The organism is Eisenbergiella porci (genome assembly GCF_009696275.1).
Lineage (GTDB): Bacteria > Bacillota > Clostridia > Lachnospirales > Lachnospiraceae > Eisenbergiella > Eisenbergiella porci.
Window position 1 is genome coordinate 1 of record NZ_VUMI01000018.1, and the last position, 96708, is coordinate 96708.

The 96708-nt window shown below is 49.5% G+C and carries 91 protein-coding genes, 1 tRNA gene and 1 pseudogene; 80 read left to right on the forward strand and 13 right to left on the reverse strand.

Going from position 1 to position 96708, the window contains the following annotated elements; genetic code table 11:
* Positions 1 to 88 precede the first annotated feature (88 nt).
* Positions 89 to 1258: an amidase family protein gene (locus FYJ45_RS12395; protein ID WP_195841797.1), complete on the reverse strand. Its 1170-nt coding sequence runs from the start codon at positions 1256 to 1258 to the stop codon at positions 89 to 91.
* A gap of 122 nt (positions 1259 to 1380) precedes the next feature.
* Here FYJ45_RS12395 and FYJ45_RS12400 point away from each other — a divergent pair, with 122 nt between their 5' ends.
* Positions 1381 to 1557, forward strand: coding sequence for a hypothetical protein (locus tag FYJ45_RS12400; RefSeq protein WP_154464838.1), 177 nt, complete (start codon positions 1381 to 1383; stop codon positions 1555 to 1557).
* Between the two features lie 169 nt (positions 1558 to 1726).
* Positions 1727 to 2182 (forward strand): SpoVA/SpoVAEb family sporulation membrane protein, encoded by a 456-nt coding sequence (locus FYJ45_RS12405; protein WP_025490691.1) that lies wholly within the window; start codon positions 1727 to 1729, stop codon positions 2180 to 2182.
* A gap of 117 nt (positions 2183 to 2299) precedes the next feature.
* Here the strand turns inward: FYJ45_RS12405 and FYJ45_RS12410 are convergent, their stop codons facing one another.
* The 3 genes from FYJ45_RS12410 to FYJ45_RS12420 all read right to left on the reverse strand — a co-directional run bounded on the left by FYJ45_RS12410 (position 2300) and on the right by FYJ45_RS12420 (position 6175).
* On the reverse strand, positions 2300 to 3685 hold the full coding sequence (locus tag FYJ45_RS12410; protein WP_154464839.1) for an MATE family efflux transporter: 1386 nt from the start codon (positions 3683 to 3685) through the stop codon (positions 2300 to 2302).
* Between the two features lie 260 nt (positions 3686 to 3945).
* A complete protein-coding gene (locus tag FYJ45_RS12415; protein WP_154464840.1) occupies positions 3946 to 4638 on the reverse strand; it encodes a response regulator transcription factor in 693 nt (230 codons plus the stop codon).
* The gene (locus FYJ45_RS12420) at positions 4628 to 6175 is read right to left on the reverse strand and encodes an ATP-binding protein (RefSeq protein ID WP_181970076.1); all 1548 of its coding nucleotides are present in this window, start codon (positions 6173 to 6175) and stop codon (positions 4628 to 4630) included. The genes FYJ45_RS12415 and FYJ45_RS12420 overlap by 11 nt, the downstream gene beginning before the upstream one ends.
* Positions 6176 to 6345: 170 nt before the next feature.
* Here FYJ45_RS12420 and FYJ45_RS12425 point away from each other — a divergent pair, with 170 nt between their 5' ends.
* The 18 genes and pseudogenes from FYJ45_RS12425 (at position 6346) to FYJ45_RS12510 (ending at position 23377) form a co-directional block, all read left to right on the forward strand.
* Complete coding sequence (locus FYJ45_RS12425) at positions 6346 to 7659, forward strand: ABC transporter substrate-binding protein (protein ID WP_154464841.1); 1314 nt, start codon at positions 6346 to 6348, stop codon at positions 7657 to 7659.
* 79 nt (positions 7660 to 7738) lie between these two features.
* Positions 7739 to 8644: a carbohydrate ABC transporter permease gene (locus FYJ45_RS12430; RefSeq protein WP_154464904.1), complete on the forward strand. Its 906-nt coding sequence runs from the start codon at positions 7739 to 7741 to the stop codon at positions 8642 to 8644.
* 18 nt (positions 8645 to 8662) lie between these two features.
* Positions 8663 to 9505: a carbohydrate ABC transporter permease gene (locus tag FYJ45_RS12435; RefSeq protein ID WP_154464842.1), complete on the forward strand. Its 843-nt coding sequence runs from the start codon at positions 8663 to 8665 to the stop codon at positions 9503 to 9505.
* Positions 9506 to 9582: 77 nt separating this feature from the next.
* Positions 9583 to 9885 (forward strand): GH36 C-terminal domain-containing protein, encoded by a 303-nt coding sequence (locus FYJ45_RS12440; RefSeq protein WP_154464843.1) that lies wholly within the window; start codon positions 9583 to 9585, stop codon positions 9883 to 9885.
* 189 nt (positions 9886 to 10074) lie between these two features.
* Entirely contained in the window at positions 10075 to 11124 is a 1050-nt protein-coding gene (locus FYJ45_RS12445; protein ID WP_154464844.1) for a stage V sporulation protein AD, read from the forward strand.
* A 467-nt stretch (positions 11125 to 11591) separates the two neighbouring features.
* On the forward strand, positions 11592 to 11822 hold the full coding sequence (locus tag FYJ45_RS12450) for a hypothetical protein (RefSeq protein ID WP_025490697.1): 231 nt from the start codon (positions 11592 to 11594) through the stop codon (positions 11820 to 11822).
* A gap of 160 nt (positions 11823 to 11982) precedes the next feature.
* Positions 11983 to 12360 carry a RidA family protein gene (locus FYJ45_RS12455; RefSeq protein WP_154464845.1) on the forward strand — a complete coding sequence of 126 codons (378 nt, stop codon included), beginning with the start codon at positions 11983 to 11985 and terminating at the stop codon, positions 12358 to 12360.
* Between the two features lie 5 nt (positions 12361 to 12365).
* Entirely contained in the window at positions 12366 to 12872 is a 507-nt protein-coding gene (locus FYJ45_RS12460; RefSeq protein WP_154464846.1) for a shikimate kinase, read from the forward strand.
* Between the two features lie 409 nt (positions 12873 to 13281).
* Positions 13282 to 13452, forward strand: coding sequence for a hypothetical protein (locus FYJ45_RS30640; RefSeq protein ID WP_235930781.1), 171 nt, complete (start codon positions 13282 to 13284; stop codon positions 13450 to 13452).
* A gap of 51 nt (positions 13453 to 13503) precedes the next feature.
* The gene (locus FYJ45_RS12465; RefSeq protein ID WP_235930782.1) at positions 13504 to 14298 is read left to right on the forward strand and encodes a hypothetical protein; all 795 of its coding nucleotides are present in this window, start codon (positions 13504 to 13506) and stop codon (positions 14296 to 14298) included.
* Between the two features lie 39 nt (positions 14299 to 14337).
* Positions 14338 to 15318 (forward strand): DMT family transporter, encoded by a 981-nt coding sequence (locus FYJ45_RS12470; protein ID WP_154464847.1) that lies wholly within the window; start codon positions 14338 to 14340, stop codon positions 15316 to 15318.
* A gap of 699 nt (positions 15319 to 16017) precedes the next feature.
* The gene (locus FYJ45_RS12475) at positions 16018 to 17133 is read left to right on the forward strand and encodes a DUF3810 domain-containing protein (protein WP_235930783.1); all 1116 of its coding nucleotides are present in this window, start codon (positions 16018 to 16020) and stop codon (positions 17131 to 17133) included.
* A 401-nt stretch (positions 17134 to 17534) separates the two neighbouring features.
* Entirely contained in the window at positions 17535 to 17891 is a 357-nt protein-coding gene (locus tag FYJ45_RS12480; protein WP_021635186.1) for a SpoVA/SpoVAEb family sporulation membrane protein, read from the forward strand.
* A 27-nt stretch (positions 17892 to 17918) separates the two neighbouring features.
* Positions 17919 to 18209 carry a response regulator transcription factor gene (locus FYJ45_RS12485; protein WP_195841798.1) on the forward strand — a complete coding sequence of 97 codons (291 nt, stop codon included), beginning with the start codon at positions 17919 to 17921 and terminating at the stop codon, positions 18207 to 18209.
* On the forward strand, positions 18206 to 18391 hold the full coding sequence (locus FYJ45_RS12490) for a hypothetical protein (protein WP_154464849.1): 186 nt from the start codon (positions 18206 to 18208) through the stop codon (positions 18389 to 18391). The genes FYJ45_RS12485 and FYJ45_RS12490 overlap by 4 nt, the downstream gene beginning before the upstream one ends.
* 27 nt (positions 18392 to 18418) lie before the next feature.
* Positions 18419 to 19411 carry a sensor histidine kinase gene (locus tag FYJ45_RS12495; RefSeq protein ID WP_154464850.1) on the forward strand — a complete coding sequence of 331 codons (993 nt, stop codon included), beginning with the start codon at positions 18419 to 18421 and terminating at the stop codon, positions 19409 to 19411.
* Between the two features lie 23 nt (positions 19412 to 19434).
* Positions 19435 to 20726, forward strand: a pseudogene (locus FYJ45_RS12505) (DUF6034 family protein).
* Between the two features lie 182 nt (positions 20727 to 20908).
* Entirely contained in the window at positions 20909 to 23377 is a 2469-nt protein-coding gene (locus tag FYJ45_RS12510) for a beta-mannosidase (protein ID WP_154464853.1), read from the forward strand.
* A 163-nt stretch (positions 23378 to 23540) separates the two neighbouring features.
* Here FYJ45_RS12510 and FYJ45_RS12515 read toward each other — a convergent pair whose 3' ends face one another.
* A complete protein-coding gene (locus FYJ45_RS12515; protein ID WP_154464854.1) occupies positions 23541 to 24431 on the reverse strand; it encodes a helix-turn-helix transcriptional regulator in 891 nt (296 codons plus the stop codon).
* Complete coding sequence (locus FYJ45_RS12520; RefSeq protein ID WP_154464855.1) at positions 24421 to 25095, reverse strand: DUF5721 family protein; 675 nt, start codon at positions 25093 to 25095, stop codon at positions 24421 to 24423. The genes FYJ45_RS12515 and FYJ45_RS12520 overlap by 11 nt, the downstream gene beginning before the upstream one ends.
* Before the next feature lie 523 nt (positions 25096 to 25618).
* Here FYJ45_RS12520 and FYJ45_RS12525 point away from each other — a divergent pair.
* The gene (locus FYJ45_RS12525) at positions 25619 to 26458 is read left to right on the forward strand and encodes a DegV family protein (protein WP_021638133.1); all 840 of its coding nucleotides are present in this window, start codon (positions 25619 to 25621) and stop codon (positions 26456 to 26458) included.
* A 243-nt stretch (positions 26459 to 26701) separates the two neighbouring features.
* Here FYJ45_RS12525 and FYJ45_RS12530 read toward each other — a convergent pair whose 3' ends face one another.
* The 3 genes from FYJ45_RS12530 to FYJ45_RS12540 all read right to left on the reverse strand — a co-directional run bounded on the left by FYJ45_RS12530 (position 26702) and on the right by FYJ45_RS12540 (position 29136).
* Complete coding sequence (locus FYJ45_RS12530; protein WP_154464856.1) at positions 26702 to 27472, reverse strand: LytR/AlgR family response regulator transcription factor; 771 nt, start codon at positions 27470 to 27472, stop codon at positions 26702 to 26704.
* A gap of 136 nt (positions 27473 to 27608) precedes the next feature.
* Complete coding sequence (locus tag FYJ45_RS12535; protein ID WP_021638128.1) at positions 27609 to 27905, reverse strand: DUF1294 domain-containing protein; 297 nt, start codon at positions 27903 to 27905, stop codon at positions 27609 to 27611.
* A gap of 10 nt (positions 27906 to 27915) precedes the next feature.
* The gene (locus tag FYJ45_RS12540; protein WP_154464857.1) at positions 27916 to 29136 is read right to left on the reverse strand and encodes an argininosuccinate synthase; all 1221 of its coding nucleotides are present in this window, start codon (positions 29134 to 29136) and stop codon (positions 27916 to 27918) included.
* Positions 29137 to 29529: 393 nt separating this feature from the next.
* Here FYJ45_RS12540 and argC point away from each other — a divergent pair, with 393 nt between their 5' ends.
* From argC to FYJ45_RS12655, 24 genes are all read left to right on the forward strand, one after another.
* Positions 29530 to 30597, forward strand: a complete 1068-nt coding sequence (gene argC / locus FYJ45_RS12545) for an N-acetyl-gamma-glutamyl-phosphate reductase (protein ID WP_154464858.1) — start codon at positions 29530 to 29532, stop codon at positions 30595 to 30597.
* Between the two features lie 6 nt (positions 30598 to 30603).
* Entirely contained in the window at positions 30604 to 30729 is a 126-nt protein-coding gene (locus FYJ45_RS31440; RefSeq protein ID WP_268890937.1) for a hypothetical protein, read from the forward strand.
* A gap of 74 nt (positions 30730 to 30803) precedes the next feature.
* Complete coding sequence (locus FYJ45_RS12550; protein ID WP_154464859.1) at positions 30804 to 31268, forward strand: ASCH domain-containing protein; 465 nt, start codon at positions 30804 to 30806, stop codon at positions 31266 to 31268.
* Between the two features lie 105 nt (positions 31269 to 31373).
* Positions 31374 to 31841 (forward strand): DUF3990 domain-containing protein, encoded by a 468-nt coding sequence (locus FYJ45_RS12555; protein ID WP_154464860.1) that lies wholly within the window; start codon positions 31374 to 31376, stop codon positions 31839 to 31841.
* Positions 31825 to 32265 (forward strand): hypothetical protein, encoded by a 441-nt coding sequence (locus tag FYJ45_RS12560; RefSeq protein WP_154464861.1) that lies wholly within the window; start codon positions 31825 to 31827, stop codon positions 32263 to 32265. Before FYJ45_RS12555 ends, FYJ45_RS12560 begins: the two co-directional genes overlap by 17 nt.
* Positions 32266 to 32355: 90 nt before the next feature.
* A complete protein-coding gene (locus FYJ45_RS12565) occupies positions 32356 to 32844 on the forward strand; it encodes a DNA-deoxyinosine glycosylase (protein ID WP_025490709.1) in 489 nt (162 codons plus the stop codon).
* 139 nt (positions 32845 to 32983) lie between these two features.
* A complete protein-coding gene (locus tag FYJ45_RS12570) occupies positions 32984 to 33427 on the forward strand; it encodes a GNAT family N-acetyltransferase (protein WP_025490710.1) in 444 nt (147 codons plus the stop codon).
* Positions 33428 to 33468: 41 nt separating this feature from the next.
* A complete protein-coding gene (gene argJ / locus FYJ45_RS12575) occupies positions 33469 to 34692 on the forward strand; it encodes a bifunctional glutamate N-acetyltransferase/amino-acid acetyltransferase ArgJ (RefSeq protein ID WP_154464862.1) in 1224 nt (407 codons plus the stop codon).
* A 147-nt stretch (positions 34693 to 34839) separates the two neighbouring features.
* On the forward strand, positions 34840 to 35727 hold the full coding sequence (gene argB / locus FYJ45_RS12580) for an acetylglutamate kinase (RefSeq protein ID WP_154464863.1): 888 nt from the start codon (positions 34840 to 34842) through the stop codon (positions 35725 to 35727).
* A gap of 25 nt (positions 35728 to 35752) precedes the next feature.
* On the forward strand, positions 35753 to 36970 hold the full coding sequence (locus tag FYJ45_RS12585) for an aspartate aminotransferase family protein (RefSeq protein WP_235930784.1): 1218 nt from the start codon (positions 35753 to 35755) through the stop codon (positions 36968 to 36970).
* A 72-nt stretch (positions 36971 to 37042) separates the two neighbouring features.
* Positions 37043 to 38611, forward strand: a complete 1569-nt coding sequence (locus FYJ45_RS12590; RefSeq protein WP_154464864.1) for a sugar ABC transporter substrate-binding protein — start codon at positions 37043 to 37045, stop codon at positions 38609 to 38611.
* A 172-nt stretch (positions 38612 to 38783) separates the two neighbouring features.
* Positions 38784 to 39215, forward strand: coding sequence for a DMT family transporter (locus FYJ45_RS12595; protein WP_021638114.1), 432 nt, complete (start codon positions 38784 to 38786; stop codon positions 39213 to 39215).
* Positions 39216 to 39525: 310 nt separating this feature from the next.
* On the forward strand, positions 39526 to 40188 hold the full coding sequence (locus tag FYJ45_RS12600; protein WP_154464865.1) for a helix-hairpin-helix domain-containing protein: 663 nt from the start codon (positions 39526 to 39528) through the stop codon (positions 40186 to 40188).
* Positions 40189 to 40345: 157 nt separating this feature from the next.
* Positions 40346 to 41035, forward strand: coding sequence for a response regulator transcription factor (locus FYJ45_RS12605; RefSeq protein WP_154464866.1), 690 nt, complete (start codon positions 40346 to 40348; stop codon positions 41033 to 41035).
* Between the two features lie 51 nt (positions 41036 to 41086).
* Positions 41087 to 42577, forward strand: a complete 1491-nt coding sequence (locus FYJ45_RS12610; RefSeq protein ID WP_154464906.1) for a sensor histidine kinase — start codon at positions 41087 to 41089, stop codon at positions 42575 to 42577.
* 132 nt (positions 42578 to 42709) lie between these two features.
* A complete protein-coding gene (locus FYJ45_RS12615; protein WP_154464867.1) occupies positions 42710 to 43684 on the forward strand; it encodes a GerMN domain-containing protein in 975 nt (324 codons plus the stop codon).
* The gene (locus tag FYJ45_RS12620; RefSeq protein ID WP_154464868.1) at positions 43681 to 46263 is read left to right on the forward strand and encodes a DNA internalization-related competence protein ComEC/Rec2; all 2583 of its coding nucleotides are present in this window, start codon (positions 43681 to 43683) and stop codon (positions 46261 to 46263) included. Before FYJ45_RS12615 ends, FYJ45_RS12620 begins: the two co-directional genes overlap by 4 nt.
* 119 nt (positions 46264 to 46382) lie before the next feature.
* Positions 46383 to 47387: a DNA polymerase III subunit delta gene (gene holA, locus FYJ45_RS12625; protein ID WP_025490720.1), complete on the forward strand. Its 1005-nt coding sequence runs from the start codon at positions 46383 to 46385 to the stop codon at positions 47385 to 47387.
* 132 nt (positions 47388 to 47519) lie between these two features.
* Positions 47520 to 48062: a hypothetical protein gene (locus tag FYJ45_RS12630; protein WP_154464869.1), complete on the forward strand. Its 543-nt coding sequence runs from the start codon at positions 47520 to 47522 to the stop codon at positions 48060 to 48062.
* Positions 48063 to 48198: 136 nt separating this feature from the next.
* Positions 48199 to 48651 (forward strand): GatB/YqeY domain-containing protein, encoded by a 453-nt coding sequence (locus FYJ45_RS12635; protein WP_154464870.1) that lies wholly within the window; start codon positions 48199 to 48201, stop codon positions 48649 to 48651.
* Between the two features lie 607 nt (positions 48652 to 49258).
* A complete protein-coding gene (locus FYJ45_RS12640; protein WP_025490724.1) occupies positions 49259 to 49636 on the forward strand; it encodes a hypothetical protein in 378 nt (125 codons plus the stop codon).
* 244 nt (positions 49637 to 49880) lie between these two features.
* Entirely contained in the window at positions 49881 to 50426 is a 546-nt protein-coding gene (locus FYJ45_RS12645; protein ID WP_154464871.1) for a DUF1653 domain-containing protein, read from the forward strand.
* A gap of 69 nt (positions 50427 to 50495) precedes the next feature.
* Positions 50496 to 52355: an A/G-specific adenine glycosylase gene (gene mutY, locus FYJ45_RS12650; protein ID WP_154464872.1), complete on the forward strand. Its 1860-nt coding sequence runs from the start codon at positions 50496 to 50498 to the stop codon at positions 52353 to 52355.
* A gap of 88 nt (positions 52356 to 52443) precedes the next feature.
* A complete protein-coding gene (locus FYJ45_RS12655; protein ID WP_154464873.1) occupies positions 52444 to 53469 on the forward strand; it encodes a glycosyltransferase family 2 protein in 1026 nt (341 codons plus the stop codon).
* A gap of 224 nt (positions 53470 to 53693) precedes the next feature.
* Here FYJ45_RS12655 and FYJ45_RS12660 read toward each other — a convergent pair whose 3' ends face one another.
* Entirely contained in the window at positions 53694 to 54374 is a 681-nt protein-coding gene (locus FYJ45_RS12660) for a phosphatase PAP2 family protein (protein ID WP_154464874.1), read from the reverse strand.
* A gap of 251 nt (positions 54375 to 54625) precedes the next feature.
* The gene (locus FYJ45_RS12665; protein ID WP_154464875.1) at positions 54626 to 55603 is read right to left on the reverse strand and encodes a diacylglycerol/lipid kinase family protein; all 978 of its coding nucleotides are present in this window, start codon (positions 55601 to 55603) and stop codon (positions 54626 to 54628) included.
* Positions 55604 to 55871: 268 nt separating this feature from the next.
* On the opposite strand from FYJ45_RS12665, the gene glyA reads away from it, so the two are divergent.
* The 6 genes from glyA to FYJ45_RS12695 all read left to right on the forward strand — a co-directional run bounded on the left by glyA (position 55872) and on the right by FYJ45_RS12695 (position 62713).
* A complete protein-coding gene (glyA, locus tag FYJ45_RS12670) occupies positions 55872 to 57110 on the forward strand; it encodes a serine hydroxymethyltransferase (protein WP_154464876.1) in 1239 nt (412 codons plus the stop codon).
* A 57-nt stretch (positions 57111 to 57167) separates the two neighbouring features.
* Positions 57168 to 58004, forward strand: coding sequence for a TraX family protein (locus FYJ45_RS12675; protein WP_154464877.1), 837 nt, complete (start codon positions 57168 to 57170; stop codon positions 58002 to 58004).
* A 199-nt stretch (positions 58005 to 58203) separates the two neighbouring features.
* Positions 58204 to 58647 carry an ACT domain-containing protein gene (locus FYJ45_RS12680; RefSeq protein ID WP_154464878.1) on the forward strand — a complete coding sequence of 148 codons (444 nt, stop codon included), beginning with the start codon at positions 58204 to 58206 and terminating at the stop codon, positions 58645 to 58647.
* 173 nt (positions 58648 to 58820) lie between these two features.
* Positions 58821 to 60032, forward strand: a complete 1212-nt coding sequence (locus FYJ45_RS12685; protein ID WP_154464879.1) for a homoserine dehydrogenase — start codon at positions 58821 to 58823, stop codon at positions 60030 to 60032.
* Between the two features lie 42 nt (positions 60033 to 60074).
* Positions 60075 to 61298, forward strand: a complete 1224-nt coding sequence (locus FYJ45_RS12690; RefSeq protein WP_154464880.1) for a cofactor-independent phosphoglycerate mutase — start codon at positions 60075 to 60077, stop codon at positions 61296 to 61298.
* Positions 61299 to 61393: 95 nt separating this feature from the next.
* Complete coding sequence (locus tag FYJ45_RS12695) at positions 61394 to 62713, forward strand: aspartate kinase (protein WP_321170233.1); 1320 nt, start codon at positions 61394 to 61396, stop codon at positions 62711 to 62713.
* A 279-nt stretch (positions 62714 to 62992) separates the two neighbouring features.
* On the opposite strand, the gene FYJ45_RS12700 is transcribed toward FYJ45_RS12695, so the two are convergent.
* Positions 62993 to 63490, reverse strand: coding sequence for a lactate utilization protein (locus tag FYJ45_RS12700; protein WP_320620516.1), 498 nt, complete (start codon positions 63488 to 63490; stop codon positions 62993 to 62995).
* 1115 nt (positions 63491 to 64605) lie between these two features.
* On the opposite strand from FYJ45_RS12700, the gene FYJ45_RS12705 reads away from it, so the two are divergent.
* From FYJ45_RS12705 to FYJ45_RS12805, 21 genes are all read left to right on the forward strand, one after another.
* Positions 64606 to 65931 (forward strand): glycoside hydrolase family 3 protein, encoded by a 1326-nt coding sequence (locus FYJ45_RS12705; protein WP_154464882.1) that lies wholly within the window; start codon positions 64606 to 64608, stop codon positions 65929 to 65931.
* Between the two features lie 193 nt (positions 65932 to 66124).
* Positions 66125 to 66197 (forward strand) — tRNA-Gly (locus tag FYJ45_RS12710).
* A 287-nt stretch (positions 66198 to 66484) separates the two neighbouring features.
* Positions 66485 to 67975 (forward strand): LCP family protein, encoded by a 1491-nt coding sequence (locus FYJ45_RS31765; RefSeq protein WP_154464883.1) that lies wholly within the window; start codon positions 66485 to 66487, stop codon positions 67973 to 67975.
* Between the two features lie 83 nt (positions 67976 to 68058).
* Positions 68059 to 69819: an ABC transporter ATP-binding protein gene (locus FYJ45_RS12720; protein WP_154464884.1), complete on the forward strand. Its 1761-nt coding sequence runs from the start codon at positions 68059 to 68061 to the stop codon at positions 69817 to 69819.
* 226 nt (positions 69820 to 70045) lie between these two features.
* Positions 70046 to 71647, forward strand: coding sequence for an MBL fold metallo-hydrolase RNA specificity domain-containing protein (locus FYJ45_RS12725; RefSeq protein ID WP_154464885.1), 1602 nt, complete (start codon positions 70046 to 70048; stop codon positions 71645 to 71647).
* Between the two features lie 116 nt (positions 71648 to 71763).
* Positions 71764 to 72612, forward strand: coding sequence for a thymidylate synthase (gene thyA, locus FYJ45_RS12730; protein WP_021638079.1), 849 nt, complete (start codon positions 71764 to 71766; stop codon positions 72610 to 72612).
* A gap of 142 nt (positions 72613 to 72754) precedes the next feature.
* Positions 72755 to 73246: a dihydrofolate reductase gene (locus FYJ45_RS12735; RefSeq protein ID WP_154464886.1), complete on the forward strand. Its 492-nt coding sequence runs from the start codon at positions 72755 to 72757 to the stop codon at positions 73244 to 73246.
* Between the two features lie 203 nt (positions 73247 to 73449).
* Positions 73450 to 74640 carry a coenzyme F420-0:L-glutamate ligase gene (locus FYJ45_RS12740; protein WP_154464887.1) on the forward strand — a complete coding sequence of 397 codons (1191 nt, stop codon included), beginning with the start codon at positions 73450 to 73452 and terminating at the stop codon, positions 74638 to 74640.
* Between the two features lie 177 nt (positions 74641 to 74817).
* Positions 74818 to 75387: a hypothetical protein gene (locus FYJ45_RS12745; protein ID WP_154464888.1), complete on the forward strand. Its 570-nt coding sequence runs from the start codon at positions 74818 to 74820 to the stop codon at positions 75385 to 75387.
* Positions 75388 to 76872, forward strand: coding sequence for a hypothetical protein (locus FYJ45_RS12750; RefSeq protein ID WP_154464889.1), 1485 nt, complete (start codon positions 75388 to 75390; stop codon positions 76870 to 76872).
* A 17-nt stretch (positions 76873 to 76889) separates the two neighbouring features.
* Positions 76890 to 77150: a helix-turn-helix transcriptional regulator gene (locus tag FYJ45_RS12755; RefSeq protein ID WP_268890939.1), complete on the forward strand. Its 261-nt coding sequence runs from the start codon at positions 76890 to 76892 to the stop codon at positions 77148 to 77150.
* A gap of 243 nt (positions 77151 to 77393) precedes the next feature.
* Complete coding sequence (locus tag FYJ45_RS12760; protein WP_276892039.1) at positions 77394 to 78227, forward strand: ABC transporter permease; 834 nt, start codon at positions 77394 to 77396, stop codon at positions 78225 to 78227.
* Between the two features lie 255 nt (positions 78228 to 78482).
* Positions 78483 to 79799: a rhamnogalacturonan lyase family protein gene (locus FYJ45_RS12765; RefSeq protein WP_195841801.1), complete on the forward strand. Its 1317-nt coding sequence runs from the start codon at positions 78483 to 78485 to the stop codon at positions 79797 to 79799.
* 52 nt (positions 79800 to 79851) lie between these two features.
* Positions 79852 to 80640, forward strand: coding sequence for a hypothetical protein (locus tag FYJ45_RS12770; RefSeq protein ID WP_195841802.1), 789 nt, complete (start codon positions 79852 to 79854; stop codon positions 80638 to 80640).
* A gap of 103 nt (positions 80641 to 80743) precedes the next feature.
* Positions 80744 to 81937 (forward strand): oligogalacturonate lyase family protein, encoded by a 1194-nt coding sequence (locus tag FYJ45_RS12775; RefSeq protein ID WP_154464891.1) that lies wholly within the window; start codon positions 80744 to 80746, stop codon positions 81935 to 81937.
* A 179-nt stretch (positions 81938 to 82116) separates the two neighbouring features.
* A complete protein-coding gene (locus tag FYJ45_RS12780; protein WP_154464892.1) occupies positions 82117 to 83058 on the forward strand; it encodes a magnesium transporter CorA family protein in 942 nt (313 codons plus the stop codon).
* A gap of 24 nt (positions 83059 to 83082) precedes the next feature.
* A complete protein-coding gene (locus FYJ45_RS12785; RefSeq protein ID WP_154464893.1) occupies positions 83083 to 83391 on the forward strand; it encodes a GNAT family protein in 309 nt (102 codons plus the stop codon).
* Positions 83392 to 83462: 71 nt separating this feature from the next.
* Positions 83463 to 84488: a branched-chain amino acid aminotransferase gene (locus tag FYJ45_RS12790; protein WP_021638065.1), complete on the forward strand. Its 1026-nt coding sequence runs from the start codon at positions 83463 to 83465 to the stop codon at positions 84486 to 84488.
* Positions 84489 to 85096: 608 nt separating this feature from the next.
* Positions 85097 to 85507 (forward strand): GNAT family N-acetyltransferase, encoded by a 411-nt coding sequence (locus tag FYJ45_RS12795; RefSeq protein ID WP_154464894.1) that lies wholly within the window; start codon positions 85097 to 85099, stop codon positions 85505 to 85507.
* Positions 85508 to 85578: 71 nt separating this feature from the next.
* Positions 85579 to 86280, forward strand: coding sequence for a hypothetical protein (locus FYJ45_RS12800; RefSeq protein ID WP_154464895.1), 702 nt, complete (start codon positions 85579 to 85581; stop codon positions 86278 to 86280).
* 61 nt (positions 86281 to 86341) lie between these two features.
* Positions 86342 to 86554: a hypothetical protein gene (locus FYJ45_RS12805; protein WP_154464896.1), complete on the forward strand. Its 213-nt coding sequence runs from the start codon at positions 86342 to 86344 to the stop codon at positions 86552 to 86554.
* A gap of 54 nt (positions 86555 to 86608) precedes the next feature.
* Here FYJ45_RS12805 and FYJ45_RS12810 read toward each other — a convergent pair whose 3' ends face one another.
* Positions 86609 to 87781 carry an MFS transporter gene (locus FYJ45_RS12810; protein ID WP_154464897.1) on the reverse strand — a complete coding sequence of 391 codons (1173 nt, stop codon included), beginning with the start codon at positions 87779 to 87781 and terminating at the stop codon, positions 86609 to 86611.
* A 79-nt stretch (positions 87782 to 87860) separates the two neighbouring features.
* Between FYJ45_RS12810 and FYJ45_RS12815 the strand changes: the two genes are divergently transcribed.
* The 8 genes from FYJ45_RS12815 (at position 87861) to FYJ45_RS12850 (ending at position 95898) form a co-directional block, all read left to right on the forward strand.
* The gene (locus tag FYJ45_RS12815; protein WP_154464898.1) at positions 87861 to 88547 is read left to right on the forward strand and encodes a hypothetical protein; all 687 of its coding nucleotides are present in this window, start codon (positions 87861 to 87863) and stop codon (positions 88545 to 88547) included.
* A gap of 163 nt (positions 88548 to 88710) precedes the next feature.
* Complete coding sequence (locus FYJ45_RS12820) at positions 88711 to 89184, forward strand: GNAT family N-acetyltransferase (RefSeq protein WP_021638058.1); 474 nt, start codon at positions 88711 to 88713, stop codon at positions 89182 to 89184.
* A gap of 70 nt (positions 89185 to 89254) precedes the next feature.
* Positions 89255 to 89467 carry a hypothetical protein gene (locus FYJ45_RS12825; protein ID WP_154464899.1) on the forward strand — a complete coding sequence of 71 codons (213 nt, stop codon included), beginning with the start codon at positions 89255 to 89257 and terminating at the stop codon, positions 89465 to 89467.
* 234 nt (positions 89468 to 89701) lie between these two features.
* Positions 89702 to 90088, forward strand: coding sequence for a hypothetical protein (locus tag FYJ45_RS12830; RefSeq protein WP_154464900.1), 387 nt, complete (start codon positions 89702 to 89704; stop codon positions 90086 to 90088).
* A 667-nt stretch (positions 90089 to 90755) separates the two neighbouring features.
* On the forward strand, positions 90756 to 91013 hold the full coding sequence (locus tag FYJ45_RS32195) for an NADAR family protein (RefSeq protein ID WP_334296511.1): 258 nt from the start codon (positions 90756 to 90758) through the stop codon (positions 91011 to 91013).
* 217 nt (positions 91014 to 91230) lie between these two features.
* Positions 91231 to 92013 (forward strand): PHP-associated domain-containing protein, encoded by a 783-nt coding sequence (locus FYJ45_RS12840; RefSeq protein WP_154464901.1) that lies wholly within the window; start codon positions 91231 to 91233, stop codon positions 92011 to 92013.
* A gap of 91 nt (positions 92014 to 92104) precedes the next feature.
* Positions 92105 to 93226: an exonuclease SbcCD subunit D gene (locus tag FYJ45_RS12845; protein WP_154464902.1), complete on the forward strand. Its 1122-nt coding sequence runs from the start codon at positions 92105 to 92107 to the stop codon at positions 93224 to 93226.
* A gap of 68 nt (positions 93227 to 93294) precedes the next feature.
* Complete coding sequence (locus tag FYJ45_RS12850; RefSeq protein ID WP_154464903.1) at positions 93295 to 95898, forward strand: AAA family ATPase; 2604 nt, start codon at positions 93295 to 93297, stop codon at positions 95896 to 95898.
* Positions 95899 to 96708: the final 810 nt, after the last annotated feature.

Here is a 96708-nt window from a genome sequence, read left to right on the forward strand (position 1 = left end):
TTCGTATAAGGTTGTTTTGGCGAGTGACATTATACCATAAAAGGGAGGTCAATGCTCTTTTTATTGTAAACTCCCATAAAATCAAGGTTTAACAATAAAAAACGGTAGTGAAACTTGACACTACCAAATCCCGGCGGAAGGTCAGATAAATGATATTCTGCACGGATACATCCTGAATGCCGGGGAGCTCCTTTACCTGTGCGCCGGCATGCTCCAGCGCCGTTTTCAGTTGGGTTATCATGTCTTCCTGATTGTAATCATAGGTAAGCAGGCCGATCACCGCGCCGTTCAGGGCGTCTTCCTGTCCGGAAAGATCGGCATAGGAACCGGAAAGGGCGCCGTAGGCGAGGGAAGCATCGCTGACACATTTGGCGATGGGGCCGGGGGTGTCAACCGCCTGAATCAACGGCATGGTTCCTTCGGCGGATATGCTGCCCCGGGAGGGCTTGAAGCCTACGACGGAGTTGGCGGCGGCAGGCCCGGAAATGGATCCTGCCGTTTCCGTCCCGAAGGAGACAGGGGCAAGGTTGGCGGTAACAGATACGGCGCTGCCGCTGCTGGAGCCGGAGGGAGAGATTTTCAGGGGGCCGAAGGGATTGACGGTCTGGCCGGCCTTCCCGCTGTAGCCCGAGGGCATGACGGAGGAAAGGTAATTGGCAAATTCTGAAAGATTGTTTTTCCCTAAGATGACAGCGCCCTGTTCCCGCAGCGTGCGGACAAGGGCGGCATCCTCCCTGGGAAGGAAAGTGGAAAAGGCTTCGGCCCCGGCGCTTGTGGGAATATCCGCGGTATTGATATTGTCTTTAAGCAATACGGGAATACCGAACAGAGGAGAAGGCGGGAACTGTATGCTTGATTGGAGGAGAGCGCTTCGCGCGGTATCACAGGCCCTGGCCTGCTCCAGAACATCCACAGCGACCTCCGTTACGGAATTATAGCCATGCCGGCTCTGATCAAGCGTTTTAATGCGGTAGAGACAGATGGCGGCCAGCTCTTCATAGGTCAGCTTCCCCTGGCCCACTGCCTGCTGAAGCTCATCAATGTTTTTTTCAAGAACCAGGCTTTCCTTTTCGGATATCAGGGTATCAATATCCAAATCCTCCAGCTGGCGGTCGATGTCCGCGGTGATTTTACCGCTGTTGTATGCGATCCATTCTTCGCCCGGAGGAATGACTGCTTTCAGGTAAATGAAAACGCCTGCTATGCAGAGAAACAGCAGCAAAAGGATGCCGCCGATTATTTTTCGTTTTCTGCTCATGTTTAACCTCCTGCGGTTCTGCCGTGCTAGCGGCATATTCGGGTTCATTCTATATCTTTAGAATCACCGGATTTATGGAAGATTATACCGGCAGAGGTACATCCGTATAATTGTGAGCAGACATGGCTGGTACGGACAAGGGCACCGGATACAACCAGTGCGTCCGGATGGAGATAACGGAGGGAGGCCGTACGCAGAAAATTGCGGTGCAGTCTTTGCGGGAAGAGGAGGATGCGCCTCTGGCCTGTGTTTATTATCCTGTGATGGAAAGAGGGCAGAGGACATCACCGTCCATGTGACCGGATGCCTATATGAAGGGGAAAAAGAGGCACGGACCTTTTTATATTCAAATTCAAATTGGATATTTTGAAAAACAAACGCCTCCGAATAATTTTTATAGCATCTCCATATACTGACAAAGATTCTAAGGAACTACAGTTTCCTGTATAACAGAAAGGAATGTCGGCTATGGATGAAAAGCAAAAAAAAGAATATCAGGAGTACGTCAAGCAGGTGACTCCTACACATAATATATGGCTGCAGATGCTGAAGGCCTTTGTGGTTGGGGGAATTATCTGCGTGATAGGGCAGGCGATTCTGAATACCTGCGCCGGAATGGGGCTGGACAAAGAGGCCTCCGGCGGCTGGTCGGCCTTACTGTTGATTCTGATGAGCGTGGTGCTTACCGGATTTAACATATATCCCTCTATTGTAAAATGGGGAGGCGCGGGCGCTCTTGTTCCCATTACCGGCTTCGCCAATTCCGTGGCGGCCCCGGCCATCGAATTTAAAAGCGAGGGCCAGGTATTCGGCGTGGGCTGCAAGATATTTACGATAGCCGGCCCGGTTATCCTGTACGGGATTTTTACCAGCTGGGTGCTGGGAGTGATATATTGGATTTTGAAGCTGATGGGCGTGATGTAATCAATAAGGGAAGGACAGCAAATCAGGCGTATGCCGTTTTGCTGTCCCTTTTTTTGACGATATAAGGTCGGAGCGTGAGGGCTGTTGCTGATGGAACCTGATGGCACCGGCTCCCGGCTATTGCAGGGCCTTTTCCTCAAACAGGTTGTCCCTGGTGATGTTGTTGAGCCATTTTTCACTGCGGTAATGCTTCAGGATCCATGGCCATTTGACGAATTCATCCGTACACAGCAGGAAGTAAACCCACATGACGGGAAGCTTGAACACAAAGGCTGCAATAAAGCCCAGCGGGACGGCGTAGCACCACATATCAATGGTATCGCAGACAAAACCGAACCGGCTGTCGCCGCCCGCCCGGAAAACGCCGGCGATGAGAGTGGTGTTGACGGCGGCGCCCATGACATAGTAGGTGTTGATGAGAAGCATGTATTTCAGATAATGCATGGCTGTTTCCGAAAGCGTGGCGTATCTGAGCACGAAGGGCGTTACAGCCAGAATCAGAAGGCCTCCCAGCGCGCCGCTGAGAATGGTGAGCTTCATCAGTTTTTTCGCATCCTCCTTTGCAGCCTCCAGACGGTTTTCACCGATTACCTTTCCCAGCAGAATGCCGCCTGCGCTGGCGATTCCGAAGCAGAGGATGGTGCCGAAGTTACGCACTACGATTACAAAGGAATTGGCCGCCACCGCATCGGATCCAAGGTGGCCGATAATGATGGAATAGGTGGAAAAAGCGACGCCCCAGCTCACATCATTTCCCAGTGCCGGCAGGGAAAGCTTTACAAAGTCCTGGAACAAAAGTTTGTTCCGGATGAACATAAACCTGAAATTGAGCTTAATATCCTTGCTGAAAAACGAAACAAGGAAACAGCAGGCAAGCTCCACAATACGGGAGGCTGCGGTGGCAATGGCAACACCCATAACGCCGAGTTTGGGCGCGCCGAAAAGACCGAAAATAAATACGGCATTCAGCAGGATGTTAAGGGAAAAGGCAAGAATATTGAGCGCCATGCTCACAGTAACCCGGCCGATGCTGCGAAGCACGGACAAATAGACCTCCGTAATGCCCCAGCACAGATAGGTGATGCTCATAAAACGCAGATAGGAGGCTCCCAGCACAATCAGCTCCTGATCGTTGGTAAAAACTTTCATCATCAGTTCGGGAATCAGCAGGGCCACGGACGCGAACGCCAGTGAAATCACGATGGAGAAACGCAGCGCAATCCCTTCCACTACCTCAATGGCATGCATGTCGCCCTTGCCGAAATACTGGGCGCACAGCATGGTGGCTCCCGTGCCAAGCCCGTAATACACCATGAAAAGGATGTTGGCATATTGGGAGGCCAGGGAAACGGCGGAAATGGACGATTGCCCCACATAATTGAGCATGACGATATCCGCTGAGCTGACGGCGGCGCTCAGCAGATTCTGGATAACAATAGGCAGAACCAGCTTGAAAATCTGGCGGTAGAAACCGGTTTCATCGGCAAAGAACTTCTTTTTCATTTGAGTAATCCCCCTCTGTCATTAGAACGCGCCCCGGTTGGAGGAACGCTTTTACTATTATACAATAAAAGCGGGAAGGATGTATAGTGGATTCGGGCTGAACGGCAGCACATTTGTAACAGTGCAGGCAGGTTTGCGCATTCACTGCGCAAACCGTGAGTAAATGTGGCGGCAGCAGGCATCCGCCCCTCGCCGAAGGCGACTTTTAATGGGCGGATGCAGTAACAGTTCGGCCAAAGGGTGAACTGTTACACACATTATTAGTCAGGCCTGTTTTTGATGACAAGTTCAAGCAGGTGAAGATCCTCTGTGGAGGTTATGATTTCCACGATGGACTTCTTTTTGAATTTGTGAAGGATGCTGTGTATCTGTGACTTGACGGTGGACATCTCCACATGCCGGATAGCGCAGATATCAGCCCTTGTATGGCCGGAGGAAAGCAGATACAGGGTATCCAGTTCGGTCACGGTGAGGGAGGAGAGAAGGTTCAGCATGTAAAGGAAGCTGGTTTCATAGGTCTTTACCCGTTTAAATTCACTTCGGATTTTACCGGCGATTTCGGGACGGATGGGAGAGCGGCCTTCGTGTGCCGCTTTTATGCCGGATATAATCTCCTCATTGGTGGAGTTCTTCAGCATATAGTCGCACACCCCCAGTTGGAAGGCCGAAAAAATCAGTTCATCATCCTCATACACGGTGAGGATGATGATTTTAATGTCGGGATAATGGGCGAGTATTTCCCTGGAAGCACGGATCCCGGCATCCTTTGTTTCCATTTCTATATCCATCAGAATGACATCGGGAACGGCCGACAGGGCGGTTTCAACCGCTTCTTTTCCGCTTTCTGCGCTGCCTACCAGTTCGATATCAGCGCACTGGGACAGATAATATACATATTTTTTCCGGATAGGCTCCAGATCTTCTGCGATGAGCACCCTTATCTTATTTTCCATGAAAACTCCTTTTTTCATTAAATATCTGTGTTATTTTGGGAAGCAGTATCTGAAAGGAGGTACCCTTGCCCAGGACGCTGTGCACCTCAATTTTCCCTTCATGCGCCTGGATGATCCGGTAGGTGAGCGACAGGCCGATTCCCCAGTGCCTGGAGGTGGACTTGGAGGAAAAGAAGGGAGTAAATATTTTTTTAATATTATTCTGTGAAATGCCTGTGCCCGTATCCTGTATTTCCAGGTGTATCCAGTCGTCGGTATAGCGCAGATTGAGGGTGAGAAGCCGGCTGTCAGCCTCTCCGTCCCGGCTGCTTTTTTCCATCATGGCGTCGATGGCGTTTCCTACGATATTGTGGATTGCCTGCTCCAGGTATACGGGATCTGCCAGGGCGATGACAGGGTAATCAGGAAAGTTGCAGCAGATTTTTATATGGCAGGCCTCCTCTTTAAAGGCCTCCAGGACGCGTTCCAGCAGTTCTTTCAAATCAATATCTATCAGATGCAGCTCGTCGGTTTTCGTACTTTTATGGATTTCATCAATCCGGCTGTAAAGCTTTTCGCAGCGGTGTATGGTTTCCTGGACGGATTGTTCGGGACACTCCATGGCGGGAAGCAGCTCCAGCTCCGACTGTATGGCAAGAAGTTCGTTTTTTATGTAATGGCAGAATACCTTGGAGGTGGTTTCCGTGGCGTCAATCTGTTTGGATATTTCAAAGGATTCCACATCAATCTGATGGCTGATGTGGGAGAGCCTGTAAAGGCTGTAGCATATCAGCAGCAGGAAAATAATGAGTACAAAAGGAAATACATTGTAGAATATTACATTGCTGCCCAGATTTATATACCAGAAATAATAGGAATCCGCAAGTTTGGAAATGCGCAGCAGGAACGAAGGCGTTCTTGAGATAAAAGTAAAATAAAAGATGCTGAGCGTAAAAAAGCAGACCGCCATCAGTAAAAAGTTATAGCGGATCAGCTGTATCCGCGGTGAATGATAGAACGACACAAACAGGATAATCACGCTGAAGAGCATAAGCAGGTTATTTCCGCTGCGTGTGATGAGATAAATAACTTTTTCCGCATCATAGAACTGCTGCGATCCCATAACTGAAGGGTATAGAAGATAATAGAGACGGATGTTAACTGAAGGATCGTAAATAAGCAGCTGCAGCATAAGATAAATCCAGATTCCGATTTTTGTGAGCTTTATTGTCCTGGGAGTAAAGGGCGTGTGGAAGCTCAGGGCAAAATATACGCTGGCCAGGACAATGCTCAGGCTTGCAACATTCATGATACGTATGACGTTAAAACGGGAGATGGGCAGGAAAAATAATTTACGCCATAAAGGATCCGGCAGATAGAAATAGTTCTTTATCACATTGTAGTAATAGGCGTCACGGGAGAAATAGATCATCATCCCGATGATGGCAAAAAAGTAAGAAACAAGAACAAGGGTAAAGGAAATGGTATGCTGTTCCCTGTGATGTTGGTAAAGCATAAAAAATATGATGAAAAGAAGAATAAAAAGCGCATAAAACATTATAAATCCTCCCCGCATATGTACAAAATGCGAAATGTACGATCACTCTATTAGTATAATATACACAAAGGTTTATAAAATTTCAACCTTTGCACTGGGTATGTTTACATATATACTAAGTCGTGTCAATAAGTTCTACGACAAATAAATAGTATCAGGGAGGAATTGAAATGAAGTTCAAACGTGTATTGGCAATGGCAGTAACGGCAGTAATGACATGCAGTCTGCTTGCGGGCTGCGGCGGAAAAACAGAAAGCGCAGGTACGGTTGACAGCGGCACAGGTACGGCGGCGCAGGATACGGCGGCAGATACAAAGGGCGGTGAAAGGACAAACCTTAAATTCTATATCTGGAGTGATGAAGAAAACTATATTTCCAAGGTAGTTGAGCAATACAATGCACAGAGCGACAGCGTCCATGTGGAAATGATCAGTATTGCAAATGACAGCTATGATGACAAATTAAAGGTTATGATGGCGGCCGGAGATGAAGCGGACATCGTTGATATCAGAGGGCTCGCGCAGGTGACGCAGTACAGGGATACCGGTTCTTTGATGGATTTGACGGAGATGGTGAAAAACAGTGAGCTGGATATCAGCAAATACGGCGCTATGTGGGATTCCAGTTATCCCGACGGACAGATTTTTGCCCTGCCCACAAGGACCACCTGCTGGATGCTGTTTTATAATCCCGACCTGCTTGCAGAAGCGGGCGTTGAGATGCCGGATCAGCTTACCTGGACGGAATATGCGGAGATGGCCAAAAAGCTCACCGCAGGGGAAGGCCCTGACAAACAGTGGGGCGGTTACTGGGTTGACTGGCATACACAGTTCATGGCCACACAGCAGGGCGTGTATGTGAATGCGGATGATGTTACCGCAGTCCAGGATTCCCTGGAGCTTTTAAACCAGCTGTACAATGTGGACAAATCCCATATGAGCCTTGGAGAAATGAAGGCTACGGATACCCAGTATCTTGCAGATTTTGAAAACAAGAGAGTAGCGCTGATGCCTCAGGGTGAATGGATGATCAATATGCTTCTCAACGATATTAATGCAGGGAAAACAGATGTCAGCTGGGAAATCGCCCCGATGCCTATTCCGGACGGCGTGGAACCAGGCACTACCTGGGGACAGTTCCAGTTTGCGGGAATCACCTCTACAACCAAACATCCGGAGGAGAGCTTTGATTTCCTGAAATACCTGTGCGGACCGGAAGGCGCTGCCATTTATGCGAGCACCGGAATGGTACATGCTTATACGGATGAGGGCGCGGAAGCAGCTTATAAGGAAGCCGTGGGAAAGGATTCCGTATCCGTAATTTTCAATGCGAAAAAGGTCCAGGAATCTCCGGCATCCAGCAACTTTGACCAGATTCTTAATATCTACAAGGAAAATGCCGAGCTTTACCTGCTGGGAGAAAAAAGCATTGAGGAAACTATGGATAAGTTCCTGCAGCAGAGAGCGGATCTGATGGGCAAGTAAGAGATAAACTGTGACAAAAGGGGAGCGGGTAACCGTTGAGGCGGGAATTGCTCCCCCTTTTTCAGGAAAGGGTGAGAAAATGGCTAAGAATGCAGCTGTGCCAAAGAAAAAATTTAAAAAAGAATGGCTGAAGGGCTACCTTTTTATCCTGCCGAATTTTATCGGTTTTCTAATTTTTATGGGAATTCCCATTATTATGGGACTGGTAATTTCCTTTACCAATTATGATGGCTTTAAGACCTTTGATTTTGTCGGATTAAGCAATTATATAAAAATGTTCAGCGATGAATATTTTCAGGTTTCTTTTATAAACAACCTGGTTTATACCGGCGTTACGGTGCCGTGTACCATCGTTATTGCCCTGCTCCTTGCGGTGGCGCTGAATGTGGGGATCAAGGGGACAGGATTGTTCCGGACCATGTTTTTCTTCCCGAATATCAGCTCCATGGTTGCAGTCGGTATTGTATGGGCCATGATTTTTCATCCGACCAGAGGGCCGCTGAATCTTTTCCTCAGCCATATCGGGATCAGCAATCCGCCTCAGTGGCTGGTTTCCTCCAGTACGGCGCTGGTGTCAGTCATGATCGTTGCCATTTGGAAACAGGCCGGCTACTACATGGTTATCATTCTTGCCGGGCTCCAGTCCATACCGAAGCATCTGTATGAGGCCGCTGAAATTGACGGGGCAAACGGGCTGAAAAGATTTTTCCACATCACGCTGCCCATGCTTTCACCTACCATGTTTATGGTTACGATACTGGCGCTGATCAGCTCCTTCCAGGTATTCGATCTGATTTCCATTATGACGGAGGGCGGACCGGGCCGGGCGACCAATGTGCTGGTTTACCGGATTTACCAGGAAGGCTTTAAATACCTTAATTTCGGTTATGCATCTGCTATGGCCTATTTCCTGTTTATTATTATTTTGATCATTACACTGATTCAGTTCAGGGGACAGAAAAAATGGGTTACCTATATGCAGTAAAAGGAAGGAGCTTTCAGCATGCTGACAAAATCATATAAAAGAAAAGTACGTATACAGCATTCCCTGCTGTTTGTCATATTAATGATAATCGGACTGACCATGCTGGTCCCGTTTTTCTGGACATTGTCATCCTCTTTTAAATATGACAGGGAAATTTTTGAATATCCTATCAAATGGATTCCGGAGGTTTTCCGCTGGTCCAACTACCAGGAGGTGTGGACAAGGGTAAATTTCCTCACCTATTATCTGAATACGATTAAGCTGTCCATAATCGTTACGGTCGGACAGGTCGTAACATGCTCCCTGGCCGCTTATTCCTTTGCAAAGATGGATTATCCGGGGAGAGACAAGATTTTCCTGTGCTATCTTGCAACGATGATGGTTCCCTGGCATGCCATCATGATCCCGCAGTTCATTATCATCAAAAATATGGGCTTTTATGACAGCCACTGGTCCATTATCCTCATGAATCTTTTCAGCGCCTTCGGAGTGTTCCTGCTCAGGCAGTTCATGCTTGGTATTCCGATGGAACTGTCCGAGGCGGCAAGGATCGACGGCTGCGGGGAACTGAAAATATACTCTCAGATCATAATGCCCATGTGTAAGCCGGGACTGGCTACCCTGATTGTTTTTACCTTTAATTTCATGTGGAATGACTATATGGGCCCCATGATTTACCTGAATACGGATAAACTCAAAACAATACAGATTGGCCTGGCCGCTTTCCGGACGGAATATGGCGCGGAATATGGTTTGATTATGGCGGGAACCGTTTGTTCACTGCTTCCCATGGTGCTGATTTACTGTGTTGCGCAGAAATATCTGATTGAAGGTATTGCGTTCTCCGGCCTGAAAGGGTAACGGGTAATTACCTGAAAAACGAGGCGCTATGAGTATGGTTATATTACATAAGGAGGTACACAGGCGTACTAAATGATATGCTCCCTTCCGGGGGCGATTATTTCCGTCTGACATCCGCTTCGGAAAATCAGATGTATGACAGCTGGCAGGTGGTATCCAAAGACGGAACGGAGAGCCTTGTAACTTTTATCCAGGTAAAAGGCCGTACAGGCCAGCGTAGCAGGAGAATATTCTTAAGAGGGCTGCACCCGGATAAGAAGTATCGTATCGAGGGAGAAGACGGCGTCTTCGGCGGAGATACGCTGATGTATGCAGGTCTTCAGGTCGCCGGGATGTGGGGCGATTTTCAGGGAAAACTGATTCATCTGGTGCAGGTTTAAGGGGCAGTGAAAATATAACGCAGGAAAAACAATCCGAAGCCGCCGTTTTTTGGCGGCTTCCTTTCCCTTACCCTGTCTGTAAAATTTATGAAAAAAAGAATTCTGGTTTTCCATGGGCTTATGTTTGCATACTTTCCTTAAAATAACCAAATAATAACTGCAGACCAGACAGAAAGGAATGCGGTAAAAATGGAAAAAGACAGGAAAGAAACACCGGTTTCCCCGATTCTGGGCAAACAGAGCGTGAGCCTTCAGAAACCGGTATACATGATAGACAGCGCCTCCATTGTGGGGAAAAAAGAAGGGGAAGGGCCGCTGGGCGATTTATTTGACCTGGTGGGAGAGGACGACATGTTCGGCGCCCAGACCTGGGAAGATGCGGAGAGCACCCTGCAGAAGGAGGCCCTGGGCACCGCCCTGCGGAAAGCAGGCTGGAAGGCGCAGGAGGTACGATACCTGTTTGCAGGGGATCTGTTGGGACAGGAAATCGCCACCAGCTTCGGCCTGGTGAACTATGAACTTCCTCTGTTCGGCCTTTACGGAGCCTGCTCCACCTGCGGCCTTTCCCTGACCCTGGCATCGATGATTATAAGCGGAGGCTTTGCGGATAAGGCGGCTTGTGTCACCAGCAGCCATTTTGCCAGTGCGGAAAAAGAGTTCCGTTTTCCTCTTGCCTACGGCAACCAGCGCCCTCTTTCGGCCACCTGGACCGTGACGGGTAGCGGCGCTTTTTTGCTGGGCGCGGAGAAAACAGGGAAGGCCAGAGCCAAAATTACCGGTCTTACGCCGGGAAAAATCGTGGACTACGGACTGAAGGACAGCATGAACATGGGGGCCTGTATGGCGCCTGCCGCTGCGGATACCATTGAGCAGCATCTGAAGGATTTCGGCAGGCAGCCTGATTACTACGATAAAATCATTACAGGCGATCTGGGAAAAGTGGGACAGACCGTATTAATTGACCTGTTGAATAAAAAAGGAATAGACATTTCCGGCCAGCATATGGACTGCGGCATTGAAATTTTCGATGCGGGAGAACAGGATACCCATGCAGGAGGCTCAGGCTGCGGCTGTTCGGCAGTGACACTGTCCGCCTATATCCTGAAAATGCTGGAGGAGGGCGTGTGGAAGCGTGTATTATTTGCGCCTACAGGAGCGCTTCTGAGCAAAACAAGCTTTAATGAGGGACAGAATGTTCCGGGAATCGCCCATGGGGTAGTGCTGGAAAGTCCGGTATAGATTAGTTTTTATAAGAGTACGTGTATGTGCATCGGGGGCTGCTGATTGCTGCAGGCCCCGATGTTATTGTATGATGGTGTGGTTGGAAGCCTTACTTTTATGCGATAATACATATGACATGGGAGAATTTTGTTCGACAGCGGTGTGTTATGGAAGTATCGGAAACAGCAGATTGGGCCTGGGGGATAACAGAGAAACCGGCAGGCTGAGCATCAAAGCACGCGGAACAGACATTGCCAATCACATGCGGCGGCAGTATAATAGCATTGCAGTTCAGCCGTATCCGGCTCCCGTGCGAAACCGGGGAGACACAGAATAAATTAAGCCCAAACATCCGTCCTTCAATAAAAGCGGTTTGTCATGGGTGGCTGCAGTTACGGATCGGCTGCAGGCTTAGCTGTAACATAACGGCCGAAGAGGAAACGCTGATTACAGGAAATGCAGTTTCAGGAAAGAAGGATGAAGCAATGCGCACAATGGAATTTAAAATGGAACGGCCCGGCCTGTTAAAGGAAGGCGACCATGTAACGGTAACGGAAGGAGTCCTTCCCAGCAACTATTATTATACAATTGACCCTTCCCTTGCCATGTCCGGCAACTATCCCTTCCGGGAAAAACTGTTGTCAAAGGAAGGAGACGTAACGGCCGTCATTGAAAACGAGAGGGGCTTCTATGTAACCGTAGCTTTTGACGAATAAGAAAATGTGCAAAAGCTTTTATATTCCAGGGTTACGAATACCTCAATTATAGCTGATTTTTGACCACAATGATTCTTGCCTGACACGAAATTTGATGGTATGATTGGAAAAGTGAAATTGATTCACATGACAGCAGCTGAAATAAAAGGAGGAAAATATTATGTTAAAGAAAATAGCGACCGATAAAGCACCTGCGGCAATAGGACCTTATTCACAGGCGATAGCAGCAGGAGAGTTTCTGTTTGCATCCGGCCAGATTCCGATTAATCCGGCAAAAGGTACGATTGAAGCGGAAGGCATTGAGGCCCAGGCAGAACAGGTAATGAAGAATATCGGAGCCATTCTGGAAGAAGCAGGCGTAAATTACGGCAGTGTGGTTAAGACAAGCTGTTTCCTGGCAGACATGGCAGATTTTGCTGCATTCAACAGCGTATATGAGAAATATTTTACAGAAAAGCCCGCAAGAAGCTGTGTTGCGGTAAAAGAGCTTCCCAAGAGCGTTCTCTGTGAAGTGGAAGTAATTGCGTACCTGGGATAATTTATATGTATACAAAAGATAACATCGTACTGATTGGAATGCCCGGCGCAGGCAAGAGCACGGTCGGCGTTGTTCTGGCCAAATGCCTGGGCTATCATTTTTTGGATTCCGACCTGGTTATCCAGGAGGAAACCGGCCGTCTGCTGCATGAAATCATTTCCGAAGAAGGGCTGGACGGCTTCCTTCAGGTGGAAAATGATGTGAACAGCCGGATAGAGGCGAAGCACTGCGTAATTGCCACCGGCGGCAGTGTAATCTACGGAAAAGAAGCCATGGAACACTTAAAACAGATCGGCACAGTAGTCTATCTGCAGCTTTCCTGTGAGGAAATCAACAGACGGCTGGGCGATCTGAAACAGCGTGGCGTGGCTCTAAAGGACGGGCAGACGCTGGAGGAGCTTTATGCAGAGAGAGTTCCTTTATATGAAAAATATGCGGATGTGATCCTTTTCTGCGAAGGAAAAAGAATCCGCCAGATCGTATCCGACCTGTCCGCTCACTTTGCCCTGTGAATTTTTACTTAACAGTATTTCTGAGGATTCCTTTGTAACGTTATTTTATGCTGCAAAGGAATCCTTTGTACAGTTAAAAAACACATGAGGCCGCGTAACCTTTTCCGGTTACTGTGAAAAAACTGAATGGCTGCCTTTTCTTCTGCACTTTTTACAATTTGTGAATAATTACTATTTCGGATTCTCCAGATATATGGTATAAATAATTGTAACTGTGAGGGGTACTGAACAGTTATAAATATTTCATAATTCTTATTTACTCATCCGGCTGTATCAGCCATTGATTCCATTTTTTATATTTGGTATTCGAAGGAATTGCTTTTTCGACGGGATATGTCTATAATATAACCTGTATAAAGTATACATCTTTTGGATTTACCAACAAGATTTAAGGAGAATGTATACTTGTATGAAGAAAGAAAAAGATTCGGCAGTAAAAAGATTTCTCGAGAATCCGGCCCATTTTTGTGATCTGTTTAATGGATCGCTGTTTGGCGGGAAACAGGTGCTGAAGGCCGGCAGCCTGGAGAGCCTGCCGGGTGAATCTATTGTCAGCTTTGCGGATAAGGACGGCAGGTAGGTAACTGTTAAGAGATACAGGGATGCGGTCAGGAAGGCATGCGGAAATGCCTTGTACGCCATATTCGCTGTGGAAGGGCAGGACAAGGCACACTATGCTATGCCTGTAAGGGAAATGCTCTACGATGCCATGAGCTATACCAGCCAGGTGGAGCAGGCGGCATTAAGGCATCGGGAAAACGGAGACTATCAGAACAGCGCTCAGTTTTTATCAGGCTTTTTCCCTGAGGACAGGCTCGTGCCGGTGGTAACGCTGTGCCTTTATTACGGAACAACACCGTGGGATGGGCCGATGGAGCTTCTGGACATGATGGATATTCCAGAGGAATTTGAGGACATGCGTCCATATCTGTCAAATTACCGGCTCAATTTAATACAGCCGGAAAATGCGGAGCCGGATAATTTCCGTACGGACTGGAAGCTTATTTTTTCATTGCTGAAGATGGCCGGCGACGGAACGGGAATGAAGGAGTATATACAGGAAAACAGTGAAATGTTCAGACATATTCCACCGGATACCTACGATATGCTGAAGGAGCTTCTTCATGCGGACAGATGGTGGAAAGCAGATGCTGACAGCGGGAAAGGGGAAACGGATATGTGTAAGGCTTTGGAAGAAATAGAAGAAATGGCAAAACAGGAAGGGGAAATTCTTCTGCTTATCAAGCTGGCCTGCAGGAAGCTTGAAAAAGGGAAAAGCTCGGAGGAAGCGGCAGACGAGCTGGAAGAAAGCGTGGAGACAATCAGGAAGATTTATCAGGCGGCAGAGGAATTTGCGCCGGATTATGACAATGTTCAGATATATCACAGACTGAAGAGCGGGAATGATTTTTCAAGCGCGCTCTGAAACAGAAAGACTAAATTTCGGGAAAGAAGGTACATATAAATGAATCAAAACGGCGAAAGCAGCAGGGGCGGACAGATCGGTCACGGCAGAGATCACAGCTACCGAAGTAGTCTGCTCCTTTTTCTTGCGGCATCCATCTGGGGTGTGGCCTTTGTGGCGCAGAGCGTAGGGATGGATTATATGGGGCCGTTTACCTTTAATGGTGCAAGAAGCCTTATTGGAGGCACGGTTCTTCTGCCTCTAATTGTATTCCGTGAGCAGAAACAGAAGAAGGCAGAGACACGTAAGGAAACAGCGGAGGAGAGAAAACAAAGACGGAAGATCACGCTGATTGGCGGCGTCTGCTGTGGTCTTGCCATATGCACGGCAAGTATGTTCCAGCAGATCGGCATACAGTATACCACGGTGGGGAAGGCCGGATTTATTACCACTCTTTACATTATCATTGTTCCCATTATGGGACTTTTCTTTGGGAAAAAAGTGAGAAGAATTGTCTGGGCCGGGGCGGCGATTGCCGCGGCAGGAATGTATCTGCTTTGTGTCAATGAGACACTCAGCCTGAACCGGGGAGATGTGCTTGTATTTATCTGTGCGGTGATTTTTTCCATCCATATCCTGGTGATTGATTATTTCTCACCAAAGACGGATGGCGTGAAGCTCTCCTGCATCCAGTTTTTTGTGGCGGGGATTATCTGTACAATCGGCGCCTTTCTATTTGAAGAACCGACCTGGAGCGGGCTGGTAAGCGGCGCAGTCCCTGTTCTTTATGCAGGGGTTATGTCCTGCGGCGTGGCCTATACCCTGCAGATAATCGGGCAGAAGCACCTGGATCCTACCGTGGCCTCACTGATTTTAAGCCTGGAATCCGTAGTGTCCGTGCTGGCCGGCTGGGTGATTCTGGGGGAGACGCTGAATCTGAAGGAAATATTCGGATGTGTTCTTGTTTTTGCGGCGGTAATCCTGGTGCAGCTGCCGGAGAAGGCCGGGGAGGCGGCGCTTATGTCCGGGGCTGATTCATAAAACAGGTAACTTGCAATCAGCCGTATAAGGTGAATGGGGAAAAAATATGTTTTGGCAAGGGGATCCGGTATATAAAAAGATTGTTTATCAAAACCTGCAAAGCGGCAAACCGCTCAAATCCATACTGCACTGAAAATCTGAGAGAATGTCAGTTTTACCGTTTTTTGCAGGAGTCATCCTTATGTAATCTGCCTTTGCCAAGATGCTATGATGTTTATAGCGTCGAGGAGACAGGAGAATTTGTAATTATTTTGGAAGTTTGAAGCATGGCGTAAAAGATTATACGTGGCAAAGCTGCATTAAGGATTACCGCAGGGAGATTGCTTCTATGGTTCTAATTCCCATGTGGCAGTATTGCTGCTTTGGGGCAGGCTATGCAGAATGGGGAGAAGATATTGATAAACTCATTGCAAATTATGAGTTTTTCTTATTTTGTCAATACGCAGGAACATATACAATCTGTTTTGTCAAGTTTTTTACCCCCTTTTTACCGTAAATTTGTAACTGTTTAGTCTCCAATGTGATTTGGTTACGTAAATTTTCCATTACAGATTTGTTAATAGACTGTTAACTCTTTCTAGCATTTCTGTGATTCCCTTGTTTTGAAACCGCCCCGCAGGTATAGTATAAATAGGGGAAAAAACAGCCTGACGGGCCGGGAAAGATATTTGATTTGCCGGCAAGCCAGGTGAGCGGGGGATGAGATTTTTGAAGAAGAAAATATGGTTTGCATTGTTTGCGGCAATCGTTGTAATCAATATTCTGGCATGGAACTGCACGGCGTTTTGTGACTGGCATATCCGGTTTATATTTCCGGTATCCATTAATACCTATGGCAGACTGATGTCTGTCTTTCCTTTTTCCGTGGGAGAGTGGATGATAGCCTTTGGTCTGCTGCTTCTGCTGGAAGCGGTGCTTCTGGCGGCTGTCAGGATTTTTGTGAGAAGGGAATGGCTGAAACGGGTGTGCAAAGGTTTCTATACGGCTTTTGCCTGGATTTTGCTTGCGGTTTTCTGGATTATGACGTGCAACTGCTTTCTTCTTTACCATGCTTCTCCCATTGATGAAAAATATATGCCCGAAAAAACAGAGCGGGGTTATACTGACAAGGAGCTTGCCCTTGTAAGAGATCATATTGTGGAAAAGCTGAATGAACTGACTGTTGAGATGGAACGGGACGATACCGGCTATCTTGTATATAATGACGAAATTACCGCAGGCGCGATTACCGCCATGCAGGAGCTTGGAAAGGAGTACGACCAGCTGTCCGGCTATTATCCGAGGGCCAAGACCATCCATTCCTCTGATTTCCTCAGCCAGGAACATATGATGGGCTACTACTTCCCGTTTTCAATGGAAGCCAACTATAATAAACGCATGTACATCGTGAACAAGCCGGCCACTATCTGCCATGAACTTGCCCATTTGAAGGGCTTCATTTACGAGGACGAAGCCAATTTTATCGGCTTTCTGGCCTGTATTAACTCCGATGACATCTTCTTTCAGTACAGCGGCTACATGAGCGTACTTAACTATGTGGAAAATGAGTTCCGTGATTCCATTAACCATAAGGCATCCAAGTACTTTGGACATCCGGAAATAGCGAAAAGCGTTTACAGCGACGACCTGTTCCTCACTGCCGAAGCATGGGAAAAGGTGGAAGAAAAGGCCGTGATCCAGACTGCAACCGTAAAAAAAGCCTCCAATCAGTTCACTGAAGCCACGCTGAAAATCAACGGAGTGGAGGACGGCATGAAAAGCTACAGCCGCGTGGTTACCCTTCTTTTGAAATATTACGACGGAATTTTATATTAAATTATTTAACACAGGCTTCGTACAGGCCGGATGATTTTCCGGCCTGTACGAAGCCTGTGTTAAATGAAGCGGAACGGTTAATATCAATTTCCCGCGCTGCTTCTTTTTCTTTTGCCAAAAAGAATATTTTAACGCAAAACTCCTCATACTACAGCGTAGAAAAAACTATTTGAACGCAAATCACAGAAAGCCCCGCTTCCGCAATCAAAGACCCCGCTGCAAGCAACGGGGTATCAAACTTGCAGCGCTGCAGAGCAGCGGGGTATTTGACCCTCGCGGCAGTCGCCAAATATCCATGCAAGCATGGATACTTGGCTCGTTGCTCGCGGGAATAAAAGATTTGTACACGCGCGTCAGAGGACTCGCATTTGCTCCGCAAAACCAGTAGGAGGATTATTAAAATGGATTATATTAATGCATTCTGGGTGGGAGGCCTTATCTGCGCCCTCGTCCAGATACTCATGGAAAAAACAAAGCTCATGCCCGGCCGTATCATGGTTCTTCTTGTATGTACAGGGGCCGTGCTCAGCGCCATAGGCCTGTACGAACCCTTCCAGGAATTTGCCGGCGCCGGCGCCAGCGTTCCCTTGCTGGGCTTTGGCAATACCCTGATGAAGGGGGTCAAGGAAGGAGTAGATAGCCAGGGCTTTCTCGGCCTGTTTTCCGGCGGCTTCAAGGCGGGCGCCGTAGGGACCGCCGCCGCGCTTATCTTCGGCTACATTGCCTCCCTTATTTTCAAACCCAAAATGAAAAAATAATGGGGTGTGAACCTCCGATAGGAGAAGGTGGCCTCTCGGAAGGGCGGTTCCTTTCCGGGCTGTGCAGTATGTTTACATTTTGGTGCTTTTTTTCTGGGGGTGCTGGAGCTGCTGGTGCGTATGGAAAAGGTGCTGGAACGGACAGGCAGGGGGAAGGAAATCATTGAAATCCGCGACGTGAGGATTGACAGGAAGGAGCATCAGGTCATGAAGGCGGGAATTCCGGTGGCCCTCAAGCCGATGGAGTATGAGGTGCTGGTGCTCCTGGCGGCCAATAAAAATGTGGCTTTTTCCAGGGAGCAGCTCTTGAATCTGTGACGACCGGCGTCACAGGGGGAATTGTGGTTCACCGCACCGTACAGTATAATGAGACAAAAACGGTGGAAAATTATGAGCAGCAGCTTCACGCCACCGCCTATGCGCTGGGGAAGGAAATCAGTGACAGCGAGCTTGAGGGCTACACGGAGGCAACCAGAAGCTCATTTTATAATTATATTTAAAAAAAATACGGCGCTTCAAAATACATATTGATTAAGGACGGGGAGGTAGTCTGCAATCTCACGGCTTTTGATTTGGTAAATCCGCGGGAGGAGCGCTGGGCGGGAACGGAGGCTTCCGCGGATATCCGGCAGGTGGGGGAGCAGCATCTGCTGATTCTTGGGAAAAAACTGCCCGCGGATTCCCTTTCGGACTACCGGCTTGTCCTGGTGCAGGACATTACGGAGCTTTATGCGGATATGGAAAAACAGGCCTGGCTGTTTGCGGAGATTTATTTTGCGGCGGTAGTCTTATCGGTGCTGATTATTTTTCTCATAACGGGCAGGCTGCTGAAGCCGCTGCGTAAGCTGCAGCAGGCGGCTGCGGATATCAGCGAGGGAAGGCTCGGGCAGCGGGCGCAGGCTGGTTCAAAGGATGAAATCGGCGCCATGGCGGCTTCCTTTAACCGTATGGCGGACCGGATTGAGGAGCAGGTGAGGGAGCTGGAAAAGGAAAAGGTTTCGGCGCAGCGCGGGATGCTGCTTGGAAGCCTGACCCATGAGTTGAAAACGCCTATGACATCAATCATCGGTTATTCCGATACCCTGCTGCATGTGAAGCTGAGCGAGGAGCGGCGGGAACAGGCGCTGTATCGTATTCATGATGAGTGCAGGAGGCTGGAGCGTCTGTCCGGCAAGCTGATGAACCTGATCGGTCTGTATGATAACGATAGTATCAGGCTGGAGGAGACGGAGGTGGAGGACCTGTTTTCCCGGGTGGCGGATTTGGAAGAATATCACCTGGAGGAGTGCGGGATGACGCTGGAAACCCGGTCGGACGGCCAGATGCGCAGGCTGGACAGGGATCTTTTTGAAAGTCTTCTTATTAATCTGATAGATAACGCTGTGAAAGCCGGAAAAGAGGGTGATGCCATCCGTCTGGAGGCTGCCGGAAATGAAATCAGCGTCACCGATCAGGGGAGTACCGCCCGGAGATCTGCCCCGCGTTACAGGGAACCTCTGAGCCTGAGGAGGATTTGGTAAAACCGAAGGAGGAAAGTACACAGGTGCCGCAGGCCGCGGCAGAGGGCAGCATCGCAGAGCAGGTGCAGGCGCCCAGCCGTTTTGCCCTGGAGTTTTCAGATACAGCGGGGCAGCTGTCGGTATCGGTGGACGCGTCCGTCACGGTTCCCGCGGCGGAGGGCTTCCGGCTGAAAACCGTGGCTTCCCGCACTTTTACCCAGGAGGATTATGATGCGGTTAACAGTGTGCTGCTGGGCGGCGGGGCACTGTGGGAGCGCGCGGTGGAGGAAGACGATCCGGCCCATGGCTTTACAAAAGCGGAATTGAGCAGCGGATAGAGGAGCTGAAGAGGCTGGAAGCCACGGGCGCAACCTATGTGGATGAATACGGGGACGAAAGAGGCTACGGGGAAGCAATAAAAAACTTTGAGGAAATGCTGAAGTATGCGCCTGATACGGTGGGCACAAGGGAAATTGAAGCAAAGGTACAGTACGATCCGGACGCCGCGGCAAATGGGACCCCTGAAAAAAACTGGCTGATGGGCAATGTTACCGCGGACGGAAAAGATTATGTTGTAAGCCTTGGCAATGATCTGACTCCCGATTGGCGCTGGATCAGTTTCATGGTTTCCTATCTGGAAAATGGAGGAAACTATATGCCGGTGGGTGACGCTCCGGCAGCCGGCACATCCCTGAACGCACCACCGGAGGATATCATCAGTAAAGCGGAACAAGCAGCTGCAGATATGGGCTTTGATGAGTTTATGTCCTGCGGAGGAGAATATTTTTCAACCTTTACAGAGGATGAAGAGGGAAAAATGGTGGCTGCGGATAACGGTTACGGCGTTTATTTTACAAGAGTGATAGACGGTATTCCTGTAACCTATACCCACACCGACGGCAGCACCTCGGAAGGAAACTGGTCGTCCTGGCCTTATGAAAAGCTTTATATGATCTACAATGATGCGGGCCTGGTTGATTTCCAGTGGTGGGATCCGTATACGGTGACCGATAAGTCCGATGAATACGTATTCTTGATGCCCTTTGATGAAATCCAGAAAATTTTTAAGGAAATGTTCCAGAAAAAATATGCATTCTATACGGAAAACAACATGAAGGTGAACTTTGCCATAGATGAAATCCGCCTGGGTTATATGCGCGTGATGGAAAAAGGAAACGTAATGGAAGGAACCATGGTGCCGGTGTGGGATTTCTTCGGCAGCCAGACCGTGGAAAGAGAGGACGGAACAACGGAAGTAACAGGCGGCCCCTACGACAGCTGGTTTACCATCAATGCCATGGATGGCACGGTAATTGACAGGAATCTGGGGTGTTGATGCCGGCTTGTAACCGACAGCTATATCAGGTCAATATAGTACAATAATCGGTCAACAAAAAAGAAGAAAAGACAGGGCAGAAGTGATAACTTGATTACATACGAGATTTTTTTAATACGGAGGAAAATCCTCTGCTCGCAGAGGCTCGCATTTTTCCTTCGGAAAAACAAGGAGGATTTGGGATGCGGATACAAATGCTGCATGACAACTGGCAGATGTGCATCAACAATACGGAGGAGTTTCTGCCCGCCGCCGTACCGGGAAGCGTTTACCAGGATCTGCTGGACAACGGCAGGATGGAGGATCCCTATTACAGGGACAATGAGCTGAAGGCTCTTAAAATCATGGATAATGATTTTACCTATGTCACATATTTTGACGCGCCGGAGGAAATCAGGGGGAGGGAAGAGGTTTTACTGCATTTTGACGGGATTGATACCATCGCGGATATCAGCCTGAACGGAACGCTGCTGGGGAGTGTCCGGAATATGCACCGAATCTGGGAATTCCCGGTGAAAAGCCTGTTGCGTGACTGCGGAAATGAGCTGAAGGTGGTGCTGTATTCCCCGACCCGTTTTATCAGGGAGGCTTATGGGGAAAGGCCAATGGAAGGCAGCTCAGACGCCATGCAGGGCTTTCCCTATTTAAGGAAAGCTCACTGTATGTTCGGCTGGGACTGGGGTCCCCGCCTTCCTGATGCAGGCATTTGGCGTCCGGTAAAGCTGCTCGCCTTTGACCATGCCAGACTGGACGGCGTTTACATCACCCAGAAGCACGAGCCAGGCCGCGTGGCCTTACAGCTTCGTGTGGACGTGCAGAAAGCAGGCAGAAAAAATATCTGCCGTTTCGGAAGGGATGAGGAAGAGCTGGAAGGCCTGTCCTGGCGCGTGAAGGTGACCGACCCCGACGGCAGGGTTATCCTTACGGAAACCTGCCCGGAAGAAGCCGTGATTGAAAATCCCCGCCTCTGGTGGCCCAATGGCTATGGCGAACAGCCCCTGTATCTGGTGGAAGCGGAGCTTTTAAAGGATGGAAACGTGCTGGATATCTGGAGCGGCCGCATCGGCCTGCGTACGATGGGCGTGCATCGGGAAAAGGATGAATACGGCGAGCAGTTTGCTCATGAAGTGAACGGCGTGCGTATTTTTGCCATGGGCGCGGACTACATACCGGAGGATAATATCCTGTCAAGGGTGACTCCGGAACGAACCTACTCGCTGCTGAAGCAGGCAAAGGATGCTAATTTCAACTGCATCCGCGTCTGGGGCGGCGGGAATTATCCCTATGACAGCTTCTGGGACGCCTGCGACGAGCTGGGCCTGGTGGTGTGGGAGGACTTCATGTTCGCCTGCGCGGTCTATGATCTGACGGAAGAGTTTGAGGAAACCATCACTGCTGAATTCATCGACAATATCAAGCGGATCCGCCACCATGCATCCCTGGGGCTGTGGTGCGGCAACAATGAAATGGAAATGTTCGTGGCGCAGGGCAACTGGGTATCCAGACCGAAGGAGAAGAGCGATTACGTTAAAATGTACGAATACATCATTCCCAAGGTGCTGAAGGAATACGATCCCAATACCTTTTACTGGCCTGCAAGCCCCTCCTCAGGCGGCGCTTTCGACGATCCCAACGATGAAAACCGGGGGGATGTACACTACTGGGACGTATGGCATGGGAACAAGCCAATCACGGAATATCGGAAATTCTACTTCCGCTATGTCTCCGAATTCGGCTTCCAGTCCTTCCCCTCCTTAAAAACGGTGGAAACCTTTACCGAGCCGGAGGACCGGAATATTTTTTCCTATGTTATGGAAAAACATCAGCGCAACAAAACGGCAAATGGGAAAATTATGAACTACATGGAACAGACTTTCCTGTACCCTAATGATTTTGACACCACCCTTTATGCCTCCCAGCTTCTTCAGGCGGAAGCCATCCGCTACGGAGTGGAGCACTTCCGCAGAAACCGCGGCAGATGCATGGGAACCGTGATCTGGCAGCTTAATGACTGCTGGCCGGTAGCCAGCTGGTCCTCCATTGACTACTGCGGCAGATGGAAGGCGCTGCACTACTATGCGAAGCGTTTCTTCGCCCCTGTGATGCTTTCCTGCGCCGAGGAAGGCATCCTCACCCAGGACACCAACCCCAATGCAGAGCCTTACAAGGTAAAAAAATCAATCCATCTGTGCGTGGCAAACGAAACCATGCAGGAACAGCAGCTGCGCGTGGAGTGGTCGCTTAGAAACAACCGATCCGAAATCCTGCGCTCTGGCAGCGAAGAAGTAACCGTATCCCCGTTATCCAGCCTCTGGCTTGAAAAAACAGATTGTATGGATGCTGACGCCTACGGCGATTATGTAAGCTATACCTGCTTCCGGGGAGAAGAACGCGTTTCCGGCGGAGCCGTCATCTTCTGTGCGCCCAAGCACTACCGCTTCGCAGATCCCGGCCTTACGGTTACTGTTTCCGGCGATGAACTCACCGTCAGGGCACAGGCCTATGCAAGAGGCGTGGAAATTATAAACGAAGCCGATGACATGCTCCTTGAAGACAACTACTTCGACATGGACGCCGGAGAAAGAAAGGTAAAAATCCTGAAAGGCAGCCCGGACGGCCTGAAAATACGCAGCGTTTATAATATCCGTTAACACCTGTTAAACGCCCGTCCGTTTCACTTATCGGATTATGGGAACCAACTGCAAAATTTTTTTCCAAAATATTTTTATAAAGAAAACAGGGAGCTGCGGCCCCCTGTTACTTTTTTACCTTCGTATAGTAACTCCGTTCCCCCCTTAACAGTTACTGCCTTTCCTATCCCCTGCCCGGCCTGTTCTTCCGCAGGAATTCTCCCGGCGCACACCCATACTGCCGCTGGAAAACCCGGTAAAAATAACTCAGGTTCCTGAACCCGCACTCCTGGCAGATATCAATAATTTCCATCCGGTTTTCCAGAATCAGGGAAGCTGCAAAATCCATCCGCCTCATATTAATGAATTCCGTAGGGGACATATGCAGATACCTGCGGAAAGAACGGTTCAAATACTCCTGGGAAACATTCGCCAGGGAAATCAGCCGGGGAAGCCCCTCAATGAAATTTTCAGGCTCCTCCATCCGCCGTATCAGCGAAGAAAGCCATCCCGGCAGCGGATCCACCTCCTGCAGGGCCGGCCCCGGACAAAAATGATACAAAAAATAAGGCAGTACGGCATTCAAATACAAACGCCGCGCCGCACCAGGCTCCAAACCGCCCACATGAAGCATTTTTTCCCGGATATCAGACAAAACCGACTCAGCCAGCTCCGTCTGAAGACACAAAGGGGAATCTGTAAAAAAAGACGGCGCACATCCAAGAAGCCCGCATATCTTTTCAAAAATAGACGGAAGGAAAGAAATATTAATCAGCTCCAGATCATACTGATTCAAAAAATCATACCCATGCCTGTCGGAAGGCCTCACGAAAACAAAAGACCCCTCCGAAAGCAGCACGGAGGAACCATTGATCCTGTGAATCCCCTTCCCCTTATTAATAAGAAAGAACTCATAAAAAGTATGCGTATGAAACGGATAAGTCTCCCGCACACTGAACTGATGCTGGAAACCACATTCCTCCCCCTTTAAAGTCAGCCTGGGAACCTCCCCGCACGGCTTCCCGCCGCGCCCCTCCTTATTCCTGCATCCGCAGCCCCGCAAATCAGAGTTCATCAAAACCGATCCCCTTTTTCGTCAGAAATGTCCTCACTGTCCTGTCCCACAGGACATCCACACTCTTATCCATAATAAAAGTATGAAAAGCGGTACCCGTCACCACAGTAAGCCCGCTCCCGTCATACTTACACGTCAGAACCAAAGCCTTCACCTGATCCGCCATAATATCCGTTTCCCCCGCCTTCAGGATCCCCGGAATAAAACGAGGCATCAGATGCAGAATAAACTTAAACCCCGACGGCGTTTTCTTCCCCTTAATCAAATCAAAACACAACGGCCGCACATTTTTCCACGCAGAAAAATCATCAGCCCGCAACTCAGGATCATCCCACTCCTCACTGCTGAAAAAATCCCGGTTCATATGCCCGTCAATATGGAACGTATTATACGTGGAAATCGTGGCTTCCTCCAACAAAAAAGAATCAAAACAAGACGACCCCAAAAGCTTCCCCATAAAACTCTTAACTTCTTTCACCTGCAATGCAATCATAATCTCTCTCCATCCTGCTTCCGCCCTCAGCCCGCCCACGCCGGCCCCATTCCCCTCTATTATAATGAAAACTCCCCCCAACAGCAACCATTTTCCCCACCCGCTTTTTCCCTGTCTATCAACCCACCTGTCTCTCTTATTTTTCAATGAAATCCATTCAAAACCAGCCAACCACCTTTCGCCTTCCATCTTTTATCCATTATAAGGCGCATTGTCCTCCAGAACCTTTACGTTTTGCTCCGGGGGATTTTCCCGCCCTGTCCCAGCCGTCCGGGGTGCGGGGGAGGTGTCTGTTCTGAAAGGGAATCACGAAAAAATTGAGATATTTCTTACAGCATATTTTTCCCCTTCTGCTGTTGCCCCTAGCGGCTTGTCTGACGAACGCACAGACGAAGTCGTGCGTGAGGAGTTCAGCCGCGTTAACAGCAGAAGGGGAAAAATATACTGTTAGAAATATCCAATTTTTACGTCTGACCGCTCAGAACAGACACCTCCCCCGCACCCCGGACGGCTGGGACAGGGCGGGAAAATCCCCCGGAGCAAACTTCAAAGCCTTCCGGATCACATTCCCCAATAAAATGCGATGAAAAAATACATAACTTTTGGAAATTCTCTTTACAATATATGTAGGCGGGTGTTATTATAAGTGGTAATGAAAACTACGTGTAATTGTAGTGAATAATCGGAGGTATCAATGAGTTATAAAATTGTAGTGGACAGTTGTTGTGAATTGCCGGATGAACTGAAAAAAGATCCCCGTTTTGAGATTGTGCCTCTGGGGATTGAAGTAGGGGACTGGCGGATACAGGATGATGAGACCTTTAATCAGGCAGAATTTCTGAGAAGAGTGGCGGAGTGCCCTGAGTGCCCCCGTTCCTCCTGCCCTTCACCGGATAGATATAAACAGAGCTTTGACTGTGATGCGGAGCACATCTACGTTGTCACGCTGTCTGCGAACCTGAGCGGAAGCCATAACAGCGCGGTGCTGGGAAAGAATCTTTACGAGGAAAAGCACCATGATAAGAAAATTCATGTGGTGGATTCCAAATCAGCTTCCGGCGGCGAGGCGCAGATTGCACTGAAGGCAATGGAACTGGAGGAAAAAGGTCTGGCGTTTGAGGAAATCGTTCAGCAGCTGGAAGCGTTCCGGGATGAAATGAATACGTATTTTGTCCTGAACAACCTGGAAACGCTCAGAAAGAACGGCCGCCTTACCGGCGTGAAGGCCCTGGTGGCTTCCACACTTAATATCAAGCCTGTAATGGGAGCCACGGAGGAAGGAACGATCATTCAGCTGGGACAGGCCATCGGGCTGAAGAAGGCGCTGCAGAAGATGGCGGATATTGTGGCCAGGGAAACAGCGAATCCGCAGAAAAAATGCCTTATGATTACGCACTGCAACAATCTGGCAAAGGCCGAGAGCGTGCGTGACATGATTCTGGCAAAGGCCAAGTTCGCGGAAGCCAGAATCCTTGATACTGCAGGAATCAGCAGCATGTATGCCAATGACGGCGGGATTATCATTGCAGTCTGACAGAAAGAGTATTCCGGGCACACAGGAATTGACCGTAAGGAAATGCTGCAGAAGTGCCAAAATCCATCGCCAAAGGCGGTTTAGGATGGATTTTGCAGTAGTTGCAAGAGCTGTTTAAAAATTAAATGAAAAAAGGAAAAACGGCGCTGCCAGCAGGCGGAGCCGTTTTTAGATCGGTAAAACATATTATGATATGGTAACTGTAAAGAAATAGATCAGCAGCCTTACTCAGCCGCTTTCCCTTCATTCCTTCATTTCCGCGGCCATCTGGCGAAGCGCCTTTTTACTGGAAGGCGCAATTTTAATTTTGTGCCCGTCCGTCATGGTCAGGTGGAAGGCGGAAACCTTATCCACATACTTTAAGTTGATGACGGCGCTGCAGCCGATCATGGCCAGCAGTCCGGATTCGCTTACCCGGATGAAGCCCAGATCAAGCTTGGTGGTGCCCCTTGCGGAATAGTCGATATCGAAGCCCAGGGTGGCGCTGAAATTAAGCATGTTGGCGACACACTCCCTGTTTCCGCCGTTTGCCAGATGAATGCGTACATAACGGTCATCGGGATAGGCGTACATGATTTCTTCCTCCGTCAGATAAAAGGCTTCCGTATCCGTACGGAATTCCATCCGCTTTTCCTGGCTGTTTTTGATGGTGAGAAGGGTCTCCACGACTTCGGTCAGCTCTGCGGGCTGGATAGGCTTGTCCATAAAAAAGCAGTTGTCAGGCAGGTCCGTTTCCTCCCTGTAATTGATTTTGGAGCAGCAGAAAACGATGGGGAGGGTATTCCCGACGTTTCGCAGCTCCCAGGCGATTTCCGCCGCATTGCAGCCGTCCTCAACCATATCCATAAACAGGCCGTCATAGATCATGGGAGTTGACAAAATGGCGCTGCGGTTGCCGAAGGAATCCACATAAAGAACCCCGGTGGTATTCAGCCTGCGGTCCGATTCCCGCCCCAGAAGCCGTTCCATTTGTTTTCTGTCCGCTATATTGTCATCACATACCGCTAGATGCATTGCTTTTTCCTCCTCTTTGTATGTTCAGATTTATGGCGTGTCCGCCCGGTGTTTTGCACCGCTGTGATGCTTTATTTTGCGGCCGCACAGCAAAAAGCCCGTCTGACTGTTCTGCCAGACGGGCGGATTTCTTTTGCTACATAAGCGTGAAATGTACTGGTGCCGCAAACAAAAGATAAAGTATCACTGCCAGCTGAACAATCAGTATGGCAGGCATGCCGAAAACGAAGCTTTTATGCTTGGTTTTATGACGGAAGGTATACATCCCGGCGATACAGCCGATGCTTCCGCCCACCAGGGCGGTGAGAAAAAGATTGGCCTCCGGGATACGGAACGCGCCTCTTTTTGCCTTCCGTTTGTCGATACCCATCATGGCAAAACCCACTATATTCACTATTATAACATAAAGAAAAAGAATTAAAATAACATTCATGGGAAATCCCTTATTTATTTTTTTCGATTTCCTGCTGTTTCATGGCGCGTACCTTGCTGGAAAGGCCGAACAGATTGATAAAGCCTTCTGCGTCATGATGGTCGTACAGGTCACCTGTGGTAAAGGAAGCGATGGATTCGTTGTACAGGGAATAAGGGGAGGTGGTGCCTGCCTTGATGATATTTCCCTTGTAGAGCTTGAATTTCACTTCGCCGGTTACATTTTCCTGGGTGCTTTCAATGAAAGCCTGGACAGCCTCGCGCAGAGGGGTAAACCATTTTCCTTCATACACGATCTGTGCGAATTTATTGCCCATATCAAGCTTCGTGGTGGTGGTTTCACGATCCAGGATCAGCTCTTCCAGCTGCTGATGAGCTTCATAAAGGATGGTTCCGCCGGGAGTCTCGTAAACGCCGCGGGATTTCATGCCTACCACACGGTTTTCCACGATATCCACGATGCCGATGCCGTGCTTGCCGCCCAGCTCGTTCAGCTTGCGGATGATATCGGAAACCTTCATTTTTTCACCGTTGATGCTGATGGGGGTTCCTTTTTCAAAGGTCATGGTTACATATTCGGGTTCATCGGGCGCTTTTTCAGGAGTGGTTCCCAGTACGAGCAGATGCTCATAGTTAGGCTCGTTGGCCGGATCCTCCAGCTCCAGTCCTTCATGGCTGATGTGCCACAGGTTACGGTCACGGCTGTAGCTGCTGTCTGCGGAGAAGGGAAGGTCAATGCCGTGCGCCTTGCAGTATTCGATTTCGGATTCACGGGAATCCATGGTCCACTTCTCATTTCTCCAGGCTGCGATGATCTTTAAGTCGGGAGCGAGTGCCTTGATGCCCAGTTCAAAACGGATCTGGTCATTTCCTTTTCCGGTAGCGCCGTGGCAGATGGCGGTAGCGCCTTCCTTACGGGCGATTTCCACCAGCTTCTTGGCAATCAGGGGCCTTGCCATGGAGGTGCCCAGCAGATATTTGTTTTCATAAACCGCATGTGCTTTTACGCAGGGCATAACGTATTCATCACAGAATTCGTCGATAACATCCAAAACGTAGAGCTTGGAAGCGCCGCAGAATTTTGCTCTTTCTTCAAGACCGTCCAGCTCTTCCGCCTGTCCGCAGTCGATGCAGACGCAGATGACTTCATAGTCAAAGTTTTCTTTCAGCCACGGGATAATCGCTGTGGTGTCAAGTCCGCCTGAGTAGGCAAGGATTACTTTTTCTTTCATTATGTTCCTCTTTCCTGCCGCAAAAACCGGCATGCTTATTAATTATGTGAAATTTCAGGAGCCCTGGCCTGTGGCCGCCGGCTCATTTGTTCTGGAATTAATATACAACAAAACTTTTTAGAATGCAAGTGAAAAAATATGCATATTTTTAAGTGTTTTTATGAAAAATATGCATAAACTTTAAAAAACTATTGCATATTATGCAAAATGGACGTATAATTATGCGAAAACCGGGGATGCCCCCGTGACTATGCGGGATGGAATAGACAGAAAAGGTTGAGTTTCGGGCGGATTCTGATTATACTGGTTTTACCGGAAAATATCAGCCGGATTCTGACAGTATCTGTGAGATAACTGAAAACTGAACGGTTAAGGGAAAGGAATGGAAGGAAAATGATAAAAGCAGGAATTATTGGAGCGACAGGTTATGCGGGAGGAGAGCTGGTAAGACTGCTGACGGCCCACCCTGATGTGGAAATCGTATGGTACGGCTCCCGCAGCTATATTGACAAGAAGTACTATGAAGTCTATAAAAACATGTTCCAGATAGTGGATGCCGTATGTCTGGATGATAATATGGAAGAACTGGCAAAGCAGGCGGATGTGATTTTTACCGCCACACCCCAGGGCTTCTGCGCGTCCCTTATTAATGAAGAGATTCTTTCCAATGCAAAGATTGTGGATTTGAGCGCGGACTTCCGCATCAAGGATGTGGCAACCTATGAAAAATGGTACGGCATTGAGCATAAGGCTCCCCAGTACATAGAAGAAGCCGCCTACGGGCTGTGTGAGATCAACAGGGCGGCGGTGAAAAATGCGCGCCTGGTGGCAAATCCCGGCTGTTATCCCACCTGCTCCACTCTTTCCATCTATCCTTTATTAAAGGAAGGACTGATCGATCCGTCCACCGTGATTATTGATGCCAAGAGCGGTACTTCAGGGGCCGGCAGGGGCGCCAAGGTGGATAACCTATACTGTGAGGTCAACGAGAATATCAAGGCCTATGGCGTGGCAAACCACAGACATACGCCGGAGATCGAGGAGCAGCTTTCCCTGGCCGCAGGAGAGGAAATGCTGATAAATTTCACACCTCATCTGGTTCCCATGAACAGGGGCATCCTGATAACGGCTTATGCTTCCCTGAAAAGTACGCTGCAGCCGGACGGCACCCGGGCCTTTCCTTCTTATGAAGAGGTACGGGCGGCTTACGATAAATACTACGACAAGGAAAAATTCGTCCGCGTTCTGGATAAGAATGTATGCCCGGAGACCAAATGGGTGGAGGGCAGCAACTATGTGGACGTGAATTTTAAAATCGATGAAAGAACCGGACGCATCATCATGATGGGAGCTATGGATAACCTGGTGAAGGGCGCGGCAGGACAGGCGGTGCAGAATATGAATCTCATGTTCGGGCTGCCGGAAACAAAGGGCTTGGAGCTGGTTCCCATGTTCCCGTAAGGAAACATGGCGGCGGAAGGTCTTTCCCGGAAGCTTGGCTTCCGGGAAGCGGAGAGAACCCCGGAATGCTTTGTATTTCAGGAAGAAAAATGGGGAAGAATCCGGATGGAGCTTGTTGTGGCAGATGTATAAGTGCAAGATAATTGTAATTCTAAGGCAGGGTGGTGAAGAGCCGAATGCCGGAAGCCTGAGGCTGGGAGGGATAAATGGAGCAAAACAGTATTGCGGATTTCGTAAAAGGATTTTGCCCGGAGATTAAAAAATATGAGGCGTATTACTACGGATATCCGGAAATCGCGGATGAGCTTTGCGAGCTTGTGCTGACCGGAGAAAAAAGAGCCACCACCAGCCTCCTTAAGCTCTATGAACTGGAGCAGGAGCCGCTTCCGTGCGCCGGAGACTATTCCGTCATCCTGGACAGCGCACAGCGGCCCCGTTGCATCACCCGGATCACAAAGGTAACACAGGTGCGTTTTTGTGATATTACCGAAGAATATGCGCGCAGGGAGGGCGAAGGCGATAAATCCCTGGCCTATTGGGAAAAAGCCCACAGAGAAGCATTTTCCCGGGAGTGCAGGGAAGAGTGCGGAATTGAATTTACCGAAGACATGATTTGCGTCTGCGAGGAATTTGAGGTGGTTTACCGGGGAGAGAGCGAAAACAAACAGTAAATGATTGTGGATGTGGGGTGGCTGCCAGGAAGGAATTGACAGAAGGTACGGATAGGCGTAAACTGCAAGAGGTTTTTAAAGTTGAAAATATTGGGAAGGGTGTATATGGAGCTATATCATGGCAGCAGGGAAATTGTAGAGTTCCCTGAAATCAGAAAAGCTGTTTATAATAAGGACTTTTATTTTGGATTTTACTGTACTATATATCAAGAGCAGGCGGAACGGTGGGCGGCAAGATTTGGAAAAGACGGCTATATTAATATTTATGAATATACGCCGGATAATTCTCTGAAATTTTTAAAGTTTGATGTTATGACGGATGAATGGCTTGATTTTATTGTGGATTGTCGTTTAGGTAAGCCTCATAGCTACGATATTGTTGAAGGACCAATGGCAAACGATACGATATTCAATTTCGTTCAAAGTTTTATAGATGGAAAGATATCCAGAGCAGCTTTCTGGGAACTGGCAAAATTTAATCGCCCAACACATCAGATAAGTTTCCATACTATATTGGCGCTGGATACCCTCACATTCCAAAGGAGTGAAAAAATCCATGGCAGAAAAAAATAACAGTGCACTGTTTTTTACATGCAGTCTCATTGAATTTATCGGACGCAAGGTTCTGCAGCCTCGTAAATTTATTACGGATGCCCTTGGTAAGGAGGCTATTGAAAGAATTTATGAATACGCAGATGTTTTTCACTGTGAACCAATAGCAAAGGTGGCGGCCGATTTTATTGAAGAATATCAGATTCCGGAAGCTTCCTTTGATAATGTGTCAGACTGCAGATATCATGTGCCCGATTACTGGTCCATTGGTGAAGTGTATGAAAGGCTGGTTGAAGATTGCTATGACGATGATGAGATTATAGAAGGTATCTGGGAAGTATATCATTCATGGATTGATGATCATCTTTCCGATTATAATACTGATTTTTATTACCAGTCAAGGGATTACATTGCGGCGTGCTATAAAGAGGGAAGAATTCTCTGACACTCCAGTTTTCTGTACTGTCATAGAATATTGGAGACTGCAGAGTGGATGCAGGCTGAACTGTAAATTCTTTAATAGAGGAAAAAGCTTATGGAACGAGTAACCCATGAATTCCAGCCTGTTTTCAACAGGGATTCCCGTGTCCTGATACTGGGTACCTTCCCTTCCGTGAAATCCAGGCAGCAGCAGTTTTACTACGGCCATCCTCAGAACCGGTTCTGGAGGGTGACGGCGGCGCTTCTTAAGAAAGAGGTACCCGTAACCATTGAAGAAAAGAAGAAAATGCTCCTTGACGGCCATATTGCCATCTGGGATGTGATAGATACCTGTGATATTGAAGGCTCCAGCGACAGTTCCATCCGCAATGTAAAGGCCAATGACATCGGCGGCCTTCTGGCGCAGACCTCCATCCGGGCGGTGTTTGCCAACGGGGATAAGGCGTGCCAGCTTTACCGGAAATACTGTATGGAGCAGGCCGGCAGGGAAATTATCAGACTGCCTTCCACAAGCCCGGCCAATGCGGCATGGACGTTGGAAAAACTCATACAGGCCTGGAGCGTGATTCGTGAATATATGTGAGTACGCGGTGAAAGCAGACATCCGCTACATCCCGCAGCGTTTAAAAAGGCTTGGAGAAAATTGCAGATACTCTCCAAGGCATGTGGCAGTCCCATTTACCAGATTGCCGAAATACATAAAGAAGTGAGGAATTACAAACATGGTACGAACAATGAACATTGATGATTATGACGAGGTAAGCCGGCTGTGGCATAAAATCAAAGGATTTTCCATCCGCAGCATCGACGACTCCAGAGAAGGCGTGGAGCGCTTTCTGCAAAGAAATCCGGAAACCAGCGTGGTAGCGGTGGAGGATTCAAAAATCGTGGGAGCAATTCTCTGCGGGCATGACGGCAGACGCGGCTGTATGTACCATGTTTGTGTGGATCCGGAATACCGGATGCGGGGAATCGGCAAATCCATGGTGGTTTTTGCCATGAATGCGCTGAAAAAGGAGAATATCAGCAAGGTATCCCTCATTGCCTTTACCAAGAATGATGTGGGAAATACCTTCTGGCGCTGCATCGGCTGGACGAAGCGGGAGGATCTGAACTATTACGATTTTGTACTTAACACTGAAAATATAGAGCGTTTTAACGACTGAAGCGGCAGCGGGGATTTCAACCCTGCCCAAAGGAGGAGAATATGGAACATATCAAAGGAGGCGTGACCGCTGCAAAGGGGTTTATGGCGGCCGGCGTGGAAGCAAATGTGAAGTATAAGAACAGGAAGGATATGGCGATGGTATACAGCCAGGTTCCGTGTAAGGCGGCGGGTGTTTTTACCAGCAATGTGGTAAAAGCAGCGCCGGTGGTATGGGATCGGGAAAAAATTAATACCTCCCCCTATATTCAGGCCGTGGTAGTGAATTCGGGAATCGCCAATGCATGTACGGGACGCCAGGGCTACGCTTACTGCCAGGAAACGGCAGACGCCGCCGCAGGCGCGCTGCAAATCCCCGGGGATTCCGTGCTTGTAGCATCCACAGGCGTTATCGGCATGCAGCTTCCCATGGACAAAATCACCGCAGGCGTGGCGGCTCTGGCAGGCTGCCTAAAAGATACGCAGGAAGCCGGGACCCAAGCGGCGGAAGCGATAATGACCACGGATACGATTTCCAAGCAGGTGGCTGTGCAGTTTGAGGCCGGCGGCAAAACCGTGACCGTAGGCGGCATGTCCAAGGGCAGTGGGATGATTCATCCCAACATGTGCACCATGCTGGGCTTTGTAACCACGGATATCGCCATTTCCAAAGAGCTTTTGCAGGAGGCATTAAGCGCGGATGTGGTGGACACCTTCAACATGATTTCCGTAGACGGCGATACCTCCACCAACGATACGCTGGTGGTACTGGCAAACGGCTGCGCCGGAAACCCTGAGATCACGGAGAAAAACGAGGATTACCTCCATTTCTGCCAGGCGCTTCACGAGGTAAACGAAACGCTGGCAAAAATGATGGCAGGGGACGGTGAAGGGGCTACTGCGCTGTTTGAGACAAAAGTCATCCATGCGGCAAATAAAGAGGACGCCAGGACGCTGGCCAAATCCGTCATCTGCTCCAGCCTGACCAAGGCGGCCATTTTCGGCCATGACGCCAACTGGGGAAGGATTCTCTGCGCGCTTGGCTACAGCGGAGCCAGCTTCGATCCGGAGGCGATTGAGCTTTTCTTTGAAAGCAGCGCAGGACGGATTCAGATATATAAGGACGGCCAGGCCACGGATTACAGCGAGGAGGAGGCTACTAAAATCCTTTCCTGCCCTGTGGTGACTGTTGTTGTGGATATGAAGATGGGCGAAGCGCAGGCAACTGCCTGGGGCTGCGACCTCACCTATGATTATGTAAAAATCAATGCGGATTACCGCTCCTGAGAAAAATATATTGCGCAATGAAAGCATTCATACAGGCCTGCGCATTTTGCAGCGCAGACCGTATGAATACGCAGGGGAAGAAAGCATCCGGCCCATCGTGCGGCAATTTTAAAAGGACGGATGCAAACATGTGATGGGAGAGCGAAGATGGAACAGAAGGAAATGGATCAGGTAATGCAGAAGGCATCGGTGCTGATTGAAGCGCTGCCTTATATTCAGAAATTCAACCGTAAAATTATTGTGGTAAAATACGGCGGAAGCGCCATGAGCAATGAAGAGCTGCAGAGGAACGTCATCAAGGACGTTACCCTGTTAAAGCTGGTGGGCTTCAAGCCGATTATCGTGCATGGCGGCGGAAAGGCCATCAGCAAATGGGTGGGCAAGGTAGGCAAGAAAGCCAGGTTTGTGAACGGCCTGCGCGTGACGGATGAGGAAACCATGGAAATCGCGGAAATGGTCCTGGGCCGTGTAAACAAGAATCTGGTGACCATGGTGGAGGAGCTTGGCGTCAAAGCCGTAGGTATCAGCGGCAAGGACGGCGGCCTTCTGAAGGTGGATAAAAAATATGCGGACGGCCAGGACATCGGCTTTGTGGGTGATATCAAGGAAGTGGATCCCAAGGTGCTCTATGACCTTCTGGAAAAGGATTTTCTCCCGATTGTGGCCCCGGTTGGGCTGGATGATGATTTCAATACTTACAATATCAATGCGGATGATGCCGCCTGCGCCATTGCCAAGGCAGTGGGAGCGGATAAGCTTGTTTTCCTTACTGATATTGAAGGGCTGTATAAGGATATCAATGACAAATCCTCTTTTATTTCCCGGCTGACTGCCGGACAGGCGGAGGAATTAATCAACGGAGGAATCATCGGCGGCGGCATGCTGCCCAAGCTGAACAACTGTACCTCAGCCATCCGCAACGGCGTTAACCGGGTGCATATCCTGGACGGAAGGGTTCCCCATTGCCTGTTGCTGGAAATTTTTACAAACGAAGGCGTGGGAACGGCGATTATATCCGATGATGAGGAAGTGTAGGAAGCGGTAAAAAGGAGAGAATGGCATGAGTGAAAAAGCTTTGAGCATGAAGGAATATATCGACGAGGCGGAAGCCGCTCTTTTACATACCTACAACCGGTATCAGGTGGTTCTGGATAAGGGCGACGGCGTTTACCTGTATGATATGGAAGGCAAAAAATACCTGGATTTCTGCGCCGGCATCGCTGTTTTTGCCCTGGGCTATAACAACAGGGAGTATAACGACGCGTTGAAGGCACAGATCGATAAAATTATCCATACCTCCAATTATTACTACAATGTGCCTGCTGTGGAGGCGGCTGTGAAAATGAAAAAGGTTTCCGGCATGGACAGGGTTTTCTTTACCAACAGCGGCGCAGAGGCCATTGAAGGCGCTTTGAAGGCAGCCAGGAAATATGCATATCTGAAGGACGGACGCACGGATCATGAGATCCTTGCCATGGAGCATTCCTTCCACGGCCGTACCTTCGGCGCGCTTTCCGTGACGGGAAATCCCCATTACAGGGAAGCCTTTGAGCCGATGATAGGAAATATCCGTTTTGCGCAGCTGAATGATTTTGACAGCGTCCTTTCACAGGTGACGGACAAAACCTGTGCCATCATTATGGAAACCGTGCAGGGAGAAGGCGGTATTTATCCTGCGCAGGAGGAGTTCCTGAAAAAGGTGCGCGCCCTGTGTGATGAAAAGGATATCCTTCTTATTCTGGATGAGATCCAGTGCGGAATGGGGCGTACAGGTTATATGTACGCTTGGCAGCGTTACGGCGTGAAGCCGGATATTATGACGACGGCAAAGGCTCTGGGCTGCGGCGTTCCGGTGGCCGCATTCCTGATGACGGAAAAGGTGGGAGCCCATTCCCTGACAAGCGGTGACCATGGCACCACTTACGGAGGGAATCCGCTGGCCTGCGCGGCTGTGAGTAAAGTTCTTGATTTATTCGAAAAGGACAATATAATAGATAATGTAAGACAGGTCGGTGCATATCTGGAAGAAAAACTGGCCGCCCTGGTGGATAACTATGATTTTATTGAGGCTCACAGAGGCGTGGGACTGATGCAGGGGATGGTTTTCTCCATCCCTGTTGGGGATATTATCAGCCGTGCGCTTGAAAAGGGGCTGATCCTGATCAATGCGGGAACCAATATTATCCGTTTTGTGCCGCCTCTTGTGATTACCCGGGAGAATGTGGATGACATGATCGTAATCCTCAGGGACTGCCTGGATGAAGTAAAAATATCGTAGCCTCCGGCAGCCCTATTGTTCTGTTTGTCTGCCGGACGGTATTAAAAACGCCCCGAAAAAAGGAGATTTTGCATGAAGCTTTGGAAAAGAATTGCAGCCGTGGCAGCGGTCGCGGCGGCCGCCGGTGTATTGATTTATTATGGGATCGCAAGCGACAGGCTGGCTGATCTTGCCAAAATACCCGACAACGCCCTGCTTAGTAAGCCTACGGTGAATTTATGGTATACGGACGAAGCCCTGAGCGATTATCTGGGCAGCGTTGCCCTGGATTTTTCAGAGGAAAAAGATGTCCGTGTGATTCCGAAGCTGGTATCGGGCCTTGAATATCTGGAGACGATCAACCAGGATTCCCTGCAGACCAATTCTTATCCGGATTTATATATTATAAGCAATGACTGTCTGGAAAAGGCTTATCTTGCGGGGCTGGCAAGTCCTGTGAAGGATGAGGCGGGGCTTGTGAGCGAAGAGAATTTTTCCCGGCCGGCGCTGGAGGCGGTGACCTATAAGGACAGGCTGGTCGGCTATCCCTTTTATTATGAGACAAGCGCGCTGATTTATAATAAAACTTATATGGAAGCGCTGGCGGCGGCTTCCCTGGAGGCGGAAGCGGATGCGGCGGAAGGCGAGGCCGCCATGGAGGCGCTGAATGAAAACGGTGAGCCGTTTGATGCCGGAAATACGGAAGGGGCGGCTGAAGGGACGCAGGGCGCAGAGGGGGCTCTGGGTGCAGAGGGCGCTCAGGGGGCAGGAGAAGAGAGCGGCGAGTCGGAAACGTTTGTCCCGGAAGAAGCGCAGCTGGAGGAACGGATTGATGCGATGATTCCGTCCACCATCGATAATATCCTTACGTTTGCGGACAGCTATGACGCGCCGGAGCAGGTTGAGGCTGTTTTTAAGTGGGATGTGGACGATATTTTTTATAATTATTTCTTTGTGGGAAATTATATTGATGTGGGCGGCCCCAATGGGGACGATACGGAAAGCATTGATATTTATAATCTGGACGCCATACGGTGTCTGATGGCATATCAGGCTTTGAACCAGTTTTTTTCCATTGATCCGGATGAGGTGGATTACGATTCCGTAATTCAGGAATTTATTGACGGCAAGCTGGTTTTTACGGTGGCTACCACGGATATTGTGGGCAGGATCGAGGAAGCGAAGAAGGACGGGGAGTTTCCGTATGAGTATGGGGTGACGAATATCCCCAATATCAATGAGGAGCTGAAGACGCGCAGTCTTTCCGTGACCAATGCGGTGGTGGTGAACGGCTACAGCCAGAAAAAGGACATTGCCAATGAGTTTGCCGCTTATCTGACCGGGGAGCGTGCGCAGAATCTGTATGAGCGTACGGGCAGGATGCCGGCCAGGAAGGGCGTGAGCTTTGAAAATCCCCAGGCGGAGGCGTTTGGCAGGGAGTATGCGTTGTCGGTGCCGATTCCGAAGATGATGGCAACGAGTAATTACTGGGTGCAGATGGAAATTGCTTTTACCCGTGTATGGTCGGGGGAAAGCGCGACGGATACGTTAAAAGCGCTGTCTGAAAAGATTATGACGCAGGTGACGGGCCAGCCTTTTGAGGAAGAGTATATCGAGGAGCCTGTTGAGGAGACGGAAGGCTATATCGGCGAGGAAGAGTAAGGATTGCCGGTTACCGCAGAGGGACTGTGCGGCTCCGAATAGTTTTGAATAAGTTGCCAATCGTATGGGCAGAATGTAGAAAAGGGCGGGGCTTCAAGATGGCGCTGTAGCGGTTTGGAAACCGCTGCAGCGCTGCGGGAGCCTGAAAAGACCCTTATGACAGGAGGCCTATATGATTGGTTTATTTATTGCTTTGATTTCCGGCGCGCTGATGAGTATTCAGGGGGTTTTTAACACGCAGGTTACTAAGGCGTCCAGTATCTGGGCGGCCAACTGCTTTGTGCAGTTCACGGCGTTGCTTGTGTGTCTGGCCGCATGGGCGTTTACGGATAGGAGTTCTCTTCTCGGCGTGTTTCAGGTGCAGCCCAAGTATATGCTTTTGGGGGGCGCTATCGGGGCTTTCATTACTTATACGGTGATTAAGAGTATGGATATGTTGGGGCCGGCCAGGGCCGTTATGCTGATCGTGGTGGCGCAGCTGCTGGTGGCTTATCTGATTGAGCTGTTCGGGATGTTCGGTGTGGAGAAGACCGGATGGGAATGGCGGAAGGCTATTGGGATGGCGGTGGCTATTGCGGGGATTGTGGTGTTTAAGTGGGAGTGAGAGGGATAAGGGCAAGGGATTAAGGGATTAAGGGCAAGGGATTAGGGGTTGGGGGCGGGCGCCGGGGTTCGAGAGCTGCGCTCTCTCACTTTGCGGCTGGCGCCGCATAGGCAGGAACAACAGTCTTGCTGTGGGTGAGCAAGCTCCCCCGCAGCAAGACTGTTGTTCCTGCCTGCCCGGCTTGTAGCTGTGAAAAAAAACCACTCTCCTCTTGTAAAACTTTTCTTTTTATTTTACAATGGAAGGGCAGTGAGTTACGGGGGCCTTTTCGGGTGCGCCGGGAGCGGTGATACGTTGAAAAGGAGATAAAATGTCAAATTGCAGAATAACTCCAGTACTTGTTTTGGTACTGGTCTTTTCTTTCATATTCAGCGGATGCGGCAGGGATATGGATCTGCGGGAGCTTTCGCAGGATCAGGTTCCGGCAGGGGCCGGGGAGGAAGATGCGGACGGAGAAGGCGCAGCGGGGGAGGCGGAAGCGTTTCCCGGGGCGGGCGGTTCCGGCGGTGAGGATGCGTCCGGTGAGGCGGAGTGTGTGATACATATTTGCGGCGCAGTTGCTGTGCCGGGAGTGTACAGGCTGCCGGCGGGAAGCCGGGTCGTGGATGCCGTTGAGGCGGCAGGCGGCCTTGCGGAGGACGCGGCGGAAAGAGGTGTGAACCAGGCGGCGCCCATATCGGACGGGATGCAGATTGTGATTCCGACCCTGGAAGAAGCGGAACAGGGAATTTTTTCGCCGGACGGGGTTATGGAGGAAAATGGATCAGGAAAGGGCGGCCTTGTGGATATCAACACTGCGGATACGGCGGAGCTGATGACACTGCCGGGAATCGGTCAGACAAGGGCTGATGCGATTGTTGCCTACAGGCAGCAGAATGGTAAATTCCAATCCATTGAGGATATTATGAAGGTGGACGGTATCAAGGAGGGAAGCTTTGCAAAGCTGAAGGACAGGATATGCGTCAGACAGTAAAGATGGGAAAGGTCCGGCCGGCAGGAGCATTTGCTGCGCTGCATGCGGGAAAATGGTTCAGGAGTGCATAAATCCACCGCCGCAGGCGGTTTCGGATTGATTTGGCAGTAACTGTGAAGAAACCAGGCAGTTACGGAATAAAATCTTTGGAGGAGCTATGGGAAAGCGGGTTTTGGTTGTAGACGATGAGAAACTGATTGTGAAAGGTATCCGTTTCAGCCTGGAGCAGGACGGTATGGAGGTCACCTGCGCCTATGACGGTGAGGAAGCGCTGGAGCAGGCGAGAAATTCGGAATTTGACATGATTCTTCTGGATATCATGCTTCCCAGGCTGACAGGACTGGAGGTATGCCAGCAGATACGGGAATTTTCCAATGTCCCCATCGTCATGCTGACAGCCAAGGATGATGATATGGATAAAATCATGGGCCTGGAATACGGCGCCGATGATTATATTACAAAGCCGTTTAATATTCTGGAGGTCAAGGCCAGGATCAAGGCCATAATGCGCAGGACCACAGTAAGGGATAACGCGTCAAACGCGCCCAAAACCGTTGTGAACGGGGATCTGAAGCTGGACTGCGACAGCAGGCGCGTCTATATTGCAGGCAAGGAGGTCAACCTGACAGCCAAGGAATTCGATGTGCTGGAGCTGCTTGTCTTAAATCCCAACAAAGTCTACAGCCGTGAAAATCTTCTGAAGCTGGTATGGGGAAGCGATTATCCCGGAGACGTCCGCACGGTGGACGTCCATATCAGAAGGCTTCGTGAGAAGATCGAAAGCAATCCAAGTGAACCCAGATATGTGCATACAAAGTGGGGAGTCGGCTACTTCTTCAGAGCCTGATTTCCGGCTTTGGGGAATGTGCCAGGCTGAATGGAAGTAGAGGCTGCCAAAATGCTTACCAGGCTTAAAAAGCTATTTATGAAAATACCTGCTCTCAGGAGCATGAAGGTCTATATATTCTTTCTGATGCTGGTGATGGGCATCCTTCCCAGCTTCATCATGAGGGTTGGTATCCTTCAGAGCTATGAAGAACGTGCGGTGAATCTGCGTATCTCGGATACGCAGACGCAGTTCAAGATCATTGCCAACCATCTTCTGAACAATAATTATCTGCAGGATACCTCAAATGAGGCAATTAACGCGGAGCTGGAACAGATGTCCAATCTGTACGACGGCCGCGTTATTATCATTAACGACAATTTCCGTATAGTAAAAGATACATACAGTATCAGTGAAGGCAAAACGATTATTTCCGAGGAGGTCATCCGGTGTTTCAAGGGAGAGAGTACCACCCGGTATGACAAGGAAAACGGTTATATCGAAATGACCATTCCCATCGAAGCCCCCAGCTCCGGAAAGAATCAGACAACGCAGGCGGATGCGGGGAAGAAGCCGGAGCAGAGCCAGGTAGTTGGAGTTATGCTTGCCAGTGTTTCCACGGACAGCATAGCGACGACAATGGAAATCCTGAACCGGAAGGCCCTGATTATAGAGATCGTGATGATCATCTGTATTTTCGGTGTGGCTGTGGGATTTTCTTCCATTCTTGTCAAGCCCTTCAACCGGGTGACCCAGGCGATTACCGAGGTAAAGGACGGTTTTACGGACGAGCCCATTGCAGTTCCCGATTATATCGAAACGGAGCACATCATCGATGCCTTTAACCAGCTGCTGACGCAGATGAAGGTGATTGACGATTCCCGGCAGGAATTTGTTTCCAACGTTTCCCATGAACTGAAGACGCCGCTTACCTCCATGAAGGTTCTGGCCGATTCCCTCATGCAGCAGGAGGACGCGCCTCTGGAGCTGTATCAGGAATTCATGCAGGATATTGCCAATGAGATCGAGCGCGAAAATAAAATCATAAACGATCTTCTCTCCCTTGTAAAAATGGACAAGACGGCCGCCCAGATGAATATCACGGCGGTGGATATCAATGAACTGATAGAATCGGTGTTAAAGCGTCTCCGCCCCATTGCCAGGCTGCGGGATGTGGAGGTGACCTTTGAAAGCATACGCCCGGTCACCGCGGAAATTGATGAGGTGAAGATTACCCAGGTATTTACCAATCTGGTGGAAAATGCGATTAAGTACAACAAGGAGCATGGCTGGGTCAAGGTGCTGCTGGATGCGGATCATCAGTTTTTTACCGTGGAGATCTCCGATTCCGGTATCGGCATTCCGGAGGCGGACTACGATCATATATTTGAGCGTTTCTACAGAGTGGACAAATCCCACTCCCGGGAAATCGGCGGCACCGGACTGGGGCTGGCCATTACCAGAAATGCCATCCTTCTTCACCGCGGTTCGGTGAAGGTAGCCAGTACGGAGGGAGAAGGCACCAGCTTTACCGTAAAGATCCCGCTTACCTATGTAAGATGACGTGGTTTTCTGCGGCCTTTTTACAGGGGATTATCGTGCAGGAAAAATTGATAAGGCAGCGCAGGACTGTATCTGAGATACAGTTGGCATGTATGGAAGAACGGAAAGCCTGAACGGAGGTTCAAAAATCGAATGAAGGATGCTTCGAACAGAAAAAAGGATGCTTCAAACAAAAAATCGGCATGGGCAGTCAGCATGCTGCTGCTTTTCTGCCTGGTGCTTCCGGCCTGCAGTACGGGGGCGGCGGAACCGGAAGGAACGGCCTTTGATATCTATTATCTCAACAGGGAAGAAACAAAAATAGTCAAAGAGGTTCACTATATTGATTCCGGGGAGCAGTCAGGACAGATAGCAGGACTGCTGGAAGCTATGGAAGCGGTGCCGGGGGATGTGTCCCTGAAGTCTTCCGTGGGAAACAGCTTCCAGGTGACCGGGTTCCGGGTGGAGGAAGGCGGACAGCTGGATCTGGATGTGGATGAAAGCTACAGAAAGCTTGCGCCCACCACGGAGGTTCTGGTGAGGGCGGCGCTGGTGAGGACGCTTTCCCAGGCGGAAGGAATCAATCATGTGCTGATGACGGTGGGAGGACAGCCGCTTGCAGACAGCACGGGCACAGCAATCGGTCCCATGACTGCCGATGCGTTCATTGACAATGCGGGAAAAGAAATCAATTCCTATGAAATGGTGAAGCTCAAGCTCTTTTTTGCCAATGAAGCCGGGGATGGCCTGGTGGAAATCGTCAAGCCTGTGGAATACAACAGCAATATTTCCATGGAAAAGCTGGTGGTGGAATATCTGGTAAAGGGTCCTGACATCGACGGCGTATATCCGGTGATTAATCCAGGTACGAAAATATTGAGCGTAACCGTCAAGGATGGTATCTGTTACGTGAATTTTGATGAAAACTTCATGACGCAGCTTTATAATGTTACTGCGGATGTGGTGATTTATTCCATTGCCAACTCCCTGGTGGAGCTTCCCAATGTAAACAAGGTGCAGATAGCCGTAAATGGAAAGACAGACATCGTATACAGGGAGACTTTCAATCTGTCCAATCTTTATGAAAGAAACCTGGATCTCGTAAAGACAGGAGAAAATGTGGAATGAGACGGCCCTTATGCCTGGCAATGCTGGGCTTTACGGCCGCAGTCCGGATAATGACATGGATAAAGCCGCTGCCCCAGCCCTCCCCTCCGGCGGAGGACGGGCAGACGGCTGTGGTTGCCGGGACGGTTTCGGATATCACAAGCTATATGGACCCGGAAAACGGGCAGATGGTACATATCGTTTATCTGAAGGCTGCGGATGCGCTTCCCTTTCAGGGGGCAGAAATGCAATCGGATCTTAATTTTAAAGATCCAGATGTTGAGTTAATAAAAACTGACAGTATATCTCTTAATACAAATCTAAACAATTTCACGGCTGCCGGTATCAGGGCAGTAAATTTTTCAGACAGAGACTTAAAACAGAATATTACGGCGCAAAAAGAAGCGCAGAAGCAGCTGCAGGAAATAGATATGCAGGTATGGGAAAAGTCTGCTCAGGAACAGGGAATGCCGGCGCAGACACTGGAAAAGTCTGCTCAGGAACAGGAAATGCCAATGCGGTCACAGGGCGGTACCGGTGTGATGTGCAGGCTGCAGGAGGGGGAAGTGCGCCTGCCGGAGATCGGCAGCAGGGCCTGCTATCGGGGAAAGGCGCGCCATTTTAAAACAGCGACAAACCCCGGTGAGTTTGATGCCAGGGCATATTATGCAGGGCAGGGTATTAGCATGCAGCTTTCCCAGGCTGTGCTGACGGGGAAGAGCGAGGGCTATTCCGGCTGGCGTCATGCACTGTATCGTCTGCGTCGCCGCGCTGGGGAGGTGTTGGAAAATATTTTCCCGCAGAAGGAAGCGTCTGTACTGAAGGCCATGCTTCTGGGAGAAAAAAAGGGAATGGATTCGGAAATTAAGGCGTTGTATCAGGGGGCCGGGATTTCCCATATCCTGGCGATTTCAGGCCTGCACATATCCCTGCTTGGGATGGGGCTTTACCGTCTGCTGAGCCGCTTTTTATCACGAAAGCTGTCCGGCCTCCTTTCCTGCGGCGTACTTTTTTCCTATCTTGTCATGACCGGGTTTTCAGCATCCGCGGCCAGGGCGGGCATTATGTTTTTACTCTATATGACCGCCAAAATTGTGGGAAGGACCTATGATATGCCCACCGCGCTTTCCACGGCGGCGGCCCTGCTCCTGCTTGAAAACCCTGCCTGGCTTCAGGACGGCGGTTTTCAGCTGTCCTTTGCTGCGGCGGCCGGGGCAGCAGTCACCATTCCTGCCTTTGAACGGATGGGCAGTGATGCTGTAAAGCTTTTCGGAAAAGACAAAGGAAAGAAAAATTATATAAAAATGTATGGGGAAAAACAGAAGCATCCCGTCATGCAGAGGCTGCTTCAGGGATTCCGTTCCAGCTTCTGCATCAGCCTTACCACCCTGCCGGTGCTGCTTTCTGTGTTTTATGAATGGAACCTTCTGTCCATCCTGCTGAATGTGCTTGTAATCCCGCTGATGGGGATTCTCATGGGAGGAACGGTGCTTCTTGTACTGGCCGGAAGCGTTGTTGGGGGCATAGGAGAGCCGGTTTTTGTTTTCCTTCGTATGCTGGCGCTTCCGGTGAAAGGAATCCTTATTTTTTATGAAAAGCTGTGTCTGCTTTCCGAAGGTCTGCCTGGGATCTGGCATGCGGGAAAGCCGGAGCTGTGGCAGCTTCTTGTCTTTGCTGCAGGTCTTGGGCTTCTTCTGCTTCTGACGGAGAAAATCCCCAGGCCGGCAGGCGTGCCTGCCGCAGCGCTGCTGTGTCTTGTTTTTGCATTAAAACCTCAGGACGGTATGCAGATGACCATGCTGGATGTGGGGCAGGGAGATTGTATTTATATCAGAACGGAGAGCGGTAAGCATTATCTGTATGATGCGGGCAGCTCCTCGCAGAAGGATACCGGAACCTGGCAGGTGATCCCATTTTTGAAATATCAGGGTGTGGGCAGGCTGGAGGCGGTATTCGTAAGCCATTGGGATGCGGATCATATCAATGGGCTGGAGGCAGTTTTTGAATGGGCGGAAAAGAGCGGCGTTTCCATCGGCGGCCTGGTGCTGCCGCAGGCCCATGTCGTTCAGGATGAGCCGTCCCGGCTTGTGGAAATGGCCGGAAGCTATCACATTCCGGTGTACCGTATGGAGGCCGGGGATCTTTTAAAGGATGGGAAAACGGAATTCCTGTGTCTGCATCCGGATGGAAGGGACAGCTTTACGGACCGGAATACAGCCTCTCTGGTTGTGCAACTTACTTTGCGGGGGGAGAACGGGGATAAGGATTTTTCCATCCTGCTCACCGGAGATGTGGACGCGGAGGGGGAACAAAAAATTCTTGCCTCTTCCCCCGGACTTCTGCAAAGCTGCGATATTTTAAAGACCGCACATCATGGTTCTGAAACCTCGACCACCCGGGAATTCCTGGATGCCGCAGCACCGGCCTGCGCCCTTATTTCCTGCGGCAGAAATAATTCCTACGGACATCCGCATAAAGCGGTTCTTGAGCGCTTGAAAGCCGCACATATCCCGGTTTTTGTCACAAACGAATGCGGTGCGGTTATGGTGCGCAGAAGGCAGAAAAAAATTACGGTGGAGACTTTTTTGAACGTTGACTGATGGCCCGGAATATGTCATGATAATAAAAGTAAACCCCGGCAGTTCACAACCCAAAGGAATGAAGAGAAGAAAAAGTAACAGTTCAGCTGCCTGAACCGTTGCAGGAAAGGAAACTGAGAATGCAGCAGCTGTTGGAAGACATAAAGAAGAAACAGTTCAAACAGGCGTATCTGCTTTATGGGCAGGAGGCCTACCTGAAGAACCAGTACAGGGACAGGCTGAAGGAAGCGCTTGTACAGGAAGGCGATACCATGAATTTCACCGCTTTCAGAGGAAAGGATGTGAATTCCGGTGAAGTGATTGATTTGGCGGAAACCATGCCCTTCTTTGCGGACAGGCGTGTGATTCTGATAGAGGACAGCGGCCTTTTTAAAAAGGGCGGCGAACAGCTGGCGGATTATATGAAGGAGCCTGCTCCATCCGTGTGCATCCTGTTCATAGAGTCGGAGGTTGATAAGCGCAGCCGGCTGTTTAAGGCTGTCAGGGACTGCGGCTGTGCGGTGGAATTTGCCACACAGGATGAGACTACGCTGAAGCGGTGGATTCTGGGCAGGATTAAGAAGGAGAATAAAACGATTTCTCCTGCGGGCCTGGATTTTTTCCTGCAGAAAACAGGGTCCGACATGGAAAACATCAGCAGGGAGATGGAGAAGCTCTTCTGTTATACACTGAAAAAAGACAGCATTACCGAGGCGGATATAGAGGCGGTATGCACGCATCAGGTAACCAGCCAGATTTTTGACATGGTCGAGGATATTGCGCTGAAGAAGCAGCGGGAGGCGTTGAAGCTGTATTATGATCTGCTGGCGCTGAAGGAACCGCCGATGCGTATCCTGTTCCTGATAGGAAGGCAGTTTAATCTGCTGCTCCAGGTAAAGGAATTGAAGGCAAAGGGCTATGACAACAGGAAAATTGGGGAAAAGACAGGGCTTCACAGCTTTATAGCGGGTAAATACGTAAGCCAGGCTTCCCGTTTTAAAAAGGAAGAGCTGCGTGAAGCGCTGGAAGCGTGCGTGGATACCGATGAGGCGGTAAAAAGCGGGCGGCTGAACGATACGATGGGTGTTGAACTGCTGATTGTAAGGTACAGCTCCGGAGTAAACAAAAACAGCAATGCAGGTTAACCGCATTGAAAATCCGTTGCCCGCGTTTTAGTAAAAGGTTTCGAATCCTGGACGGGTTTGTGTAAAGACAGCCATTATGGTTCAGGGCAGGCAGTTTTCAGACACACTACGGAATAGCAAAGGAGAAAAGGTATGAGCGGTATTATTTCTGTAATCATATGGATTGTAATCATGGCGGCTGTATCCGGCGTATTGAAGGGAAAAAGTAACGGTTCGGGGACAAAGGACCGGAATCCCTATAATAAGAACGGCGCCGCAGTACCGCCGCAGAATACCTGGAACAACGGGAATGCAATGCCGCAGAGCCGCGCGGCACAGCCGGATTATTCCGCAGGTACGGTTCCGGAAAAGCACAGGCACGGTGCAGTGAAAGGAACTCATCAAACACCGCCGGCATCAATGGCAACAGAAAAGCAGGCCAATATGTCAACGACTGATTACCTGCGCCAGAAGGCTGTGCTGGATGAGGCGGATCACCTGCAGGATAAGCGGCAGGAGGAAATGCGGAGCAGATGGGAGACTGGCGGTCTGCCTTCTGCACAAAGATTATATGAGGGTGACAGCGTGCCCCAGGGCATGCGGGTGATAAAATGCTCCTACTGCGGTGCGGAAAATCTGGTGCCGCAGGGAAGCAGACAGAAGTATACCTGTTATTTTTGCAGGGAAGAATTATAGGAAAGAGGCGGGAGCCGCTGTAGGGGCGGCGGAACGGATGCTGGTTAAAAATCAATAAAGGCAAAAAGATTTTTCACCGTCCAAGCTGGGCGGATTAAATAACATGGGCGCCAAGGTGCGCAGAAGGGAGAAAATTATGAGTAAAATTGATGAAGTAAGAGCTGAAATGGTAGCTGCCATGAAGAATAAGGACAAGGAGAGGAAGGATACGCTTTCCATGCTTCTTGCGGCGCTGAAGAACAAGGCCATTGACAAAAGAGAGGATTTGACGGAAGCGGAAGAAAATGAGGTCATTAAGAAGGAAATCAAGCAGACCCAGGAAACAAAGGATCTGGCTCCCGCAGACAGGGCGGATATTGTAGAGGAATGCGAGAAGCGCCTTGCGGTACTCAGGGAATTTGCGCCGGAGGAAATGAGTGAAGAGGCCATCCGGAAAGAAATAAATGAGGTTCTTGCCGGCCTGGGAATCGTAACGCCAACTGTGAAGGACAAAGGGAAAATTATGAAGGAGCTTATGCCAAGAGTCAAGGGAAAGGCGGACGGCGCCCTTGTCAACAGGCTTGTGGGAGAAGCTCTTGTCCAGCCGTAATATCCGGCTGGCTTCATACCTGCCAGATATGGTTATCCAACCGATGTTTAATAAAATAACGGCAACTAAAATGCTGCCGGACAGCTGTAAATAAATCAAAAAATACCTCTGATGGGAAAAAAATTTCTGTCAGAGGTATTTTTTGATCTTTTTATAAAATACCGCCTGTACAGGAGACTGTTTGAATGAAATATAACAGGGTATTTTTAGAAGGTTTTTAGAGAAGTATATGTTACGCTTTAATAACTGTTAAACAGGTTAACGCATTTAGCTGCGCAGGCCAGCATGAAGCGCTACCCGTAACATAATTGGTTCAGGAGTGCTAAAATCCATCGCCGAAGGCAATTAGGATGGATATTGGCAGTAATTGTGAGGGAACTAAACATTACTTGCTTTTTGTAGTTAAAGCAAAGTATGACGAAATCTTATTGGATTATTTTTTTAATGCAATTTAGGAAAGATTTTTAAACTTTTTTCCTTTTCGGAGCATCTAATCTATAAACAAACATCATTATCATATAAAAAGTAAGACATAATAAAAAGAACTGATATCGGACAGAACAGGTGCCGCAAGGGATAAAAGGTGCGCAGGATGGAGGAAGAATCTATGGCAGAAAGAATTAAAAGCAGAGCGGGTTTGATAGCAGTAACCGTGGTTTTAATCGTGATTTCCGCATTTTGTATAGCAGGTACGGTGAAAGGACAGTCGAGGGATGCCTTCCGTGAGGAGGACGGATATTACAGCCGCCTTGAGGAGGACTACCTGGCTCAGGTCAGGAAGATTTTGAAAGAAGAGGGCTATGCCAATTCAGGGCTGACCCTGACCTTCAGCAGGGATGTGAGGGGAGAGAAGACCTATCTGCTGAAAATCCATAACAGAAGATTTGAAAATCTGGATAAATCAGAGATACAGGGTATTCTGGAGCGTATAGGCAAAGTGGAATTCGGTGCGCCGGACTGCAGGATTTATCAGGAATTTTTTTAACAAATCAGTCAGGGCACAGTACGGAACATAAGAGATGTGCGGACTGCGGGCATGTTTCAGTTATCTGAACTGTGACAGCTGTAATGAATTTCCTGAATCCCCGGCAATTGGGGAATGACAGAACACAGGTTTTGGGGTATAATAAAGCATAATCGGTGCCGGCCGCCGGATAAGGGACCGGCTGTTTTTAATGAATCCGTCTGTCATTAAGGGCGGAGCTGTATAAGCAGATGGGAGAAGCAAAATGGACAGAATCCCCGAACCAAATGAAATTTATCAGCATTTTAAAGGAAATCTCTATCGTATAATCACGCTTGCCACGCATTCGGAGACCGGAGAGGCTATGGTTGTGTATCAGGCCCTGTATGGTGATTTTCAGGTATTTGTAAGACCTCTTTCCATGTTTGTCAGCGAAGTTGATCACGAAAAGTATCCTCAGGTACAGGCAAAATACCGTTTCACCCTTGTGCCCCAGATTATGGATAAGCCGTCTGGAGCGCCGGTTGGAGAAAACGGATCGCCAAAGGCATGTGGGGAGGATTCTCCTGAAGAGGCAGAAGAAGAACTTAATCTGGATCCAATGCTGGTAGAGTTCCTGGATGCTGATACCTATGAGGATAAGCTGAATATTCTGGTGGGGCTGCACAGCCGTATCACGGACGACATGCTCAATACCATGGCGGTTTCCCTGGATCTGGAGCTGGAAGAAGGGGAACTTGAGGATCGCTACATGACGCTTAAGAACTGCATCGTTACTCTGGAAAAATATGAGTGCAACAGACTCAGATAGAATTTTTTCCGGGCAAAGGCGGCAGCAGTAGAAAGAGCAGCAGTAACAGTCAGGAGATTAACTGTTTTTATGAAATATAAAGATATCGTGAAAGGAACCTTTATAGAACGGCCGAACCGTTTTATCGCTTATGTAGAGATTGACGGCAGGCAGGAAAAAGTACACGTTAAAAATACCGGCAGATGCAGGGAACTGCTGCAAAAGGGCGTCACAGTCTATCTGGAAAAAAGCGGCAACCCCGAACGGAAAACCGACTACGATCTGGTGGCGGTGGAAAAGGGCGGGCTGCTTGTCAATATGGATTCGGCTGCACCGAATCTGGCTGCCGGGGAATGGCTGGCATCAGGAGGCCTGCTGGCTCCGGTAAAGCTGATAAAGCCGGAATGTACTTACGGGAATTCCCGTTTTGATTTCTATGTGGAATCGGAAGCTGTGAAAATGTGGCTGGAGGTTAAGGGGGTAACATTGGAAACGCAAAGGAAGGCGCTGTTTCCGGATGCCCCCTCTTTGCGTGCCCTCAAGCATGTGGAGGAACTCATCCAGGCTAAGGAAAACGGATATGAAGCGGGGATACTGTTCGTGGTACAGATGGAAGGAATCCGCCGTTTTACGCCTAACTGGGAAACACAGCCTGCTTTTGCCCAGGCGCTTGAAAGGGCGCAGGAGGCCGGTGTTGCTATTTACGCCAGAGGCTGTCATGTGACGCAGGACAGCATGGAAATCAGTTATGAGATCCCCGTTGTTCTGAAACCCGAAGCCAAAAAGCAGGAATGTTTCATCCAAACTGCCAAAGGACGAAGTATGGCAGACAGGCCTGCCGTATGCGAAGCGGATAACAATGAAAATCTCTGCGATATTGCGCAGCCGCTGTTGAAATGGTATGATGGACACAGGCGGGTGCTTCCCTGGAGAGAGAATCCCGCGCCTTATCGCGTGTGGGTTTCGGAGATCATGCTCCAGCAGACAAGAGTGGAAGCCGTCAAGCCCTATTTTGAGCGTTTTATGGAGGCGCTTCCGGGAATACCGGAGCTGGCGCAGGCGCCTGAGGATAAGCTGCTCAAGCTGTGGGAGGGACTTGGTTATTACAACCGTGCCAGGAACCTGCAGAAGGCGGCGCAGGCAATTATGGCGGAATACGGCGGCCGGATGCCGGACAGCCGGGAAGAGCTGCTGAAGCTTCCGGGGATAGGCAGCTATACGGCGGGAGCGGTGGCTTCCATCGCATATGGCCGGGCGGTGCCGGCTGTGGATGGTAATGTGCTGCGGGTAATATCCAGATACAGGGCGGACGGCAGGGACATGCTCAATGATAAGGTGAGAAAAAGCGTGGAAGAGGATCTGAAGGAGGTAATGCCAAAGGATCGACCGGGGGATTTTAACCAGGCGCTGATGGAGCTGGGGGCCGTTGTCTGTATTCCCAACGGCGCGCCGAAATGCGGGGAATGTCCGTGGGAATCCTCCTGTAAGGCGCACATAGAGGGCAGAGAAACAGAATTTCCTAAAAAGGCGGCAAAGAAGGCAAGAAGTATTGAGAAAAAAACGATCCTTGTCATTCAGGATGCCATGAGAGCCGCCATCAGGAAAAGGCCCGCAAAGGGGATGCTGGCCGGAATGTATGAATTCCCGTCGGAGGAAGGGCATCTGAGCCAGGAGGAGGTACTTGCCCTGCTTAAAGAAAAGGGGCTGCATCCTCTGAGGATACAGAAGCTTCCTGATTCCAGACATGTTTTTACCCATAAGGAATGGGATATGATTGGCTATGCGGTACGCGTGGATGAACTGGAGCCCGTAGGGGGAACGCAGGAGGGACTGCTGTTTATTAAGCCTTCCCTGACGGAAAAAGAATATCCCATTCCGTCGGCCTACGCGGCTTATACCGGATATCTGCAGATACGGCTGGGAAATGATAAATTCGAAGAAAAGAAGTGAGGAAGGGACAAAAGCGAAACAGACTCTCCCTTTCTGAAAAGAACGCGGACGAAACCGCGCAGGCGCCAGGCGCCAGATAGGAGCAGATATGAAATTGTTGTCTATAACAGTACCCTGTTATAATTCTGAAAAATATATGAGGAAATGTATTGATTCCCTGCTTCCGGGCGGAGAGGACGTGGAAATCCTGATTGTGGATGATGGCTCCACAGATGCCACAGCCGCGATTGCGGATGAATATGCGGAAAAGTATCCCGCCATAGTCAAAGCCATCCACAAGGAGAACGGAGGCCATGGATCAGCGGTAAATACAGGCATCGAGAATGCAGCGGGGCTGTATTTCAAGGTGGTGGACAGCGACGACTGGGTTTCTGATACGGCTTACAGGGAAATCCTTGACAAGCTTACGGAGCTTACAGGCGGCGAGGAAGTCCTGGATATGCTGATCGCCAATTATGTATATGAAAAAGAAGGGGAAAAGCGCAAAAAGGTAATCCGTTACCGCCATGTGCTCCCGGAGGACGAGATTTTCACATGGAATGATGTGCACCGGTTCCATAAGGGGCAGTATATCCTTATGCATTCCGTCATTTTCCGTACAAAGCTTCTGAAGGACTGCGGGCTGAAGCTGCCGGAGCATACTTTTTATGTGGACAATCTTTTCGTGTTTGAGCCGCTGCCGTACGTGAAGAAAATGTATTATATGGATGTGAATTTTTACAGGTATTATATCGGCCGCGCGGATCAGTCCGTAAATGAAAAGGTGATGATCGGGAGAATCGATCAGCAGCTGAAGGTAAATAAAATCATGGTGGATTATGTGACTGCTAAAAAGCAGTTTCTGGCAACGCATAAGAAGCTGCGCAATTATATGCTCAACTACCTGGATATCATTACTACGGTATCGTCAATTATGCTGATTTGCTCCGGTACGGATGAGAATCTGGAAAAGAAAAACGAGCTGTGGAAATATATCAAGCAGAAGGATCCGTTCGTGTTTTTCAGGCTGCGGTATGGGCTGCTGGGCAGTTATACCAATCTGCCGGGAAAGGGCGGCAGGAAGATCTCAGTGGAGGGCTATAAGCTCTGTCAAAGGTTCTTCAAATTTAATTAGAGCGGCGCCGTGGCGGAAGAAAAAGTCCTCCCGGAGGGGATAGTGGGGACGGAAGGGCAAAAGGACGGAAGGGCAAGGGGTGTAGAGGAAGTTGTTTAGGAGCGGGCGGGGAGATAGGGAGGATGTGGTTATAAAAAGGAGGCAGGTAATCTAGTCGGTTACCTGCCTCGCATATTGTTTTGCTTTAAATATTTTGCATAGAAACTTTTTTCATAAATCATAAATCAGCGGATTTTATGCGCGGCTCTTGCAGCACGTCTTGCAGTTCTGTATTGTTTCAGGTAGATGAGTACGTCGTAGTGGTAAACGATTCCGTACATGGCTGCGGCCATGACAAAAGCGGTAAGTACGTCGAAGACGGAATGCTGCTTCAGGAACATGGTTGCCAGGATAATGGAAACACAGAGAACCCCGGAGGTTCTGCGCAGCCATTTTTTTCTGCCCAGTTCTGAGCGGGAGAGTGCGAAATGCGCGCCCAGTGAGTTATATACGTGTATGCTTGGCCAGAGATTGGTGGGGGTATCCATTTTGTAAAGCGAAGCGACCATCTGGGTAAAGATATTGTCCCTGGGCATTACGGCGGGCCTTAAATGGTGTCCGTTGGGGAAAAAGGTGGAAACCAGAAGGAATACCGTCATTCCGGTGCAGAGAAAGATGGCTGTTCTGTAGTAGTCATCCTTATTGTGCAGAGCCAGGTACAGGACAACTGCCGGTACGTAGACAAACCACAGGAAATAAGGAATGATGAAAACCTCGTTAAAAGGAATATAGTTGTCAACCGCCATATGGATTACCTGATATTTCCATATATGTCTTTGCTCCAGCCAGGAGAACCAGGTCATATATACGAAGAAGTATAATGCAAAGGGAAGAATGTGTTTGTATTTTTCATAGATGTTTTTCATAATATTCGCCTCTTTGAAGGTCCCTGGTGTTCATTCCATGTGGGCATTGCCGACGGAACAAAGAACGGGGAGGATCGGATTAGCAGTTAGCGTTAATGTTCATAGTTACTATGTAATCAGGACGGCCGTCTTTCTGAATGGCTCTGCCACTCAGGAAGCATCGGATGTTCATCCGATGGGCATATAGGTAGAAAAGCGATCCTATAAGCCGGCTTTTGCAACAATATTCCCGCCGGCCTGAGTTGTTATGTTTAATAATAGAAACGGAGCAGATGCTTTGAACAGCTGACCGTAATATCGTCCGAGCGGCAGGCTACCTCGCCGTCGGTATGAACCCATAAAGGAGCGGAGGTGCGGATATGTATGGTCTGGCCGCCGTAACGCTCCACGCCATTGTAGCGATAGTGCTTTCCCTGAAAAGCGGTGGGAAGGACAAGCAGCACCTTCCATTTGGGAACGCCGCTGACCGTACACAGATCCAGCATGCCGTCCGCCGCATCCGCGCCGGGGCAGAAGTAGAAGCCGCCGCCCTCGTAACAGTGGGACATGCAGGCGATAAACATCAGGCCGGGGAGGCGGATGCTTTTCGCCGAAGGGCTGTTTTCATCTATAACCAGCTCAGCGCTGTCTCTTCCTGAGCGCATCAGCTGTTTCAGGGCGATTCCCAGATAGGTTAATTTGCCCAGACCTACTTTATTCAGGAAATCCTTCATGCGTGACTTCATGGCTTCCTGGCATACGCCGGCATCAAAGCCGATGCCGCAGCTTACGAGGAAACGGCGGTCCGGCGGTACGTCCGCAGGCCGGGAGGCTTCGGGCAGGTATGCCGTATTATAATGAAGAAAACCCACATCTATCCGCCGTTCGCGGGCGGAAGAGAGTATGCATTCCAGGGTTTCCAGGGGATTCCGGCTGATGCCTGCGTCGCGGGCCAGATCGTTGCTGGAGCCGGTGGGGATATAGCTGAACCGCGTCCTGGAAAAATTCGCAATTCCCTGCACTGCTTCGTTTGCGGTTCCGTCGCCCCCCAAAACAACAAGGTGGACGTCCTCTCCTTCTGGAGACAGGGAAGAAGTCAGCTGCCGGGAAAGCTTAACCATGTCGCCCGGGCCTTTTGAAAAAAAGACCTGATAAGGAATCTTCCTTTCCTCAAGGACAGGCTTTATCCGTTCCCAGTATTTCTGCCCTCTCCCGGAACGGGAGGCAGGATTTACCAAAAATGAATACATATGAATCTCCCCGGCTTTCCCTCAAATATTACAGTCCGGCCTCCGGAGGCTGTCCTGTAACCTCATAATTACTGATTTTCTAAGGTTGTATTGTAGCAGAAATGAAATGGCAAGTAAAGTGAAAAAGGGCAACTTAAGAAAAGTATAAGAATAATTTTATATTTGCATTTAATGGAATGTATGCTATAATCATCCCAACGCAATTTAATATATTAACGCGCCGCAACAGATGAATCGTAGCGGATATACTTATGCAGGAGGTAAAAGGATGTATTCTCTGGATGAAGTGAAGAAGACAGATCCGGAAATCGCGCAGGCGATTGTGGATGAGCAGGAAAGGCAGAACAGCCATATCGAGCTGATCGCTTCCGAGAACTGGGTGAGCAAGGCTGTAATGGCGGCAATGGGAAGCGTGCTTACCAACAAGTATGCGGAAGGCTATCCGGCCAAAAGATATTACGGCGGATGTGAATGTGTGGACGAGGTTGAGAACCTTGCCATTGAACGTGCGAAGAAGCTGTTTGGCTGTGATTATGCCAATGTACAGCCCCACTCCGGTGCACAGGCCAACATGGCGGTTCAGTTTGCCGTCCTGAATCCGGGAGATACCGTTATGGGTATGAATCTGGATCACGGCGGACATCTGACACACGGCAGCCCGGTGAATATGTCCGGAAAATACTTCAACATTGTGCCTTACGGCGTGAATGATGAAGGCTTCATAGATTATGACAGAATGAAACAGCTCGCCAGAGAATGCAAGCCTAAAATGATCATTGCAGGGGCTTCCGCCTATGCAAGAACCATAGATTTCAAAGCCTTCAGGGAAGCTGCCGACGAAGTGGGAGCCTGCCTGATGGTGGATATGGCCCATATTGCGGGCCTGGTTGCCGCAGGGCTTCATCCCAGCCCGATCCCCTATGCGGATGTGGTAACGACTACAACCCATAAGACGCTGCGCGGACCCAGGGGAGGCATGATCCTCTGCAATAAGGAAGCTGCGGAGAAGTATAATTTTAACAAGGCTATTTTCCCCGGGATCCAGGGAGGCCCTCTGATGCACGTGATCGCTGCAAAGGCCGTATGCTTTAAGGAAGCGCTCAGTGACGACTTTAAGGTGTACCAGCAGGGAATCGTTGATAATGCCCAGGCGCTGTGCAAGGGGCTGATGCGCAGAGAAATCAAAATCGTTTCCGGCGGCACGGACAATCACCTGATGCTTGTGGATCTGACTAACTTTGATCTGACGGGCAAGGCGGTGGAGAAGCTGCTTGACGAAGCGCATATTACCTGCAATAAGAATACCATCCCCAACGATCCCAAGTCTCCGTTCGTAACCAGCGGCATCCGTCTGGGTACGCCGGCCGTTACCTCCAGAGGCATGAATACGGAGGATATGGACAGGATCGCAGAAGCGATTGCACTGGTGATCAAGGGCGGCGAGGCAAAGATTCCGGAAGCGAGAGCGATTGTGCAGACATTGACGGACAAATATCCGCTTGTGTAATAAAAAGAGGAGAAATAACGGGGCGGCATGCCCCGTTATTTTTAAGTTGAGGTAATTATGAAAAGTAAAGGAAACACCCGGATTGTATTGAGAAACCTGCGGGATGCAAACGGCATGTTTTCAGAGGATGCGCTTAAGCTCCTGGCGCTTGTGACCATGTTTCTTGACCATGTGGGGGCCGGGCTGCTGAAGTATTTCCTTGTTCACACCATCCCTGAAGGCGGCGCGGCCTGGCAATACTGTGATGCGGCGTATCAGATTCTGAGGACTGTGGGACGTCTGTCCTTTCCCATATATTGCTATCTTTTGCTGCAGGGCTTTCTGCATACAAGGAGCGTGGCCAGGTATGCCCTGCGGCTTTTCCTGTTTGCCCTTTTGTCGGAGGTGCCCTTTGATCTTCTTTTTTATGGGAAAATGACAATGGCGCACCAGAATGTGTTCTGGACGCTTCTGGCCGGGCTGCTGACGCTGGCTGCGGTAAGACAGTGCCGGGAGCGGCTGAAGTCACAGGTTTTTGGCGGGCTGTGCAGCGCCGCAGCTGTGGCGGCGGGAATGACGGCGGCCGGACTGCTGCATACGGACTATGGATACAGCGGTGTTTTCCTCATTGTTGTGCTGTATTTGCTGCGCGGGGACAGGAGCCTGCAGTGTATCCTGTCCCCTGCGCTTTTTCTTGCCTCTTATTTCATCGGCGTGCCGCTGGGACTGCGCAGCCTGGAGAATGCGGTGGACAGCCTGGGGATAGAGGGCTTCTGCATTGCCGTATTCCCCCTGATCTATTTATGCAACGGAAAAAGATATATGAAGGGGCATAAATATTTCTTTTATCTCTTTTATCCGGTGCATATGCTGATTTTGCTCCTGCTGAGATATTTGCTGCTGTTTTTGCTGTAATGTATAATTGAATGCATATTTATGCAGTGTCAGGCGGATTGTATTTCTAAAAGTACAATCCGCCTGTAAATTTTTGTTGCTTTCCCGGAAACCCTATGCTACAATATCTCTCAGTGGCACACAATTGTTTGCAGTGGAAAGACATGATATGATAAGGGCCTGAAGGCATGAAAACAGCCCGGGATACAGGATGAGGAATATGCAGAAGACGAGCGATTATTATGTAGTAAAACAGAAGGCGGTGCCTGAGGTCCTGCTGAAGGTAGTTGAGGCAAAACGCCTGCTGGAATCAGGAAAAGCGGCGACAATACAGGATGCGGTGGAGAGAGTGGATATCAGCCGGAGCTCTTTTTACAAATATAAGGATGATATTTTTCCGTTCCATGATACTGCACAGGGTACCACAATTACGTTGTCCATGTCAATAGAAGATGAGCCGGGGCTTTTATCGGATGTGCTGAAGGTAATTGCGGATTTCGGGGCGAATATTCTGACAATCCATCAGAGTATCCCCATCAACGGCGTGGCATCCTTAAGCATCAGCGTCCAGGTGCTCAGCACGACGGGAGATGTTTCCAGGATGCTGGAAACCATGGAAGAGCGAAGAGGCATCCGTAACGTCAAAATATTGGCGAAGGAATAGAATTTCGTAACTGTTCAACAGGTCAGCGCATTTACTGCGTTGACCGTAAGAATGTGATTCAAGAGTGCTAAAATCCATCGCCAAAGGCGATTTAGGATGGATTTTAGCAGTAACTGCGAGGGACACTGAACAGTTACAGAATTTCATAAAAGTGGCAAGACGGAGGAAGAGATATGATAAACGTAGCAGTTCTGGGATACGGTACGGTAGGAAGCGGTGTTGTTGAAGTTATTGAGACGAACAAGGATGTCATTGACAAAAGGGCGGGACAGGAGCTGCATGTGAAATATATCCTGGACCTGAGGGATTTTCCCGGAGATCCTTATGAAGACAGGATAGTGCATGATTACAATATCATCCTGAACGACCCTGAGGTATCCATTATATGTGAAACCATGGGAGGCAACGAGCCTGCCTTTACTTTTTCCATGCAGGCCCTGAAGGCCGGGAAGAGCGTCTGCACCTCCAATAAGGAGCTGGTTGCAAACCATGGGGCCGAGCTTATCCGCACGGCGCGAGAGAATGAATGCAACTATCTGTTTGAAGCCAGCGTGGGCGGCGGCATCCCCATTATCCGTCCGCTGAATGTAGCGCTTACGGCAGAACGAATTGAGCTGATTAACGGTATCCTTAACGGAACCACCAATTATATATTGACTAAAATGGCGGAAGAGGGAAGTGATTTTGATTCCTGTCTGAAGGAAGCGCAGGATAAGGGGTATGCGGAACGCAATCCCGAGGCCGATGTGGAGGGCTATGACGCCTGCCGTAAAATCGCCATCCTTTCCTCCCTGATGACCGGGAAAACCGTGCGTTACGAGGATATTTACACAGAAGGAATCACGAAAATCACAAAAGAGGATTTCCTCTATGCCAAAAAGATGAATAAATTCATCAAGCTTCTGGCCAAGAGCCGTGAGCTGGACGGCGAATATTATGCCATGGTGGCGCCCTTTATGATTGGGGAGAAGAATCCCCTGCACGGTGTAAATGATGTGTTTAACGCTATTTTCATCAGGGGCAATACCTTGGGTGACTCCATGTATTACGGAAGAGGCGCCGGAAAGCTGCCTACCGCCAGCGCGGTGGTTTCCGATGTGATTGACTGTGCGAAGCACGGACGCAAGCACATCATCTGTATCTGGGAGGAAGAAAAGCTTTCCCTTAAGAGCGTGGAGGATACTTCCCGGAAATTCTTCGTGCGTGTTTCCGAAGGCTCGGAGGATGCGGTAAAGAAGCTGTTCGGAGATGTGGATAAAATAGAAGCGGAGGGAATAACCGGTGAATACGGCTTTGTGACCCCTGTTATGACGGAAAAGGAATTTGCGAAGAAGTCGGCGGAGCTTCCCGGATTTATCAGCCGGATCCGCCTGGAAGAGGACTAGAATGTATGGCAGGCCGCGGCAGGCGGCGGAATCGAGGAATGAATGAAATATGTGGTGGTGCTGGGAGACGGAATGGCAGATGAGCCCATCTCCCGGCTGAACGGAAAAACCCCCTTATCGTATGCAAAGACGCCGGCGCTTGATGCGCTTAGCAAAAAATCCGAAATCGGCATGGTAAGCACCATACCTGAAGGCATGAAGCCCGGCTCCGACACGGCGAACCTGTCGGTAATCGGCTATGATCCCAGGAAATATTATTCGGGCCGTTCTCCGCTGGAGGCATTGAGCATCGGGGTTCCCATGCAGGATACGGATATCGCCATGCGGTGTAATATAGTAACGCTTTCCGAGGAAGAGGGAATCCCTTTTTCCAAAAGGCGAATCCTGGATCACAGCTCCGGGGAAATCAGTACGGTGGATTGTGCGGTGCTGCTTCATGCCGTGATGGAGAAGCTGGATCGTGACCCTTATCATTTTTATGTGGGAACCAGCTACCGCCACTGCCTGATTTGGCAGAACGGCGAGGTGGAAGAGCTGACGCCCCCGCATGATGTGCTGGGCAGGGAGATAGCCCCTTATCTGCCCGCTGACAGAATGCTTTATGAAATGATGGAAAAAAGCTATGAGATTTTAAAGGATCATCCTATTAATAAGGAACGCAGGAAAAACGGATTGAATCCCGCCAACTGCTGCTGGTTCTGGGGAGCGGGAACCAGGCCCGCACTTCCCTCCTTCCAGGAGAAAACCGGGAAAAAGGGGATCATGATATCCGCGGTTGACCTGCTGAAGGGGATTGCCGTGGGCGCGGGGATGGATGTGGCGCAGGTGGAAGGAGCCACCGGCGGTTTACATACGAATTATGAAGGAAAAACGCAGGCGGCGGTGGACGCCCTGATAAAGGACGGCTATGATTTTGCCTATATTCATATAGAAGCGCCGGATGAGATGGGACACCAGGGCAGCGTGGAAAAGAAGCTGCAGGCCATCGAATATCTGGATGCAAGGGTGGTGGGACCGCTGACGGAAGCCCTTGACAGGAGCGGAGAGGCTTACAGGCTTCTGGTCATGCCGGATCATCCCACGCCGATAAGGATAAGGACCCATACGGCGGAAAGCGTACCCTATCTTTTGTACGACAGCACTAGCCCGCAGAAGAATGACTGGAATTATAATGAAGCAGAGGCTATCCTGAGTGGGAATTTTATCCCTGAAGGGTATAAGCTTATGGATAAATTCCTTGAAATCAAACAGAAGATGCATCTGTAAAAAGCCCTTACCGGCGCCTGGCCGCCGGTCTGGTCCCAAAGCATAAAAAAGAAAGGAAAAAAACGCCGTATCAGCAGGCGTGAGGATAGGTTATTATTATGAAGGTTGTGAAATTCGGAGGAAGCTCCCTTGCCAGCGCTGAACAGTTTATAAAGGCAGGCGATATCATCAATTCTGACAAGGAAAGGAGATTTGTGGTGCCCTCCGCTCCCGGGAAACGCAACAAAAAGGATACCAAGGTAACGGATATGCTGTATGCCTGCTACGCCGCCGCACAAGAGGATCAGCCCTTTCAGGATCAGCTGAAGGCGATTGAAGCAAGATATGAGGAAATTATCAAGGGGCTTTCCCTGGAATTGTCCCTGAAGGAAGAATTCAAAGTCATTTTAGATAATTTTAAGAAAAAAGCAGGAAAGGATTATGCTGCTTCCAGAGGAGAATATCTGAACGGCATCATCATGGCGGCCTATCTGAAATTTACTTTTATTGATGCGGCGGAAGTGATTTTCTTTGATGAGGACGGGAATTTTGATCCGTACAAAACGGATAAGGTGATGTCCGCAAGACTGGAAAAAGAAGAGTATGCGGTAATTCCCGGTTTTTACGGCGCTATGCCGGACGGTAGTGTCCATACTTTTTCCAGGGGAGGTTCCGATATTACAGGCTCCATCGTGGCAAAGGCTGTTCATGCGGAGGTTTATGAAAACTGGACTGATGTTTCGGGCTTCCTGATTGCGGATCCCCGTATCATCCCCAACCCCGTAGGCATCGATACTATCACCTATAAGGAGCTGCGGGAGCTTTCCTATATGGGGGCAACGGTTCTCCATGAGGACGCTATTTTCCCTGTAAGAAAGGAAGGGATTCCCATCAATATCCGCAATACCAATGCGCCGGACGATAACGGAACATGGATTGTGGAAAGCACCTGCCAGAAATCCAAATTCGTCATTACGGGAATTGCAGGAAAGAGGGGCTTCTGTTCCGTCAATATTGAAAAAGACATGATGAATGCGGAAATCGGCTTTGGCCGCAAGGTGCTCCAGGCCTTTGAGGACAGCGGCATTTCCTTTGAACATGTGCCTTCCGGCATCGATACCATGACAGTTTTCGTGCATCAGGATGAATTTATGGATAAGGAGCAGAAGGTGGTGTCCGCCATCCACCGTCTTGCCCACCCGGATACCATTGATATTGAATCCGATCTGGCCCTTATTGCAGTTGTTGGCCGCGGCATGAAGTCCACAAGAGGAACGGCCGGCAGAATCTTTTCCGCCCTTGCCCATTCCAATGTAAACGTAAAAATGATTGATCAGGGCTCCAGCGAGCTGAATATCATCATCGGCGTAAGAAATGAGGACTTTGAAACGGCAATCCGTGCAATTTATAATATGTTTGTGCTGGTTCAGATTTAACATACGGATTTGATACAGGCAGGCTAAAAAGAAAAAAGCGTGAAATTCCATGGCTCACGGCTGGAATTTCACGCTTTTTGTGCCTGCGCTCATTCAGATGCCGCGGCTGCGCTCATTTATTCTGCATCTGTTTCAGCTTATTCAGAACCCCAGATCCTCGGCAACCAGGAATACCTTAATCCGGCCTGTATGGCCGCTGCGCCTTGTTATAACAAGCTGGTTGCAGAAACAATCGGGAGACAGACAGTCTCCGCATTTCCCCGTGGCTGCGCAGGGTGTTTAGCGGTTCAGGCGGACGGCATTGGGCGGGCAGGCCATGGTGCGGACACGCTGGACGGCGCTTTCCAGGGAAGCTGTCACCTTATTCATCCCCATAATGAGCATCACATGCCTGGGGCCGTGAATCAGGCAGCCCACCCGGTTTCCGTTTCCGTCAAAGTTCACAAGTTCCCCTTCATAAGTAATTGCATTACTGCTCATAAAATAGTAATCGGACATAACGGTCCGGGCATAGATTTCACGCTGTTCCTCCGGTGTTTTGGCTTCAGAACGGTCAATCAGCCGGTAATTTCCCTGCTTCAGCGCATCCATCATCCCGCTCTCCTGTATGGAAGCGCTTCCTCCCCAGGATACAACGCTGCCTTCCGGCATCATCTCAAGTATTGCCCTGACACAGGAAACGCTGTCTTCGAAAAAGTACCCTTCCATATTCCTTTTTTTCAGATTGGCGATAATCCCCTCACAGGCCCTGGCAAAGGCTGTTTGTCTGTTGTCCATATGTAACCCTCCGTTCCGCCGCCGTATAACCGGCGGCAATTGTTATTAATGATAGTGTAAGGCGTAAAAAGGGCATTGTCAATTTATGTGGGGATAGGGAATAGAAGAACAAGAAATTAAATTGTCAGACAATTCATATAATTATATACAATATACATATAATTAAAGCTTAATTTTATTGAAAATGGAAAAATAACATTTTTTATTAAAAAAGACAAAAAATATATTGACAATTCTTATTTATACAGATATAATGAAGTCACAAACAAGGAAGAAACAAAAAAATATAGAGGAAAGGAAGGTACAGACCACCGAAAACATAAACTTTAATCTTTAAAAACAAAATTTTTAAAGAAATAATCAGACAGCGAAACACAACTTAATAAGGAAAGCCTTAAAGATTGTTCGATAAGAATAGGATTTTCTTTCACGAGAAGGACTTTAGATTGAAGGAACCGTGGTTATCTGACAGGCTGGTAACTGTAAAAAAGATTCTTTTGAGAACGAGAAAATTTCTGACAGCAAAGAAAATTATCTTTAGTTTAAAGAAACGACATAAGCCGACATCTTTAGTTTAAAGAAAAGGTTCTGAGAGCCAAGGAAACAGTATCCTTAGTTGAAAGAAGTAATTTATTATAGATGGCAGTCAGATAAACAAAAAGAGCCGTCATTTTAAAGGAATCCGGGAGAGAAAAGAATAGAATCTTTAAGAACAATAAAATATATACTTTAAGGACGATGCTAAGGACCGAAGCAGAACGAGTACACTTGCTTGAGTGACGAAGAATCATCATAGAAATAAGATGAATACCGTTGCAGTACACGAGTACAAAGAGTAGGAAGAGTGGAAAGAAAAGCGGAGGAGAAAAATGGAGGAAGAGGCCATTGGATAGCATAGTTTAGGAGCGGGTGTCAAGAATGAAAAATGATTGATACCCGCTTCTATTTGTGGTACTGTTAAAACAGAAAATCCAGATTTGATAATTCAAGAATAATAATTCAGAGTTCGCATAAGCCTGAGGACTCTCATATTGCTGGCGGGGCGCTGCTTCGGCGGCTCCGAATCAGGCGGCTGCAAAGAATGAATCAGATAAGTTATGTAAAGGGGTATTGGAATGAACCGGAGAGACATGCGGAGAAAAAGAAGGGTCAGAAACCAGATTGTATCATATATTGTGGCAGTGCTGATTCTGGCCGGAATCGTGACGGGCGGAGTGATGGGGATCCGGTCGATAGCCAGCGCCATGGAGGAGAAAAAAGCGGCGGAGGAATCTCAGGCGCAGGCGGAATCTCTGGCTCAGGAGGAAGTAATGATGCAGTCGCAGACGGAGAATGAAACAGGAGAAGTACAGACGGAGCCGCCGGTTGAGAATGTTCCATCTAAGGAAGAACTGCTGGAGGAACTGGTGGAATCCTGTGTAGCCAATATGAGCCTGGAGGATAAGGTGGCTGGTTTGTTCATAGTTACGCCGGAGCAGTTGACCGGAGTAACTAAAGCGGTTCAGGCAGGTTCAGGTACGGAGGAGGCACTGAAGAAATATCCGGTAGGGGGCCTTGTATATTTTGCGCAGAATATTCAGTCCGCAGAACAGCTGAAGGAAATGCTTTCCAAGACGGCAGGTTACGCGACCTATCCTCTTTTCCTGGGAGTGGATGAAGAGGGAGGCAGTGTCGCCAGAGTGGCGGATCAGCTGAAGCTGACCAATGTGGGCCCGATGGCGGATATTGGAGCGGGCGGTGACGCATCCGCTGCATATACGGTGGGACAGACAATTGGCACTTATCTCGGAGAATATGGCTTCAATCTGGATTTTGCGCCGATAGCGGACGTATTGACCAATCCGGACAATAAGGTGATTGGGGACAGAGCCTTCGGCAGCGATCCCGCAGTGGTGTCCCAGATGGTTGCAAGCGCCGTACAGGGACTGCAGGATACGGGGATAAGCGCCTGCATCAAGCATTTCCCGGGACATGGAAATACGTCGGGGGATTCCCATGAAGGCTCTGTGAAGACGGACAGGATGCTGGAAGAAATGCAGGCGGCGGAGTTCCTGCCTTTCCAGGCCGGGATTGATGCCGGGACGGATATGGTGATGGTAGGCCATATTTCGGCGCCGGGTCTGACGGACGGGGATGCGGAGCCGGCGTCCATGAATGAGAAGATCATTACGGATATTTTAAGAAAACAGTTGGGTTATAACGGCATTGTAATTACAGATGCCATGAATATGTCTGCCATTTCCGAATATTATGCGGCGGATGAGGCGGCAATAAAGGCTTTGAAGGCAGGCGCGGATATGATACTGATGCCGGAGGAGTTCGTGAAGGCGTACGAAGGCGTTGTGGCGGCGGTTAAGGATGGGACGATTGATGAAAACCGTATCAATGACTCGCTCAAGAGAGTGTACCGGGTGAAGTATGCGGGGACGCTGGAGGAGTAGAGCGGAGCGGCGGATGCCCTGAGGCAGCAGGCGGCAGGCCGTAATAATGGTGCCGGCCGGACGGCAGAAATAAAAAAATAAAAAAATTTAAAAATATAGTTGACAACAAATTAAGTTTATTGTATAGTAATACTTGCCCGTCGGACAGGCGGGCAGGTACATCACAAAAGGATATATTGAGTGATGCCAGAATGCGATAGTGGCGTAGTTGGTAACGCGCGACCTTGCCAAGGTCGAGACCGCGGGTTCGAGCCCCGTCTATCGCTCTCACAGAACAAAAAGATAACGGCTTCCGGAAATCGGACAGCCGTTATTTTTTAATTGCCGTTTAATTTATTCTTAAATCTTTCTGAATCCGATTCAGTTTTCGGCATGTTGTATGCTATACTAAGCGTGTTTGAATTTTGCTGAAAGCATGCTTGCAGACGATGGGAATGAGTTCCCAAACATGCTTTGCGTCACGGATAACAGGGTTTATTGCTGTCTGCATGGCCGGAGCGGAATTAATATAGGGCTGCGGCGGTTCTGCCGCGGAAGATAAAGGAGGCTGCCAGTGGGTAAAGAATCCGGTAATGAAATGGAGCAGATCCAGAGAAGCCTTGAGCAGTTTCTGGATCGGGAAGTGGCCAGGTATGAAAAACAGGAAAGCAGGAATACAGAACGCAGAAATACTGCCGGGGAAGAATATCCGGAAGAAGAATACTCTGACGAAGAGTATCCCGAAGATGGGTATCTCGGAGAAGAATACTCCGAAGAAAAGTATCCTGAAGACGAATACCCGGATGAAGATTATTCTGCAGAAGATTATTCAGGCAACGAATATCCTGAAGATGAATCCCATGAAGAGGAATATGCCAACCGGCGTTATCGGAGGGCCCCATTTCCGGAGGAGGAGTATGGGGACAACCCGCAGGAAAGATACGTAAGACACGGGAAAAAAGAAGCAAAACGGAAGAACGCGGGCCCAAGTTTCCCGGACCGGACCGGGCCGGAACTGGGGAAGCCCCCGAAGAAGCAGAAACCTGAGAAAGAAAAGGGCGGCGGAATGAAAGGAAATAAAGGTGCTTCCGGAAAAAAGAAAAATTCCGGCGGAAAGAAAAAGTCAGGCTTCAGGAAATTTCTCACCCTGCTTATTGTGCTTCTGGCGGTGCTGGGAGGAATCTGGTATGTAATGGTTGGACATATATATGGCAAAATGAGGTACGGACGCGTGGAAACGCTGGCAGGTGAGCCGCTGAAGGAACAGGGTGTGGTGAACATCCTGCTTATAGGAAGCGATTCCCGGACAGCAGGGGATGAAGGAAGATCGGATGCCATGATACTTCTTTCCATCAGTGATAAGACGAGGACGATTCATATGACCTCCCTGCTGCGTGATATGTACGTGGATATTCCGGGAAGAGAGGGCAACCGTCTGAACGCGGCCTATTCCTTCGGCGGGCCCGAGCTTCTTCTGGAGACGGTGAAGCAGAATCTGGGAATCGATGTGAACCGATATGCGGTAGTGAATTTCCAGGCATTTGCCAACCTGGTGGATGCGGTGAACGGGGTGGATATGGAGCTGACCAATGATGAAGTGCAGTGGGTCAACGCTTACCTGAATGAGTATAATGAGCTCCGTGGCATGCCGATAGATACCGATTATCTGGATACTTCCCTGAGCGGGACGATTCATCTGAACGGCCCTCAGGCGCTGGCTTACAGCCGCAACCGGTTTATTGGTACGGATTTTGGCAGGACGGAGAGACAGAGGAAGGTGCTTGCGGCTGTAATGAAAAAGCTTCCGGCAGCCGCGGTGACGAATCCGGGCGGCCTGATTGACGGCCTGTTCCCGAACCTGACAACCAACCTGACGCAGGCAGAATGTATGCGCCTGAGCCTGATGGCGGGTAAGCTGCTCACCTATGAACTGGTGCAGGAGAGCATCCCGCTGGAAGGGACTTATTCGAATGCAAGCATCCGTGGCATGGATGTTCTGCAGGTGGATTTTGATAAAAACAGCGCCTATCTCCGTGCGCAGCTTTACGGGGAGAAAGCGCAGTAAAATATAATAATAAACAGCAGTAAAATATAAAAATAAACAAAGGAGGACGGGAGCAGCCATGAAGGCGCTCCAGGGGAGAGATTATGAAAACCGAACAATATGGAACAAAGGAATTAATGCGGCGTTTTATGCCTTATTTTAAGAAGTATAAGGGGACGCTGTTCCTGGATCTGTTCTGCGCGTCTATGACTACGGTATGTGAACTGGTTCTTCCGCTGATTATGCGTTATATTACGAATGAAGGGCTGCGTGATCTGGCAGCCCTTTCCATAAAGACCATTGCGGGTCTCGGCTTCATTTATTTCCTGCTTCGTGTGATTGACTGTTTTGCCAGCTACTATATGGCCGGCATGGGTCATGTTATGGGGGCAAAGATAGAAACGGATATGCGCCGTGATGCCTATAATCATTTGCAGAAGCTTTCCAATACTTATTATAACAATACAAAAGTGGGACAGATTATGGGCCGTATTACAAACGACCTTTTTGATGTTACTGAGTTTGCTCATCATTGTCCGGAGGAATTTTTCATTGCGGGGATTAAGACGGTAATTTCCTTCGTGATTCTTGCACAAATAAGCCTGCCGCTGACTTTGATCGTATTCGTGTTTGTACCGATTATGGCCGGAGTCTGTATGACTCTGAATTTCCGTATGAGGAGCGCTTTCAGCAAACAGCGTTACCAGATTGGGGAACTGAATGCCAGAATTGAGGACAGCCTTCTGGGACAGAAGGTAGTTAAGGCCTTTACCAATGAGGATATGGAAAATCGGAAATTTGAGGTGGACAACAATAAATTTCTGGATATCAAGAGAGAAACCTACAAATATATGGCGCTGTTCCAGACTACAGTAAAAATGTTTGACGGTGTTATGTATCTGGCGGTAATTGTGGCGGGCGGCTTCTTTATGATAAAGGGTCTTGTTGCCCCCGGGGATTTGGTCGCTTTCATGCTGTATGTGACAACGCTGATTGCTACTATAAGACGTATTATTGAATTTGCAGAGCAGTTCCAGCGAGGAATGACGGGAATTGAGAGATTCCTTCAAATTATGGATGCTGATATAGATATTTTTGATGAGCCGGATGCTGTGGAGATGGGCACGCCGGAAGGGGAGATTACCTTTAAGGATGTTAGCTTTGAATATCCGGATGATCACAATATTGTGTTTACAAATCTGAATCTTTCTATACACAAAGGAGAGAAGCTGGCTATTGTAGGGCCTTCCGGCGGCGGAAAGACCACGCTCTGCAACCTGATTCCCCGTTTCTATGATGTGACTGCGGGACGTATTACCATTGACGGACAGGATATCAAGAGTTTTACCCTGAAGAGCCTGCGCAGGAATATCGGTATTGTTCAGCAGGATGTGTACCTTTTCTCAGGTACGGTTTATGAAAACATTGCCTATGGCCGGCCGGGAACGACGGAGGAAGAGGTGATGGATGCTGCAAAAAAGGCTGGCGCCCATGAGTTTATTATGGGACTGAAGGATGGCTATAACACCTATGTGGGAGAGCGTGGTGTGAAGCTCTCCGGAGGACAGAAGCAGCGTATCAGTATAGCAAGGGTATTCCTGAAGAATCCGCCAATTATTATTTTAGATGAAGCTACCTCAGCCCTTGATAATGAAAGTGAATTCGCAGTTGCAAAATCACTTTCCAGGCTTTCGGAGGGAAGGACAACGCTTACTATTGCCCATCGCCTTTCAAGCATCAAGAATTCCGACCGTATCCTTGTGCTTACTGAGGAAGGGATTGTGGAGGAAGGAAACCACAGCGAGCTGATGGAGCTGAAGGGAATCTACCATAAGTTTTACACCACAGCGGATTTGCTGAAATAAAATTGCCGATGGCCGCATATCATGTTATACTAATGATAGCAGGCCGGCCGTGCCAAAAAGGCCTGACGGATCAGCTTCCGCCAGGCCTTTTATATGTATGGAAAATTTTTCTTCTGAAAGTTTCCTGCGGGGTAATATTGCGTCTTTAGCGTGGGACGCAGAGAGCGGATAGCGCGGTATTTCTTAATCAAGGCCTGAGTGCGGAAAGCACAGAACAGGAGTATGCATGAAACTAATTTTTATCGGAGCGGATCATGAGGTAACGGGCAGCTGCCATTATCTGGAGGCGGCCGGAAAGCATATTCTGGTTGACAGGGGGATGGAGCAGGGGATAAATCCCTTTGAAAATGCGGAACTTCCGGTGCAGGAGGCTATGATTGATTATGTATTCCTGACCCATGCGCATGTGGATCATTCGGGGATGCTTCCTCAACTGTACGCAAGAGGCTTCCGCGGGGAAATTTTTGCAACCCAGGCGACAACGGAGCTTTGTGATATTATGCTGCGTGACTGTGCCCATATACAGCAGCAGGAGGCGGAGTGGAAGAACCGTAAGGCGAAGCGGCATGCCGGCTCGGAAAAACACGAAGCACCTTATACGATGGAGGATGCGGAGGGCACCATTGGCCTTCTGGTACCCTGTGATTATCAGAAAATAATTGAGGTTTGTCCCGGAATCAGGATCCGTTTTACGGACATTGGGCATTTGCTGGGCTCCTCCAGCATTGAAGTGTGGACACAGGAGAACGGAATTCAGAAGAAGCTGTGCTTTTCCGGGGATATCGGGAACAAAAACCAGCCGCTCATCAAGGATCCCCATCCTACCAGGGACGCCGATTATGTGATCATGGAATCCACCTATGGCGACCGTCTGCATGGGACGGACCGGCCTGATTATATTTCCGGGCTGGCAGAGGTGCTGCAGAAGACCTTCGACAGGGGAGGCAATGTGGTGATTCCCTCGTTTGCAGTGGGAAGAACCCAGGAAATCCTGTATTTCCTGCGGAAAATCAAGGAAGACCGCCTGGTGAAAAAACACGGCAATTTTCCGGTATATGTGGACAGTCCGCTGGCCGTGGAGGCAACGGGGATTTTTGAAAAAAATATTTATGACTGCTTTGATGAAGAGGCTATGGAGCTGGTGCGTAAAGGAATCAATCCCATTTCTTTTCCGGGACTGCGTCTGTCAATCACCAGCGATGAGTCAAGGGCGATTAATTTTGATGAAACGCCGAAGGTGATTATTTCCGCATCGGGTATGTGTGAGGCGGGGCGTATCAAGCATCATCTGAAGCACAATCTGTGGCGGGAGGAATGTACCGTGCTCTTCGTAGGCTATCAGTCTGTGGGGACGCTGGGACGGAATATCCTGGAGGGCGCCCAGGAGGTAAAGCTGTTCGGGGAGTCTGTGGATGTGCGGGCTGAAATCAAGGCGCTTCAGGGAATGAGCGGCCATGCGGATAAGAACGGGCTGATTGAGTGGCTGAATTGTTTTGAAAAGAAGCCGGAGCGGGTGTTTATCGTCCATGGGGAGGATACGGTATGCACCTCTTTTGCCGAATGCCTGCGCCATGAATATGGCTATGACACCTATGCGCCGTTCAGCGGAACACGGTTTGATCTGCTCCATAACCTTCTGGAATATGAGGCGGCGCCGATAGCCAGGGAAAAGAAGGCCAGGGCAGCGGTGGCAAACAGCGTCTATGCGAGACTGGAGGCCGCCGGGCAGAGGCTTCTGGCGGTTATCCGCAACGGAAAGGGTATGGCAAACAAGGATATGGCGAAGCTGGCGGATCAGATCAATGCGTTGTGTGATAAATGGCAGTAGGAAACAGGAAACTGATTTTAAAAACAGAATTCAGTATACAGATTTCAAGAAACTGAGTTCATGAAACAGCTTTTACAAAACAGAATTTACAGGACAGAACAGGAGAAAAAAGCAGAATGAGTCTGGCAGATATAACATTTATTCAGATGTGCAGGGATATCCTGGAGAACGGAACGAGCACCGAAGGGGAGAAGGTTCGTCCCAGATGGGAGGATGGCACGCCGGCCTATACCATCAAGAAGTTCGGCGTGGTCAACCGGTATGATCTTTCCAGGGAATTTCCCATACTGACCCTGCGCAGGACGGCGCTGAAGTCGGCCACGGATGAGCTTCTGTGGATTTGGCAGCGTAAATCCAACAACATCCATGATCTTCACAGCCACATCTGGGATGAGTGGGCGGATGAGGATGGTTCCATCGGAAAGGCCTACGGCTATCAGCTGGGGGTGAAGCATCAGTATAAGGAAGGCATGATGGATCAGGTGGACAGGGTGATATATGATTTGAAAAATAATCCCTTCAGCCGCCGGATTATGACGAATATATATGTGCATCAGGATCTGCATGAGATGAACCTTTATCCCTGCGCTTACAGCATGACCTTCAATGTGACCCAGAAAAAGGGAGAGGACAGACTGACGCTGAACGCTATACTCAACCAGCGTTCCCAGGATGTGCTTGCCGCCAACAACTGGAATGTGGTACAGTATGCTGTGCTGGTCCATATGTTGGCGCAGGTATGCGGCATGCAGGCGGGAGAGCTGGTGCATGTGATTGCGGACGCCCATATTTATGACAGGCATATCCCTATTATAAAGGAACTGATTCAAAGAGAGCCTCTGCCGGCGCCTTCGTTCTGGCTCAATCCGGAGGTGAAGGATTTTTATCAGTTCACAAGGGACGATGTGAAGGTGGAAAATTATGTGACAGGGGAACAGATTCAGGGCATCCCCATTGCTATCTGAAAACCGAAAAACAGGCAGAAGGGGGAAGGCTGGCGGCAGTCAGGCTGTCAGTGGGCAGCATGGGCCGGAAAAATATCCCGGCCTCCCTCATTTAAGAGTTAATTTGCGATAGGCCCGCTGCGGCGGGCGGTTAGGAGAAAAAATGAATATTATAGTTGCAGTAGATGAAAACTGGGCCATCGGATACCGCGGGGATCTTCTGGTAAGGATTCCGGCGGACCATAAGATGTTCAGGAATGAAACCATAGGAAAAGTGGTGGTGCTGGGAAGGAAAACAATGGATACGTTTCCTGGAGGGCTGCCATTAGCCGGCAGGACCAATATCGTGCTGACCCGGAATCCGGAATATCAGGTGAAGGACGCCATAGTGGTCCATTCTGTGGAGGAGCTTTTGGCGGAATTGAAAAATTATGACACAAAGGACGTTTATGTCATTGGGGGCGACAGCGTTTACAGCCAGCTGCTTCCTTACTGCGACACGGCCCATGTGACCAAAATTGACCGTTCCTACGAGGCGGATACTTACTTTCCCAATCTGGATACCTCAGGTGAATGGGAAATTACGGCGGAAAGCGATGAACAGAGTTATTTTGACACAACATATCATTTCCTGAAGTATGAAAGAAAACAGTAAGAGGGAGATTACAGAAAATAAATAAATTTCTGCTTCCATAACCGTAAACTTTATATTATAATATTTTTGTGCGCCTGCTTCCTGTCGGGCCGGAGAGGCCAAAAAGGGCCTTCTGACGGGCCGGCCGCTTCGCAACCGAAGCCGGTGCGTATGATCGCGTTTATGCGAATGATAAAAGGCAAACAGCAAAAGAGGTATATTTTATGGAAAGAAGAGTAGGAACCATTTCAAGAGGAATCCGCTGCCCGATTATCCGTGAAGGGGACAATCTGGCAGATATCGTTGTTTCCAGCGTGCTGGAAGCGGCGGAAAGTGAAGGCTTTGAGTTAAGGGACAGAGATGTAATCTCCGTAACGGAATCCATTGTGGCGAGAGCGCAGGGAAATTATGCGTCCGTTGCAGCGATTGCGCAGGATGTGAAGGAGAAGCTGGGAGGAGAGACTATCGGAGTTATTTTCCCCATCCTTTCCAGGAACCGTTTCGCAATCTGCCTTCGCGGAATCGCTATGGGAGCTAAGAAGGTGGTGCTGATGCTCAGCTATCCCAGCGACGAAGTGGGCAATGCGCTGGTTTCCCAGGATCAGCTGGATGAAGCCGGAGTGAATCCCTACAGCGATGTTCTTTCCCTGGAAAAATACAGGGAGCTGTTCGGCGAGAACAGGCATCCTTTCACCGGCGTGGATTATGTGGCTTATTACAGCGACCTGATCCGTGAATGCGGCGCGGAGGTTGAGGTTATTTTCGCCAACAATCCCAGAGTGATTTTAGATTATACAAAGAATGTACTCAACTGTGATATCCATACGAGAGCGCGTACCAAGAGGATCCTGAAGGAGTGCGGCGCCCAGGTGGTATGCGGTCTGGATGATATTCTTACATCCCCTGTAAACGGAAGCGGCTGCAATGAAAAATACGGCCTGCTCGGCTCCAATAAATCTACGGAGGACACCATCAAGCTGTTCCCCAGGAACTGCACGGATCTGGTGAATGATATCCAGAACCAGATTCTTACGAAAACCGGAAAGCATGTGGAAGTAATGGTTTACGGCGACGGCGCCTTTAAGGATCCTGTGGGAAAAATCTGGGAACTTGCTGACCCCTGTGTGGCGGTGGCCAATACGGAAGGCCTGGAAGGAACTCCCAACGAAGTGAAGCTGAAATATCTGGCAGACAACGATTTCAAGGATCTTTCAGGAGATGCGCTGAAGGAAGCGATTTCAGAAAGAATCAAGGGTAAGAAGGGGAATCTGGTGGGAGACATGGCTTCTCAGGGAACTACCCCCAGAAGGCTTACCGATCTGATCGGTTCTCTCTGCGACCTGACGAGCGGTTCCGGCGACAAGGGAACTCCTGTTATCCTGGTGCAGGGCTACTTCGATAACTTTACGGACTAGAGCGTGTTTGAAAATTCATTCCTGACACACTCTAAGGTGGCACAGCAAATATTTTGGAAGCCGGCAAACGCGTCTGGTACGTGGTGTAAGGGCTTCTGAATTTACACTGGAAGAAACAGAAGGGAGAAAGCTTTGACTGAGCTTTCTCCTTTTTGGAAGAAGGGAAAGAGTGAGCCTATGAAAACCGTACGGAAGGACAGGCACGGCGGAAAATATCAGAACCGGATTTTCCTGCTGCTTCTGCTCATGGCGGTGGTTCCGCTTCTGATAGCCGGAAGCATATCCTATAAAGTCTATCTGGATGAAGTGACCAGGCAGACGGACCTTTCCATGGAAGCGATTGAAGCCCAGATCTGCAATGATGTGGAGGTTACGCTTTCTTCGATCCGGCAGTTTTACAGGGAAATTTCCACGGATGATCAGATGAGCTGGCTGAAGGAGACGGGAAGCATACCCTACAGTGATTACAGCAATCTGAATGAGGCACAGAATCTGCTGAAGGGGCCTACCTATCTGGATGAATATGTGGGAAGCTATGCCTTCATCAATATCATGCAGGACTGGGTGCTTACGAATAACGGCATGTACCGGCTGAGCGAGGCCAGGAACAAGGAGCAGGTTGACGCGCTTCTGGAAAAAGCGGCGCAGTTTCCCTCCACGTTGTTCTGGATGAATAATGTGGGAGAAAAATCAGCCTATGTGAATGGAATTTATCAGAGCAAAACGCTGGATGTTTCCGGCTTCTAGATGATCATGAAGCTGCCGGGTAATGTGAACCGGGTGGATCAGATCGTTATGGTGCAGCTGAACCTTCCCAGGCTGAGGCAGCGTTTGGACAGCAACCTGGCCGGTTATGAGCTGTGCATATTCAGCAGTGATGCAAAGACCATATATTCTTCGGATGAGGTGCTGGAAAATTATTTTTCCGCGCATCCGGAGGAGCTGAAAAACGAAAAACGCATAGATAACCTGAAGATAGAAGACGGCGGTGAATACAGGATCCGGCTCAGCGGCACCTCGGGCAACGGCATGAATTATGTGCTGGCTTATAATCTAGGGGAGATGAAGGAGGGCGCGGGAAGAATCCTGGGAGTTTCCCTGGTGATCATGGGCGCGCTCATCATTCTGCTCATCCTCAGCCGGATTTTTACAAGCATCCTGTATCAGCCGGTGAAGAGCCTGAACGCGTATGTATCCGATATTGCGGGGGTGGATACGGAGGAAATGGACGAGTTTTCCGCCATCCGGGAAAATGTGGTACAGCTTGTGGACACGAAGGAAAGCCTGCAGCTCATGGTGCAGAACCAGCAGAAGATACTGGTGGAGCAGTTTATCATCCGTACCATCCGCGGGGAAATGACGCCGGAGGCGGTGGCAGGGGCGCAGGAGCAGTTCCAGCTGCCAAGGGCCAGGGTATATCAGCTCCTGACGGCGGTGTGTATGCTGGAAGGGGAAACGGATCAGGAAAGCGAGCTGGAAAATGAAGCGCTGAGCATGACCATTGTGAAGAAGGCGCCGGAAGGGATTGCCGCCGGGCTGATTACGCCGGTGCTTTGCCTGAACGGACAGATCCTGCTTCTGACGGGCGCCAATACCCAGGAGGAGCTGCGGGAAAAGACAATGCGCATCCACACCGAGTTTACGGAGTTTGTGGAGACGGAGTTCGGCTGTTCACTGATTTCCGGCGTCAGCCAGGTATTTCCGGGGCTGAAATATCTGCGCACCGCTTACAATGAATGTATGGAAACGCTCAAGAATACGGGGAGCGGGCCAAGGGATCACAGCGATATCACCTTTTATGAGGAAATCGCCAGGAACGACGGTATTATAAGCGGCTATGATTATGTTATGGAAAATGCGCTCACCAAAGCGGTCAATGACGGCGACTGCGAGGAAGCGGCGCAGCTGGTGGATAAATTCATCAACAGCCTGAATAACAGAGGTATAACCCGTCATGACAGGAACTTTTTCCTGTACCGGCTGGTGATAGCCGTGCTGGCCGTGCTTTCGGACGCGGGCCTGTCCGCCAACCAGGTGTTTCGGGACCGTTCCGAAGATATTTTCCAGAAGCTTAACTATATCTGTGAAAGCGACAAGCTCAAGAGCTATATGAATTCCCAGATCGTCCAGCCCTCCATCGAAGCGCTGCGGCAGTACCGCTATCAGGCTTCCTCCGAAATACTCAGGCGGATCATGGAGCTTGTGCATGATCGCAGGGGGACATTACGCTGACGGAATGCGCCGAGCAGCTGAATTATCACCCCAGCTATATCTGGAAAATCCTGAAGGCGGAACGGAATATGACCTTTACGGATCTGGTGAACCTGGAAAAACTGGAAACCGCCAAAGAGCTGCTGCTGAATACGGAGCTTTCCATCGCGGAAATATCGGAGCAGCTCAGCTATGCAAACACACAGAATTTTATCCGCTTCTTCAGCAAATATGTGGACAGCACCCCGGGAAAATACCGGAAAGAGCATAAAGGCCAGGAGGATAAAAGCCGGCTGTAAAATAATCATGTTGTAAAATACGGTAACAAAAGATGATAATCATATGATTTCCGGCGGGAAAGATAATGATTATTGACAGGAAAAGGGAGGCGGAAAGCCCGTAAACGGGGCTTTCCGCCTCCCTTTTTATTTTCGCTGAAATGGAAAGATATTCCTCATTGAAAAACGCGTGTAGTTAGATTACTATACAAAACGAACCAAGGGACACCGCATCCCAATAGTTAAAGAAGAGGAGGGCTTTTAGTGAGCAGACAAAAAGGGAAGGCAGCCGTTGTTCCCTATCAGAAGAAGGAATCGTTCCTGCATTTCGTGATAGCGCACAAATGGCTGTATATTCTATTAGTACCCGGCGTGCTTTATATGCTGGTGTTCAATTACCTGCCGATGGCGGGAATCGTCATCGCGTTCCAGGATTTCAGACCCTTCAGCGCAGACAGCGCCATCGGCGCATATCTGTCCAGTGAATGGGTGGGACTGGCGAACTTCAAGAAGTTTTTTATGGGCTATGACTTCACGATGCTGTTGAAGAATACCCTGTCCATTTCCATACTGAGTCTGATTTTCTTTTTCCCGGCGCCTATTTTACTGTCGCTTCTGTTAAATGAAATCAGATGCCAGGGGTACAAGCGGGTGTCGCAGACGCTGATTTACATACCGCATTTTATTTCCCTGGTTATTGTGGCAACGCTGACGCAGCAGCTGTTCAGCACCACGGACGGTATTATTTACAAGATTCTGGAAAGCATCATGGGCAGGGGCGCTGCGCCGGATGTCCTGGCGTCGCCCAAGTATTTTTACGGCCTGATTGTAGGACAGAATATATGGAAGGAAACCGGGTACGGCACCATCGTATTCCTTGCGGCGCTGGCCGGCGTGGATATGGAGCTGTATGGAGCGGCGAGAATTGACGGCGCTGGACGCTGGAGGCTGATGTGGCACATTACGCTGCCCGCCATCCGCGGAACCATCGTAATCATGCTGATTCTGAAGGTGGGATCCATCCTGAATACAGGATATGAGCAGATTTTCCTGATGCAGAACGACCTGAACTATACGGCATCCGAGGTAGCATGGTAATATATTTCTCCTCTTTTACCCTGCCGTCCGCAAAAAAGGTGGTCATCTTCGTCCCCGGAGCCGTTTTGACAGCCATTTCCGCCTTACCGTCCCCATTTGCCGGAGGATTTGGAGGCCGGCTGTTCCCATGAGGATAATTATGTCTGCAGTGCGGCGGATTACAGAGAGCATATGGCGGAGGTTTTCGCGCTCTGGTAGGAGCGCCCTGAGGTAAAGAGGGGAGAATGGCCGCAGACGCTGGAGGAATGCTGGGGCATGAAGCCAAGGGTGTCTTATCCTCTGACAAAGGAGGATGCGCATTTGCTTGCCGATATTTTTATCAGGGAATATGCGCCCTCCAGAAGTGAAAAGAACAGGCTGGATCAGTTTGAGGGCTTCATTTATGAAGGGCCGGAATATCTGACCATGTTTGCAGGGGACGGCAAAGAGCTGCAGACGATCCGTTTTCCTGTGGGAAGGCAGGATGACGGGCTTATCTGGGGGGATTATGCAATGCCCCGGATAGAACCCTGCAACCGGGTGGACAGATTCCTGTCAGGCGTGGCTTATCTGGATGGGGAGCGTCCGAATTTAATCGTCTGCCGGGGATATTATACCAGGACAACGGTAGTTGCGTATGATTTTTTTGAAAACCGGTTCCGGGAAACGTTCTTTGTGGACAGCGGGCATGTGCCCATGTCAAATCCTTTTAATGACGGAGGAGTCCATCTGCTGGAAGGGACGGATCCGGAATATGGAAGTCTGGCGGGGCAGGGGAACCACAGCCTTTCCACGGCGGATGTGGACGGCGACGGATGCATGGAGATCATATACGGCGCGGCCGTGATAGACCATGATGGCTCCCTTCTTTACAGCAGCAGTGACATACGGCCGTATGGGCTGCGCATCAAGCTGGGGCACGGGGACGCCATGCATGTGGCAAAAATCGATCCGGATCGGCCGGGCTTCCAGATCTTCAATGTGTTTGAGGGCGGGGAGCATGTGCCTTATGGCTTTGCGTTGCGCGATGCCTGCAGCGGGGAGGCTTTTTTCGGGGAATATGCCACGGAAGACCTGGGCCGGTGTATGGTGGGGAAAATCGATCCCAACACGAGAGGGCTTCAGGTGTGGGTGAACGAGGTGTTTGACTGTAAGGGGAATAAGCTGGACGTGCCGCTGCCCGGAACCAACGCCAATATCCGCTGGGCTGCGGATATGAGCACGCAGATTTTGGACAGCCCGCAGTACATCGGAACGGTACAGCCGGGGGTAATCAATGACAATACCCATGGCGTGATGCTGGATCCGGAGGATACTATGACAAACAACGGCACGAAGGGAAATCCCTGTCTTATAGCGGATATTTTCGGGGATTTCAGGGAGGAGCTGCTGCTTCGGAAAAAGGATGACAGCGCCATCCGCATTTATACCAATACGGAGCTGACACGGCACAAGCTTTTTACGCTGATGCATGATACAATGTACCGCTGCGGGGTGGCCTGGCAGAATAACTGTTATAACCAGCCCTGCTATACCAAGTTCTATTACGCGGATGACTGTGATTTCAAGGATGTGCTGCCCTGGCTGGAATAGCGGGGCCGGACGTGGATTTTATGCCTGTTAAAGCAGGCGGAAGGGAGCAGGGATGGAAGCGAAGCTGATAAACAGTTTTGATATTTCGGCAGCAGGAGGCGGCAAGGGCCTTCTGGGGGATATTGACGGGGACGGCTATGACGAGGTGATGGCAGGCTATGCTCTGCTGGATCATAACGGAAGGGTTTTGTGGTCCTGCCATGATTTGGAGGATCATGCAGACTGTCTCTGGGTAGTCGATGTGAACGGCGACGGCAGGCCGGAAATCGCCGTGGGCGGAAGCGTGACCTGTCTGTACAGCGCGGATGGGGAGGAGCTGTGGCGGTATGACGGTTCCATAGAATCCCAGCATATCGCGCTGGGGAAATTTCTGCCGGGAGAGCCGGGGCTGCAGGTGGCGGGGCTTGACAGAATCCGCCGGGGCGACGGCTATAAGGGCCAGTGGGACGGAAAGGACGGGATGTTCCTTTTGGACTGCTGCGGCCGGGAGGTTTGGAAGGAGGACCGGAAAACCAGCGGATGGCTTACCATTGTGGACGCGCTTTCCAACTGGAACGGCGACGAGAAGGATTATATCCTTGCATACCGCAGAGGCGGCGGGGTGATGCCTGCGCTGTATGACGGAAACGGTGAGGCGGCGGTGACATTTTCCAATGACGGCTATGTGCTGCATGGAGATCTGTTCGGCCGGGGAAAGGAGGATGTGATCGTCTATTCCGGGGAAACGGCCTGGGTTTACAGCGGTACGAAGCCTGAACCGGGGAAAATGCCTTCCGGGAAGCCGGTGCCCCAGGAAAAGAGACTTTACAGATCCACGCTGTATCCCGGCGGGGAGAGGTAGGAAAGGCAACTGCGGGCTGAGCGGTTACGGAATATTACATTCATTTAATACATCCTTCGGAGTATAGAAAAAACGGTGGGTGGGAGAATAAGGAGAGGAAAAGATGGCGGCAGGAGATATGATTAAGAATCGGTTTCAGGAGTTTACGGATGAACAGACGGGAACGAGGGTGGTGAGGCTCACGGAGCCGGATCATGTGAGTCACCATATGTATTTTTATAACCGTATGACGACTGCGGATGGCTCTCATTTGCTGTATTGTGCGGAAATTGGCGGCGAGCGTCAGCTTTATCTTATGGATTTGGCATCGGGTGATGCCGTGCAGCTGACGGAAGGGGAAGGGCTGGACGATTACGGCGGATTGATTGCGGCGGATGACAGGCATATTTTTTACCAGCAGGAGCAGGCGATCTGGAAACTTTCCCTGGGAACGCTGGAAAGGGAGTGTGTATACCGCATTCCGGAGGGCTGGAACGGCGGAAACTGGGGAATGAGCGAGGACAACCGTTTCCTTGCCATTGTGGAGACGCGCAGGGATTCCCTGCCGGAGAAGAAGAAGGGGGCAAACTGGGACTTTTTTGCGATTACCTGCAAGGCGAAGCCTCACTGCCGCATCGTTTACTGCGATCTGCAGACAGGCAGCTTCCATACGGTGCTGGAGGATGACTGCTGGTTCGGGCATGCGCAGATCCGTCCCGGGGATCCGGATACCATCATGTTCTGCCATGAAGGCCCTTACGATCTTATTGACGCCAGACTGTGGCTGGTCCAGAGCGACGGGAGCAATTACCGCTGCTGCAGGCAGCAGCCTTCGGATTTGATTCTGACTCATGAATTCTGGCTTCCGGACGGGTCAAAGCTGGCCTTTGTCTATCGGGAAACCACCGGAGAAAAGGTGGAGAATATCCGTATGATCGATCCGGATACCATGGAGGAGGAGATTTTTATGCCTTGTTCTCCTTACGCCCATTTTATCTGTGACCGGAAAAACCGGTACATGGTGGGAGATGCCCAGGGCAGCGATGTGCCGATTCATCTGCTGAAGGACCAGCCGGAGGAAGGCGGTGAAATCAAGAATGATTTCATTTACCTCGTGGATGTGGAAAAGAGGGAGGAAAGGAAGCTGTGCTACCATGGGACGTCCTGGAGGGCGGTGCACGGCAATCCCCAGGATTCCCACCCCCATCCCTGCTTTACGGAGGATAACAGGCATGTGATATTTGTGTCGGACAGAGAGGGGAAGCCTTGTATTTATATGGCGGATTTGGCGCAGATGGAGCAGGGGACGGAGGGATAAGCAGGTGCATTGAGAACTGTTATGGTCCCTTTCCGTTCTGCCGTCAGGTGCCCGTGTCCCGTAAAATCCGGTTGGAAAAAAACATATAATTGTGTTATGATGGTTCTGAAATTACAGAAAAATGGTAACTGTGAGGGGGACTGAACAGTTATTAAAGTTATAAAGCGGGGAACCTGGCTATGATGAGAAGATATGTAACGGAAAAAAATCTGCTTCGCGAAGTAACGGATTTCAGACCCGGCGCATGGGTGAATCTTGTGAATCCCTCTCTGGAGGAATGCCTTCTGGTGGCGCGGGAATTTCAGGTGGATATCGCGGATATCCGGGCGGCGCTGGATGATGAGGAAAGCTCCCGTGTGGATGTGAGCAATGATTATACACTGATACTGTTTGACATACCGTCCATAGAATACAGACACAAGAGGGAGGCGTATACCACCATCCCTCTTGGTTTGATTTTTGCGGGGGATACTTTGATTTCGGTCTGTGCGGAGGATACGCCTGTGTTAAAATCCTTTGCGGATAACATGGTAAAGGAATTCAGCACGAAAAAGCAGATCCGTTTTATTTACCAGATTTTTCTGCGTACCTGTATGCTGTACCAGTCCTATCTGCGGATTGTGGATCGCAGGCGGAAGGAGATTGAGGAGCATATCGGCGGGGATACGGAAGATGTGGATCTTATCGATCTGCATGAGCTGGAATCCAACCTGGTATATTTTGACACCTCCCTGCGTGCCAACAAAATGGTCCTGGAGCGCCTGGTGCGCTACAGCAAGATAAAAAAGTACCCGGAGGATCAGGAGCTTCTGGAGGACGTGGTGGTGGAAAACCAGCAGGCCATCGAGATGACCCAGATTTACCGGGATATCATCAAGGGCACCAGGGAGCTGCTTTCGGCGGTGATTGACAACCGGCTGAATACCGCGATGAAATACCTGGCGTCCATCACAATCGTTATGGCGATCCCCACGATTATTTCCGGGATTTACGGAATGAACGTGGATGAAAAATGGATGCCGCTGGCGAATACGCCCTTTGGCTTCGGGATCATCTGCCTGATTACGCTGGGGCTGTGCCTGATTGTGATACGGATTCTGCGGAAAAGGAAGATGCTGTAGCAGCAGTGCATACAGGAGGATGGAATGGAGATCAGGGAATACCGGCCGGAGGACTGCCGGGAAATGGCGGCGCTTTTTTACGATACGGTACATGAGGTAAACGCTGCGGATTATATAAAAGAACAGCTGGATGCCTGGGCCGACGGCAAGGTGGATACCGCGGCCTGGAACCGCTCCTTTCTGGAGCATGATACTTTTGTCGCGGAGGAAAACGGCGTAATCGTCGGATTCGCGGATATGGATGCGGCCGGGTATCGGGTGATGAAGGAACAGCAGGTGGTGCGAAAGGGAGTTAAGCTCACGAATTATGTGATGAAAAAAATCTTTGACTGATAAAAAAATAGTGCTATAATAGGATTCAATGAATTAAATCAGTAAAGTTTATAACAAAGGAGTGAGCTGCGATGGAAAAGAAAAATATTGATTGGGCCAATCTGGGATTTGGTTATCACATAACGGATAAGCGCTATGTATCCAACTATAAGAACGGGGCCTGGGATGAAGGAACTCTGACAGAGGATCCTACCATTCAGCTGAATGAATGCGCAGGAATCCTGCAGTACTGCCAGGAAATATTTGAGGGGCTGAAAGCTTATACGACCGAAGACGGACGTGTCGTAACCTTCCGTCCTGATCTGAATGCGGAACGTATGATTGACAGTGCGAAACGTCTGGAGATGCCTGCATTTCCCAAGGAAAGATTCCTGGATGCCATCGATAAGGTTGTGACGGCCAACGCAGCATGGGTTCCCCCTTATGGAAGCGGAGCCACTCTTTATATCCGTCCCTATATGTTTGCAAGCTCTCCGGTAATCGGCGTTAAGCCTGCGGAGGAATATCAGTTCCGTGCTTTTGTAACGCCGGTAGGGCCTTACTTTAAGGGCGGCGCAAAGCCTCTGACCCTGTGCGTAAGCGATTTTGACCGTGCGGCTCCTCATGGAACCGGACATATCAAGGCCGGCCTTAACTATGCCATGAGCCTTCATGCATGTGTGACCGCACATGCTAATGGTTTTGACGAAAACCTCTATCTGGATCCTGCCACCAGGACTTATGTGGAAGAAACAGGAGGCGCGAATTTCCTGTTTGTAGATAAAGACGGCAAAATCATCATCCCCAAATCAGACAGCATCCTGCCTTCCATCACAAGACGTTCCCTGGTAGTCGTGGCAAAGGATATGCTGGGAATGGAAGTGGAGGAACGTCCTGTAAAGCTGGAGGAACTGAAGGACTTTGCGGAATGCGGACTTTGCGGTACGGCAGCAGTCATCAGCCCTGTGGGAAAGGTAGTGGATCACGGCAGGGATATCTGCTTTGCCAGCGGCATGGACGAGATGGGGCCGGTTATCCAGAAGCTGTATGATACGCTGACCGGAATCCAGATGGGAAGAATTGAAGGACCGGAAGGATGGGTAAGGACTATTCTGTAACATGTGTTGTGGAATGGTTATGGATATCCTGATATTTATTTGTTCTATTTATGAATAAAAAGATTTTTTTGGGACTGACGCACGTAAGGTAGTGTGTCAGTCCTTTTTAGCAGAAGGTGATTTATTTCAGCGAGCAATTATGTAACAGACTTCTGAGATACCACCTTCTATGGAACATATCATGTAAGGGTAAAATAGCATGTCGCCCCGTAATAAATATTTTGTCACGTTTTTTTAGAAAGAGCAGATGCGAATGGACGGACATCGTTTTTTTAATAATTCTGGCATTTTATAATATAGAAAATTAAATTTGCATTTTAATGTTGGAAAAAATACAATGCTATATAAAAAATTCTTTACTGAGATTTTTATTTACATTACAATGTAATTGAATAATTGAAAAAGAATTCAAAAATTACTTAATGATCCTGACAAAAACTAATTTTTTTTATAAGACGAAGGCCGGCATGGCAGTAAGTATGGATTTAGATTCCATTATAAGGGGTTTGTGGCTTGATGCCCCGTTGCCTGCGAAGCGGTATTTGATTGATATTTGGAGGATAAGTTAATGCAGTATCGCAGGGCGGCCTGCGGTCAGGGGGATAAAAATGAACATAGAATATAAACAGCATAAGGATTTGCCTTGTGATGAGTTATATCAAATATTTCTTGCGGTTGGCTGGGCAAAAGAGGAAGAGACGACGCAGGAGATGATTGATAATTTTAATATCGGCTTCCTTCATTCCACATTTGTGTTTTCTGCGTGGGCGGATGGAAAATTAATTGGATGTGTAAGGGTTTTAAGTGATCTGCATTTTAGGTCTGTCATTTACGATTTGGCCGTGCTGCCTGCTTTTCAACACAAAGGCATCGGCAGTGAATTGGTGCGAAGATGCAGGCAGGCCTGTGAAGGCTCTGAGTGGCTGGTGCAGACGGATATGGCCAGGGGATTTTATGAGAAGCTTGGTTTCAGGCAGAAAAATGATTACTTTCTTACAATTCCCAGCAAATGGTTTTAAGCTGTGGCAGGTTGGAAGCGGCGTGGAATTATTGCGAAGATGTATAACCATGATATTTGAGAGGAGGCAGTATGGCCAAAAAGCAGTTAAGTGCAGAACAGAAAAAACTGGATGTGGATTTGTGGATTGTAACAATTGTTACATTTGGAGTTTTCCTTTTGTTTGCGGTAATGAGAGAGCAACTGATGGGTTTTGTTAAAGACAGTGATATTTCAATTATTCCACGTCTGCTGCTGAATGCAGGTGTCCAGTTTGGAATTGCGGGGCTGGGAATTACCATTGTCTGTATTCTGCGGAAGGAAAAATTTACAGCATTTGGATTAAACAGAAAGAATGCTGGCAAGGCAGCAGTGGGAACGTTTTTATGTTTTATCCCCTCGATCTGTTATATTTTTGCCAGCGGACAGTTCGACGGTTATCGGCCTTTCAGCATTTTGATAACCAATGATGTGCTGGTGGCCGGTTTTCCGGTTTCGGTCCTGGGGATGGCGCTCATTGTAATTGTCTGGGGGTTTTTTGAAGGATTTAACTATGCTGTTATCTGTGAGATAATTGACAGAAGATATCCTTCAGAAAATCAATGGTTAGACTATGGCGCCATCACTTGTGGAATAATCTGTCTGCTGTTTCATCCGCTCAGTTTTTCTTTCTGGGGAATCATTGAATTAATTACTACTTTTATTGCAATCTACGGAATGTTGATAGTGAAGAAGAAAACAGGGAACGCATGGGGCTGTGTCCTTGCTTTTTGTTTTATCTGGAATGCATTGTAAACGGGAATTTCAGCGTTACTGTAGAAAGCATGGATTAGGAGAAAAATGAAATGACGGGATTGTGGGCGAATTCAGTCTGTATGCGCTGAAAGACGTTCCCACCGTGGTTTCCGCGTTTTCAGGGGCTGGTTTCAGTGCAATACCAGCCTTCACTGCGGCAATCGCGTGGACGATGGGATACATAAATGAAAAGAAAGCGGACGGATCTGTTTATCCCAGATGGCTTATCCACGGGGCGACCAATATCCTTTCGGGAATATTTTCCGCTTTTTAACATTCGTATTTTAATTTCCAGGGTATCCCATCGTCCGCGGAGGTGCAGCAGCCCTTATGAACGGTTCTCACCGTCTTTTTTGGCTGTGATTTTGAAGGTCAGTTCTGTCATGGTTATCATTAATATAATAAAAACAGCGAGATACACGGGAAGTATTCTGAAGCTGATTAAGCTGCCTAGAAGCCCAAACAGTGGCGGCATAAAGGTGGAGCCCATATAGGCGCTTGCCATTTGGATCCCTATAATCGCCCCGGAATATTCCGCGCCGAAATTATCCGGTGTGGAATGAATAATACAGGGATAGACCGGCGCACAGCCGAATCCGATAATGATAAAGCCAATAAGTGAGACGAGCTGATTCCCTGTGGGAAGCATCAAAGAAATGACCCCGCAGGATAAAATGCAGGTGCCGAGAAGAATCATCCTTCTGTCGCCAAGCTTATTCATAATAAAACCGCCGAGAAACCGGCCGATGGTCAGCCCTATGTAAAACAGCGAGGCAAATTGGGCTGCCCGGTCTACTGTTATGCCCTTTACTTCAACCAGGTAAGTGCTGGCCCAGTACATCGCAGTTGCTTCCACAGCGCAATAGGCAAAAAAGCCGGTTAAAAGAAAAGGAACGCCTTTGATTTTCAGTGCACCGATTATTCCGATGCTTTCTCCATTCGCATCTGCATTTTGCCCGTTAGTTTTCCAGACAGGGAGGGTTACAAGCAAAAGCACCCCTATGCCCAGCTGCAGGAATGAGACAATACGGTAGCCGTTGTTCCAGGTGGAATTTGTTAAAGCATAGCTCATGACGAACGGGCTGACAATTGTTCCCACGCCCCAGAAGCAATGCAGCCAGCTCATATGTCTTGACGTATAATGAATAGCTACATAGTTATTCAGGGCGGCATCAATTGCCCCGGCGCCGAAACCGTAAGGAATTGCGAAAATAATCAGCATCCAGAACTGGCTTGAAATGGAAAATCCAAATAAAGCAATCGCTGTCAGAAATACGCTGACAACAGTTACAATCCGGGTGCCGAATTTTCTTGTCAGCCTGTCGGACAGGATACTTGAGATAATCGTTCCTCCTGAAATAACCATGGAAACGATTCCCATAAAGGAAATCGGCACATTCAGGTCACTGTGCATAACAGGCCAGCCCGAACCAAGAAGCGAATCGGGAAGTCCGAGACTGATAAAAGCCACATAAATAAGCGCAAGTAAAAGTGAGTACATTTCTTTCCCTCCAAACTCTGATTAGCATTTCACTCAAATCCTTAGTATAGCACGAAATAATGAATACAGGAAGAACTGATTGGAAAAGAAATCCATAATAAAATTATATGGAAATTCGACGGTTCCAACAGTTTACAGGAAAAGTTTGTGTATGCGGGTGGAGTGTTGTATAATGAATATTGTGTTGTGGCGTTTGTATTACTATACCGATGACAAGCTATTTTATCGTGATATGGAGTGGGAAAAACTTGAAACAGTGAATTTTGCAAAGGAAAAATGGGACCTTGCCTGTCAACTTTTAGAACTGGAGGATGTAAAACTTACCTGTAAATATATCCCTATGGCTTCTGACCATAAGAATTTGCTGAAAGCGGAGTACCCCGCAGCACAGATAGACGGGCAGCAGATAACTTTTGCGGAGTTACTGTTTTATCTGGATGAAAACGGAGAATTTAACAAAGTGACAATGCACTGCACAAAAGAGGGAGAAAACTATATGTCTATTTCTTTCTTTCCCTATGAAGGTTCTACTGACTTACAGGCGGAGCGGAAATTGTGGTCTTTCGGCCGCGATTTGGAACTCACGGAGGAAAGTGTGCCTGCGCTTTCGCAACAGGAAGAAAACCGGGAATGGAGCAGGAAAATGATTGACAGCATGGATTTTGAAATACTTGTAGAACGGGCAGAATACGCAGAAGATTTAACTTTTCCCGACCTGCCAACTTTATTATCTGAAATGGCAAAAGAACGTGAAGCTGCGTTCTAAAGGAATTAGAGAGGACAAGACAGTTATATTATAAAAGGCTTGATGATATTGAATGTCTGCTGAATGGAAAAAGAAATGAAAGCTTTGAAAGTCTCTGATATTCCGGATATCTGGGGATAAAACAGGAATGGATTACTAAATGGCAGATAATCGGAGGTATGGAATGAATTATATAATCAGGGAAATAAATGAAAATGAGACAGCTGTTTTAGAGGATTTCTTATATGAGGCAATATTTGTTCCGGAGGGAGTACAGCCGCCGGAAAAAAATATAATAAAGAAGCCGGAATTACAGGTGTATGTAGCCGGGTTTGGAAAAAGGGCCGGAGATTTTGGCCTGGTTGCAGAGGCGAATGCTCAGATCATTGGCGCCGCCTGGGTCCGTATTATGGATGATTACGGCCATATAGATAACGAAACCCCTTCATTTGCGATTTCCTTATATAAAGAGTACAGAGGCTATGGAATCGGTACGGCTTTAATGAAAAGGATGCTTGCCCTGCTAAGGGAAAATGGTTATAAACAGGCTTCTTTAGCAGTCCAAAAAGCCAATTATGCCGTGAATATGTATAAAAATGTCGGATTTCAAACGGTTGCTGAAAATGAAGAAGAATATATAATGATATGTAAATTGTAATGCCCGGGCGGCAGTGAATCCAATGGATTGTTTGGTATTTAGGCATTAAGCGCAGGAAAGAGAGGATGAAATGAAGGATGGCACATGGAAATGTGATGATACCATATACAAGTACAGGCTGGAGTTAAACGGGAGAATGCCTAATGCTGAGAAAGACAGCTGCTTTGTCGTGTTGACAGATGATAAAAGCCTGAGTTTTGAAACTGTATCGAAAAGCCTGTACAGCAGTTTACTGAAGGATGCGGATGCAATGAAGGGGTCTGTCATTGTAGAACTGAAATGATTTCGGAGAAAATGGAATAATCCTGACCCTGCGTTTTTATCTGTGGGGGATGGAGTGTATTCGACAAATCAGAGATTGTACTGGACGCTTTGCTGCCTGCGAAAAAAATACATTATAAACGAGGATACAGGGATACTGAATTTAAGATCATTCCGGCAAAACATAATGACTTTTTGTGCTATGATGTTTGTGTAAAACAAATGTAAATTCCGGTATCAGATGGTAGAGTGGACTATGGAAAACCATGAGTATAAAGAGATAAGAAATGAGATTGAGCTGGTAATTAAGGAGTTCGGGCTGGATCGGTCACGGGTGTCGGAGGTTTCAAAAATCGCTTACGCCTCTATCCTGAGGAATGTGGAAAAAAAGTTTGTCCTGCATGGAAGGCAGCTCCACTGGTCAAATATGGGACTGCCAGATGGTTACGAGTACGGCGGTAAACTTACAGAGGAACAAATAAAATATGCTTATATTAACGGAACGGAGTATTATTTTGATAAGCATAGAGAAAATCTTTATGATTTTTATGTCTATCAGGAATGTGGAACTCCTGTAGATGATGAAAATGTTGATAATACGAAAAGACAATGGGCCTATGTTAGATGGAGTTTGAAAGAATAAAACGGATTTACATTGATTTTTGCGCTGCTTTATCGGGAACACAGGCAACGTATGATTTCCGGGTTATAGAATGATGAAAGTTTCTTCCTGCTGACAGAGGAATCAGCGGATCGTATAGCCAGGCTGGTCTGTGTGTAGGTTACTGTACATAAGTTGGCTTCCTGGCAAAAGAATAGTTGATTTTGAAGAGGTGAAAAGATGATAACAGGATACTATTGTACAAATATTTTTTCTGAGCATGCGGGAGAGCTTATTGAGTTTTACAGGCAAAATTAGGAATCCCTTTTCTTAAAACGGTGGTGATAATTCAAATGGGGTTTATCTGGGCTTTATCGAAAATGCCCCCACTCTTTGTATATGGGACTATGCTTTAATGTTTGCTCCATGCGGGATGAAGTGCCTTGTCTGCTATAAAGAATGTAGTGATTGTCAGGAAAAAATAAAATAGAAAGTGTTCAGGCACATGAAAGGATGATGTATATGTACTTAAAAGATAAAAAACTGATGCCTCCGCCCTGGCTGGCCTATCCGGAAATTGAGCGGTACTCTATTGGTTGGCGAATGGGCTATGGGGAAGATTATATAGGCCGTTTTTTCTCCTGGCTGGAAGACCTTTCTTCGGAGGAACTGGTCAGTTGTGCATACCTACTGCTGTATGGAGCAATTCATGATGGCAGCGAAAGCGGAGCTGTTTGGAGATGGGGAGATTCGCGCACAGATTTTGGAGAGCCGGGATCCGAAGCAGATTAAGGCGCTGGGGAGGAAGGTACGGAATTTCGACCAGACCCTGTGGGACAGGGCAAAATATTCCATTGTTTTGAACGGCAACTGGTGCAAATTCAGTCAAAACCGGGCGCTGCGCGATTTCCTGCTTTCCACCGGGGACAGCGTGCTGGCAGAGGCCAGTCCTTTTGACGGCATCTGAGGGATTCGTCTCCCGGCAGCTTCACCGGAGGCCAGGGACCCGTTAAAATGGCGGGGAGAAAACCTTCTGGGCTTTGCACTGATGGAGGTGCGGGATGAGCTGCGCAGGGTTACACAACGCGAAGCTCTGTGTAATTGGAGTGCGGTGGAGCGATAGTGCAGGCCAGACGGAAAAATGGTTGGATAAACTGACATCAGGTTTTACAGGAGGAAGAGTCATGACAGAATGGACAGCGGAAACGATTAGGGAAGCATATCCTTATTTATATGAGACACACCTTCACACTTCGCAGGGGAGCGCCTGCGGGAAAGCGGAAGGGGCACAGATGGCGTGGGCCTGTAAGGCGGCGGGCTATACCGGGATTTTTGTGACGGATCACAATTGGGGAGGCAATACGGCGGTGGACAGGTCGCTTCCCTGGGAGGAGTGGACGGCGGAATTCGCAAAGGGCTACCGGGAGGCAAGGGCAGAAGGGGAAAGGCTTGGCCTTGATGTTTTTTTCGGCTGGGAGGCCGGCTTTTGCGGGACGGAATTCCTGATTTACGGGCTGACGCCGGAATGGCTGGCGGCGCATCCCCAAATAAAGGAAGCAGATGTAAAGGAGCAGTACCGCCTGGTAAAGGAAGGGGGCGGCATGGTGGTTCATGCACATCCGTTCCGGGAGGAGGCTTATATCCCGGAGGTACGGCTGTTCCCTGAGTTTGTTGACGGTGTGGAGGGTCTGAACGCAACCCATACCAGTCCGTTGAGCTTATCCCATAAAAGCACGGTTTGGGACGGACAGGCCAGGGCTTATGCAAAGGAACACGGGCTTCCTGTGACGGGCGGCTCGGATGTCCATTCCACTACGATTTTCGGAGGAGGGACAGCGTTTCCAAGGAAGCTGGCTGATGGACAGGATTTCATAAAAGCACTGCGCGGCGGCGAGGATTACGTGATTACGGACGGCGTCCGCTGGTATGCGAAGGATGGCCGGCTGCTGGTGCAGGCCGGAGCCTGATGCATGGTTACGATATGCGCTGCACAGGCAGCGGAGGCGGGCTTATGCCTTTGTGCTTCTCTGCCCTGCTGGCAGAGAAAGGAGGAATCAGATGAAACTGATTCATACAGGGGATCTTCATATCGGGAAAAGCATGAATGACTTTTCACAGCTTCCGGATCAGCGTTATATCCTGGACCAGATGCTGGAAGCGGCCAGAGAGGAAAAGGCGGATGCCTTTCTGATTGCCGGGGATGTTTACGACAGGGCGGTGCCTCCGGCGGAGGCGGTGAAGCTGCTGGATGAATTTCTGACGCAGCTGCTTGCAGAGGGCATTCCGGTGCTGGTAATCGCGGGAAACCATGATTCGCCGGAGCGTCTTGGCTTCGGCGAGGCAATTCTGGAAAAGCAGGGACTTTATATTGCAGGGGCCAGCCGTTCTCCGTTGAAGCAGGTGACGCTTACGGATGAATACGGCCCGGTGAATTTTTACCTGATGCCCTTTGTGCGCCCGGCAGCGGCTGGCTGCAGGACGACGGAAGAGGCGGTGGCCTCTCTTTTGCCAAAAGAGCTGGATGAGCAGGAAAGAAATGTGCTGATCACCCATTTTTTTGTAACCTGGCAGGAGCGGGAGCCGGAGCTTTCCGACGCGGAAACAACCATTCATGTGGGAGGCATTGACAACGTGGACGGACGCTGCTTTGCCCCCTTTGATTATGTGACCCTGGGGCATATTCACAAGCCGCAGCAGATGGGGCCGGGAAATGTGTGGTATGCGGGAGCGCCGCTGGCCTACAGCTTTTCGGAATGCGGGCATGAAAAGAGCATCAATGTGGTGGAGCTTCTGGAAAAGGGAGAGGTTTCGGTGAAAAAAAGACCCCTTGTTCCCCTTCACAGGCTCCGTAAAATCAGGGGAAGCCTGGAGGAACTGATGGAGCAGGGGGGCGCGGAAGGCGCGCAGGCCGAGGATTATATTCAGGCCGTGCTCACCAACGAGGAGGAACTGATTGATCCCATCGGGACGCTGCGCAGCGTATACCCCAATATCTGTCAGATCGTGCTTTCCAAAAGGGAGCAGGAAATCCGGCTGTCGGCGATGCAGCGGCATGCCATCCGCAGGAAGAGTACGGCGGAGCTTTTTGCTGATTTTTACAGCCTGGTGCGCGGCAGTGAGATGGATGAAGCGAGGAAACAGGTGACGGAAGAAACGGTGAAGAGGGTGGAGCAGGTTTGAAAGGAATTTTTAAGCTGCTGGACGATGCAGTATTGCAGGCGGGCCTGTGATATACAGGAGGGATAGGAATGAAACCAATTACGCTGACGCTGTGTGGCTGGGGTCCTTTTCGGGACAGCCAGACCGTGGACTTTACAAAGCTGTCGGAAAACGGCATTTTTCTCATTACCGGACAGACCGGAGCGGGAAAAACAACGGTTTTTGACGGCATAACCTATGCGCTTTACGGAAACATGAGCGGGGAAATCCGGGAAAAAAACAGTGTGCGCAGCGACTTTGCGGAGGATGACACGCCCACCTTCGCGGAGCTTGTGATGCAGCATAACGGAGAGGGTTACCGGATTTACCGGAACCCGGAATACATGCGGCCGAAGAAGCGGAAAAACGGCAAAGCCGCCATGACAAAGGAGCGGGAAAAAGCGGTGCTCACACTGCCGGACGGGACCGCTGTGGAGGGCAGCAGCGAGGTGACCAGGAAAATCCAGGAAATATTGCGGCTGGATTACAGGCAGTTCAAGCAGATTTCCATGATCGCCCAGGGCGAATTCGCCCGGCTGCTCACGGCCTCTCCCAATGAAAAAACGCGGATTTTCCGGGAGATTTTTGATACGGCGCTCTATGATCGTTTTGCGGCAAGACTGCGGGAGGACGCCAATAATCTGTATAAGGAAGTGATGGAGTACCGTCACCGGATGGATGAGGATGTGCGCCAGTTTTCCACGGAGGATGAGATTTGGAAGGAACTCACTGAAGGCGGCGGTTATTCTTATGAGTTGCTGATGGAAAGGCTCGGACAGCTGGAAAAACAGTACCGGGAAGCGGAGAAGGCGGCCGGGAAGCAGGCAGAGAGGGTGGATGGAGAGCTTGTGGAGCTGGAAAAGCAGATGGAACAGGCGGAGAGCGTCCGAAAATCCTTTGCCAGGCTGCAGGAGACGCGGGAAAAGCTGGAGAGGCTGAAGGAAAAGGCGGAGGAAATGAAGCAGGAGGAGGAGCGGCTGAAGCGTGCGGAGCATGCGGCGGAAATCCGCGCGGAATACCAGCTGGTAAACTCCCTGGAAAAGCAGGTTGCGGCGCTTTCCCGGCAGCAGCAGGCGGAGCAGGAGGCTATCGTCAGGGATGAGGCCGGGCTTGCGTCCTGCAGGGAATTTTATGAAAACAGGGAACGGCTGCTTGCGTTTTACGATATCATGCAGGCGCAGGCGGAGCAGAAGGCCCGGCAGGAAGCAGGAGAGAAGCGTAAGAAACAGCTGGGGGAAAAGCTTCTTAGGCAGCAGTCGGATTACCTTGCCCAGGAAAAGGAGGCAGGGGAGAAACAGCAGGCTTTGACTGAGGCGCAGAACCGGTACCGCAGGGCCGTAATCGGGCTTGCGGCCCGGTTGGTGGAGGAGGGAAAGCCCTGTCCTGTCTGCGGTTCCCTGGAACATCCGAAGGTAGCGCACACAGATGAGGACGTGCCCGACGAGGAGCAGCTGAATCGGCTGCAGGAGGCTTATGAGGAAAGCAGCGCCAGGCTGACCCTGCTACATGGCCTGGCGGCGGCGGCCCGGGCGGAGCTGGAAGCCCAGGAGGAGCAGAACCGGCAGCTTGCGGAGGAGGAAAAACGTCTGCACGGTGAGATAGAAGCATTTCCTGAAACATTAGCGGATTTTGCCGGACAGCACAGCCGGGCGCAGGTGCAGGAGCAGGCGGAACGCTATGCAGGCCTGGTAACCGCGCAGACAGTGCGCAGGCAGAATCTGGAACGGCTGGCCGCGGATAAGGCGGCTCTGGAAAAGGAATGCCGGGAAGCCCGCGGCAAATGGCAGGCGGCTTTGGAAAACGGCGGATTTTCCGGGGAAGAGGCCTATCTGGAAGCGGTTCTTGAGGAAGAAGCAAGAAGGCGTCTGTCTGAGAGCATCTCCCGTTACCGGATGGAGGCCGCTTCTCTGACGGAGCTTTGCGCCCATATGGAAGAGGAGCTGAAGGGAAAGGAAAAGACGGATACCGCGCCTTTAGCCCAAAAACGGGACGAACTCAGGGAAGAAAAAAGAAAAGGAGAGCGTCTGCGCACGGACTGCAGTATTGCCGCTTCAGACGCCGCCCGTACCCTGCGGCTCCTGAAGGCGAAAAAGGACGATATGGAGAAGCGGGAAAAGGCCTATGGTATCATCCGCGATTTGGACAATATGGCTTCAGGGAACAATGCCCGCAAGCTGGTATTTGAGCAGTATGTGCTTTCCGGCTATTTTGAGGATATCCTGGAGGCCGCCAACCTGCGTCTGCGCCGGATGACGGGAGGCAGGTACGAGCTGTCCAGAGTGGAGGAGGCGGGCGACGGACGAAGCAAGGACAGCCTGGAAATCCGGGTTATGGATTATTACACCGGTAAATACCGTTCCGTGAAAACCCTTTCCGGCGGGGAAAGCTTCAAGGCCTCCCTTTCCCTGGCGCTGGGCATGAGCGATGTTATCCAGGCGGAGAGCGGGGGAATCCGGGTGGAAGCCCTGTTCATCGACGAGGGCTTCGGCGCGCTGGACTCCGAGTCCCTGGATCAGGCCTGCAGCGCGCTGATGGGACTGGTGGAGAGCGACAGGATGATCGGGATTATTTCCCATGTGCCTGAACTGCAGGAAAGAATAAGCAGCCAGATTTTCATAGAAAAGAAAAACACCGGCAGCCGGATTCATTCCTGAGGGGAGGCGGTGATGTCCGGAGCCAATGGCCTGTGCGGCGGGGCTGTCAGTTACCGGCGGTGCGGGGGGCCTGTCCTGGCGTATGGGGCCTTGGGGCAGAGGGCGGCGGGGAGGGGGATTCATCGATACTATTCAGTTTTGGGCTGTTTCTAAAAGTAACCGAAGGAAGCTTTTACAACCCTGATACGGCAGGAACTCGTCGCAGGCTCCTCAGACAGCTGCCGTATTGCGGGTAAAGCTTCCTTCGGTTACTTTAAGAAACAGCTCCAAAACTTCGTAAGTATCGGTGAATTCCCCCTCCCCGCCGCCCTCTGCCCCAAGGCCCCATACGCCAGGACAGGCCCCCCGCACCGCCGGTAACTGACAGCCCCGCCGCACAGGCCATTGGCTCCGGACATCACCTTTGGCAGGCAGAAGGTGAAAATGCCTTACGGGTATTACAGAAAAAAGTTGGTGTAAAGTAAGGATTCGTTATGTTTGAGTTGGCCTGAAACTATATTTCTTCGTGAAAAAGTTCTGTATCCGACTGAGTTTGATGTTGATATTATTAAATTAGTATGTTATTATTATTTCGTCACACAGCAGTATCTATGCTGCTGCAGTATTCGGCCGTCCGGCCGTTCTTTCATTTCGGCGCTTCCTTTTCGAAGCAATAATCCGTAAATGGCAAAAAACTTAATACAGGAGCTTCCTGTATAATTCAAATATAGGGAATTCCGAGAAAGAGGGTTGAGAAAAAAATACCTCAGAGTAAAATAAGATTACTGACTTTGCGGGTTAGTAAAAAATCTTATTAAAACAGTGAGGTAT

Excerpts from the sequence above, each read along its gene's own strand:
- FYJ45_RS12395 (WP_195841797.1), bottom strand. The coding sequence starts at position 1,258 with ATGAGCAGAAAACGAAAAATAATCGGCGGCATCCTTTTGCTGCTGTTT.
- FYJ45_RS12400 (WP_154464838.1), top strand. The coding sequence starts at position 1,381 with ATGGCTGGTACGGACAAGGGCACCGGATACAACCAGTGCGTCCGGATG.
- FYJ45_RS12405 (WP_025490691.1), top strand. The coding sequence starts at position 1,727 with ATGGATGAAAAGCAAAAAAAAGAATATCAGGAGTACGTCAAGCAGGTG.
- FYJ45_RS12410 (WP_154464839.1), bottom strand. The coding sequence starts at position 3,685 with ATGAAAAAGAAGTTCTTTGCCGATGAAACCGGTTTCTACCGCCAGATT.
- FYJ45_RS12415 (WP_154464840.1), bottom strand. The coding sequence starts at position 4,638 with ATGGAAAATAAGATAAGGGTGCTCATCGCAGAAGATCTGGAGCCTATC.
- FYJ45_RS12420 (WP_181970076.1), bottom strand. The coding sequence starts at position 6,175 with ATGTTTTATGCGCTTTTTATTCTTCTTTTCATCATATTTTTTATGCTT.
- FYJ45_RS12425 (WP_154464841.1), top strand. The coding sequence starts at position 6,346 with ATGAAGTTCAAACGTGTATTGGCAATGGCAGTAACGGCAGTAATGACA.
- FYJ45_RS12430 (WP_154464904.1), top strand. The coding sequence starts at position 7,739 with ATGGCTAAGAATGCAGCTGTGCCAAAGAAAAAATTTAAAAAAGAATGG.
- FYJ45_RS12435 (WP_154464842.1), top strand. The coding sequence starts at position 8,663 with ATGCTGACAAAATCATATAAAAGAAAAGTACGTATACAGCATTCCCTG.
- FYJ45_RS12440 (WP_154464843.1), top strand. The coding sequence starts at position 9,583 with ATGCTCCCTTCCGGGGGCGATTATTTCCGTCTGACATCCGCTTCGGAA.
- FYJ45_RS12445 (WP_154464844.1), top strand. The coding sequence starts at position 10,075 with ATGGAAAAAGACAGGAAAGAAACACCGGTTTCCCCGATTCTGGGCAAA.
- FYJ45_RS12450 (WP_025490697.1), top strand. The coding sequence starts at position 11,592 with ATGCGCACAATGGAATTTAAAATGGAACGGCCCGGCCTGTTAAAGGAA.
- FYJ45_RS12455 (WP_154464845.1), top strand. The coding sequence starts at position 11,983 with ATGTTAAAGAAAATAGCGACCGATAAAGCACCTGCGGCAATAGGACCT.
- FYJ45_RS12460 (WP_154464846.1), top strand. The coding sequence starts at position 12,366 with ATGTATACAAAAGATAACATCGTACTGATTGGAATGCCCGGCGCAGGC.
- FYJ45_RS30640 (WP_235930781.1), top strand. The coding sequence starts at position 13,282 with ATGAAGAAAGAAAAAGATTCGGCAGTAAAAAGATTTCTCGAGAATCCG.
- FYJ45_RS12470 (WP_154464847.1), top strand. The coding sequence starts at position 14,338 with ATGAATCAAAACGGCGAAAGCAGCAGGGGCGGACAGATCGGTCACGGC.
- FYJ45_RS12475 (WP_235930783.1), top strand. The coding sequence starts at position 16,018 with ATGAGATTTTTGAAGAAGAAAATATGGTTTGCATTGTTTGCGGCAATC.
- FYJ45_RS12480 (WP_021635186.1), top strand. The coding sequence starts at position 17,535 with ATGGATTATATTAATGCATTCTGGGTGGGAGGCCTTATCTGCGCCCTC.
- FYJ45_RS12510 (WP_154464853.1), top strand. The coding sequence starts at position 20,909 with ATGCGGATACAAATGCTGCATGACAACTGGCAGATGTGCATCAACAAT.
- FYJ45_RS12515 (WP_154464854.1), bottom strand. The coding sequence starts at position 24,431 with ATGAACTCTGATTTGCGGGGCTGCGGATGCAGGAATAAGGAGGGGCGC.
- FYJ45_RS12525 (WP_021638133.1), top strand. The coding sequence starts at position 25,619 with ATGAGTTATAAAATTGTAGTGGACAGTTGTTGTGAATTGCCGGATGAA.
- FYJ45_RS12530 (WP_154464856.1), bottom strand. The coding sequence starts at position 27,472 with ATGCATCTAGCGGTATGTGATGACAATATAGCGGACAGAAAACAAATG.
- FYJ45_RS12535 (WP_021638128.1), bottom strand. The coding sequence starts at position 27,905 with ATGAATGTTATTTTAATTCTTTTTCTTTATGTTATAATAGTGAATATA.
- FYJ45_RS12540 (WP_154464857.1), bottom strand. The coding sequence starts at position 29,136 with ATGAAAGAAAAAGTAATCCTTGCCTACTCAGGCGGACTTGACACCACA.
- argC (WP_154464858.1), top strand. The coding sequence starts at position 29,530 with ATGATAAAAGCAGGAATTATTGGAGCGACAGGTTATGCGGGAGGAGAG.
- FYJ45_RS31440 (WP_268890937.1), top strand. The coding sequence starts at position 30,604 with ATGGCGGCGGAAGGTCTTTCCCGGAAGCTTGGCTTCCGGGAAGCGGAG.
- FYJ45_RS12550 (WP_154464859.1), top strand. The coding sequence starts at position 30,804 with ATGGAGCAAAACAGTATTGCGGATTTCGTAAAAGGATTTTGCCCGGAG.
- FYJ45_RS12555 (WP_154464860.1), top strand. The coding sequence starts at position 31,374 with ATGGAGCTATATCATGGCAGCAGGGAAATTGTAGAGTTCCCTGAAATC.
- FYJ45_RS12560 (WP_154464861.1), top strand. The coding sequence starts at position 31,825 with ATGGCAGAAAAAAATAACAGTGCACTGTTTTTTACATGCAGTCTCATT.
- FYJ45_RS12565 (WP_025490709.1), top strand. The coding sequence starts at position 32,356 with ATGGAACGAGTAACCCATGAATTCCAGCCTGTTTTCAACAGGGATTCC.
- FYJ45_RS12570 (WP_025490710.1), top strand. The coding sequence starts at position 32,984 with ATGGTACGAACAATGAACATTGATGATTATGACGAGGTAAGCCGGCTG.
- argJ (WP_154464862.1), top strand. The coding sequence starts at position 33,469 with ATGGAACATATCAAAGGAGGCGTGACCGCTGCAAAGGGGTTTATGGCG.
- argB (WP_154464863.1), top strand. The coding sequence starts at position 34,840 with ATGGAACAGAAGGAAATGGATCAGGTAATGCAGAAGGCATCGGTGCTG.
- FYJ45_RS12585 (WP_235930784.1), top strand. The coding sequence starts at position 35,753 with ATGAGTGAAAAAGCTTTGAGCATGAAGGAATATATCGACGAGGCGGAA.
- FYJ45_RS12590 (WP_154464864.1), top strand. The coding sequence starts at position 37,043 with ATGAAGCTTTGGAAAAGAATTGCAGCCGTGGCAGCGGTCGCGGCGGCC.
- FYJ45_RS12595 (WP_021638114.1), top strand. The coding sequence starts at position 38,784 with ATGATTGGTTTATTTATTGCTTTGATTTCCGGCGCGCTGATGAGTATT.
- FYJ45_RS12600 (WP_154464865.1), top strand. The coding sequence starts at position 39,526 with ATGTCAAATTGCAGAATAACTCCAGTACTTGTTTTGGTACTGGTCTTT.
- FYJ45_RS12605 (WP_154464866.1), top strand. The coding sequence starts at position 40,346 with ATGGGAAAGCGGGTTTTGGTTGTAGACGATGAGAAACTGATTGTGAAA.
- FYJ45_RS12610 (WP_154464906.1), top strand. The coding sequence starts at position 41,087 with ATGCTTACCAGGCTTAAAAAGCTATTTATGAAAATACCTGCTCTCAGG.
- FYJ45_RS12615 (WP_154464867.1), top strand. The coding sequence starts at position 42,710 with ATGAAGGATGCTTCGAACAGAAAAAAGGATGCTTCAAACAAAAAATCG.
- FYJ45_RS12620 (WP_154464868.1), top strand. The coding sequence starts at position 43,681 with ATGAGACGGCCCTTATGCCTGGCAATGCTGGGCTTTACGGCCGCAGTC.
- holA (WP_025490720.1), top strand. The coding sequence starts at position 46,383 with ATGCAGCAGCTGTTGGAAGACATAAAGAAGAAACAGTTCAAACAGGCG.
- FYJ45_RS12630 (WP_154464869.1), top strand. The coding sequence starts at position 47,520 with ATGAGCGGTATTATTTCTGTAATCATATGGATTGTAATCATGGCGGCT.
- FYJ45_RS12635 (WP_154464870.1), top strand. The coding sequence starts at position 48,199 with ATGAGTAAAATTGATGAAGTAAGAGCTGAAATGGTAGCTGCCATGAAG.
- FYJ45_RS12640 (WP_025490724.1), top strand. The coding sequence starts at position 49,259 with ATGGCAGAAAGAATTAAAAGCAGAGCGGGTTTGATAGCAGTAACCGTG.
- FYJ45_RS12645 (WP_154464871.1), top strand. The coding sequence starts at position 49,881 with ATGGACAGAATCCCCGAACCAAATGAAATTTATCAGCATTTTAAAGGA.
- mutY (WP_154464872.1), top strand. The coding sequence starts at position 50,496 with ATGAAATATAAAGATATCGTGAAAGGAACCTTTATAGAACGGCCGAAC.
- FYJ45_RS12655 (WP_154464873.1), top strand. The coding sequence starts at position 52,444 with ATGAAATTGTTGTCTATAACAGTACCCTGTTATAATTCTGAAAAATAT.
- FYJ45_RS12660 (WP_154464874.1), bottom strand. The coding sequence starts at position 54,374 with ATGAAAAACATCTATGAAAAATACAAACACATTCTTCCCTTTGCATTA.
- FYJ45_RS12665 (WP_154464875.1), bottom strand. The coding sequence starts at position 55,603 with ATGTATTCATTTTTGGTAAATCCTGCCTCCCGTTCCGGGAGAGGGCAG.
- glyA (WP_154464876.1), top strand. The coding sequence starts at position 55,872 with ATGTATTCTCTGGATGAAGTGAAGAAGACAGATCCGGAAATCGCGCAG.
- FYJ45_RS12675 (WP_154464877.1), top strand. The coding sequence starts at position 57,168 with ATGAAAAGTAAAGGAAACACCCGGATTGTATTGAGAAACCTGCGGGAT.
- FYJ45_RS12680 (WP_154464878.1), top strand. The coding sequence starts at position 58,204 with ATGCAGAAGACGAGCGATTATTATGTAGTAAAACAGAAGGCGGTGCCT.
- FYJ45_RS12685 (WP_154464879.1), top strand. The coding sequence starts at position 58,821 with ATGATAAACGTAGCAGTTCTGGGATACGGTACGGTAGGAAGCGGTGTT.
- FYJ45_RS12690 (WP_154464880.1), top strand. The coding sequence starts at position 60,075 with ATGAAATATGTGGTGGTGCTGGGAGACGGAATGGCAGATGAGCCCATC.
- FYJ45_RS12700 (WP_320620516.1), bottom strand. The coding sequence starts at position 63,490 with ATGGACAACAGACAAACAGCCTTTGCCAGGGCCTGTGAGGGGATTATC.
- FYJ45_RS12705 (WP_154464882.1), top strand. The coding sequence starts at position 64,606 with ATGAACCGGAGAGACATGCGGAGAAAAAGAAGGGTCAGAAACCAGATT.
- FYJ45_RS12720 (WP_154464884.1), top strand. The coding sequence starts at position 68,059 with ATGAAAACCGAACAATATGGAACAAAGGAATTAATGCGGCGTTTTATG.
- FYJ45_RS12725 (WP_154464885.1), top strand. The coding sequence starts at position 70,046 with ATGAAACTAATTTTTATCGGAGCGGATCATGAGGTAACGGGCAGCTGC.
- thyA (WP_021638079.1), top strand. The coding sequence starts at position 71,764 with ATGAGTCTGGCAGATATAACATTTATTCAGATGTGCAGGGATATCCTG.
- FYJ45_RS12735 (WP_154464886.1), top strand. The coding sequence starts at position 72,755 with ATGAATATTATAGTTGCAGTAGATGAAAACTGGGCCATCGGATACCGC.
- FYJ45_RS12740 (WP_154464887.1), top strand. The coding sequence starts at position 73,450 with ATGGAAAGAAGAGTAGGAACCATTTCAAGAGGAATCCGCTGCCCGATT.
- FYJ45_RS12745 (WP_154464888.1), top strand. The coding sequence starts at position 74,818 with ATGAAAACCGTACGGAAGGACAGGCACGGCGGAAAATATCAGAACCGG.
- FYJ45_RS12750 (WP_154464889.1), top strand. The coding sequence starts at position 75,388 with ATGATCATGAAGCTGCCGGGTAATGTGAACCGGGTGGATCAGATCGTT.
- FYJ45_RS12765 (WP_195841801.1), top strand. The coding sequence starts at position 78,483 with ATGAAGCCAAGGGTGTCTTATCCTCTGACAAAGGAGGATGCGCATTTG.
- FYJ45_RS12770 (WP_195841802.1), top strand. The coding sequence starts at position 79,852 with ATGGAAGCGAAGCTGATAAACAGTTTTGATATTTCGGCAGCAGGAGGC.
- FYJ45_RS12775 (WP_154464891.1), top strand. The coding sequence starts at position 80,744 with ATGGCGGCAGGAGATATGATTAAGAATCGGTTTCAGGAGTTTACGGAT.
- FYJ45_RS12780 (WP_154464892.1), top strand. The coding sequence starts at position 82,117 with ATGATGAGAAGATATGTAACGGAAAAAAATCTGCTTCGCGAAGTAACG.
- FYJ45_RS12785 (WP_154464893.1), top strand. The coding sequence starts at position 83,083 with ATGGAGATCAGGGAATACCGGCCGGAGGACTGCCGGGAAATGGCGGCG.
- FYJ45_RS12790 (WP_021638065.1), top strand. The coding sequence starts at position 83,463 with ATGGAAAAGAAAAATATTGATTGGGCCAATCTGGGATTTGGTTATCAC.
- FYJ45_RS12795 (WP_154464894.1), top strand. The coding sequence starts at position 85,097 with ATGAACATAGAATATAAACAGCATAAGGATTTGCCTTGTGATGAGTTA.
- FYJ45_RS12800 (WP_154464895.1), top strand. The coding sequence starts at position 85,579 with ATGGCCAAAAAGCAGTTAAGTGCAGAACAGAAAAAACTGGATGTGGAT.
- FYJ45_RS12810 (WP_154464897.1), bottom strand. The coding sequence starts at position 87,781 with ATGTACTCACTTTTACTTGCGCTTATTTATGTGGCTTTTATCAGTCTC.
- FYJ45_RS12820 (WP_021638058.1), top strand. The coding sequence starts at position 88,711 with ATGAATTATATAATCAGGGAAATAAATGAAAATGAGACAGCTGTTTTA.
- FYJ45_RS12825 (WP_154464899.1), top strand. The coding sequence starts at position 89,255 with ATGAAGGATGGCACATGGAAATGTGATGATACCATATACAAGTACAGG.
- FYJ45_RS12830 (WP_154464900.1), top strand. The coding sequence starts at position 89,702 with ATGGAAAACCATGAGTATAAAGAGATAAGAAATGAGATTGAGCTGGTA.
- FYJ45_RS32195 (WP_334296511.1), top strand. The coding sequence starts at position 90,756 with ATGATGGCAGCGAAAGCGGAGCTGTTTGGAGATGGGGAGATTCGCGCA.
- FYJ45_RS12840 (WP_154464901.1), top strand. The coding sequence starts at position 91,231 with ATGACAGAATGGACAGCGGAAACGATTAGGGAAGCATATCCTTATTTA.
- FYJ45_RS12845 (WP_154464902.1), top strand. The coding sequence starts at position 92,105 with ATGAAACTGATTCATACAGGGGATCTTCATATCGGGAAAAGCATGAAT.
- FYJ45_RS12850 (WP_154464903.1), top strand. The coding sequence starts at position 93,295 with ATGAAACCAATTACGCTGACGCTGTGTGGCTGGGGTCCTTTTCGGGAC.